The sequence below is a fragment of the Streptomyces sp. CLV115 genome, assembly GCF_038448545.1.
Taxonomy (GTDB): domain Bacteria; phylum Actinomycetota; class Actinomycetes; order Streptomycetales; family Streptomycetaceae; genus Streptomyces; species Streptomyces sanglieri.
The window spans coordinates 1-115343 of sequence record NZ_JBCEWQ010000010.1 but is presented as its reverse complement, the minus strand read 5'-3'; the positions used below and the strand labels follow the sequence as shown (position 1 = coordinate 115343).

The window sequence follows — 115343 nt, the reverse complement described above, 5'->3', positions numbered from 1 at the left end:
CTGTTGCCGGGGGTGTCGTGGTAGTCGCAGCACATCGCCGCGGAGCGGCCGATCAGCGAGCCGTCCGACATCATCTTCGTCGGGCCGATGCGCAGCCACTCGTCGCCGAATCCGGTACGCAGGCCGAGGTCGAGGCCGTACCAGGTGGTGTCCGGCGCGAAGACGCCGCAGTCGTGCAGTGCCGTGATGTACGGCATGAGCGTCATCCGGACGCCGAGCCGGCCGCTCTCCCGGACCCGCTGGTAGGCGTCCAGATCGGCGGGACCGTTGCCGATGCCGTCGACGACGCCGATGCCCGGCTCGGTCACGCTGGTGAGTCCGACCGCGAGCGCGGCCCGTGCCCCCTCGGCGATGTTGGCGGTCCACTCCTCGGCGGGCTCCGGCCGCAGTACCCGCTCGACCAGTCGCATCGCGGTCTCCTGGAGCAGTCCCTCCGCCCGCCCGGACGCGTCCCGCACGACATGACCGCCGGGGACGTCGGGCACCGCGGTGAGGTCGGTGAAGCCGGCCCGTGCGAACGCCGCCGTGCCGGCGACGGCCATGTGGTGCGAGGTGTGCACCAGCCAGACCGGACGGCCCCCGGCGGCCCGGTCGAGCGCTTCGGCGGTCGGATGGGCGCCGGTCTTGTTCTGGTCGTAGCCGGCGCCCAGCACCCAGGCGTCGGCGGGCAGCGTCGCGGCCCGCTCGGCCACGGCCCGGTACAGCGCGTCGAGGGTGGGCGCCGCGGTGTACGAGACATCGAGCTCGCGCCGCCCCTTGCCGACCAGACTGAGGTGGTGGTGGGCGTCGTTGAAGCCGGGCACGGCGTGCGCTCCGCCGAGGTCGACGACGGTGTCGGCGGTGCACCCCGCCAGTTCCTCGTCGAGAGCCGCGATCCGGCCGCCCAGTACACCGATGGCACTGGCCTCGGGGCGGTCCGGGTCGAGGGTGGCGAACCGTCCGTTGTGGAACACGGCGTCGAGGCGCACGGGGTCAACTCCTTGGGTGTTGCGGGGGGGGATGGGGTGGTGGCCGGCGGGTGTCGTCAGACGGCGGCCGCGACGGGCGGCACGCTCGGTGCGGGCCGGTCCATGAAACGGGCGAGCACGGCGACGCACGCCGTGGTGACCAGCAGCAGGGCCGCGTAGAACGCGACCACGGGCCAGATCGAGCCGCCGCCGGACGTCAGCAGTGCCTGGGCCACCAGCGGGGTCGTGCCGCCGATGAGGGTCGAGCACAGCTGGCACGAGAGCGAGATGCCGGTGTAGCGGACCCGGGAGGGGAAGGCCCGGGCGAGGAATCCGGCCAGGACGGCGTAGTACCCCGAGCCGCTGATCATGGCGAGCGCGATGCCGCAGAACACCAGGACCGGGCGCGCCGTGTTGATCAGCAGGAACATCGGGACGGCGACGACGACGTTGGCGAGCAGCGAGCACACCATGAACCGGGCCTCGCCGACCCGTTCGGAGATCAGCGCGGCCAGCGGCTGCCACAGGAACTGCACCACGGAGAGCGCGAGCAGGACGTACAGCATCGTCTGCCGGTTCATGTGCAGCTCGTTCGTGGTCCAGGAGAGCACGAAGGTGTTGGTGAAGTACGCGGCGGAGATGCCCATGATCGAGGCGCCGATGCCCAGCAGGACGGTGCGCCAGTCGGTGCGCAGCACCTCGGCGATCGGGAGTTTCACCACGTCGCCGCTCTCCTTGACCCGCTCGAAGTCGTCCGACTCCTCGACCTTCAGGCGGATCACCAGTCCGACCACGACGAGCAGCCCGGACAGCAGGAACGGCACGCGCCAGCCCCATGCGGCGAAGGCGGCGTCGTCCAGGGTGCCGGCCGCGAGGAAGACCAGGGTGGCCAGGATCGCCCCGGCCGGGGAGCCCTGCTGCACCAGCATCGCGAAGAGGGAGCCCCGGCCCTTGGGGGCGCTCTCGGACGCCATCAGGACCGCGCCGCCCCACTCACCGCCCACCGCGATGCCCTGGACGGCGCGCAGCAGGGCCAGCAGGAAGGGGGCGGCCACACCGATCTGCGCGTGGGTGGGGAGCACTCCGACCAGGAAGGTGGCGGCCCCCATCATGAGCAGCGTGGTGACCAGGGTGCCCTTGCGGCCCATCCGGTCGCCCAGATGGCCGAAGACGATCCCGCCGATGGGCCGGGCGAGGAAGCCGACCCAGAACGTCGCGAAGGAGGCGAGCACGCCGGCGGCGGGCGACACGTCGGGGAAGAACAGCTTTCCGAAGACGAGCGCGGACGCCGTTCCGTAGATGTAGAAGTCGTACCACTCGATGGTGGTGCCGACGAACGAGGCGAGACCCGCACGGCGGGCCCGGCCCGAAGCGCGGGTGCCCCGCGCTTCGGCGGCGTCGGGAAGTCGGACGTTCATGGGTGGGCCTCCGGCGGGCGCGGAGCCTTCGGCGAGGGGCCGGACGGTGCGGGAGGACCGGACGGTGGGGAGCCCTTGGGCGAAGGAGCCGGGACGGTGAGCTGGACAGCCACAGTCTGGGATTCGACCACCCATAGCGTCTAATACTTGATTGCTACGATTCCCATGCTTTCAAGGCATGGAAAATGGTCGAGGCTTCTTGGAGGAGGCCATGGAACTGCGGGTGCTGCGTTACTTCCTCGCTGTCGCGGAGGCCGATTCGGTCACCGCCGCGGCCCGCCAGGTGCACATCGCCCAGCCCTCGCTGTCGCGCCAACTGAGCGCCCTGGAGAAGGACTTGGGGGTATCCCTGTTCACCCGCCGTCCGGGCTCACTGACGCTGAACGCGGCCGGCCGCCGATTCCGTCCCATCGCCCAGGACCTGGTGCGCCGGGCCGAGCAGGCCGCCGAGACGATGTCCGCCGTGGGGCAGGGAGAGCAGGCGGCGCTCACGGTGGTCACCGCCCCCTCCACCGTCGCCTACCTGCTGGCCCCGTTCATGGCGGGCGGCGGCAGCGCGGGGCCCACGCTGCGCGACGCCATCCAGGAGGACCCCAGCCGGGTCTTCGACACGCTGGCGCGCAGCGACGCCGACCTCGGCATCTCCACCGGCCCCGCCCCGGCCCCGCTGGAATCCGCCTTCCTGGGCCGGACGCCCGTCATCGCCCAGGTTCCCGCCGGGCACCCCTGGGCCGGGCGCCGCACGATCGATCTCGCCGAACTGGTCACCGAACCGCTGATCCTGATGACCCGCGCCAACGTGGCGCGGCTCGTCGTGGACGAGGCCGTCAGCCGGGCGGGGCTCGGCTTCGCCGCCGTGTCGGAGACCGGGTCGTCGCCCTTCGCGCAGGCGCTCGCCGCGGCGGGGCGCGGAGTCTGTCTGGTCACCGACGACGCCCGCTTCGGCCTGTCCGAACTGATCGTGCACACTCCGGACGGCCCGCTGACGGTCCCCCTGTACGCGGGATGGGACGCCTCCCATTACGCCCGCCCCGCCATCCACACCCTGGTCGACGGCCTGCGCGACTACTGCGAGTCCCGGATGCGTCGGTTCCGGGGGCTGTGACCGGCCGGCGCGGTGGCGCTACCAGTAGTGGCGCCGGCCGCCGACCGCGTGCCCGACGGCGCCGAGGATCCACAGGACGGCCCCGATCACGACGAGCACGACACCGATGGTCCACAGGATCGAGATTCCGGCGATCAAGCCGATGACCAGCAGGATGACGCCGAGGACGATCATGATGTCCTCCAATCGTGCGATTCCTCCCAGTATCCACCCGGGCCCGCCCCGTGGCCGTTCCACCGGGGTGATCACACGTCCGGCAGGCGGTGCGGGGACCGGCGCAGGTAGCAGGCCCAGGTCAGTACCAGGCACAGGGCGTAGTAGCCGAGGAACGCCACGTACGCGGCCTGTCCGTTCCCCGTCTCCAGGAAGGACTGGCGGAAGGCGAGGTTGACCAGCACTCCGCCGAAGGCGCCGATCGCGCCCGCCACTCCGATCAGGGCGGTGGTCCGGCGCCGTGAGCGCCGCTCGGCCTCGGCCGGCGCGGCCCCTTCGGCGGTCTCCACCCGTGCGGTGGCCCGGAAGATCGCCGGGATCATCTTGTACGTCGAGCCGTTCCCCGCCCCGCTGAGGACGAAGAGCGCGACGAATCCCCCCAGGAACAACGCCGGTGAGTGCTGCCGTGACGCCTCCAGCACCACGCCCGCGCCCACCGCCATCGCGGCGAAGGTCCAGAAGGTCACCCGGGCGCCACCGCAACGGTCCGCCAGGAGACCGCCCAGTGGGCGGGAGAGCGAGCCGAGCAGCGGGCCGAGGAAGGTGAGGGCCGCCGCCTTCACCGGGGTGTCGAACTGCTGGTGGAACTGGACCTGAAGGACCTGCCCGAAGGCGAAGCCGAAGCCGATGAACGAACCGAAGGTGCCGATGTAGAGCAGCGACATCACCCGGCCGTGCCTGCTCGCCAGCACCTCGCGCAGGGCGCCGCGTTCGCCGCGTGCGGTGGTGAGGTTGTCCATCCGCAGCGCCGCGCCGAGCGCGACCAGCACGATCAGCGGGAGGTAGACGAGGATCAGCAGCCGTGGGTGGGCGGCGCCCGCGGTGGCCAGCACCAGGAGGCCGAGCAGTTGCACGGCCGGTACGCCGAGGTTGCCGCCGCCGGCGTTCACGCCCAGTGCCCAGCCCTTGAGCCGTTGTGGGTAGAAGGCGTTGATGTTGGCCATCGAGGAGGCGAAGTTGCCGCCGCCGACACCGGCCACGGCGGCCACCGCGAGCAGGGTGCCGTACGAGACCCCGGGCTTGAGCACGATCCCGGCCAGGATCGTCGGCACGAGCAGCAACAGGGCGCTGAACACCGTCCAGTTGCGGCCGCCGAACCGTGCCACGGCTGCGGTGTACGGGATCCGCAGCACCGATCCGAGTGCGGTGGGCAGGGCGGTGAGGGTGAACTTCCCGGCCGCGTCGATGCGGTATTCCGGGCCGAGGAAGAGCACCAGCACCGACCACAGGCTCCAGACGGAGAAGCCGATGTGTTCGCTGAGGACCGAGTGGACCAGGTTGCGCCGGGCGATCCGGGCGCCTGCCAGGGTCCAGAACTCGTTGTCCTCGGGGTCCCAGTCCTCGATCCGCCGGGATCCGGTCCGGCCGGTGGTGACGGCTGCGGTGACGGTGCTCATCAGCAGACCTCCGCAGCGGCTGCCGCGACCACGCGCACGGGCCAGACACGCAGGTCGGCGGGGGTGCCGTCGGGGGCGTGCGGCTCGTCCAGACTGCGTCCGGTGCGCAGTTCGAAGGCGTGCTTGAGCATCGGTGAGATCACCACCGGTACGCCGAGCCGGCTGCCGAGCAGACCGCGGGAGATGACGTGGGCGCCGCTGAACGGGTCGCGGTTGGCCAGTGCGTGCACCGTGCCGCCGCGCTCGCGGAAGAGCGCGACCTGGTCGCCGCCCGCGCCGACCAGTACGGCGACTCCGCGCCCCGGGCCGAGGTCGCGGTACCGGCAGACCGGCGTCCAGTTCCCCCCGTCGTCGATCTCCACCACGGCTTCGGTGTGTTCGGTCTCGGTCCCGCTCATCGTGTACGTACCTCCAGGGCCGGTCCGGCGATCAGGGCCGGAGCGAGGGGGAACCCGTCCTCCTCGGGGCGGGCCGGGCGGATCCGGTCGCGTTCATGGACGAAGCGCACGGTGGGGTCGGGTGTCCCCGGGGCGTTGGCGAAGGAGACGAAGCGGCGTACCCGTTCGGGGTCGGCCAGGGTCGCCGCCCACTCGTCCTCGTACGTCTCGACGTGCCGTGCCATCAGTTCGTCGAGGTCCGCACAGATGCCGAGCGAGTCGTCCAGGACGACGGCGCGCAGGTGGTCGAGGCCGCCCTCCAGGCGTTCCACCCAGGGGGCGGTGCGCTCCAGGCGGTCGGCGGTGCGGATGTAGAACATCAGGAACCGGTCGACGGTGCGGATGAGGGTGTCGTGATCCAGGTCGGCGGCCAGCAGATCGGCGTGGCGCGGTGTGGTGCCTCCGTTGCCGCCGACGTAGAGGTTCCAGCCCTCCGAGGTGGCGATCACCCCGAAGTCCTTGCTCCGTGCCTCCGCGCACTCCCGGGCGCAGCCGGACACGGCGGACTTCAGCTTGTGCGGTGCGCGCAGGCCCCGGTAGCGCAGCTCCAGTTCGATCGCCAGGGCCACGGAGTCCTGTACGCCGTAGCGGCACCAGGCCTGCCCGACGCAGGACTTGACCGTGCGCAGGGCCTTTCCGTAGGCGTGGCCGGACTCGAATCCGGCATCCACCAGGCGGCGCCAGATGCCCGGCAGCTGGTCGACGGTGGCGCCGAACAGGTCGATCCGCTGACCGCCGGTGATCTTGGTGTAGAGGCCGTGGTCGCGGGCGATCTCACCGATGGTGATGAGCCCTTCGGCGGTGATCTCGCCGCCGGGGATCCGGGGCACCACGGAGTAGGAGCCGTTGCGCTGGAGATTGGCCAGGAAGTGGTCGTTGGTGTCCTGGAGGGCGGCCTGTTCGCCGTCCAGGACGTGGCCGTTACCAAGGGCGGCCAGGATCGAGGCGACGGCGGGTTTGCAGATGTCGCAGCCCTCGCCGGTGCCGTGTTCGTCGATCAGCCGGGAGAAGCCGGTGATGCCCCTGACGCGGACGATCTCGTAGAGCTCGGCGCGGGTGTGGGTGAAGTGTTCGCACAGGCCGCGGGCAATCTCGTGCCCGGCCGCCGCCAGTTCCTCGCCGACGACGGAAGCCAGCAGCTTGACGCAACTTCCGCATCCCGTGCCGGCCCTCGTGCACTTCTTGACCTCGGGGACGGTGCGCATTCCCTGTTCCGTCACGGCCGCCCGGATGGCGCCCTTGCTGACGTTGTGACAGGAGCAGATCACCGCTTCGTCCGGCAGCACCAGGGGGCCCTGCCGGCCGGCCGAGGCGGCCGGGAGTATCAACTGCTCGGCCGGTGCGGGCAGTTGGGAACGGCTTGCGGCGAGGGGGCGGAGCGTGGCGTAGGACTCGGCGTCGCCGACCAGCACGCCGCCGAGCAGCCGGCCGTCCGGGCCGACCACCAGTTTTCTGTAGATTCCGGCCCTGCTGTCGGCGTAGAGCACCTCCAGTGCGCCTTCGGTGGTCCCCAGCGCGTCGCCGAAGCTGGCCACGTCCACGCCCAGCAGTTTGAGTTCGGTGGAGGTGTCGGCTCCGGTGAACTCGGCAGGGGTGCCCGTGAGTTCACGGGCTACCGTGTCGGCCATCGCGTAGCCGGGGGCGACCAGTCCGTAGACCCGGCCGTCGACGGCGAGGGCGCACTCTCCGATCGCCCAGACGTGCGGGTCCGCCGTACGGCAGTGTTCGTCCACCACGATGCCGCCGCGTCCGCCCACCGGCAGACCGCAGTCGCGGGCCAGCTGGTCGCGCGGGCGCACCCCGGCCGAGAAGACCACCAGGTCGACGTCGAGGCCGGTGCCGTCGGAGAGTGCCATGGTGCGGGCCCGGCCGTGTTCGTCGGTGTCGATCCGCTGGGTGCCGGCCCCGGTGTGGACGTGGACGCCGAGGTCCTCGATCCTGCGCCGGAGCACCGCGCCGCCGCCGTCGTCCACCTGAAGGGCCATCAGCCGGGGTGCGAACTCCACCACATGGGTCTCCAGTCCCATGGCCCGCAGCGCTCCGGCGGCCTCCAGGCCGAGCAGCCCGCCGCCCACCACCGCGCCGGCCGAGGCCCGTCCGGCGCTCGCGGTGATCGCCTCCAGGTCCTCGATGGTCCGGTAGACATGGCAGCCCGTGGCGTCGTGACCGGGCACCGGCGGCACGAACGGGTAGGAACCGGTGGCCAGCACCAGGGCGTCGTACCGCAGTACGCCGCCGCTGCGGGTGGTGACGGTGCGGGCCTCCCGGTCGATCCCGGTGGCCGGGTCGCCCAACCGCAGATCGATGCCGTGCCGCTCGACGAACCCGGGCGGGCACAGGCTCAGTTCCTCCGCGGACGTGCCGGAGAACCAGCTGGTCAGATGCACCCGGTCGTAGGCGGGGCGCGGCTCCTCGGCGAGTACGGTGACCCGCCAGCGGTGTTTCTGCTCGGCGGCCGGCTGCTCGGACAGGGCTTCCAGGAAGCGCTGTCCGACCATGCCGTGGCCGACCAGGATCAGGGACTTCTCGATCACGGGCGGTCTCCTCGGGTGGTCCCACAGAGGGTCATCGGTCGGTGGTGAGCAGTTCGAGGGGGTTCTCGGGCAGCGGGTCGTCACGCTCGTAGGCGCGGGCCAGGTCGCCGGCCGCGGCGAGATCGCCGAGCAGGATGCCGCCGACGAGGCGGTCGCCGCGGAGCACGAGCTTCTTGTACGAGCCACGGGTCGGGTCGACCAGGCGCAGCACGTCGGTGCCGGGGAGGTCCTCGCCCACCTCGCCGAAGGCCGCGTACTCCAGGGGCCCCGCGGAGAGCCGGGCCATCGGGCGCGAGCCGGTGTAGCGGAGGTCCTCGCCCGTGCCCGCCAGCCGGGACGCCAGCAGATCGGCCTGTTCCCAGGCGGGGCCCGCCAGTCCGTGGACGGTCCCCCGGTGTTCGGCGCAGTCGCCGATCGCGTACACCCCGGGCGTGGAGGCCGCGAGCCGGTCGTCCACCACGACTCCGGAGCGCACCGCGATCCCGGCCGCGCCGGCCAGGCCGGTGCGCGGGCGGACCCCGCAGGCGAGCACCACCAGGTCCGCGTCCAGCACGTAGCCACTGGCCAGTTCGACCCCGTGGACGCGTGCTCCGCCGCGCAGGGCCCTGGCGCGGTTGCCGGGGTACGTCGCCACGCCCAGCGCAGCAAGATGTCCGCGCAGCGCGTCGCCGGCCCGGTCGTCGAGGTGGCGTTCGATCAGATGGGGGGCCTGGTGGACGATCTCCACCGGAAGGCCGAGCACGGCCAGTGCCCGGGCGGCGCTCACTCCGAGCACCCCGCCGCCGATGACGACGGCGCGTTCGGCTCCGGCGGCGTCCTCCGCGAGGCGGGCGCAGTCGGCGAGGGTGCGGAAGGCGTGCACCCCCGCCTTCAGCCCGCGACGGGGCCCGCCGTCGCGTCCGTCCGGTGCGTACAGGCCGCGCAGGGGCGGCAGTACGGGGTTGGCACCGGTGGCCAGGACCAGCTCGTCGTAGCGGGCCGATTCACCTCCGGACAGCCTGAGCCGGCGTTCCACGAGGTCCAGGCCGACCACTTCGCAGCCGGTGCGCACGGCGGTTCCGGCGCCGTGGGGCAGCGCTGTCGCCTCCGGGTCGTGGCGTCCGGTCAGCACATCGGCCAGCAGCACCCGGTTGTACGGGCCGCGCGGCTCCGCGCCGTACAGCACCACTTCCGCGTCGCCGCCGTGCGCCCGGTACTGCTCCGCGAACCTGGCGGCCGCCATTCCGGCGCCGGCCACCGCGATCCGGCGGCTCATCGCACCGGCTCCACACGCACGGCGCAGACCTTGAACTCGGGCATCCCGGAGACCGGGTCGAGGGCCGGGTTGGTGAGCGTGTTGGCCCGTCCGGCGCCCGCCCAGTGGAACGGCATGAAGACGGTGTCGGGCCGGATCGACGCGGTCACCCGGGCGGGGGCCACCGCACGCCCGCGCCGGCTGGTGACCCTGAGCGGGTCTCCCTCGGCGACGCCCAGCCGCGCCGCCAGTTGCGGGTGGAGTTCGACGAACGGGCCGGGCGCGGCCCGGTTCAGCTCGGGCACCCGGCGGGTCTGGGCGCCGCTCTGGTATTGGGAGAGGACCCGCCCGGTGGTGAGGTGGAGCGGGTACTCCCGGTCGGGTTCCTCGGCGGCCGGGCGGTGGGTGACCGGGACGAAGCGGGCCCGGCCGTCCGGGGTGGCGAAGCGGTCCAGGAACAGCCGGGGCGTGCCGGGGTGCTCCTCGTCGGGGCAGGGCCAGAACACCCCGTTCTCGTTCCGGATCCTCGGGTAGCTGATCCCGGCGTAGTCGGCCGCACCGCCGGCCGAGGCGCGGCGGAGCTCCTCGAAGGCGTCCTCGGCCTGTTCGGGGAAGCCCTCGTCCACGCCGAGCCGGGCGGCCAGTTCACGCAGCACCTGCAGATCGGTGCGTACGCCCGGTGGCGGGGTCAGCGCCGCCCGGCGCAGGATCACCCGGCCCTCCAGGTTGGTGGTCGTGCCGGTCTCCTCCGCCCACTGTGCCGCGGGCAGCACCACATCGGCGAGTTGCGCGGTCTCGGAGAGCACCAGGTCGCTGACCACCAGGAGGTCCAGGGCCCGCAGCCGCTCGGTGACATGGGCCGCGTTCGGCGCGGAGACCACCGGGTTGGAGCCCATCACCAGCAGGGCCCGGGCGCCGCCCGCCGTTCCCAGGCCGTCCAGCAGTTCGTAGGCCGATCGGCCCGGGCCCGGCAGTTCGTCGGGGTGCACACCCCAGACGTCCGCGATGTGTTCGCGGGCGGCGGGGTCCTCGATCGAGCGGTAGCCGGGCAGCTGGTCGGCCTTCTGGCCGTGCTCCCGTCCGCCCTGTCCGTTGCCCTGTCCGGTCAGGCAGCCGTACCCGGAGCCGGGCCGGCCGGCCCTGCCCAGCGCCAGGCAGAGGTTGATCCAGGCGCCGACGGTGTCCGTTCCCTTGCTCTGCTGCTCGGGGCCGCGCGCGGTGAGCACCATGCCGGTGGGGGCGTCCGCGAAGAGCCGCAGGGCCTCGCGGAGCCGGTGGACCGGTACGCCGGTCAGCGCCTCCACCCGTTCCGGCCAGTGCGCCGTCGCCGCGGTGCGGGCCGCCTCGAAGCCGGTGGTGCGTTCGGCGACGAACGCCTCGTCCACCCGGCGGTCGGCGACCGCCAGGTGCAGCAGGCCGAGCGCGAGCGCCAGATCCGTGCCGGGGACGGGTTGCAGATGCAGGTCGGCCTGCTCGGCGGTACGGGTGCGTCGCGGATCCACCACGATCAGGGTGCCGCCGTTGGCGCGGAGTTCGGTGAAGTGGCGCAGTGCGGGCGGCATGGTGTCGGCCGGGTTCGCGCCGACCAGGATCACGCAGCCGGTCGTGGCGATGTCGGCCAACGGGAAGGGCAGCCCGCGGTCCAGGCCGAAGGCGATCCGGTGCGCGGCGGCCGCCGAGGACATGCAGAACCGGCCGTTGTAGTCGATGTTCGGGGTGCGGAGCACCACCCGGGCGAACTTGCCGAGCAGGTAGGCCTTCTCGTTGGTGAGCCCGCCCCCGCCGAAGACCGCGACCGCGTCCCGCCCGTGACGCCGGCCGGCGGCCAGCAGTCCGGACGCCACCCGGTCGAGGGCCTCCTCCCAGGACGCCTCACGCAGTTCGCCGCCCTGCTCCGCACGTACCAGCGGCGCGGTGAGCCGGACCCCGGAGCGGAGCACGGCGGTGGCCGACCGGCCCTTTCCGCAGAGCGCGCCGCGGTTGACGGGGAAGTCGGGGCGCTCCAGTACCTGCGCCTCGCCGCCGTCCTGCGGCGTCCGCAGGCGCATGCCGCACTGCAGTGAGCAGTACGGGCAGTGGGTGTCGGTCGTCGTCATGCCCCGAGCGTCGGCGGAGGCCGTTTCGCGGCCGGGTCGGGCCTGTTGCGTCCGGGGTACGGCTCCTTCACCGGCCGCCGGAGCCGGGGTGACGTCGCGGAAATACCGCGTAACGTCGCGGGGCCGCCCGCTTACGGCGCCGTGACGGCGGCGCAACCCGACCGAAACAGCGCCGCCGGAACCTCGGGACATGAACAGCAACCGGCCTGCGGGCCCGCTCGTCGGCTTCACCGTCGGGGTCACCGCCGCGCGCCGCCGGGAGGAGCTCGTCGCGCTGCTGCGCAGGCGCGGCGCCACGGTGGTCGAGGCGCCCGCCCTGCGGATCCTGCCGCTGGAGGACGACGCGGCGCTGCGCCGGGCCACCGCGCGCTGCCTGACCGGGCCGCTCGACTATGTGGTGGCCACCACCGGGGTCGGCTGGCGCGGCTGGCTGAGCGCGGCCGACGGCTGGGGGTACGGCGCGCGCCTGGCGGAGGTGTGCCGGGACGCCGTGGTGCTCACCCGCGGCCCGAAGGCGACCGGCGCGGTGCGGGCCGGGGGCCTGAGCGAGACCTACTCCCCCGTCACCGAGACCACCGACGCGCTGCTGGCCTGGCTGCTCGCTCGTGATCTGCCCGGCAGGCGGATCGCCGTGCAGGAACACGGGGTGCCGCTGGACACGTTCTCCGCCGCGCTGCGCGAGCGTGGCGCCGAGGTGATCACCGTGCCGGTCTACCGGTGGGGCCCGCCGGCCGATCCGGCGCCGCTGCGCCGACTGGTCGAGCGGACGGTCCGCCGTGAACTGCACGCGCTCACCTTCACCAGCGCACCGGCGATCGACGCCTTCCTCGCCGCCGCGGCCGGACTCGGCCTGGGCGACGAGGTGCTGACGGCCCTGCGCCGGGACGTGCTGCCGGTCGGCGTGGGGCCGGTCTGTGCCCGCCGGCTGGAGGAGGCCGGGGTCGCGGTGCTCTGCCCCGAGCGGGGGCGGCTCGGCGCCATGGTGCGGACCGTCGAGGCCGCGCTGCCGGCGCACGCCAGGCGTGAAGTCCGCGCCGGGCCGAGCACATTGGTGCTCCAGGGCAATGCCGTACTGGTCGACGACGGCCCGCCGGTGCGGCTTCCGCCACTGCCGGCAGCGGTGCTGCGGGCACTGGCCGAGCGGCCGGGGCGGGTGCTCAGCCGGGCCGAGCTGCTGCGCCGCGTCTGGGTCACCGGCCGGGCCGACGAGCACGCGGTGGAGGCGGCGGTCGCGCGTTTGCGCGGCGCGCTGGGCGGGCATGCCCGGCTGGTGCGTACGGTGCCCAAGCGCGGCTACAGCCTGGCGGCGGCGACATGAGGGGCGGGGTCGCGCCGACCCTGCTGGCCGTCGCGCACGGCACCCGCGACCGGGCGGGCCTCGCCGCCTACCGGGCGTTGCTCGACCTGGTACGTGCCCGGCGGCCCGGTCTGAAGGCGGAGCTGGCCTTCCTCGATCTCGCTCGGCCGGCTCCGGCCCAGGTGCTCGCCGCCTCGCGCGGGCCGGTGGTGCTGGTCCCGCTGCTGCTGAACACGGGCCACCACGTGACGGTGGACCTGCCCGCCGTCCGGGCCGCCGCGCCCCACCGGGACATCCGGCAGGCGGCGCCGCTCGGCCCCGACCCGCTGCTGGCCGCCGCCCTGGCCGGCCGGCTGGCCGAGGCGGGCCCGGCACTGGAGGGCCGGGGACCGGGCGGGCCGGACGCCGTCGTTCTGGCGGTCGCCGGGTCCACCGATCCGGCGGCCGGCGCGGACACCGAGGTGATGGCCGGCCTGCTCCGGCGGCGGCTGGGGCGCCCGGTGGTCGCCGGCTACCTCTGCGCGAACGCGCCGTCACCGGCCGAGGCGGTGCGATCCCTTCGGGCCGCGGGCCACCGTCGGGTGGCGGTCGCCCGTCAACTGATGGCCCCCGGCCATTTCGCCCGCCGGGCGCAGGAGGCCGGGGGCTGCTTCGTCTCGGCGCCGCTCGGTGCGCACCCCGATGTGGCGCGCCTGGTACTGAAGCGCTTCGACGAGGCGCTCGCGGAGCCGGTGCGGCGTACGGCCGGGGCGGCTACTCGAACCGCGTGACGTCCCCGGCGCCCCGGCGGACGATCTCGGGTTCGCCCTCGGAGAAGTCGATGACCGTGGTCGGCTCGGTGCCGCAGTCACCCGAGTCGAGCACGGCGTCCACCACATGGTCGAGCCGCTCCTTGATCTCCCAGCCCTGTGTCATCGGCTCGTCCTCGTCGGGCAGCAGCAGGGTGCTGGACAGGAGCGGTTCCCCGAGTTCGGCGAGCAGCGCCTGGGTGACCACGTGGTCGGGGATCCGGACGCCGACCGTCTTCTTCTTCGGGTGCAGCAGCTGGCGCGGCACCTCTTTCGTCGCGGGGAGGATGAAGGTGTAGCTGCCGGGCGTCGCCGCCTTGATCGCCCGGAACACGTCGTTGTCGACGTGCACGAACTGACCGAGCTGCGCAAAGTTCTGGCACACGAGCGTGAAGTGGTGCCGGTCGTCCAGGTTCCGGATCGACCGGATCCGGCCGATGCCGTCACGGCTGCCCAGCCGGCATCCCAGTGCGTAGCAGGAGTCGGTCGGATACGCGACGAGCGCCCCGGACCGGATGCTGTCGGCAACGCTGCTGATGGTGCGCCGCTGAGGATTCTCGGGGTGCACGTCGAAGTACTTCGCCATTCGCGGAGTCTAAGGGCTGTCCGGTATCCGTCTTTCGCTTCGAGGCGGACGCCGCCGTATCGGGTGAGCGGCGGGCGGGCTCCCGCCCTCTTCCACAGCACCGGACTCACCACCCCGATGCATAGATATGCCTGATATCTTACGAATGTCTCTGATGGTGAGCCTGCGGTGCTGGACCGTGCCGCCCACGCGACGGGAGCAGGAATGAACGGTGGACCCGAACCCATGAGCGCTGCCGCCCGCAGGGCCCTGGAACAGGAGCTCGCCGACCTGCGCACCGAACGCGCCGCCGTCGCCGCCACGCTGCGCGGCGGGGAGCAGGTGGGCGACCGGGCGGACGAGGCCGACGAGTTGCAGCGCGGCACTGATCTCGACCATCTGGACACCCGTATCGCCGAGATCGACGGCCGGCTCCGCGAGGCGGACGTCGCGGGGCCGCCCTCGACCGAGAGGATCGGCGTGGGCAGCACGGTGACGGTGCGGTTCGCGGACGCCACGGAGACGACCGTCCGGATCAGCGAGTTCCCCGAGGCACTGGACCTGACACTGGTCACCACCGACAGCCCGCTCGGCAGCGCGCTGCTCGGCCGTCGTGCCGGTGAGACCGTCACGTACGACGCGCCCGGGGGACGTACGACCGCTGTCGTGCTGTCGGTGGGCGACGAGAGCGCCCGCTGAACGGCTCCCGCATCGGGCACGGGGCCCGCGTGCTGTCCTTCGCCCCCGCGAGGCCGTGAGGGGTCAGCCGGTGACGATTCCGGTGACGAGGTTGATCGTGGTGGCCAGGATGCAGGCGCCGAACACGTAGGACAGCAGGCAGTGCCGGAGGGCGATCGCGCGGATCGAGGAACTCGACACGTCGGTGTCGGAGACCTGGTAGGTCATCCCGAGGTTGTAGCTGAAGTAGAGGAAGTCGACGTACTTCGGCCGGTCCTGCGAGTTGAAGTCGATCCCGCCCTCGGAGGGGACGTAGTAGAGGTACGCGTAGCGGGTGGCGTACATGAGGTGGAGCGACGCCCAGGCCATGAACACACCGCACAGTGCCGTCGCGGCCGCGGCGTGGCTCAGGTCCGAGTGGCCGACCAGCAGCATCACCACGATGCCGAGCAGCCCGCACACGGCGGCCGCCACGACGACCAGCTCTTCGAGGACGGGGCGGAACTCCTCGCGCCGGACGTTGCGGTGGGTGGTGTCCGCGTCCATGGGCCACAGCACGGTCCAGCCCGCCACGACGAAGATCGTCTCCGCCGCCGCGATCCCGGCGAGGGTGCCCAGCGGCCCGTTGGCCAGTACGCCGGTGACCGCGCCGATCACCGCGCCGGCGACCACCGAGGCGACGAGCCGGGGGACGGCGGAGAGGGTCGGCAGACGGTTCACGGACGTCAAGGGTGACCACCTCGATGGCCGGGCGGATCACCGTGCCCGGCCGGAATGCCGCCCTCGGCGAACGGGGCGGGCGGGTGCGTCCCACGCTATCCGCGCGGGCAACGCGGTGCAGCCCGGCGGCGCTCCGCGGACGCGGCCACCTGGTCCCGGGAGCCGAGTGGCGGGTGCCCCTCGGGCTGCATAGCCTGCCCGGCAGGGATCGTTTTTCACCCGTGCCCGAACGGTGGAAGGGTTGAAGGCCTTGAGCACCAACCAGGACGAGCAGCAGCCACTGGAACCCGCGGTCGGCCCCGCCCCCGAGGGCGATCCGGAGTTCCGCCCCTACCACCACCCCGCCGCGGGCTGGGGTGCGGCGAAGAGCGTGACCGGATTCCTGGCGCGCGAGGGTACTCTCGTCGACGGTCCGCGGGCCATCATGCGGATGAACCACGAGAACACCGGGTTCGACTGTCCCGGGTGCGCGTGGCCGGACGACACCAAGGGCCTGCACCTGGACATCTGCGAGAACGGGATCAAGCACGTCACCTGGGAGATGACCCGCAAACGGGTCGGGCGCGAGTTCTTCGCCGGCCACTCGGTGACCGAGCTGTCCGGGTGGAGCGACTACGACCTGGAGAACCAGGGCCGGCTGACCGAGCCGATGGTCTACGAACCCGAGTCGGACCACTACGTCCCGATCAGCTGGAAGGACGCGTTCGAGCTGGTCGGCAGCACCCTGCGCGGGCTGGACGACCCGAACCGGGCCTCGTTCTACACCTCCGGCCGGCTCGGCAACGAGGCCACGTTCCTCTACCAGTTGATGGCCCGTGAGCTGGGCACCAACAACCTGCCGGACTGCTCCAACATGTGTCACGAGGCCAGCGGCCGTGCCCTCCAGGCGTCGTTGGGCACCGGGAAGGGCACCGTCGACCTCAAGGACTGGGAGAGCGCCGACGCGCTGTTCATCATCGGCGTCAACGCCGCCTCCAACGCGCCCCGGATGCTCACCGCCCTCGCCGAGGCGTACCACCGCGGCGCCCGGATCGTGCACATCAATCCGCTCGTCGAGGCGGCGGCCACCCGCACCATCGTCCCCCACGACTTCACGGACATGGCGCTCTTCAGGACGACCCGGACCAGCACCCTCAATCTGCAACCGCGCATCGGCGGCGACATGGCTCTGCTGCGCGGCATGGCCAAGTCGATCCTGGAGACGTCGGAGTCCGATCCCAAGGCGCTGGACCGGGAGTTCATCGAACGGCACACCGCGGGCTTCGAGGAGTACCGGGCGCTGTGCGAGGCCACACCGTGGGCGGAGATCGAGACCCAGTCCGGGCTGAGCCGCGCCGACATCCTCAAGGCGGCCCGGGTGTACGGCGAGGCCGACCGGTCCATCGTCAGCTGGTGCCTGGGGCTCACCCAGCACGAACACGGCGTCGACACCGTCCGGGAGATCGTCAACCTGCTTCTGCTCCGCGGCAATCTGGGACGCGAGGGCGCGGGCCCCTCCCCCGTGCGCGGACACAGCAACGTGCAGGGCAACCGCACCTGCGGCATTGACCACCGCCCCTCCGACGAGTTCCTGGACCGTCTCGCCGAGGTCTGCGAGATCCGGCCGCCCCGCGAGCACGGTCTGGACACCGTCGACACGATCAAGGCGATGCGGCGCGGCGACGTGAAGGTGTTCGTCGGCATGGGCGGCAACTTCGCGCTCGCGGCACCCGACACCCCGGCCACCTACGCCGCGCTGCGCTCCTGCGAACTCACCGTCCAGGTGAGCACCAAGCTCAACCGCAGCCATCTCGTCCACGGCCGCCGGGCCCTGATCCTGCCGTGCCTGGGCCGCACCGAGAAGGACCACCAGCGCACGGGCGTCCAGAGCACGTCCGTCGAGGACTCGATGAGCATGGTCCACCTGTCCATCGGCATGAAGCGCCCCGCCTCCCCGCACCTGCTGTCCGAGCCGGCCATCATCGCCGGCATGGCCCGAGCGGCGCTGCCCGACAGCAACACGCCCTGGCACTGGTACATCGAGGACTACGACCGGATCCGCGACACCATGGCCCGGGTCCTCGACGGCTTCGAGGACTTCAACCGCCGGGTGCGCCTGCCGCTCGGCTTCCGGATCAAGCAGCCCGCCCGCGAACTGGTCTTCCTGACCCCGTCCGGACGAGCCGAGTTCTCCGTCGCCGCCCTGCCCGACGTCGTGCCCGCCCCCGGCACACTGGCACTGGGCACGATGCGGTCCCACGACCAGTGGAACACCACCATCTACTCCGACAACGACCGCTACCGCGGCATCAAGAACCTGCGCACACTCGTCTTCATGAACCGGGCCGACATGCGTGAACGCGGCATCGCCGACCTCGGCCCCGTCGACATCACCAGCACCGCCCGGGACGGCAGCCGGCGGTCGGTCAACGGCTACCTCGCCGTCCCCTACGACATTCCCCGGGGCTGCGCGGCCGGGTACATGCCGGAGATGAACGTGCTGTGCGCGCTCGGCGACTACAGCACCCAGAGCGACCAGCCGATCATGAAACACGTCAAGGTCACCATCGATCCCGCGGCCTGAGCGGGCGTACAGGTCTGCATGGCCTGAGCGGGCGTACGGGCCTGAACGACCTGCGCGGGTGTGCCGGCCCGCGCGGGTGTGCCGGCCTGTGTGCGGCGTCGCCGGGCACCGCGTCACCGCTCAGCGCCGCCACCGGCCGAAACGTTCCAGGAGCAGGTGGGCACGCTGTTCCGCGGCGGCGAGTTCCGTGGGGTCGATCTCGGCCGGCCAGAGTTCGCCCGCCGCGGCGTCGTCGGCCTCGCGCAGCTCCACCACCGCTGCCGCAAGATGTGTCTGGACGACCGGGAACGACGACTCCAGCCGGTTGTCCAGGGTGTGCTCCGCGTGCTCGGCCGCCTCCGTGCACGCGGCCAGCGCGCGTTCCGCCCGCACCGCCGCGTGGTCGTGGACCACCAGCAGCGCGCAGCCCAGCGCGACGACGATCCCGAGGACGCTGCCCAGCGCCCGGTCCAGGACCAGGGCCCCGGTGGGCGAGGGCACGGCCAGATCGGCCAGCAGCAACGCCAGCGGGGTGAGGAAGACGACACCGAGTCCGTAGTTGCGGGCCACGACGTACTCCAGCAGGAACTCCAGCAGCACGATCACCAGGACGAGCACCAGGGGATCGGGATGCAGGGCCAGCACGCCGAGCGCGAGCAGCAGCCCGGCGACCGTGCCCAGGGTGCGCTGCACCGCCCGCTGGGCCGCCGTACGGACGTTGATCGAGTGCAGAACCGCGGCGGCCGAGATCGCCGCCCAGTAGCCGTGGCCGAGGCCCAGCAGGAGACCTGTCAGTCCCGCCAGCCCGGTGCCGAGGGTCATCCGCAGGGCGGGTACGCAGAGGACCGATCTGTGGCCCCGGCGGCCGTGCTGCCGCCCCGTCACCAGTTCCGCGGCGCGCAGCTCGGCGGCGCGCCGGGTGGCGGGCTCGGCCGGAGCGGGCTCGGGACCGGCCACGGGGACCGGACCGGCACAGGGGGGCACGGACGGGAGCGGCAGTTCGGGCAGCAGCCGCGGATCGCGGTGGCGACGGCTCACCAGCAGCCGGGCCTGGCGGCGCAGCTGCCACTCCAGTCCGGCGGGTACGTCGGGCGGCCGGCGGGCGGAGCCGATGAGCAGCGACCAGGAGAAGTCGGTGAGGCGCAGGCAGGTGCCGCCCCGGGCGCCCCGCTCGGCGGCCGACGGCGGCAGTACGCCGAGCGTCCGGTACGCCTGGAGCACGGCGGCCGTCGCCCGGTGTCTGCCGGGGCCGACGCCGTACCCGGCGTCGGTCGCCCCGCCCAGCTCGGCGAGCTCGCGCAGGGCCGCGGCGACGGCGAGGCGCTGTGGTCGGTCCGGGTGCACGAACCAGCCGGCCACGGCCAGGACCCAGGCGACGGCCGCCCCCGACGCGGCCAGCGCCGACTGCGGAAGGACGTCGGCGGGGGCCGGGGAGCCGTTGGCCGCCACGGCGAACGAGAAGAGCAGCAGCACGGCGCCCAGCCCGCTCAGGCGTGCCGCGTCACAGGCGAGCTTCGCGGCTCCGGCCACCACGGCCATGGCCACGACCACCGCCGCGGCGCCCGCTCCCCCGTCCCGTGGGCGGGCCCACGCGGCGAGCGCCGAACCGCAGCCCACACAGGCGGTCATGGCGACCGCGACCAGGGCGAGCACCCGGGCGCGCCGTGCGTAGGGCAGATTGCGGCCGAACGTGGTGGTGAAGGAGCCGAGCATCGCGTAGACGGCCTGATCGGCCCGTCCGGCGAGCGCCATCGGCAGCGCCGGCAGCGCCATGGCCAGTGCGGCACGCAGGGCGAAGGAGAGGGCACCGTCCACGCTGTGCAGGGCGAGCGCACCGCGCGGGGAGAGCGCGCGCCCCAGATGGGCCACCGAACGCCGCACTCGGCTCCCGGTCACCATGGGGAGCGGAATGCGCGAACGGGGCATATGCGGTGTATACCACCTGTTCTGGCGGCCGGTCCGGACATTGGTCCGCGCATCCGTGCCTGCGTCCCTGCCTGCGTCCGCGCCTGCGTCCGCCCGTTCGTGCGTCGCTCTGCGTATGCGCACCTACGTCCCGACGGCCTCCGCCGGACGGTCCGCGGTCGCGAGCGGCGCCTCGGCCCACCGTCAGCGATCCACCGGGGACGGTGCCACCGTCAGCCGCGCGGCGGGATCAGTGTCCGTCGAGGTGCACCGTCGCCACGACGTTCGCATCGCCCAGCCACGCCGTGGTCGCGTTGGCGAATCGCACCGCGCGGCCACGTTCCGGCCGGGCCGGGTCGGGCAGTGCGACGGCGATGTGGTGACGGCCGCGTGCGCCGGACGGTACGGGCAGCACACCGCTGAACGTCGTGGTTCCGGGCGCGCCGTGGTCGTCGTCCGTCTCCGCCCGCCCCTGCGGCAGCCAGTTCCGCCAGTCCACGGCGACCGGGACCGAAGTGACCGGTCGCGCCGTGCTGTCCAGCAGGAGCAGCTGCACCGGGCGGGGCTCCTTGGGCGCCGCGAAGCCGCGGTTCACCACGTCGACCTCGACCGGGATCTGCCCGTGGAGCACGGCGTGACGCACCGCGCGCGTCTCGATGCGGTAGCCGAGGTGGTCGCGGACGTACTCGAAGGCGGTCCGCTCGACCGAGGCGCCCACGGCGTCGTGGAAGTACCCGTCGGAAACGGGCAGCAGGGCGTCCTGGACCTGTGGCCCGGTGAGGAGGTCCCGCTTCCACGCGGGCACGGTGACGGTGGCGTTGTGCGCGATCGACAGGGTGTCCCAGCGCAGCGTCTGCAGCCGCCGGGCGGTGTCCAGACCGGGGATCACGGTGTTCCACGCGTACGGGTCGGTGCTCTGCCCCTCGTCCCAGGGCATCTCGCCGTCCATGGCGCGGGTGGGTGACACATCGAGGTAGGCGGGCCAGCCGGCGTTGGACGGGACGTAGTAGTCCCACAGTCCCCCGCCGAGCGTGATGTAGTCGTTGTGGAAGCCGATCCGGTCGAGGATCGAGTGGTTGGTGACCATGTCCCGCTTGGCCGCGTGGCGCATCTGCGTATGCATGCCCTCAGGGAGGGCCTGCACGAGCGATGTCATGATCGCGGTGACGGCGTCGGGATACGTCTCGTGCCGGTAGTGGCTGGTTGCCCACTCACCCCAGGCACCGAGGAATCCCGCCTGCCATACGGCAATCACCTCGCTGTTGCGCGCCACGACCGGTGCGAGCTGGGCGATGTGGCGCTGGATGTGCTGCACGGTGTAGCGCCGCTCGGCGCGCACGCCGTCGTCGTACGCGAACCGCAGCACCGCCTGGTAGCCCTTGGCACGCAGCCCCGCGAAGACCCTCTCGATGTTGTCGAGGGCGCTCGGCGGAATTTCGGTGGTGGCGAAGTCCCAGAGGTAGAAGTAGAGCTGGGTGAGGTCTGCTCCCGGCCCGTACTCGGCCTCCAGGGCGGTCAGCCGCTGTGCGGCGTCGGCGGGTTGATCCTGCTCGTCGGCCCAGGGGCTGGTCAGGTCGATGGCGTTGTACGACATCTCGTAGCGGTAACCGCGGCGGGGGTTGACCAGCGGATCACGGCCGTCCACGTCGTCGGGCCGGATTCCACGATGCCGTGTCACCTCCCAGCCCGGCCGGTCCATGGCCCGGGAGGCGGGCGTCGCCCATGGGAGGGCCGCACCGGTGGCCGGGGCGGCGAGCAGATGTCTGCGCGTGGTCAAAGCGGCTCCCCTGGACAGCTGTTGTGGAACCGAGTGTGTTGTGGGAGCTGCCTGCCCTGCCATGGACGGAACGCGTGGGTGGGTGGACTCTTGTGGCCTCGGGCCCTGGCCCTGGCCCGGCAGGACAACGCTGCGCCGCGGACCCTCAGTTGCGTCCGCCGCGCTGCCAGCGCCGGGCCGTCAGGGGCGTGGGGCCGTCGGCGAGCCGGTCCGCCAACGGCTGGAGCAGGCTCCGTGCCTCGTCCGGGAGCGCCCGCACGGCCGCGACCACGCCCGTCGTGTTCTCCTGTTCGTCGTCGACCAGGAGAGCCACGAAGCTCAGCCGTCCGTCCGGCTCCGCGCCCGGCGACCACGGCTCGGCGTCGCCCGGGGTGCGGGGACGCGGAGGCCACCGGGCGGTGACGAGCGTGTACGGGGCATCCGCCACCGGCTCGCGGCGCAGCAGCACCACCGCCGGATCGGCCGTGAACTCCTGGTAGAGGCCGGCCCTCCAGAACGGCTCCTCGGTCGCGAACCGCTCCGCGGCGGCGCGGTCGGCGAGATCGACGACGTGCACGCTTCCCGTGTGCTCCTCGCCGTCGTCGGACAGGGTGGGGCCGCGGAATATCAGCCGTCCGTCGAACCGGTCCATGTAGGACCAGTGCTCCTCGACGAACTCCAGCAGTTGGTCGGCGACCCCGGGCTTGTCTTGCGAGTGAACGTAGAACGGCATGCCGCGACCGTACCCGAGCGCTCGGGACGGGTACCGGCGGCCGTCCTGCCGCCGTCCGTCCTCTTCGTGGCGTCGGTCGGCGCCACGACGGGCGGTGCCGATGGCCGAGCCCGCCCGGACGGTCCGGGCGGGCCGGTGACCACCGCCCGGGAGCCGGGCTCCGTCGGGGCCCGGGCGCTCAGGGTGATCGCCCGCCGCACCGATGCGGCCGCCGCTGGGAAACACCTCCCCGCGGCCACCAAATCCCGGCGGTGGCCGGCTGCGCGCCGCTCATGGCTTCCTGGCCTCGGTCCGGGGCAGCCGTGTGGCCCCGGCGGCGGCGACCAGGCAGAAGGCGAGCACCCACCAGAAGGTGTCGCCGAACGCCGCGGAGATGTCCGGGCCACGGGCGGACAGCCGGTTCTGGAGGACCACGGCGAGGGCGGCGGTGCCGACCGAACCGCCCACCGTGTTGAGCAGGTTGAGCGCTCCGGAGGCACGCGGGAGCTGCGCGGGCTCGATGCGGCTGTAGACGATGTTCATCACGGGCGCGCCGACCATCGCCATCCCGAAGCCGCGAACCACCAGCGCCGAGACGATCACGGCGTCCGGGAGCCCGTGGCCGAGCTGGGTGAACGGCACTGTTCCGGCGAGGATCAGCACGATGCCGGTGACGACCAGGGTTCTCGGTGCGACCTTGTCGATGGTCCGGTTGACCAGTACCGAGCCGGCCGCCGCACCCAGCCCCTGGGGGGCGAGCAGCAGCCCGGCCTGCCATGCCGACATTCCGCGGCCGGTCTGGAAGTACAGCGGCAGCAGGAACGTGGTGCCGAAGACCGAAGCGCCCAGGACGAGCAGGGCGACGGCGGCTGCTCCGAAGGGCGGCCGGGCGAACAGCCGGGGATCGACCAGCGGTGTGCCGCGGGTCCGCAACCCGTGCACGGTGAATCCGGCCAGCATCGCCAGCCCCGCCGACACACCGATCACGGCCGGTACGGTGCGGTGGTGGGCGACCTCGGTCAGCCCGAACACCAGGACGGCCAGGCCGGGCGAGAGCAGCAGGGCGCCGCGCAGATCGAACGCCGCCCGCCGCGTCGACGGCGGCACCGCGGGCACATGGCGACGGGCGAGCAGGGCCGCGACCACCCCGATCGGCAGATTGACCAGGAACAGCCAGGGCCAGGAAGCCACGCCGAGGATCGAGCCGCCGACGAGTGGGCCGAACACCGGTGACAGCAGCGGGACGACCGCGACGACGCTGATCACCCGCCCGGTACGGGTGGGGCCCGCGACGCGGGCCAGCAGTGCCTGCCCGGTCGCCGGCAGCAGCCCGCCGCCGAGGCCCTGGATCACCCGGAACACGACCAGGCTGGTCACCGACCAGGCCGTCGCGCACAGCACCGAGCCGAGCAGGAACACCCCGACCGCGGCGAGCCAGGTCCGCCGGCCGCCGAACCGGTCGGCCAGCCAGCCGGACGCGGGCACGGCGGCGACGACCGCCAGCAGGTACGCGGTGGTCACCCACTGGATCCCGGCGACGGAGGCGTCGAACTCCTCGCTCAGGCTGTCGATGCCGACGCTGACGATCGTGGCGTCCAGCGTCGCCATGAAGGTGCCCAGCACCAGGATGAACGCGATCCGCAGCAGCTGCCGGTCCACCTGCCCGTCCGGCGGCGCGCCGGTCCCGTCCTTCGGCGCGGTGTTCGCGCTCATCGGTTCTCCAGGAGGTCGAACACCTCGTCGTCCAGGTGCTTGTCCAGGGAACGGAGCAGGTCGAGCAGCTCCTCGGCAAGCCCGTCGACAGCTGCTCCGGCCCGGTGGGCGAGCACGCCGGTCCAGCCCTCGCCGTCCGGCATGACGGTCAGGGTCACCGGGTGGTGGGTGGCCTCGCGGAAACGGGTCGCGAGGACCGTGAGCCCGGGGGCGGGTTCACGGAGCCGGTCCGGGTCGACCGGGTAGTTCTCGAACACCACCAGACTGTCGAAGAGCCGTCGTCGCCCGGTCAGCCGTTCCAGGTCGGACAGGGCCACGTGGTGGTGCTCGACCAGTGACCGCTGCCGGGACTGCAGCCCGGTGAGCGTCTCGGCGAGAGTGCCGTCGAGCCGTGCCCGTACCGGCACGGTGTTGGCCAGCAGCCCGATGATCTCCTCCACACCTTCCAGCTCGGGGGGACGGCAGGAGACCATGGCTCCGAAGCAGACGTCCGCGTGGCCGGACCGCCGTGCGAGCAGCACGGCCCAGGCGCCCTGCACCAGGGTGTTGCGGGTCAGGCCGCGCCGGGCGGCGAGGCCGGTGAGCTCGGCCACCAGTGCCGCGTCGAACTCGATGACCTCGGGTTCCTGCCAGGCCGGTCCGGGTTCGCCGGTGCCCAGGTAGTCGCCCTCGGGCAGGCCGTCCAGTTCGGCCGCCCAGGCGCCGAGGTCGGGCTCGTGGTCGGCGCACCAGTCCAGGTAGCCGGTGAACGGCACGGGGGCGGGCAGGCCATGGGCCCCACCGCTGACCCTCGCCGTGTAGAGCGCGAACAGCTCGGTGAGGATGCGCGGGGCCGACCAGCCGTCGGAGAGCACATGATGGCTGGTCAGGACCAGGTCGGCGCGCTCGGGTCCGCGCCGGATCACGGTCAGCCGCAGCAGCGGGCCCCGGGCGAGGTCGAAGGGTTCGGCGAGGTCGGCCGCCAGCGCCGCGTCGGCCGCCCCGTCGACCACGCGGAACTCCGGTCGCGGCGAGGCGGGGATCACGGCCAGGCCGGCGGGGAAGACGGCGCCCAGGTTCGGGTGACGGTCCAGCAGGTCGGCGCCCGCGGCCCGCAGGGCGTCGGTGTCGAGCGGACCGGCGAGGGTGAACGCCGACTGCACGGTGTACGGGTCGGGGCGCTCGGTGCGCGAGTGCCGCAGCATCACCTCCTGCAACGGGGTGAGCGGCTGCACTCCGGCGATCGGGCGGTCGTGGTCCAGTGCCCCGATCTCCGGTGCGGCGGCGACGCGCAGCAACGCGGCCCGCAGCTTCTCGGCCAGGTCCTCGGCCTCGGCGGCGGTGAACAGCGCGGACGGCCGGGTGATCCGGACCCCGAGCAGGTCGTCGCGTACCAGGGCGTTGACCATCAGGCCGTACGGCAGGGGCATCGCGTCGGAGCCGCCCGAGCCGAGCGGGTCGGCGTCCGGGGGTGACTGCCAGGGCGTCTCCCGGTCCGGGGCGCCGGGATAGCGGCCGAGGTAGTTCCAGGCGATCTCGGGTGCCACCGGGTCCAGGAGCCCCGCAGAGGTGAGGATGCCGTGGCCGAGGCCGTCGCCCTGTGCGCGCAGCCGGTCCGCGACCGCCCGGACGTCGTCGTCCGCGTCGAGCCGGACGGGGTGTACGGCGGTGAACCAGCCGACGGTCTGGGACAGGTCGACCTGGCGCGGGCGGCCGTGGCTCTCCAGCGCGACCAGCACCTCGGAGGTCCCGCGCCAGTCCCGTACCGCCCCGGCGAGTGCCGTCAGCAGCACGGCGTCGGGTGTGGTGCGGTACGCGGCGGGCAGGGTCGTGATCAGGGCGCGGGTCGCGTCGGCGTCGAGCCGGATCTCGTGGTGCATGGCCGTGGCCACGGTGTCCCGGGCCGGGTCCAGGGGGCGGGCGGCCGGTGCCGGGGCGGTGTTCATCCGCCGCCAGTGGGGCAGTTCGGCCCGCCGGTCGGCATCGCGCAGCGAACGCGCCCAGCCGAGGAAGGACTGCCCGTGCCGGGTCAGTGAGCCACCGTTGTACGCGTGCTCCAGGTCGTCCAGCAGGACGCGCCAGGACACACCGTCGACGATCAGGTGGTGGGCGATCAGGACGAGCCGGCCCGGCCGGTCCGGTCCGGCGTCCACCCACACCGCGCGCAGCAGCGGACCGGTGCGCGGGTCCATCGCGTCCTGGGCGTCGGCGATCGCGGCGTCCACCGGACCTCGCGGGTCGTCCGAAGCCCGTACGCACGTCAGTACCCCGGTGCCGGTCACCGCACCGGCCGGCGGGATGCGCAGCACATCGCCGGCCAGGTGGGCCCGCAGTACGTCGTGCCGGGCGAGCAGCGCGTCGAGCGCCGCCTGCCAGGTGGTTTCGTCGCCGCCCGGCGGGACGCAGATCTCCACCCACTGGCAGAAGCCGTCCGCGGCGGCCCCCGCCCGGCGCAGCAGGTCCCGCATGACCGGGGTCAGCGGCGCGTCCCCGACGGCCGGTGCCTCGCCGGCGTCGAGGGTGCGGGCCCGTGCCGCGATCCCGGCGACGGTCGCTCCCTCGAACACGTCCCGCGCGCTCAGGCCGAGCCCGCGGCGCCGGGCCCGGGACACCACTTGCAGCGACACGATGCTGTCCCCGCCGATGGCGAAGAAGTCGTCGTCGGGGCCGACAGCGTCGGTGCCCAGGACGTCCCGGAAGACATCGAGCAGCAGCGCCTCGGCCCCGGTGGCGGGCTCGCGCCGCGCGGCGGCGACGGTCTCGGGGGCCGGCAGTGCGGCGGTGTCGAGCTTGCCGCCGGGGCCGAGCGGCAGCCGGTCGATCGGCACGAGTGCCGTGGGCACCATGTGGTCGGGCAGTTGGCCGGCCAGGTACTCGCGCAGTCGTGCGGTGTCCGGGCGGGCGCCGTCGGTGGGGACGACGTAGCCGACGAGCCTGCCCTCGCGCATGATCACGGCGCAGGCGCGCACCTCGGGGTGGCCGGTCAGCGCGGACTCGATCTCGCCCAGCTCGATCCGGAAGCCGCGGACCTTGACCTGGTGGTCGGCACGGCCGAGGAAGACCAGCTGTCCGTCCGGCCGCCACCGCACCAGGTCGCCAGTGCGGTACATCCGCTCGCCCGGCGGGCCGAACGGGTCGGCCACGAACGCGGCGGCGGTCGGGCCGGGGCGGCCGAGGTAGCCGCGGGCCAGGCTCGGCCCGGCGAGGTACAGCTCACCGGTGACGCCGACGCCGGCCGGCTGGAGCCCGCCGTCCAGGACGTACGCGCGGACGTTGGGGTCGGGGCGGCCGATCGGCAGCGGTCCCTCGTCGTCCGGGTCGTAGTGCCAGGTCGTGGCGTTGATGGTGACCTCGGTCGGCCCGTAGGCGTTGAAGAGCGCCCTGCGGCCCGCGCCCCAGCGCCGTGCCAGCTCGGGATCGAGCCGTTCGGCGCCGACGACGAAGAACACATCGGGGTCGACGGTGCGGTCGTCGGGCATCGCGGCCAGGAACGACGGGAGCAGGTTCACCCCGGTCACCCGGTGCTCGACGATGTAGTCGAGCAGTTCGTCGCCGGGTACGCGCACCTCCTCGGGTGCGATCACGGACGTACCGCCGGAGAGCAGCGGCACCATGGTCTGCCAGAACGCGACGTCGAAGCCGGTCGACGCGAAGTGCAGGTACCGGTCGTGCTCGGTGACCCCGACGACCTCCTCCTGCAGCGCGATCAGGTCGGGCACGCCGCGGTGGGTGACGCCGACCCCCTTGGGGCGCCCGGTGGTTCCGGAGGTGTAGATGACGTACGCGAGGGCGTCCTCGGTGAGTCGCCGGCGTGCCCCGGCCGGGTCGGTGTCCGGTACGGACGCGAGGGTGGCCGGGTCGTCGAGGCGCAGGACCGGGATGTCGCGCTCGACGGGCAGTTCGGCGCCGGTCGACACGACCGCGGCCGGCGCGATGTCGTCGAACATGTACGCGAGGCGCTCCTGCGGGTAGCTCGCGTCCATCGGCACGTACACCGCACCCGCCTTGGCGACGCCGAACAGGGCCACGGTCATCTCGATGTCGCGGCCGAGCAGGACCGCGACCGGGTCCTGGGGCCGCACCCCGCGCGCGATCAGCGCCTGGGCGAGGCGGTTGGCCTCGCGGTCCAACTCCGCGTAGCTCAGGCTGCGTCGGCGGCAGACCAGGGCCTCGGCGTCGGGCCTGCGGTCCACCTGGGCGGCGAACTCGTCGAGCCAGTGGCCGCGGTTCCTGGCGGGGACGGCGGTGGTGCCGGTGCGCAGCATCCGGGCCCGCTCGCCGGGGTCGAGGGTGGGCAGCCGGAGCGCGGGCCGTGCCGGGTCGTCAACGATCTCCCGCAGCAGGTTGTGCAGCCAGCGGCCGTAGTCGCGCACGGTCTGCGCGGTGAAGGCGCTCGGCTGGTAGCCGAGGCCGATGGTGATCTCCTCGTCCGGGATCACGATGACGGTCAGCGCGTAGTGCGTGGCATCGGTGATGTCCACTCCGGCCAGGTCGAGCCCGGGGGCGAGCGGGGTGCGCTTCCGGCTGGAGAGCGGGAAGTTCTCCATGACCAGCATGGTGTCGAACAGTTCACCGATGCCGGCCGCCCGCTGGATCTCGGGCAGGCCGACGTGGTGGTGCTCGGCCAGTACGACGCTCTCGGCGTGCACCTGCGTCATGAGGTCCAGCGCGGTCGCGTCCTGGGTGTGCCGTACCCGCACCGGAATGGTGGTGCCGAGCTGTCCGATCATCGACTCCACGCCGTCGACCTCGGCGGGCCGCCCGGACACCGGGCAGCCGAACACCACGTCGCGGCGGCCGGTGAGCCTGCCCAGCAGCAGGCCCCAGGCGGTCTGGAGCACCGTGGTCAGGGTGACGCCGTGTTCGCGGGCGAACGTGCGCAGCCGGTCGCTGAACTCGCCGCCCAGAGCGACGGTCTCGCGACCGGGGCGCTCGACGGCGGTGCCGGTGCTCGCGGGTGCCAGCCGGGTCGCGCCGTCGACGCCGGCCAGCGCGTCCCGCCACGCGGTGAGCGACGCCTCCCGGTCCCGGCCCGCCAGCCACCGGAAGTACTCCGCCAGCGGTGGGGCGGTGGGTGCGACGGGGCCGCCGCCCAGTTCGGCGTAGACGGCGAGCAGGGTGCGGCCGACCAGCGGCATCGACCAGCCGTCGAGCAGGGCGTGGTGGTTGGTGATCACCAGTTTGTGCTCGTCGGGACCGACCCGGGAGAGCAGGAAGCGGATCAGCGGCGGCCGGGCCGGGTCGAACGGGCGCTCCAGATCGGCACGGGCCGCTTCGGGGAACCGGTCGTCCACCCGCCAGTCCAGGGCTGCTTCGGCGGGGATCACCTGCACCACGGTGTCTCCGGCGGTACCCAGGTAGACCCGCAGTGCGGGGTGGCGGCGCAGCAGTTCGCGTGCGGCCTCGGCCATCCGGTCCGGTTCCAGTGCGCCGACCAGGGTGGTCACGGCCTGGACCACGTAGACGTCGGTGTCGTGGTCGTCGCGGACCAGGGTGTGGAAGGACAGCCCGATCTGAAGGGGTGTGGCGGGCAGTACGTCGGCGATCCGGCCGGCGCGTTCCAGCGTGTCGATGGCGTCCTGGTCGAGTCCGGCCAGCGGGAGGTCGCAGGGGGTGAGACCGCCCTCGGTGTGGAGCGCGTGCGCGGCGAGCGCGTCCAGCGCCGCGGCCCAGGACTGCTGGAGAGCAAGGACGGCTTCGGTGCCGAGCACGCCGGTCGCGGCGGTCCACTCGACGGCGAGCCGGGGCGCGCCCTCCTCGTGGACGAAGCAGTTGAGGGCCAGCACCTGTTCCAGGGCCTTGGCGCCGGGCTCGATCACCGAGAAGGCGTCCTGTTCCGGCAGGCGCCATCCCGTTCCGGGCAGCGGGGTGAACCTGCCCAGGTAGTTGAGCAGCACGTCCGGCGGCGGGGTCGCGGCGAGTTCGCGGCCGGCCTCCGGATCGAGGTGGCGCAGCACGCCGTAGCCGACACCGCCGTCGGGGACGGCGCGCCGGGCCTCCTTGGCGGCCCGCAGCGTCCGGCCGACGTCGTCGCAGGCGGGCACACGCACCGGGTACTCGCTGGTGAACCAGCCGACGGTACGGCCCAGATCGAGGTGCTCGCGGCCGTGTCCCTCCATCGACACGGTCACCGCGTCGTCGCGCAGGCCCCAGCCGCGCAGGGCCAGCACCAGCGCGGCCAGCAGCACCTCGTCGACCCCGGCGCGGTACGCCGCGGGCAGGGTGGTCAGCAGTGCCTCGGTGGCCTCGGCCGAGCGGTGGGCGGTCGAGACCGTGTCGCGCCTCGGGTCCAGCGGCCGGGCGCCCAGCCGGGTCGCGGAGTCGAGCGCGGTCCGCCAGTGGTCGAGTTCGCCGCGCCGCGCGCCGGATTCCCCCTGGCCTGCGAGGAGTACGGCGTGCCGCCGCCAGGACGCCCCGACGGGTTCGAGCGTGCCGCCCGTGCAGGCGGTGTGCAGGTCGGGCAGCAGGATGCGCCAGGACACGCCGTCCATGGCGAGGTGGTGCACGACGACGACCAGCCGGTCGGGGGTGTCGTCGCCGGTACGGAGCAGGGCCGTGCGCAGCAGGTCGCCGGAGCGCGGGTCGAGTCCGCCCGCCAGCCGCCGGGCCAGGGCGGTCACGTCCTCGCCGTGCACCTCCTCGACGACGGCCCGCACCAGGCCGCGGGGCAGTACGTCCAGGCCGTCGCCGGCCCGCAGCCGCAGCGCGTCGTGGTGGTCGAGCACGGCCTGTACGCCGGTGACCAGTTCGTCGTGGCCGAGTCCGTCGACGTGCAGGGCGGTCCACTGCGCGTAGCCGGCGACGACGTCCACGTCGGGGTGCGGGTCGAGCAGTGCGCGCACGATCGGCGGGGCGGGCACCGGTCCGGCCGGTTCGTCCACCGGCTCGGGCGCCTGTGCCAGCGGCTCGGCGGAGGCTGCCAGGGCGGCGAAGCTGCGGCGCGCCAGGAGGTCGCGGGGCCGCAGTCCGAGGCCCGCCGCCCGCAGTCTGCTGCTGACGGTGATGGCGGTGATGCTGTCCCCGCCCAGCGCGTAGAAGTCGTCGTCCACGCCGACCCGTTCGACGTCGAGCGCCTCCGCGAGGACCGCGCACAGCAACCGCTCCCGCTCGGTGCTCGGCTCCCGGCCGCCGCTGTGCTGCTGCGCGGGCGCGGGCAGGGCGGCGCGATCGAGCTTGCCGTTGGGCGTGACCGGCAGCCGGTCCAGCACCACGACCGCCGCGGGCACCATGTGTTCGGGCAGTCGCCCGGCCAGGTGGGCGCGTGCCTCGTCCCCGGTGACCGAGGCGGACACGACGTAACCGATCAGCCGGGACGACCGCAGCGCGGCGGCCGCCGCGGTGACCCCGGGCACGGCGGCGAGCGCCGTCTCCACCTCGCCGGTCTCCACCCGGTGGCCGCGGATCTTGACCTGTCCGTCGCCCCGGCCCCGGTACTCCAGGCCTCGGCCGGGCACCCAGCGGGCCAGGTCGCCGGTGCGGTACATCCGCTCGCCGGGCGCGCCGAACGGGTCGGCGACGAAGCGCTCCGCGGTCGCTTCGGGCCTGCCGAGGTAGCCGCGGGCCAAGTGCGGTCCGGCCAGGTACAGTTCGCCGGCCGTGCCGTGCGGCACCGGCTGCAGCGCGCTGTCCAGCAGGTGGATCCGGGTGCCGGCGAGCGGGTATCCGATGGTCGGCTCGTCGCCCTCGATCCGTGCGGTGGTGCTGTCCACGGTCGCCTCGGTCGGCCCGTAGATGTTGCGCGCGGTGATCCCCGATCCGGCGACCCGCCGCCACAGCGCGGGCGGGGTGGCTTCCCCGCCCAGGACCAGCAGGGTGGGCCGCAGCTCCAGCAGGCCGCCGTCGATCAGTGGCGAGGCCATCGACGGTGTGGTGTCCACGATGTCGATGCCGTCGCGGACGTACGCGGCGAGCAGGGCGTCGGCGTCGCGGGCGGTCTCGGTGTCATAGACGTGCAGTTCGTGTCCGCACAGCAGCCACACCAGGTGGTCGAAGGCGGAGTCGAAGGCGAAGGAGTAGGTGTGCGCGGCGCGCAGCCGCCTGCCCGCGGCCCGCTCGGCCTCCGCGACGACCGTGGACCGCTGGTGGTGCAGCAGCGCGGCCAGGCCGCCGACCCGGCCGAGTACGCCCTTGGGGCGGCCGGTAGATCCGGAGGTGTGGATGACGTAGGCGAGGTGCTCGGGGTGCCGGGGCGCGGCCAGTTCGCCGGTGGTCAGGGGGGCGCCGGACAGCGCGGCGGCCTCGTCGAGCAGGGTGGTCCAGGGCAGCCCGTCGACCGCGCCGGCGGTCAGTACGAGCGCGGGGCGGGTGTCGTCGATCAGCTCGCGCAGCCGCTCGGGCGGGTACGCGGCGTCCAGCGGCAGGAACGCGGCGCCCGCGTCCAGCACGGCCAGCAGGGCGATCACCGAGTCGACCGAGCGCGGCAGCGCCAGCGCCACGACGTCGTCGGCGCCGATCCCGCGCGCCCGCAGGGCGCGGGCCGACCGGTGCACCCTGTCCGCCAGTCCGGCGGCGGACAGCCGGTCGTCGCCGCAGACCAGGGCGGTGTGCCCGGGGCCGGCGGCGGCCATCGCGTCGAAGGCGGCCGGCACGTCGACCGGGGTGCCGGGCAGCGCGGGCGGGCGCCAGTCGGCGAGCAGCCGCTCCACGTCGTCGGTCAGGGCGATCCGCCCGACGGGCAGGCCGTCGGTCAGTCCGGACAGCAGGGCCCGCAGTCCGGAGAGCAGACGGTCGACGGCGGCCTGGTCCTTGGACCGGGCGTCGACCTCGAAGCCGAGCAGCAGTCCGCCGTCACGGGTCGGCAGAACGCTGAGGCCCATGTCCTCCGGCGGGCCGCCGGCGACGTTGCGCATCACGCCGCCGGCTCCGGCGAAGTCGAGGGCCAGGTCGAACGCCTTGAGGTTGATCCCGCGCCCGTGCAGCAGCGCGCCCGCGCCGGGTGCCGCGAGGTCCCTGGGCAGGTCCTCGCCCCGGTAGCGCTGGTGGTCGCGCATCTCGCGCATGGCGGTGGCGACCCGCCGGCTCAGCTCCACGAGGTCGTCCCCGGCGCGCACGGTCACCCGCAGCGGCAGCACGTTGACCGCCATGGCGGGGGTGCGCAGTTCGGTCGAGCCGGCCCGGCACATCAGCGGCAGTGCGAACACCACATCGGTTCGGCCCAGCATGCGGTGCAGGAAGGCGGCGTAGCCGGCGATCAGCGCCTCGCCCCAGGTGACACCGATCCGGTCGGCGAAGGCGCGCAGCCGGGCCGTCTCCTCGGCGGTGACGACGGCGCGGGCGGTCAGGGTCCGGTCCGGCGAGGAGGCGGCGGCGGTGGGGTCGGCGAGGTCGGGCAGCGGGGTGAACCGCTCGACCCAGTACGCGCGGTCCTCGGCGCACCGGTCGCTGTCCCGGTAGGCCCGGTCGGCGGCGACGAGGTCGGCGAACCGGCCGAAGGCAGACCGCGGCGGTTCGGTGCCGGACACCAGTGCGGTGTAGCGGGCGGCGGTGCGGCGGGCGAGCATCGAGGCGCTGTAGCCGTCGAAGACCAGGTGGTGGCCGAGCTGGGTGTACCAGACCTCGTGGTCGGACAGCTTGATGACGGTACGTGCGTACAGCGCCCGGTCGACCATCCCCCGGCAGGCCTCGGCGGCCCGCTCGCGCTCGGCCTCGACGAGTGCCTGGGCCGCGGCGGCGGGATCGGCCGCGCCGCTGACGTCGACCACCTCGGGCAGCCGGACCGGCTCCTCGCTCACCGCCTGGCGCGGCCCGTCCGGGGTGTCGTACACCCGCAGCCGCAGGGTCTCGGCCTCTTCGGTGGTCGCCCGGACCGCCTCCGCCAGCGCGTCCACGTCGACCGGCTCGCCGCCGGATATCTCCACCACGTCGCCGACCAGGTAGTACGGCGAGTCGGGTTCGAGGCGCTGCGCGTTCCAGATGCCCGACTGGGCGCCGGTCAGGGCGAGCAGGCCGTCCGAGGAGGCGCTTGCGGTGCTCAACTTACTCTCCTAGCAGTGTGGGAACGACCATCGGTGTGCCGGTCACCGGGTCGGGGACGATGACGCTCGGCAGGTCGAACACGTCCTTGATCAGCGCGGCGTCCACGACGTCCCCGGGGTCGCCCTCGGCGACCACGCGGCCGTCCTTCATCGCGATCAGGTGATCGGCGAACCGGCAGGCCTGGTTGATGTCGTGCAGGACGGCGACCACCGTGCGGCCCCGGTCGCGCAGCCCGGCCAGCAGGCCGAGCAGTTGGTACTGGTGGGTGATGTCGAGGAAGGACGTCGGTTCGTCGAGCAGCAGGTGGGGCGTCTGCTGGGCGAGCACCATGGCCATCCACACCCGCTGGCGCTGTCCGCCGGACAGCTCCTGCACGGGACGGTCGGCCAGGTCGCCGACGCCGGCGGCGGCCATCGCCCCGTCGACGGCCTCCTCGTCCTCCGGCGACCACAGGGCCAGCATCGACTGGTGCGGGAACCGTCCCCGGCCCACGAGTTGCCGGACCTTGATGTCGTCGGGGGCCAGCGGGTCCTGCGGCAGGAAGCCGAGCTGTTTGGCCAGTGCCTTGGTGGCGTAGCGGCCGACCTCGCGGCCGTCGAACTCCACCTGCCCGGAGTCCGGCCGCAGCAGCCGGACCAGTGCGCTCAACAGGGTCGACTTCCCACAGGCGTTGGGGCCGACGATGGCGGTGAACGCGCCGTCGGGGATGTCGATGCTCAACCGGGTGGACACGACCCGGTCTCCGTAGCGCAGGGTTATGTCCCGCGCCGTCAGGCGTGCGGTCATGCGCGCCTCACCTCCTTGGTCAGCAGCCAGATCAGGTAGCAGCCGCCGATCGCGGTGCTCACCACTCCGACGGGCAGCGCGACGGGCGCCAGCAGCATCTGGGCGATCAGGTCGGCGCCCATGAGCAGTACGGCCCCGGTCAGGGCGGCCGGGAGCAGCGGCACTCCGGCGGCGCCCGCGAGCCTGCGGCCGATCTGGGGTGCGGCCAGGGCGATGAACGCGATCGGGCCGGCCACCGCGGTCACCGTGGCCGTGCACCCGACGCCGACCAGGACCATCAGCAGCCGCAGCCGGTCGATCCCGACGCCGGTGGTCACCGCGACCGCGTCGCCGAGCGATGCCTGGTGCATGGCGTGTGCCCGCGAGGCCATCAGGGCCAGGAGCACGGCGATCACCGTGAACGGGATCCCGAGGTCGGCCCAGCCCACTCCGTTGAGCGATCCCGCGCTCCAGCCGACGGCGGCGATCGCCACCTCCAGCTCGGCGCGCAGCACGATCCAGGAGTTGATCGCGGTCACCATCGCGTTGAAGGCGATGCCGATGACCACCAGCCGGAGCCCGGAGAAGCCGCGTTCGAACGAAAGCAGGTAGATGGCGGCCGCGACGGCCAGGCCGCCGAGCACCGATCCCACGGCGAGTTGTGCGGAGGTGCCGGAGAACACGGTGAGGGCGACCAGGGCACCGGTGTAGGCGCCCGCGTCGAGGCCGATGACGTCCGGGCTGCCCATCGGGTTGCGGGTGAGGTTCTGGAAGATCGCTCCGGCCACACCGAGTGCGGCGCCGAAGACCAGCCCGGCCAGCACGCGCGGCAGCCGCCAGTCGCGGATCACCACGGAGTGGTCCGTCCCGGTCAGTGCGGCGAACACCTCGCCGGGGGTGGACCATGACGCCCCGTAACACAGCCCGAGCAGGCCCAGGCCCAGCATGAGGGGCACCAGCACGGCGGGGAGCAGCACGGTGCGGCGCTCGACCCTCAGTCCGAGTACGGTCACAGCGACCCCGCCCCGTAGCGGCGGACGGCCCAGATCAGCATGGGGCCGCCGAGGAACGCGGTCACGATGGCGACCGGCACCTCACCGGTGGGCAGCAGCACCCGCGAGCCGATGTCGGCGACCAGCAGCAGGATCGGCCCCAGCACCATGGTGTAGAGGATCAGCCATGGCACCGAGCCCGCCGCCGGCCTGCGTGCCAGGTGCGGGACGATCAGTCCGACGAAGAGGATCGGCCCGGCCACCGCCGTCGCCGCCCCGCTGAGCACGGTGATCAGCACCAGTGCGGCGACCCTGGCCCGGCCCACGCCCGCACCCAGTGTGTGTGCCACGTTCTCCCCCAACGTCAGGGCGTTCAGTGCCCTGCTCAGCAGCAGCGCGCCGAGCAGGGCCACGGCGATGGCGGTCAACGGCAGGGCCAGTGGCGCCTGTTCGCGGCCCGCCAGCGACCCGACCGACCAGAACCGGTAGGCGTCGAAGACGTCCGGGAGCATCAGCCGCATGCCCAGCGCGACGCCGCCCAGCACCGCGGTCAGGGCCACGCCGGTGAGTACCAGGCGCAGCGGTGAGCGCCGGCCGACCGCGGCGACCAGCAGTGCCGCGAGCACGGATCCGACGACGGCGAAGCCCAGTTCGCCCGCCTGACCGGCGGCCAGCCCGAGCGCCGAGCCGACGGTCACGGCGAACCCGGCGCCCGCGGTGACCCCGAGGATGCCGGGCTCCGCCAATGGGTTGCGGGCCAGCGTCTGGATGAGCGCGCCGGCCACCGCGAGCGCGGCGCCCACCGCGACGGCCAGTACCGCGCGCGGCGCCCGGATGTCGCGCACGATCACCTGGTCGTCGGTGCCCTGGTGGTCGAACAGTGCCCGCAGGACCTCGGCGGGCGGGACGTGGCGGGCCCCGACGCCCATGCTGAGCACGGCGATCGCCGCGAGCAGCAGCAGTCCGCCGACGAGCAGGCCGATCTGTGGCCCGGATCGCCCGGTTCCCGCCGTCCGGGACGCGCGGCCCGCGACGGTCACCGGTTCAGCAGCGGAGCGAGCGACTTGTCGATCGCGTCCAGGGTCTGCATGGCCTCGCCGTAGGTCGCGGCCTCGGTGTAGCGGAACGGGAAGGTCTTGCCGGCCTTGACGGCGGGCAGGTTCTTCCAGAGCTTCGAGTCCAGTACGTACTGGACGGACTTGGGGACGCTGCCGTCGGCGTTGACCGAGTACGTCATGACGTCGGCCTCGCGGAAGGCGGCCGGGAGCTCCTCGATGGAGGGGTACTCGCTGACCGACTGCGAACCGGGGCCGGGCTTCTTGACCTTGCCGTAGTACTTCGCGCCGAGGTCCTCGGCGATGTTGGTGCCCCACGAGCCGTTGAACTCGCGCTGGAAGGTTCCCTTGGCCGCGTCGCCGTACGCGCCGACGTGGCCCAGCTTGAGCCCGGGCAGCACGTCCTTGTACTTCTTGGCCAGCTCGGCGGCCTTGGCCTCGTACGTGTCCTTCGCGGCGTCGAACTGCTTCAGCGAGCCCGCCGCGTCGGACTGCTTGCGGGAGAGTTCCCGCCAGGCGGACGGCACGGTCGGGCCGATCGCCACGACCGGGGCGATGGACTCCAGCCGCTTGACGTCGATGTCGCCGAGCACGGGGGCGGGCACACCGATGACGATCAGGTCGGGGTCGGCCTCGGCGACGGCCTCGTAGTTGGTCTCGGCCGCCTGCTCGCCCGCCACCTTGGGGAGCTTCTTGTACTCGGCCAGGTCGTCCTTGGACATCATCGGCTCGCCGCGCTTCCACGAGGAGATCCCGACCAGCGGTGCGTCGGCCTCGATGAGGGCGGGCACCGCATAGCCGGTGGCCACCACGCGCTTCGGAGCGACCGGGATGGTGATCTTGCCGTTGTCCGCGGCGAACACCCTGGTCCCGCCCTTGTCCGAGGCGTCCGAACCGCTCTCCGAGGAGAACCCGCAGCCGGTCAGGATCAGGGCCAGCGAAGCGGCTCCGACCAGGCCGGACGATCTGCGTATGGACATGAAACGCTCCTTGTTACTTAGGTAAGGCTCACCTTACTCGATGGCCTTTGGGTCGGGGCGGACCGGAGGGCGGCAGCACGCGCGCCCCCTGTCCGGCCGGTCATTCGGTCGGTCGGTCGGTCAGTGATCGTCCTCGTCGAAGTCGGCGACGCCGCACTTCCAGTAGCCGGTGATGTCGCTGTCGGCCTTCTCCAGCCGCAGCTCGTCACGGACCCAGCGGCGCAGCGGTTTGATCTGCCCCGCCTCACCGGCGGCCCACACGTACACCCGCTCCCCCTCGGGCACCTTCACCGCGGTCGCGGCCCGCGCCAGGGCGTCACCGGTTCCGGCCGGCCGGTCGCCGCGGTGCAGCCAGCACACCTCGAAGCCCTCGGGCGCGGACAGCTCGATCTCCTGCGTGGCGTCGACGACTTCGACGAACGCCCAGCCCTTCGCGCTCCGGGGCAGCTCCTCCAGCCAGCGCGCGATCGCGGGCAGGGCCGTGATGTCCCCCGCGAGCAGATAGCGGTCGTAGGTGTGCGGGACGATCATCCCGCCGGGCGGACCCGCGAGGTGCATGATGTCGCCGGGCCCGACCCCGTGCGCCCACTCCGAGGCGAGGCCGCCGTCGTGCAGGGCGACGTCGATGTCGATCTCGCCCGCCACCGGGTCGTGACGGCGCACGGTGTACTCCCGCGAGACGGACCCCGGTCGCGGCCAGCTCAGCATCAGCCCGTTCCGCTCGGGCAGCCGCAGCGAGCCGTCCGGATCCGGGAAGAGCAGCTTCACGTGTTCGTCCGGCGCGTGGGCCTCGAACCCCTCGGCACCGGGCCCGCCCAGGGTCACCCGCAGCAGACCGGAGCCGACCATGGCGGTGCGTACCACCTCGGTCGCCCGGATGCCGATCGGGTAGCCCACCTTCTCGGCGTGACGACCCGCCCGGACCTCCGCGATCCGCTCCAGGTGCCGGTGCCGGTGGTCGACGCGGCTCATGCGGCACCACCCGTCAGCAGCTCGGTCCAGTGCCCCAGTTCGGGCTGCTCGGCCAGGTCGGCGAACTCCAGCGCGGCCGCCCCCGCGGTCCGCCAGCGGTCGACCAGGACCATGATCCGCACCGAGTCCAGGCCGAGGTCGACAAGGTTCTCCTCGGGCCCGATCCCCGCGGGATCGCAGCCGAGCAGTTCCGCGACATCCGCGCGGACGCGTTCGGGGGACAAGGTCTGATTCATCGGGTTGCTCCTGCGGGAATGGACGCCGGCAGCGCGGTCGACGCGCCGGCGGTGATGGGTACGACGCCACGGCACGGGGCGGCGTCCGCGCACGCCTGGTCAGGGCGTTCACGGGAAGGGCCGGCGACCGCACCGGTCGCCCGGCGGCGATGCGGGCCGGATCGCCGTGGTTCGTGACGAGTCGCCCCGGAACTCCGGCACCCCGCCTCGAACCCAGGCAAGGCTAACCTAACCTACGGGCGCCGACCATGGAACGGGGACCTTGATCCCGCGCGACACCGGCCCCCCAACTCCCCTCGCGCGAGGGCCCGTCACGCCACCACGCGCACCCGAGCCGCACCCTCTTCGTCGAATTTAACTTAGGTTACCCTTGCCTAAGTTTCCCGAACGGAGGTTGCTCATGCCTGAGCACATACCGGGCAGAAACGGCGAGTTCGACGGCCGTACTGTCCTGGTGACCGGTGCCGCACAAGGCATCGGGGCGGCTGTCGCCGAGCTGTTCGCCACCCTCGGCGCCCGGGTGGCCGCCACCGACCGCGCGCAGGACGGCATCGACGCCCTGGCCGCACGGTGGAACCGGCGGCAGGCGGAGAAACCGGCGAGCGAGCGGCCGGCGGGCCGGATGGAGCCGTACGTCATGGACGTCACCGACCGTCCCTCGGTGGAACACACCGTGACCCGCGTCGAGAACCGGCTCGGCCCCATCGACGTACTCGTGAACGTCGCGGGTGTCCTGCGCGACGGCCCCGCATCCGAACTCTCCTACGAGGACTGGTCGGAGACCTTCGCCGTGAACACCGACGGCGTCCTGCACACCTCGCAGGCCGTCGCACCGCTGATGGCCGGCCGGGGCAACGGCTGCGTCATCACCGTCGGTTCCAACGCCGCCGGGATCCCTCGTACCGGAATGGCCGCATACGCCGCGTCGAAGGCCGCGGCGGTCATGTTCACCAAATGCCTGGGCCTCGAACTCGCCCGCAGCGGCGTACGGTGCAATGTCGTCGCCCCCGGATCCACCGACACGGCGATGCAACGCGCCCTGTGGAACGGCCCCGGCGCCGAGCAGCGGGTCATCGAAGGAGACCCGGCCACCTACCGCACCGGCATCCCGCTGGGCCGGATCGCCGCCCCCGAGGACATCGCCGACGCCGTCGCGTTCCTGGCCTCGGACCGCGCCCGCCACATCACCATGCAGGAGCTGTACGTCGACGGCGGCGCGACGCTTCGCTGACCCACCGTCAGCCCTCCCGCAAGCTCTCCCGACCCCCACCGGCAGAACCTTCCAGAATGGAGTCACCGTGTCGACGGCTTCCCAGGTCGCCACGCACCTGCCCCCGGCCGATCCGGCCCACCCGGCCGTAGGCGCCGCCACCTCGCTCCTGGACTCCTACGCTCCGGGCGACCACTTCCTCGCCACCCCCGGCCGCACCCTGCTGGCCCGCGGTGCCGCACGCCAAGTGCCGCACGACGCGAGACCGTTGGACGAACGGGTGAACGCCACGCTGGCCGAGGCCGGCGCGGCCGGGCAGAAAGCGCCCGTGGTCATCGGCGCCATACCGTTCGACCACGAGGCACCCGCCGCCCTGAGCGTGCCGGCGGCACTGCGCGTCGCTCCCCCGCTCGCCTCCGATCCGCTGATCGCGCTGCCCGCCGCGGTGACCGGCTCGGCCCACTGGCACATACGCCCGGTACCCGAACCCGAGCTCTACGGAGCGGGTGTCGCCGCGGCCGTGGAACGCATGTGGCGCGGGGAGTTCAGCAAGGTGGTGCTCGCCCGGACCCTCGAACTCACCTCCGCCGCCCCGCTGGACCTGCCCGGGATGCTCCAGCGCCTGGCCCGCCGCGACCCCGCCGGCCACACCTTCGCCCTGCCCACCGGGCCCGGCCGCACCCTCATCGGCGCCAGCCCGGAACTGCTGGTCTCCCGGCGGGGAGAGCGGGTGGTCGCCAATCCGCTCGCCGGGTCCACCCCGCGCAGCACCGACCTCGCCGAGGACGTCCGCCGCGCCGCCGCGCTGCTGGAGTCCGCGAAGGACCTGCACGAGCACGCGGTCGTCGTGGACGCCGTCCACCAGGCCCTGGCCCCGCACTGCACGGAGCTGACCGTCCCCACCGGGCCGACCCTGATCCGCACCGCCACCATGTGGCACCTGTCCACCACGGTCACCGGCACCCTCACCTCTCCCGACGTCTCGGCCCTGGCCCTCGCCTGCGCCCTGCATCCCACCCCCGCCGTGTGCGGCACCCCCACCACGACGGCCCGCCGGGTCATCGCGGAGACCGAGCCCTTCGACCGCGGCTACTTCACCGGGATGGTGGGCTGGGGCGACGCCCGGGGCGACGGCGAGTGGGTCGTCACGATCCGCTGCGCCGAGGCCGAGGAACGCACACTGCGCCTCTACGCGGGCGCCGGCATCGTGGCGGCCTCCGTGCCCGAGGCGGAGACCGCCGAGACGGCCGCCAAGTTCCGCACCTTCCTCGGCGCCGTGGGGGCCGAGCTGTGAGCCCGCACGACGACGCACCCACCTGGCCGTCCGACTTCGCCGAGCGGTACCGGGCCGCGGGCTGGTGGCGCGGCGAGACGTTCGGCGCCATGCTCCGCGAACGCGCCGAGGCGCACCCGGACCGGATCGCCGTGGTCGACCCCGTCGCGGAAATCCGGTGGAGCTACGCGGAGCTGGACCGGCGCGCCGACCGGCTGGCGGCCGGCCTCCTCGCCCGGAACATCACCAAGGGCGACCGGGTGGTGGTGCAACTGCCCAATGTCGCGGAGTTCTTCGAGGTCGTCTTCGCACTGTTCCGGATCGGCGCCCTGCCCGTCTTCGCCCTGCCGGCCCACCGCGAGACGGAGATCTCGTACTTCTGCGAGTTCACCGAGGCGGTCGCGTACGTCACAGCCGCGGAACACGACGGCTACGACTACCGCGAACTGGCGGCGCGCACCCGGGCCGGTGCCCCCGCGCTGCGCCATGTGTTCGTCGCCCGCGGCGAGCCGGGCGAGTTCGAGGCACTGTCCGACGTGCCGGAGGATCCGGTCGGATACGGTGCTCCGAGCCCGGACGACCTGGCGTTCCTCCAGCTGTCCGGCGGCAGCACCGGCGTACCGAAACTCATTCCGCGCACCCACGACGACTACATCTACTCGCTCCGCGGCTCCAACGAGATCTGCGGCGTCGACGACAACAGCGTCTACCTCTGCGCACTGCCCGCGGCCCACAACTTCCCGCTGTCCTCCCCCGGTTCACTCGGCACGCTCTACGCAGGCGGCCGCGTGGTGCTGTGCCCGCAGCCCTCCCCCGAGGTGGCCTTCCCGCTGATCGAGCGGGAGCGGGTCACCCTCACCGGACTGGTCCCCCCGCTGGCCCTGCTGTGGACCCAGGCGGCCACGGCCACCGCGCACGACCTCAGCAGCCTGGACGTTCTGCTGGTCGGTGGCGCCAAGTTCAGCGAGGAGGCGGCCCGGCGGGTCCGGCCGGCGCTCGGCTGCACCCTGCAGCAGGTCTTCGGCATGGCCGAGGGCCTGGTCAACTACACCCGGCTGGACGACCCGGTCGAGGTGATCGTCACCACCCAGGGGCGGCCCATCTCGCCGGACGACGAGATCCTGGTCGTCGACGACGAGGACCAGGAGGTCGCGCCGGGCGGGACGGGCCACCTGCTGACCCGCGGCCCTTACACGATCCGCGGCTACTGGCGGGCGCCGGAACACAACGCCCGTTCGTTCACCGAGGACGGTTTCTACCGCACGGGCGACGTCGTCCGGGTCACCCCGAGCGGCCACATCGTCGTCGAGGGCCGTGCCAAGGACCAGATCAACCGGGGCGGCGAGAAGATCGCCGCCGAGGAGGTGGAGAACCACATCCTCGCCCACCCCTTCGTCCACGACGCCAACGTGGTGGCCGAGCCCGACCCGTACCTGGGCGAACGCACCTGCGCGTACGTGATCCTGCGCCCGGGCGCGGGTCCGCTGAAGCCGGTGGACATCAAACGGTTCGTCCGGGAACGGGATCTGGCCGCGTACAAGGTGCCGGACCGCGTCGAGTTCGTGGACGCGTTCCCGCAGACCGGCGTCGGAAAGATCTCCAAGAAGGCCCTGCGGACCGCCGCGGCCCGCGGCACGTCCGCTTCCACACCGGCCTGACCAGCCGGACTCTCCTCCCCCGAACGGAATCCCCGCACCATGGCACTGCCCGCCATCGCCCCGTACCCCATGCCGACCACCGCCGAGCTGCCCGCCAACCGGGTCGGCTGGACCGTCGACCCGTCCCGCGCGGTGCTCCTCGTCCACGATCTGCAGAACTACTTCCTGTCGGCCTACGACCGCTCCTCCGCTCCGATTCCCGAACTGCTGTCGAACGTCGCGGAGTTGAAGAAGGCTGCGGCCCGACTCGGCATGCCGGTGCTCTACACCGCGCAGCCGGGCGGCCAGAGCCCGGACGAGCGCGGGCTGCAACAGGACTTCTGGGGCCCGGGCCTGCCGGCCGACCCGCACGCCGCCGCCGTCGCGGAAGCCGTCGCGCCCGACGAGGGCGACGCGGTGCTCACCAAGTGGAAGTACAGCGGCTTCGTCCGCACCGACCTCCTGGAACGTCTCCGCGAACAGGGCCGCGACCAGATCGTCGTCACCGGTGTCTACGCCCACATCGGCGTCCTGATGACCGCGTGCGACGCCTGGATGCAGGACATCCAGGCCTTCGTGGTGGCCGACGCGGTGGCCGACTTCTCGGCCGAGGACCATGCGATGGCCCTGCGCTGGGCGGCGGGCAGATGTGCCGTGGTCACGAGCACCCGGGCCGTGCTCGAAGGGGACCGTTCGCCGTCCGCCCGATGTGACGCGGACGCGCGGACCCGCCGGGCGTAAGCTGCGCACAGCATGGACGCGGCGGGGGGCGGAGCACATGACGGATGAGCCGGCACGGCGGTGGGGATCGACCCTCGATTCGGTCGTGGTGTACGCGCAGGGCGCGGTCTGCACGCGCCTGGCCCGGGGCAGTGTGCCGCCCGGCGGCCGGGTCCGGGTGACGGGGCTGCCCCGTTCGCTGGACCCGGGCTCGCTGCGGGCCCGGGTACTCGGAGCCCCGGGGGTACGCGTCACCGAGGCCCGGGTCGAGGTCGAGGCCGAGCCGGCCGGCAACGGTGCGCCCGACGAGCTGCGGCGCGAGGCGGAGCGGCTGAGCGACGAGCACGCGGCCGCGCAGGGACGGCGGGACCGGCAGCTGGGCCTGATCGAGGAGATCAGGGCCCTGCAGCCCGTACCGCCTGCCCGCAAGCGCGACGACCCGCACCGCCGCACCCCGGTCGACGCCTGGCTGGAACTCGCCGACTTCGTCGACGAGCGGCTGACGGGGCTGCACAGGCGTCTCGGCGAGCTGGAGGAGGCGCTGCGCACCGTCGAGCACGAGCTGGACGGCGTCGCCGACAGGCTCGCCCGCGCCTCCACCGACGCGCCGTCGGCGCACGTGGAGACCACGGTCTGCGCGGTACTGACCCTCGACGGCACCGGCGACACGGAAGCGGAGCTGGAACTGGAGCTGGAGTACGGGGTTCCGGGCGCCGTCTGGGTGCCGGCCTACCGGCTCACACACCGTCAGGGTGACGGCAGCGGGCGGCTGGTGCTGCGCGCCTCGGTCGCCCAGCGGACCGGCGAGGACTGGACCGGCGTACACATCGCCCTGGCCACCGCCGATCTCCGGCGCCGCACCGATCTGCCGAGGCTGCGCTCGATCCGGATCGGGCGCAGCCACCCGGCCCCCGCGCCCTCCGGCTGGCGCGAGCCTCCGGCCGGGCTCGTCGATCTGTTCTCCGGGTTCGACTCGGCGGGCCCCGGCCCGGCCCCGGCCGCCGCGCCCGCGACTCCCGGGGGCGGCTACGTCGTCGCGGTTGCCGCAGCCGAGCCCGCTCTGCCACCGCCGCCTCCCCCGCCACCGCCGGCACCGTCGACGCCGCAGAGCTACGGCGCACCGCCGGGCACGCTCCCGGCGCCCGCAGGCGCTTCCCCGCAGGCCTTCGGCGGCGGGATGCCCGCCCCCGCACCACAGGGCTGGGCCCAACCGGCCACCAGGCGGCGCGCCGGCGGCCCCTTCGCGGGTGCGCCCGGCGCCATGGTGCCCCCGCCCCCTGCGGCACCCGCGGCCGGTCCGCCGCAGCCGAGCGGCGCCGAGCTCGACTACGCCGGCCTCGTCCTGTGCGGCCCCGAGGAGACGGGCGGTCGCAGGGGCCGGCTGTTCCCCGGCTCGCCCTTCGACCCGGTGGCGGCCGAGTACCGCCGCCGCGCCGAAGCGGTGGCGGCGCTGCCGTTGCCCGGACGGGCCGTGCGCCCCCGGGAGTCGGCGGGCTCCTTCGACCACCGCTTCGATGCCGCCGCCCGCGCCGACATCCCGTCGGACGGCACCTGGCACACCGTCACCGTCGGCGAGATCCCGGTCGGTCTGCGTACCGAGTACCTGTGCGTGCCGTCCGTCGATCAGACCGTGTACGCGACGCTGGTGCTCTCCAACTCCACCGACCAGGCACTGCTCGCCGGTCCGGTGGAGGTCACCGTCGACGACGACTTCCTGCTGACCACCGCACTGCCCACGCTCGCCCCCGGCGGTGTCCGCCGGGTGGGGCTCGGGGCGGCCGAGGGCATCCGGGTCACCCGCCGTACGAGCCTGAACGAGTCGACGTCCGGCCTGCGCAACAACACCACCGTGCTCGATCACCGCGTCCACGTGGAACTGGCCAACCGGCTCGCGCGGCCCGTCACGGTGGAGGTCCGCGAGCGGGTTCCGGTCACCGCCGATCCGGACGTCCGGATCGAGGAACGGGCCGACTGGACCGCACCCGACGAAGGCACCGGCCCCGACCGGCACACACCGGGCACCCGCGTCTGGCGACTGGACCTGACCGCGGGCGCAACCGCCGCCCTCGACGGCGGCTACGAGATCCGCATCCCGACCGGCAAGGCCCTGGTCGGCGGCAACCGCAGGAGCTGACACCCACCATGTCCACGGCCCAGCAGCCGATCGCTCTCCCCGTCACCGCCGTCACCTGCCTGGAGGACCGCGCCCACGTCGAACGCTCCGCCGTGCTCGACCTGGAGGCCGGGGTCCAGCGGCTGCGTCTCGGGCCGGTCAGCGCGCTGGCCGTCGACCGGACCCTCCATGCCGAACTGGCCGCCGATCACCACGCGACCGTGCTCGACGTACGGATCGTCCGCAGCTGGACACCCCGCGCGCCGCTGCCCACCGAGGACGACTCCGCCCTGCGCCACCGCATACACGGCCTCGAAGGGGAGCGGCTGTCCCTGGGCCGGCGACGCGACCGGCTGAAGGCCCGCCTCGATCTGCTCGGCCGCCTCGCCGCCGATGTGCTGCGGGAGATCGGCGAGGGCGCCGGTCACGGCGAGACCGAACGGCATCGCTGGGCCCGCGAGCTGGACCGGGTGGACGAGGAGCGCGACACCTGCAGCGAGCAACTCCGTGCCTCGGACGCCCGGTTGACCGAGATCGCGGTCGAACTCGGGGAGGCCGAGCGGGCCGTGCAGCTCGCCGAGGAGGAGCCCGCGGAGCTGGTCGGCCATGTCGAACTGACCGTGGAGACCGCGGCGGCCGGGCCGGTCGGGCTGCGCCTGAGCCACCTCACCCCGTGTGCGCTGTGGCGGCCGGCCTACCGGGCCGTGCTCGACGGGGACTCGCTGACCCTGGAGACCGACGCGATGGTCTGGCAGCGCACCGGCGAGGACTGGTCGGACGTACGGCTGACCCTGTCCACGGCCCGCTCGGCCCTGGCCACCGATCCGCCTCGGCTGGGCGAGGACCGGCTGACACTCAAGGACCGCTCCGCGGCGGAGCGCCGCACGGTCGACGTCGAACTGCGCGAGGAGGACGTCGCGGACCTCGGCCCGGCGCCCGTGCTCGGGCTGCCCGGGGTGGACGACGGCGGCGAGACACGCGTACTGCGATCCCCCGCACCGGTGTCGGTGCCCGGTGACGGCCGCGCCCACCGAGTGCCGCTCTCCGCGTTCACCACGGCCGCGCGCAGCGAGTACGCCTGCTCACCGGAGTTGTCCCCGCTGGTCACCCAGGCGGTGCGGTTCGACAACCGGTCCGGTCACGCACTGCTCGCCGGGCCCGTCGACCTGGTCCGCGGCAGCGGGTTCAGCGGCCGCGGCACACTGGACTTCACCGCCCCCGGCGCCCCCGCCGAACTGGCCTTCGGCAGCTGCGACGACTATCGGGTGGTCCGGCAGTCCGAGGAGTCCCGCGACTCCACCGGAATCACCCAGCGGACCGTGGTGAACCGCACGGTCCGGCTGCACCTGTCGCGGTTCTCCGCCCCCGGCGAACACGACGAGCGGGTGGTCGTCCTGCGGGAACGGATCCCGGTCTCCGAGGTCTCGGCGGTGGAGATCCGGCTGCACGAGAAATCCTGCTCCCCGGCCCCGGACACGGTCGACGCCGAGGGCATCGCCCGCTGGGACATCCCCCTCCCACCCGGTGGTCACCGCACGGTCACCCTGGCCTACACGCTGTCGGCGAGCGCCAAGGTCACCGGACTCTGAGACCGGCAACCGGGGCGACGGCCCCACGGTGCACGGGGCCCCGCCGCCGGAACACCTTCCCGTACGGCAGCGGTCCCGCACGGCCGCACCTCAACTGCGCCCGATTCCACGCCGGATGACCAGAGCCGCCGGCGTCGCGTGGCGGCACCACGAACCGTCACCTATTGTCCAGCCATGCCCCATATCTCCTTGTACGAGATTCACTGAGCGGCCGTGGGAGTCCTCAAGGACCACCCCGAGCTCGTCCTGTTCGCGAGCCTCGCACTCGGCCATCTCCTCGGGAAGCTGCGTGTCGGGCCGCTGACGCTGGGCGGCATCTGCGGAACGCTCATCGTGTCCCTGCTCCTCGGCGCCTGGACCAAGGCGCAGGTCTCCGACGACGTGAAGACCGTGTTCTTCGCGCTGTTCATCTTCGCGCTCGGCTACATGGCCGGGCCTCAGTTCTTCCGCAACCTCAACAGGAAAAGTCTGCGCTTCTTCGCGCTGTGCGGGATCGAACTGGTCTGCGCCCTCGGCATCGCCTTCGGCCTCGCCAAGTGGTTCGGCCTCGACGTCGGCACCGCCTCGGGCATCCTGGCCGGTGCCGCCACCGAATCAGCCGTCGTCGGTACGGCCACCGAGTCCATCGGCAAACTGAGCGGTCTGACCGCCCAGCAGGTGTCCGAGTACCAGGGCAACGTCGCCACCGCGTACACGGTCTGCTACCTCTTCGGCCTGATCACGATCGTCCTCTACACGAGCCAGATCATGCCGATGATGCTGCGCATCAACCTGCGTGACGCCGCCCGGGAGCTGTGGGAGCGCACCCGCAGCAGCGGCGCCCTGGGCCCGGACGAGCGCCCCGCCCTGCCGACCATGGTGGGCCGTACGTATCTGGTGACCACCGCCGACGGCCGTACCGTGGGGAACCTGGAGTCCGCCCTCGACGAGCGGATCACCATCGAGTCCGTCAAGCGCGGCAGCAAGGTCCTCACGCCCTCCCCCGATCTCCGGCTCACCCTCTCCGACCTGGTCCTCGTGGTCGGCCGGCGCGCCCAAACCATCGAGGCGGGGCGGCTCATCGGCCCCGAGACACCGGGCGTCCCCGGTCTCGACTCACCTCTCGCGACCGAGCAGGTGTCGATCACCCGCAAGTCGAACGACGGCAAGACGATCGACCGGATCCAGCGCGAGAATCCCGAGTTCCTCTCGGCCGGCGTGTACGTCACCGAGGTCACGCGCACCGGCCAGGAACTGCCCGCGAACGGTGACACGGTCGTGCACCGCGGTGATGTGCTGACCCTGGTGGGTGCCCGCTCGGGCCTCAGCAGACTGGTCGCGAAGCTCGGCTCCGTGGTCAAGAACGACGCCACCGACTTCATCTACCTCGGGCTCGGCATCGCGGCCGGTTCGCTGCTCGGGCAGGTCGTGGTGAAGTTCGGCGACGTACCGCTGTCCCTCGGCACCGGCGGCGGCTGTCTCGTCTCGGGGCTGCTCTTCGGCTGGTTCCGTTCGCGCAGCCAGACCTTCGGGGCGTTCCCGCCGCAGGCCGCCGCCACCATCAAGGACATGGGGCTCGCGGTCTTCATCGCCTGCACCGGTCTGGTGTCCGGACCGCAGGCCTGGCCACTGCTCAAGGAGTACGGGGCGCTGCTGCCGTTCGCCGGGATCGCCATGGTGCTGATCCCCGCGACGATCTCGCTCGTCGTCGGCCTCAAACTCCTCCGTATCGAGAAGCCGCTCCTCATCGGCGCCATCGCCGGCCAGCAGTGCTCGACACCCGCGATCACCGCCGTCACCCAGGTGGCGCAGTCGTCGGTGCCGATGCTCGGCTACACCATCACCTACGCCCTCTCGAACTTCCTGCTCCCTCTGACCGGCCCGGTGCTCGTCGGCGTCCTCGGTTCCTGACAGATCGGAGAGACCCGGGAAATGATCGATTTCCTGAATCGCAACATCTTCCAGCCCCATCCCGAGCTGCTGGTCTTCCTCACCGTGGCGATCGGCTTCCTCTTCGGGAAGCTGCGCTACCGGGCCGTCGCACTGGGCGCCGTCACCGGCTGCCTGGTGGCGGGGCTGCTGCTCGGTGCCCAGTTCGAGGTCACCGTCGACGGGACGGTGAAGAATCTGTTCTTCACGATGTTCCTGTTCGCGCTCGGCTACAAGGTGGGCCCGCAGTTCTTCCGCGGCCTGAGGAAGGACGGCCTGCCGCAGGTCGTCAACGCCGTCGTCGTCTGCGTCACCGGCCTGCTGGTCTGCTGGGGCTTCGCCGCCCTGCTCGGTTACGGCCCCGGCCTGAGCGCCGGTCTGCTCGGCGGCGCCCTCACCCAGTCCGCGGTGATCGGTGTCGCACAGGACGCCATCGGCAATCTGCCGGGGCTCTCCTCCGGGCAGGCCAGGACCGAGGAGAACCTCGTCGCGATCGGCTACGCGGTGACGTATCCGCTCGGCACGATCCTGTGCGCGATGCTCCTGGCGAACGTACTGCCGAAGCTCTACCGCAAGGACCTCGCCGCCGAATCGGCCGCGCTCGCGAAGGAGCTGGACGCCCCCGAGGACGACCCCGACCTGAACGACGGCTACTACGAGGTGGTGCTGCGGGCGTACACGATCCGGCGACCCGACATCGTCGGCCGCACCATCGACGACTTCGAGCAGCAACAGCAGGAGCTCGGCCACCGCATCTACATCACGCGGGTGCGCCGGGACGGCGCGATCCTCGACCACACCCAGCAGACCGTGCTGCGCGAGAGGGACGTGGTGGCGCTCAGCGCGCTGCGCGGCTCGCTCGTCGACTTCGACGCCCGTACCCACCTCGGCGCGGAGACCGACGACGTCGAACTGCTCGGCTACCGGACCGAGACACTGCACGTGGTCGCCGCCGACAAGAAGCAACTGGGCAAGTCGGTGGCCGAGTTGCGCAAGGAGCCGTTCATGGCGGGGGTCTACGTCGACAGGATCTACCGGTCCGGGGCGGAGTTCCCGTACCGCCTGTCGACGAAGGTCGAGCGCGGCGACACGCTGGTCCTCACCGGGCCGAAGCGGCTCGTGGACCCGGCGGGCCGGGCGATCGGCAAGCCGGTCCCGACGTCCTTCGCCACCGACATGGTCTGGGTCGGTCTCGGCATCTTCCTCGGCGGCTGCATCGGCATCCCCGCACTGACCGCGGGCGGCGTCCCGATCTCGCTGTCCACCTCCGGAGGCGCGCTCGTCATGGGCCTCGTCTTCGGCTGGATCCGCGGCAAGTACCCCACGTACGGCAATGTGCCGCCCGGTGCCCAGTGGTTCATGGACACGCTCGGCCTGTGCCTCTTCGTCGCGGTCGTCGGCATCAACGCCGGCCCCGGCTTCACCTCCGGTCTCTCCACGGCGGGCTGGGGGCTGCTGGTCTTCGGCGCGGTGGCCACGGTGGTGCCCCTGATCGTGGGATTCCTCGTCGGTCACCACATCCAGAGGATCCGCTTCCCGATCCTGATGGGCGTCCTCGCGGGCGGCCAGACCACCACGGCCGCGATCGGCGCGATCAACGAGTCGTCCCGGTCCCAGGTCCCCACGCTCGGCTACACGATCCCGTACGCCGTCGGAAACGTACTGCTGACCATCTGGGGCGCCGTGATCGTCCTCCTCCACCACTGAGCGCCCCGCACGGACACAAGGACATGAGGAAAACACCATGCACAACACGAACCTGAGCCGCGAGCAGATCCAGCAGTACGCCCGGCTCTCCCCCTTCGAGCTGAAGAACGTCTTCGTCGAACTCGCCCAGGAGGCGCAGGCCGACAGGCCCGGCCAGAAGGACAGGTCGAGCGTCCAGATGCTCAACGCGGGCCGCGGCAACCCGAACTGGGTCGCCACCGGGCCCCGCGAGGCGTTCTACGCACTCGGCCACTTCGCCCTCACCGAGTCCCGCCGGGTGTGGACGGCCGACAACCTCGGCGGCATGCCGGAGCTGGTGGGTTCCGGCGACCGTTTCGACGCCTTCGTACGGCAGCAGCCGGGCCTCCCCGGCATCGAACTCCTCCAGAAATGCGTCGAGTCGGCGGTGGCGCGCTTCGGATTCGACAAGGACGCCTTCGTCCACGAACTGGCCGACAGCTCGGTCGGGGACAACTATCCGGTGCCGGACCGCATCCTGCACCACACCCAGGAGATCGTCCGCGGCTACATCGCGGACGAGCTGTTCGCCGAGGAGCCGCCGGCCGGGGAATTCTCGTACTTCGCGACCGAGGGCGGCACCGCCGCGATGTGCTACATCTTCGACTCGCTCATGAAGAACGGGATCCTGCACAAGGGCGACAGGATCGCGCTGATGGTCCCCGTGTTCACCCCGTACATCGAGATCCCCGAGCTGGACACGTACGAGTTCGACGTGACGTACGTGGAGGCCAACATGTTCGCCGAGGCGGGCGTGCGGGAGTGGCGCTACCCGGCCGAGGAGATCGACAAGCTCGCGGACCCGGACATCAAGCTGGTCTGCCTGGTCAACCCCTCCAACCCGCCCTCCCTGGCGCTCAGTCGGCGGGTCACGGACCAGATCAAGGACATCGTCGCGACGAAGAACCCGGACCTGCTCATCGTCACGGACGACGTGTACGGCACGTTCGTGGAAGGCTTCCGGTCCCTGGCCGCCGACCTGCCCCGCAACACCCTCCTCGTCTACTCGTACTCGAAGCACTACGGCTGCACGGGCTGGCGACTCGGCGTCATCGGACTGCACGACGACAATGTCGTCGACGAACGGATCGCCGCCCTGCCGCAGGCGGACAAGGACGTCCTGAGCAGGCGGTACGGAACGCTGAGCCTGGAACCGGAGAAGATCAGGTTCATCGACCGGCTGGTCGCCGACTCCCGCCAGGTCGCGCTCAACCACACGGCGGGCCTCTCGCTCCCGCAGCAGGTCATGCTCGGCCTGTTCTCCCTCTTCGGCATGCTCGACGAGGGCCGGGCCTACAAGCAGCGGATCCGCGCCATCGTGCAGCAGCGCCTCCAACTCCTGCTGGAGGGCGCCCAGATGAAGATCGCCAACGATCCGCACCGCGCCGGCTACTACGTCGAACTGGACCTCATGGCACAGGCCCGACTCGAACACGGCGAGTCGTTCGCAGCCTTCCTGGACAAGAACTACGAGCCGATCGACCCACTGTTCCGCCTCGCCCGGCAGACAGGCGTGGTGCTGCTCAACGGGGGCGGCTTCGACGGCCCCCAGTGGTCGGTCCGCGTCTCTCTCGCCAACCTGGACGACCTGGACTACCTGAAGATCGGGCATCACCTGCGGGAGATCTTCAACAACTACGCGCAGGAGTGGCGGGCGTCGGAGTCCTGACCCACGTCGATGCCCCGGGGGGGCGGGCCCGCCGCGCCCCCGCCCTCCACCTCGGCTGCGAGAACCACGGTCCGGCTGCCGCAGGACGGTGACGGACAGCCGCCGATGGACAGCCGCGGTGAAAAACACTCTTGAGTTCCGCTGCCGGACGAAGTGGCACGCGACGGAGCCGACGAGTTCCTCTCCACCTGCTGCGCGGCGACGGACGGCCTGGCCGCCCGGGCCTGCCGACGTCGGCCGGCACGCCACCGGGGGCCGCTCCTGGCGCCGCTCGCGGCGCCCCGCCCCGGCTCGGCCCAACCGATCCCGGGCGAGCCACAACGATCGGTTGGGCGCCCCTAGGATGGGCCGGTGGACACCAACGCATTGCGATCGTTCGTCCGGGCGGCCGAGCTCGGACAGTTCCAGCATGCGGCCGACGAGCTGGGCGTGACACAGCAGGCGGTGTCCAAGCGGATCGCGTCGCTGGAGCGCGAGCTGGAAGTCCGCCTGTTCACACGTACCGCCCGAGGGGTTGAGCTCACGCTCGACGGCCAGGCGTTTCTTCCCCACGCACAGAGCGTCGTCGCGGGTGTCGAACGCGCCATCACCGCGGTCCGGCCCGGTGCCCGGGCCCTGCGGATCGATGTTCTGGGCCTGCGAAGCGCGCAGGCCGTCGTTCTGCACGACTACTGGCGGTCACATCCCGAAACCGAGCTCGACGTGGTGACCCTCAGGGTCAACGACCCACGCCTGGTGGTCGCCGCCATCGAAGCAGGCGACGTCGACGCCTCGTTCCGTACCGTCACCGACCCGGCCGCGCTGCCGCCCGGTCTGCGGATGATCCACGCGTTCGACACCCCGCTGGAGCTTCTCGTCGGCCCGGGACATCCACTCGCCGCCGCGCGACGGCTGACGCCGGCGCAACTGCGCAGGCACCGGATCTGGGTGCCGGGTATCGCGCCCCGAAGCGAATGGGCGGAGTTCTACGACGAACTCGCCACCGCCTTCGACCTGCGCATCGACGCGACGGGCCCGCACTTCGGAGACGAAGTGCTCCTGGACACGCTCGCGGAGTCGGCAGACGTGGCCACGCTGGTCGGGGCACGCGACCGGTACCTGTGGCCGGCCACGCACGACCTGCGCCGCATCCCCGTCGTCGGTCCGACCCTCGCGTACCCGCTCTCGCTCATCCTCCCGAGTGCGAATCCGCATCCGGAACTGCGCGGCATCATCGCCCACCTCAGGGCCCTGCCGCGACTCCCCGAGACGACCTGGCTCCCGTCCTGGGCAACTAGGCCACAACGCGGCGACGACAACACCGAAACGGCTCACGGACCGCAGCCCCACCCCTCACCGCGGCCGGCTCCACGACCGGGTCAAAGGTGACTCGGCCGGCTGCCCGACGCCAGCCTCCGCCGGCGACCGGCGAGCCCCGTCCCGTCCCGCCCGGTCACCCGGCACACCCGAAAGGAGTCGCGGCATGTCCGGCGACCGTCTCATGCGTATTCACAGCGCCGAGTTCCAGGCCATGGCCGAGAGAGTCCTTCAGGTCACCGAACTCACCACCCGCCTCAACGTCCTGCCTTTCGACGACGGCGCAGGCAAAGCGGAACTGTTCGAACAGATCCTCGGCAAGCCGTTGCCGCCGGGGGTGACGATCCATCCGCCCTTCTACACGGACCACGGCCTCAACCTCGACCTGGCCGAGCGCGTGTTCATCAACCAGAACTGCACGTTCCTGGACTACGCCGGCATCCGGCTCGGCGAGCGCGTCATGATCGGCCCGAAGGCCACGTTCATCACCATCGGGCACCCGGTCGATCCCGGGGAGCGACGGCTGTACCTCACCGGCGCCCCCATCGACGTGGCGGAGAACGTGTGGATCGGCGCCGGCGCCACGATCCTGCCCGGCGTCAGCATCGGCCGTGACGCCGTGATCGCCGCCGGCGCGGTCGTGGCCGACGACGTTCCACCGGCAAGCCTGGTGACCGGCAGCAAGGCGACCGTACGCCGTCAGTGGTGAGGCACCCGCCCGGAGCAACGAACCGACGTCACGGCAACGGCCCCCTCACCTCGCACCACCACCTCTCGTCACCGACGGCGCGACGGCGGCCCTCGTCGGCGTGCTGCGGCACGCCGAGGGGCGGGGCGGAACCGTCGGACCGGCCCCGCCCCGACCCGTGGACGCACATCTTTCGGGTCATCACCCGACCAGAGCCTCCCAGGACTTGGGGCCCACCTGTCCGTCGACTACGAGGCGGTTCACGCTCTGGTAGGCGCGTACGGCGGAGTTGGTCACGGCGCCGAAGTCGCCGTCGACGGCAAGTCCCGCGCTGTGCTTGTTGAGGGCCACCTGAAGGCCGCGTACATGCGCTCCGGAGCTGCCCTTCCCGAGCGCGTAGACCAGCCTCGGCCAGGTCTTCGGTCCGACCTGGCCGTCCGCCACCAGACCACGGGACGACTGGAACTTCTTGACCGCGTCGACCGACACCGAGCCGTAGTTGCCATCGGCGACCAGCGCGGTGCCGCGCCGGGTGATCAGGTACTGGACGGCTTTCACGGTCGCGCCCACGGCACCGGGACCGATGGCCGGCCAGCCGCCGCCCAGGTCCACGCCGCGGGCGGCGAGGTAGGAGACCGGATCGACCGTGGACCCCAACCCTCCGCTGTGGGTCTCGAAGTGGAGGTGGGGACCGGTCACATGGCCCGTGGCACCCATGTCGGCGATGCGCTGCCCCGCGGCGACCTTCGCGTTGAGCGGGATCCGGAACGCGCTGAGGTGCCCGTAGTAGGTGTACCGCCCACCGCCGTGCGCGATGACCAGACCGTTCCCCGTGCGCCCCGGCAGGACGCCCGTTCCCCGGCGTACCACGGTGCCTGCGGCCGCGGCGTAGACCGCCGTGCCCGTCGAGTTGGTGACGTCCTGACCGGCGTGCGGGTAGCGGCCGCGCGGGGCCCCGTAGTGGCCGCCTGCGGGGAAGTGGCCCCGGGCGGGGTTGCACCACCGGCCGTCCTTGAGCGTCGCCGCCGCGGCCGACGAGGTCAGGGCCGGTATGCCCGTCAGCGCCACCCCGAGCCCGGCGCCGACGCCGATCAGCAGCCTTCTGCGCGACGGACCCGCCGGCCGGAGACCGTCCGGTTCCTCCGCCGCACCGTCGGCCGTACCGCACTGCTCGCACATGTCCTGTCCTCCTCAAGGTTCCGCGCACTCTACGCGCGTTGCTTGACGAGAGCATGCCAGAGCGAGCAGTGGTACTCCAGGGCCAGGAGCTGCCCGCCCCTGCCGTGCGATCACCCCTGGCAACGCCGGTAGACCGCACTTCGGTCCGAGTCCTGGACTCGTCGCATGCCGGACGGGATCGTTCGCCACGGGGCCATGGGGCAGCTGCACGGTGACGTCGGTGCCGGGCTGCCGCGTGGACTGGACGCCGTCGCCGAGCCACAGGTCGGCTCGACCCCGACGCCGGACCCGGCCGCGCCGCGCGGGCCGACGCGGTTGCGCCGTCCGGTATGTACCGGGCACTCGGCGGACACGCTCGACACCGCGTGCGACGCACACCATCACCGAGGCCCGGGGACGTGCCCCACCACACCCGGGCCTGGCCTAGGGTGGGTCCATGTCCGGGAACGACGCACCACCGAGAGGCTCGGGCACTGAAGTTCCGAGCGCCGACTCGCAATTGCCCACCACTTTGCATGTCGCCGGGCTGGCGCTGAGCCGCACGGAGAGCCCTCCGCAGTTTGCCTGCTGGACCGGCTACTTCGCGGAGGCGGCAGGCACGGACCGGATCGCCATGAGTCTGGTGACCGAGCCGGCGGCCCCGCCGGACGAGTCCACCCTCCAACTCGCTCACGACGTGGTGAGCCGCTTCGGCGTTTTCGTCGACCAGGCCCTGGAGTACTGCCGCACCCGACTGCGTGAACGGCACTTCGGGCTCACAGCCGACGAACTGAACTGGCTGGACCTTCCCGAGTTGCCGATCGCGGCGCCCGAGGCAACGGTGTGGGCCGACCGGACCTGGGCCATCCGCTTCACCGAGAGCAGACTCGGGCTGGCGGACCCCCACGGAATCCTCGTGACGTTCGACAGAACCCGTCCCGTCGATCTCCAGGGCCTCACCGACGAGCAGTGAGCCGCCCGTCGCGCCGTCGCCCACTCGACCATTGCGGTCCGGATCCCGGGCGCAGGCTCGGTGCCGCCGCCTCCGGCGCAAGGGGCGTCGACCACGTCCGAAGGTGTGATCCTCTCGAACCCGAGCGCCTGCCCGAGGGTGACGGCGGATCACCGCGTGATGATCAGCGGCGACCGCGCCGACAAGCACGCCGGGAGGACCGGCTCCTACGGGCCCGCCGGGCCCGGCAGTGTGGTGCGGGCCGGCATCGAACACACCCCGGCGACCACTCGGGCCCGTGGGGGAAGCCGGCGGACACTCCCGACGCGATCGGTCGGCTCGTGGTGAAGCGGACTCCCGTCGAGCCGCGCTACTGGGCGTCGCGGCAGGGTCGGCCGGGAGAGCCTCACCGGGGAGCCACCGCACCGAGTCGCACGCAGACGCGGGCGAGTTCGAGCGAACGCTCCAGGTCCTCGCGGGTCCACGTCCTCGTGGCGCCGGCCCCTCTGCGGGCGTCGAGCACCCGCGTGAGGTGCTGCCGGAACTGCGGTGACCTGTCGGCGGCCAGTTGGCCGCCCTCCGACTTCGAGACGACGCGCCCGGTGAGGACCGTCGCCAGCAGGCGGGCCGGCCCCAGGGACATCCACTCGACCTCGAAGTGGGAGACCGGGTGGGCCGCTTCGCTGCTCAGGTAGATCTGTTCGGACAGGGTGATCCTGTTGCGCCAGTACTGGTCGAGATTGGCGCGGGAGAAGCCGATCGCCCCATCGCGCGCGGTCGCTTCCTCGATCGGCATCCCGGGGCTCCGCGGATCCACCTCCGCCATCGCGCCGTCCCCGGCGACGGGGACACGGACACCCGACTGGACGATGTTGAGCCAGGTCGCCCAGTTCATGGGTCCGTCCGTCGACTCGGGGTGCAGGGTTCCGGCGACCGACGCCACTACGGACCGAAGGGCATCGGGGCCCTTGGCCAGATCGTCTCTCGTCACGTACATGGCATCGATCGTGTGGCCGTAATCGCGCGCGGAATGCTCGTGCAGCGGCGACACGGCGTCGCGTGCCGGTGAATCCAATCCCGTCGCCACCACGCAGACGAGGTCGTTATCGCTGTCCGCCTGCCAGTCGCCGAGCGACGCGGATCCCACCACGACGACATCGCGGAGAGTGCCGCCCAGGGTGTCGGTCAGTCGATTCGTGAAGCGTCGTGCGAGAGTCCACGGTTCCTGGTCGGAATCGATCACGTAGGGAGAAGTCAACTCGATGCCTTTCTCGGAGCTCGTACGGATGGGCACGGGTCACCGGTTGTCAGAGGCGCCTCCTAATCTTTGAGGTGTCATCCCGGGCAGCGAGAGGGTTCATCTGTGTGTGACGAGCGATTGAAAGAGTTCTCCCGGGAGCGGCTGGGCGGGCGCCCCGTGCCCGAGGACGTTCGGATCCTGGCGACAGCGCAGTGGGAGGGGCGTGGGCATCCCTTCGAGCAGTTCGGCATCACCATCTTGGAGCCCCGTGCCCAACACCCGTTGACCGACACCAGCTATCTCAGCGAGAAGGAACGCGCCGAGCCCGACATCATGGCCAACTGTGCGGCATCCGAGCAGATGGCCAAGCACCTGAAGGCCGTGGCCCAGGACGAGGACGGCAACTTCTACGGGTACTGGCTGCATCCTCAGGAGCAGGAGACCACGCAGCCGCCTCTGGTCATCAAGGTCGACACGGAGTCGGCGTACTGGGAATTGTGCGGCCTCACCTTCTCCGAAGCCTGCTTGTACGACATCTCGTTCGACAATGACGAGCTGTTCGTGAAGGTGGCCGCGGAGCTCGCGGAGCTGGGCATATCCATTCCTGTCGGTTCCCGTGAGGATCTCGCCGAACTGTCCGCCGACCCCGCCCCGGAAGACATGCACAGCCGGTTCTTCGACGCCGAACGGGAAAAGCTCGGGCCGCCGTCGTAGGGCCCTGGGCCCGCATCATGCGTCGACGGCTCCTCCAGCACCTGATGCGGGTGGCGATCACGGTGCACGAGGAAGCCAGGGCGTACGCCCCGACCTGGACGCCGGCTCCAGCCCGCCGCGCGGAGACGGCCCGCCGGGGGCCGACGGCTGCGGACGGGTGGCGTGACCCGGCAGCAGGGCAAGGCGTGGTCGTCCGACAACCGATGGCCGATGGCAGAATCGGGTCATGGGTCTGAACATAGTTGTCGGTGTGCTCGTCGATACAGAGGACGACTACGCCGAGAAGGTCCGCGCCGATTTTGCCGTGGTCGGCGAGCTGCTGGAGCGTGCGGGAGCGCGACGGTGGACTGAGCCCGACCTCGACAGGAGGCAGAGCGAGGATTCGTGGGGCTACTCGGGCCTGCACACCCTTCGTCGTCTCGCCGTCCACCTTGCGGCGAGCGGGCGCCTGCCCGAGCCCTTGGACGGAAGCCACCGGGCGGCTGACGACTCGCTCCTCAGCAAGGTGTACGAGGGCCTCCCGACCGATCCTCCCGGGCCGTTCGACCATCTGGTCCATCATTCGGACTGCGAGGGCTACTACGTCCCCGTCGACTTCGCCCACGTCATCGTCGACAAAAGGACACCGGGCGGCCACCTGGGCTCTTCGGTGCGACTGCTGGAGGAGACCCGGCGACTCGCTGAAGCCCTTGGTCTTCCGGAAGACCTCGATCCGGACTCCGAAGAGATCGTCGACGCCGCCGATGCCGCGGATCCGGCCACCGAGGGATGGCAGCGTTACGGAGTCGAGTCCTATGTGTGCCTGCAACTCCTCCACGCTGCGAAACTCTCGATCTCGACCGGAGCAGCCATCGCCTTCACCTGAGAAGGGCGTCGCAGAACGACGGCGGGTTCAAGTGATCGACCACCACCCACGGACGATCATGTGATGGTGGCGGCACAGGTGCGTGACCACGGGTGCTCGCCGCCGCAGCGAGGTGAGATCTGGAGACGTTGGCGCGAGGGCAGTCGCCCGGGGGCTTGTTCTTTGTCCGGACCTCTCGGGGCTCACGCTGCCATTCATGTGCCACAACTGTCTCCACGGCGCGTCAAGTCGGGCCCGGACTCGTACGCATCAGGTTCAGGCGGACGGCGCCGGCGGGGCTGGAGGGGCCGTCCGTCCGCCAGGCCAGAGCGACCCGGCCACGTAGCCGCGGCTCGGTGATCTCCAGCGTCCGTAGTCCGAAGGCCGCCGCCGCACCGGCAGGGAGGGCCGGAATCACCGCGACGCCGAGACCGCCGGCGGCGAGCTGTGCAAGGAACAGCGGGGCGGCTGCTTCGAACGCGATGCAGGGCCGGAACCCCACCTGCGCGCATGCGCGGTCCAGTACCCCGCGCAGCCCTGTGCCACGCGGCAGGCTGATCAGCGGACGATCGCGGAGCTCGGCCAGCGCAATGCTCGTACGGTCCGCAGGCGTGAGGGCGGGGTCGTCCGGTGCGGCGGCTGCGACCAGGGGTTCGTCGATCAGGACCTGGAGGGAGATGCCCGGCGGGGGCTCCTCGTCCGCGAGTCCGATCACGGCGATGTCGAGCTCCCCTCGGTGCAGTGCGGCGAGCATCCGTTCCGAGGTGTCCTCGGTCAGAGCGATCTCCACCTGGGGGTGGTCCTCGTGGAATCCGGCCAGGACGGTCGCCAGGTCGAACTCCTGGGCTGCCGCGGCCGCGCCCGATACCAGGCCGAGGGTGACGTGACCGCGCAGCAGCCCGGTGAACTCCTCCGCGGTCTGCCGTACCGCTTCGACTGCGGCGAGCGCGGCGCGCGCGTACGGCAGGACGGCCTCGCCCACCTCCGTCAGGGTCACCGACCGGCCGGAGCGGTCGAGCAGCGGGTGCCCGAGCTCCTTTTCGAGCTGGCGGACTTGGGCGCTCACACCTGGCTGCGCCAGATGCAGCCGGGCAGCGGCGCGGGTGAAATTGGCTTCTACGGCAGGTCTGCTGACCTTCGCGTCCTTCCTGATAACCCGGCTCGGCAACGTGCCGATCAACGGCCGGATCAAGGAGTGGGCTCGCACCTCGGCACCGGTCGATCACGTGGAGATCCTGCGGCGCTGGGAACTCTTCAACAACCTGCGCACGCTCACCGCCCTCACCGCGTTCGCCCTGCTGATCGTCCTCTCCCTGAGTCGACTGCCGCCCGGCCGGAGGCGGCCGCAGCCCACCCCGGCCTGAAGGCGACCAGGACGCGGCGAGGCCGGTCGTCCGGTCCACGGAGTGCATCGACCTCGCACAGGACGCGATCTCGGCTGCGCCGACGGCCGAGTGAGCCGGTGAAGGGTTCGCACGGCGGGCGACGACGCGGCCGGTGGCCGGTCCCCCGGGATCAGCCCGCCTTCGGCGGGTTCTGCGTGTCGAAGGCGAAGAGTGTGTTCTTGGCCGCGGCCGCGACCAGCGTGCGCCCCACCACGGTGACGCGCGGGCTTGCGCCCTCCTCGCCGGTCAGACCGTCGGCCTGCGGATCTGTTGTCCACAGGACTCTGCCGTCGTGCGGCGACAGCGCGACCACTCGGCCGGTCGCCGAGCTGAAATACAGCGCGTCGGCTCCCGCCACGGGGCCTGAAGCGCCCTCCACGCCCATCTGCCGGGACCACTTCTTCCGGCCGGTCGCGGGGTCGAGCGCCGTCACCAGACCCGTACGCCCGCTCACGTAGAGGGTGCCGTCCGCCATACCGGGCGTCCCCGCGTACGTCTCGGCCAGCCGGGAGTACGTGACCTTCCCCGAGGCCGGGTCGACCCGCGCCACCCCGTCGTAGCCGGCCAGCGCCGTCCCATCGATGTACTCCTGCAGGAGTACGAGCCTGCCGTCGGCGACACCCATCGGCACGGCGGGGCCGTCGACCGCGATGGGCCTGCCCAGTGTCCCCGAGGCGCGGTCGACCGTGTACAGGGTGGAGTGCCGCGCCGCCGAGTTGTCCACCTCCTCGTTCCTCGCGCACATCGCGAGGAGCTGCGCGCCCGCCAGGACGGGCGCGCACTGCGTGCCCGCGGGGAACGGCGTCTTCCAGGCGACCTTGCCGCTGTGCGCGTCCCGGGCCTCGAAGCGGGAGTTGTAGGCGTCGACCGTCACGACGGCGGAGCCGACCACCACGGCGTCCTGGGTCCGGCCCGTGACGGCCTGCGACTGAGCGCCGGACGGCACGGACCACAGCTCCCGGCCGTTGTCGGCGTCGACGGCCACCACCTCGCTGGGAGGGCCCTGCGGGGCGTCCTGGTCGGCAAAGCGGTAACCGAGCACCGTGTCATCGGTGGCGCCCACCAGGTGCATGCCCTGGACAGGGACGCCCGGGCTCTTCGCGGTCCACACCCGGGAGCCGTCCGAGGCTCTGATCCGGGTCGCGACGACACCGCCGCCCCCGCAGAACAGCGCGTCGCCGCGTGCGACGCAACGAAGTTCGTCGGGGATGTCCTCGCGGCCGCCCGGCACGGTCTTGTGCCACGGCCCGAAGCCCGCCGGAAGCGCGAGACCCGGCTCCGCCACGCTGTTGCCCTTGTCGCCGCGGCCGGCCCCGAAGCCGCCCGCTGCCAGCGCGGCGACTCCCCCGCCGATCGCCGCCACCGCGACCGCGGCCGCGAGCACGGGCCGCCAGCGGCGACGCAGACGAGGGCCGGCCGAGGTCCCGGTGCTCCCCGCATCGGGACCGGGCCGGGCGGTGGCCGGGGAATTCGGCGCCGGGGTGGCGGGCGTCGCGAGGTGATGCTGGGTGATCATGTCGCGGGTGCGGCCCGCGCCGGCGCCGTTCGCGTCGGCCCCGTCCGTCCCGCCGAGATCGGTCGGCAGGTCCCGCAACAGCACGAGGAGTTCGTCGGCCGTGGGACGCCCCTCGGGCTCCTTGGCCAGGCACGGCTCGACGACCACGCGCAAGGCCTCCGGCACCGCGTCCAGCGACGGCTCGTCATGCACCACCTGATACGCCGTGATGTAGGGGCTGTCCGCGTCGAAGGGCCCGTGGCCCGTCGCCGCGTACACCAGCAGCGTCCCCAGCGAGAAGACATCGGACCGCGGTCCCACACCACGCGGCGCCTGCAACTGCTCCGGCGACATGAACGGCGGCGTACCGATGACCCGTCCGGTCATCGTCAGCGTCTGCTGGTCCACGGCGCGCGAGATGCCGAAGTCGATGACGCGCGGGCCCTCGGGCGAGAGCACGACGTTCGACGGCTTCAGGTCACGGTGGACGACCCCCACCCGGTGGATGTCGCGCAGCGCCTCCGCCAGCCCGATGGCGAGCCTCCGCAGCTCCGCCCCGTTCAGCGGGCCTTCCGCCGCGATGTGCTGGGCGAGTGTGTGCCCCTCGATGTAGGTCGTCGCCATCCACGGCTGCTCGGCATCGGGGGCGGCGTCGACCACGGCGGCGGTGAACGCGCCGCTCACCCGCCTCGCCGCCGCCACCTCCTGCCGGAAACGGATGCGGAACTCGTCGTCCCCCGCGAACTGCTGGTGGATCAGTTTGATCGCGACAGGCCGCCCCGAGCTCGTACGGGCCAGGAAGACCGTGCCCATGCCACCCGAGCCGAGCCGCGCCTCAAGCGGATAACCGCCGATCTCGGCTGGATCACCTCCGCGCAGCGACACTCTTCCCGACCTCCCGTCCCCCGTGCACCTCTGCCGCCACGGGCCTGCGTACCTGTACCTGTCCTGCACACAAACTAGCCGCAGGGCAGTACGGCCGAGCAAAGCGGGTGACGAAACAAGGGGCCCGCAGCCGCTCCGGCGCCCCGCACACCGGAGCCCCGCCGACCCGAAGCCGGCCCAGTCCCGGCCACGAAATCGGTCCAGGACATCACCGGCCGGACAGAACAGCGCAAAGTTTACGCAAAGCCGTCAAGCGGATCACGGTCGACGCGTACGAGCTCCTGGCGTTCTACGGCTTCCCCTGCCGGACACCCGGCCGACCGGGGGTCACCAAGCCGGTCCCGTCGGACTTCGCGACCGCACGGATCCACACGCCGAACGGATCCGCACACGGAAATGAGAGCCCACGGCCGTTCGTCCCGGAGCGGGAGCGCCGGACCGATCCCGGGAGGCCCGGCCGGGCGGCCTCCCACAGGAGTGACCCGCCCGGCCGGGCGCGGGGGGGCTCACACGGTTGCGATGCCCGGGTCGCTCACTCCGGCTTGACCGTTCTCGACGTGCCCGGCCATGCGCCGCAGGAATCCCGCGTTGCCCTCGAAGACGACCGTCAGGTCGTACCAGCGCTTGGTGGCCCGCAGGTCGATGCTCTGCACGACGGTGGCGCCGGCGCGGACCGTGACGGTTCGGCGCTCGCCGCCGTACGCCTCGGTCAGGGCGAGGCGCGCGTCGGCGGCCGACGGGTTGGTCAGGGTGAGCTTCAGTCCGCCAGCGTCGTGACGTGCCGTCACCTCTGGTTCGGCGGCTTTGTTGTTGCCCCTGAAGGTGCGCAGAAATCCGTTCGGACCATGGACCGTGAGATCGTAACTGCCACCCGAGTACACCGAGTTCCAGCTGTCGGACACGGGCTTCCCGGCTGCCGTGGTGTACGTCCACGGCCCGTCGGTGCGCTTCTGCGAGCGCACCTGGAAGGCGGCACCCGCCCGGTCTCCCGCACTGAACGTCAGCTTGTACTTGCCCGAGGCGAGGTCCGCGGCTCCGTCGACGTAGGGGGCGTAGGAGAGCGGGCGGCTCGGCCGCGCCCCTGCCTCTTGCCGGGGCAGGGCCCCCTGGGCGGGTGGCCTCGGTACATAGCTGTCGTGGCGGTCGCGGTCCGGCGGGGTGTAGCCCGCGGTGTCCGGCAGGTCGGCCGGGTCCGTGACCTTGAGGGAGAAGTCGAAGGCGGATGTGAGGTCACCGCAGATGGCGCGCCGCCATGGTGAGATGTTGGTTTCCTCGACTCCGAACCGGTTCTCCATGAAGCGCAGGATCGAGGTGTGGTCGAAGGTCTCGGAGCAGACGTATCCGCCGGTGGACCACGGTGAGACGACGATCATCGGGACACGCTGCCCGAGACCGTAGGGACCTGCGGCGTATCCGGCACCGCCCTTGTAGTGGTCGAGGGTGGTGTCGACGGTGGACAGCCCCTGGGCGGCGGAGGCCGGAGGGTAGGGCGGCACGACGTGGTCGAAGTAGCCGTCGTTCTCGTCGTACGTGATGAACAGGGCGGTCCTGCTCCACACATCGGGATTCGAGGTGAGCGCGTCAAGGACGTGCGAGATGTACCAAGCACCGTAGTTCGCAGGCCAGTTGGGGTGCTCGGAGAACGCCTCGGGGGCCGCGATCCAGGAGATCTTCGGCAGCCTGGCGGCCTTGACGTCGGCTCTGAGGATGTCGAAGTATCCGTCTCCCGCCTTGGCGTTCGTGCCGGTGCGGGCCCTTTCGTACAGGGGGTCTCCGGGTTTGGCGTTGCGGTAGCTGTTGAAGTACAGCAGGGAGTTGTCGCCGTAGTTGCCGCGGTACGCGTCGTCGATCCAGCCCCAGCCGCCGGCCGCGTCGAGGCCGTCGCCGATGTCCTGGTACACCTTCCAGGAGACGCCCGCCCTCTCAAGGCGTTCGGCGTACGTCGTCCAGCCGTAGCCCGCTTCCTGGTTGCCGAGGACCGGGCCGCCGCCGGTGCCGTCGTTGCCGACGTGCCCGGAGAGCATGTAGTAGCGGTTCGGGTCGGTCGCGCCCATGAACGAGCAGTGGTAGTCGTCGCAGACGGTGAACCTGTCGGCGAGGGCGTAGTGGAACGGGATGTCGTCCCGTGTCAGGTACGCCATGGTGCCGGTGCCTTTGGCGGGGATCCAGTTGTCGTACTTGCCGTTGTTGAACGCGCTGTGGCCACCGGCCCAGTCGTGGTCGAGGCCCGCGATGAACTGCATCCCCAGGTCGTCGGCGTCGGGGTGGTAGGGCAGGGTCTCCTTGCCGCCACTTGTCTGGTGCCATACCGGCTTGCCGCTGGGCAGTGTCACCGGGCGGGGGTCCCCGAAGCCCCTGACGCCCTTCATCGACCCGAAGTAATGGTCGAAGGACCGGTTCTCCTGCATGAGGACGACGATGTGCTCGACGTCCTGGACGGTTCCGCTGCGGCGGGCCGCGGGGATGGCCGCGGCGCGGTCGATGGAGCCGGACAGAGCGGCGAACGCGGTGGTGGCTCCGGCGATCTGAAGGAAGCGACGCCGATTGATTTCGGTCATGGCTGTGGGGGTCCTCCTGTTGCTTCGGCGATGTCCGTCCACGAAGAGGGGCAGACGGAGTATTCAAGAGGACCCGGGCCGCGGGAAAGTGGGCCGAGGTGACGGTCGGGCAAAATGTGGGCGTCCCGCGTGCGGGCCGTGAGCGGCCACCGGGGGATGGATTCCGGAGCCGATCGGCCGCCGCGGCCAGGACGCCTCGCACACACTCGGGACGCGTGGCGCCCCCAGAGGCCGCACCGTCCCGCGCCGTCCCGCGCCGTCTCGTCCCGCACCGCCTCGCGCCGTCCCGCAACTCCCTGCCCACCCCGTCCCGACGCCGGCGGCAGGCCGTCCGGGGGGAGGCCTTCTCCGGATGGAACGACCGACCGTCCATCGAACAGGTCATCCGTCCCGGACTCTTGACTGGTTGTCAGGTGCGCGCCATCCTCGATGGAACCTACGCGCGAGTAAGTTGGCGCGCCCGTCCCGGACATCGAAGGTAGCCCGGATGACTCTCCTCCGCAGACGTGGACTGTTTGCCGTCGTCGTCACCCTCCTGCTGGCACTCGGTGTGGGCTCCCCGCCGGCCGCCGGCGCCGACACACCCTGGTGGGAGCCCACGGCACGCCCCGCCGCCGATTCACAGATCGACGTCACCGGCGAACCCTTCCGCGGCACGGACAGCCAGGGCCGGGTCCGCGGCTTCGTCGACGCGCACAATCACGTGATGTCCAACGAGGGCTTCGGCGGCCGCATCATCTGCGGCAAGCCGTTCTCCGAAGCGGGGATCGCCGACGCGCTCGCGGACTGCCCCGAGCACTATCCCGACGGCTCGCTCGCCCTCTTCGAGAACGTGACCGGTGGTTCGAACGGCCATCACGACCCGGTGGGCTGGCCGACGTTCAAGTCCTGGCCCGCCCACAACTCCCTGAGCCACCAGCAGAACTACTACGCGTGGCTGGAGCGCGCCTGGCGCGGCGGCCAGCGGATCCTGGTCAACGACCTGGTCACCAACGGCCTGTTGTGCTCGATCTACGTCAGGGACCGCGGCTGCAACGAGATGGACGCCATTCGTCTCGAAGCCCGCAAGACCTACGAGATGCAGGACTACATCGACAAGATCTACGGCGGAACGGGCAAGGGCTTCTTCCGTATCGTCACCGACTCCACCCAGGCCCGCCAGGTCGTCGCGGACGGCAAACTCGCCGTGGTGCTCGGCGTCGAGACCTCGGAACCCTTCGGCTGCAAGCAGATCCTCGACGTGTCCCAGTGCAGCCGGGCCGACATCGACAGCGGCCTGGACGAGCTGTACGAGCTGGGTGTGCGCAGCATGTTCCTGTGCCACAAGTTCGACAACGCGCTGTGCGGGGTGCGGATGGACTCCGGCACCATCGGAACGGCCGTGAACATCGGCCAGTTCCTCTCCACCGGCACCTTCTGGACCACGGAGAAGTGCAGCGGCCCGCAGCACGACAACCCCTCCGGCAACGCGGCCGCCCCGGCCGAGGTGACCAAGCTGCTGCCCGCCGGGGTCAAGGTGCCCGCATACGACAGCGGCGCACAGTGCAACACCCGCGGGCTGACCCGCCTCGGCGAGTACGCGGTCAAGGGGCTGATGAAGCGCAACATGATGTTCGAGGCCGACCACATGAGCGTCAAGGCGGCCGGCCGCGCCCTGGACCTGCTGGAGTCGGCGAACTACCCGGGGGTGCTCTCCAGCCACAGCTGGATGGACGACGGCTGGCTGGAACGCGTCTACCGCCTCGGCGGCTTCAAGGCCTCGTACATGTCCGGTGCCGACAGCTTCGCCAAGGAGTCCGACGGGACCAGGACACTGCGCCGGAAGTACGGTGTCGGACTGGGCTACGGCACCGACATGAACGGCGTCGGCGGCTGGCCCGGACCGGTGGGCCCCGACGCCCCCAACGCGGTCAAGTACCCCTTCCGCAGCGCCGACGGCGGTTCCGTCGTCGACCGTCAGCGGACCGGGCAACGCACCTGGGACTTCAACACCGACGGTGCGGCCCAGGTCGGCATGGTGCCCGACTGGATCGAGCAGATCCGGCTCAGCGGCGGCAAGGACACCGTGCAGGACCTGCTCGGCGGCGCGGAGTCCTACCTCCGCACCTGGAGGGCGACCGAACTCCACACGCCCGAACCCGACCTCGCCGCCGGTGCCGCGGCGAGCGCCGGTGAGACGGAGTGGAACCCGTTCACCAGCTACGCCGCCGGAAAGGCCGTGGACGGCGACACCGGAACGAGGTGGGCGAGCGGCTGGTCGGACGACCAGTGGCTGCGGCTCGATCTGGGCGGCTCCCGTACGGTCGGCAAGGTCTCCCTGGACTGGGAACAGGCCTATGCACGCGCCTACCGGATCGAGGTCTCGGACGACGGGACCGCATGGCGGACGGTGTGGTCCACGGACAGCGGGGACGGCGGTCTGGACAACGCGGTGTTCAGCCCGGTGCAGGCGCGGTACGTCCGTATCCACGGCGTGACACGGGCCACCAAGTACGGCTACTCGATCAACGAGGCAGCGGTGTACAGCCGCTGAGCTACTCCCGCACCAACGTCAGGATCTGGTCCGCGACGATGTCGAGCACGTCGCCCGCCTTCTCCTCGTCGCCCAGCACGAGGAAGTTGAGGGTGAGCCCGTCGGTCAGCGCGGCCAGATACCTGGCCGCCGCGGGCTCGGGCACCGCCAGCTCCACGCCGAGGACCGCGGGGAGTTGGCGGATCACCTTGGTGTGTGCCGCGAGATAGCGCTCGTACTGCCGCCGGGCGAGATGCTCGTAGCCGGGCTCCCGCAGGGCGTACTGGGTGAGTTCGTACGTCAGCATGTGCTCGCCGGGATTGGCCAGCACATGATCCCAGTACGCCTGGAGCCCGGCGCGGACCGTCTCGCGCAGGGTGGGCCTGCGGACGAGCGTGCTGAGGACGTCCGACTCGGAGTGCTCGGAGATGGTGTCCATCACCGCTTCGAGCAACTCCTGCTTGGATTCGAAGCAGTAGTGGAAGACGCTCAGCGAGACACCCGCCTCCGCAACGACGGACCGCGTCGTGGTCTTCGCGACACCGTCGCGGGCCATCACCCGGATCGCGGCCTCGACCAGTTGCCTGCGCCGCTGCGCCGACGGCATCCGCCCCATGACGCCTCCTCCCCTGACCGGCGCAAGCATACGCCGCAGGGGTTACGGAGCAGCGGGCCGCGGTGACGGCCCCGCGCTCCTCCCGCCCCACTCACCCTGCGGGTCTGCCAGGAGGCCTTCGTGCCAGGACCCGGCGGGAGGGCCGCTCGCCGGGCGGGGACCGGTGGCCGCGTCTCCGGTGCCGCGGCACCTTCCGGCCGGACCCGGCCGCCCGCGGTGAATCCGGCGAGCGGAACAGCGCGTGGGATCGCTGTCCGCCCTGTGCGCTTCGGGTGAATTCCCGGAGTGTTCCCGCCGGGTGAGTCCCGCCGGGCAGGGACCGCGCTCACGCTCGATCAGGACGAACCGCAGCCACCGGGAGATCGCCGTGCACATCCTGCTTGTCGCAAGCGCCTTCAACAGCCTCACCCAACGTGTCCAGGCGGAGCTGAGGGACCACGGGCACTCCGTTGCCGTGCAGCTCGCACACGAGGAAGAACCGGTCCGGGAGGCCGTCCGCCGGGAGTGCCCGGACCTTGTCGTGGCGCCGTACCTCAAGTCCGCGATCCCGAGGGACGTCTGGTCGGTCCACACCTGTCTCGTCGTCCATCCGGGACCGGTCGGCGACCGCGGTCCCTCCTCCCTGGACTGGGCCGTCCACGAGGGAGCGGACCGCTGGGGCGTCACCGTGCTTCAGGCGAACGCGGAGATGGACGCCGGCGACGTATGGGCGTCCATGACCTGTCCGCTGCCCCCGGTGGGCAAGAGCGACCTGTACCGCAACGAGATCTCGGACGCCGCCGTGGCAGCTCTGCTCCTGGCGGTCGGACGCTTCGCTTCGGGGACATACACCCCCGTGCCGCAGGCCTCCGGCGGCGAAGGATGCCGCCCCCTGTTCCGCCAATCGCTGCGTCGCATCGACTGGCGGTCGGACTCCACCGCGACGGTGGTCCGCAAGCTCAGGGCGGCGGACTCCCAGCCCGGTGTGCTCGACGAGTTCCTGGGCGGCGAGTGGTTCCTGCACGGCGGGTATCCCGAGTCCCGGCTGAGCGGTCGTCCGGGGGACGTGGTGGCCACCCGGGACGGCGCGATCTGCCGGGCGACCACCGACGGCGCGGTGTGGATTCCCGAGCTGCGGCCACGGCGGGCGCCGGGCGGCCCGGCCACCTTCACACTCCCCGCCACCACGGCGGCGGCCGGGCGGCTGCGCACCGTGCCCGAGCGGCCGGCTCCGCTGCACCGGACCGGGGACGACGACACCTGGTCCGAGATCGGCTACCGGGAGGAGGCCGGGACCGGCTTCCTGTCGTTCTCGTTCCGTGGCGGCGCGATGAGCACGGCACAGTGCCGACGCCTGCTGAGCGCCTACCGGTTCGCCTGCTCCCGGCCCACCTCGGTGCTGGTCCTCGGCGGCGGCCGGGACTTCTTCTCCAACGGCATCCACCTCAACGTGATCGAGGCGGCGGCCGATCCCGGCGCCGAGTCCTGGGCCAACATCAACGCCATGGACGACCTGGTGGAGGCGGTGCTGACCACCGCGGACCGGCTCGTCGTCGCCGCCCTGGCCGGGAACGCCGCGGCGGGCGGGGTGATGCTGGCCCTCGCCGCCGACGAGGTGTGGTGCAGGGCGGGCGCGGTGCTCAATCCGCACTACCGCCTGATGGGGCTCTACGGATCGGAGTACTGGACGTACACGCTGCCGCGGCGGGTGGGGGCTCCGGCTGCCGAGCGGCTCATGCGGGACGCCCTGCCGGTCAGCTCCACCGCGGCCCACCGGCTCGGTCTGGTCGACCGGGTGATCCCGTGCGCACCCCGGTCGTTCGACTCGGAGGCCGGCGCCCTGGCGACCCGCCTGGCGGCCCTGCCCGCGACGCAGTCCCGGATCCACGCGAAGAAGGCGGAGCGGGACCGGGTCGACCTGGCCCCGTACCGGGAGGCGGAACTCGTCCGCATGCACCGCATCTTCGCGGACCCGCACCACCCGTACCACGGACTGCGCCGGGCCTTCGTCCGCAAGGAACGCCCGGCGGCCGCGACCGCGCTCCCGCGGCCCCCGTTCCCCCGGGACTGACCGCGGTGCGGCGGCGGAGCGGCTACCGCTGCTCCGCCAGCCAGTCGTACCAGTGGGCCAGGCCCTCGCCGGTGGTCGCCGAGACCGTCAGCACGCGCACGTCCGGGTTCACCGAGCGCGCGTGCCGCGCGCACTGCTCGACGTCGAATTCGACATGCGGCAGGAGATCGGACTTGTTGATCAGGATCAGGTCGGCGGCGGCGAACATGTACGGGTACTTCAGCGGCTTGTCGGTGCCCTCGGTGACCGAGATGATCACGACCTTGCTCCGCTCCCCCAGGTCGAACAGGGCGGGGCACACCAGGTTTCCGACGTTCTCCACCATGAGCAGCGATCCCTCGGCCGGGGACAGTGCCGCGAGGGCGTCCCGCATCATCTCGGCGTCGAGGTGGCACCCCGCCCCCGTGTTCACCTGCACCACGTCGCAGCCCGTACGCCTGATCCGGTCGGCGTCGAGCCTCGTCTCCTGATCGCCCTCGACGACGGCCACCGGCCGACGACCGCCGAGGTCGGTGACGGTGCGTTCCAGCAGGGTGGTCTTGCCCGCTCCCGGCGAGCTCATCATGTTCACGGCCACGACGCCGCGGTCGGTCATCCACGTCCGGTTGCGCGCCGCGAGCAGGTCGTTCTTCGCGAGCACCCTCTGCTCGATGGTGACGGTCTCACCGGCTCCGCCCGGCTGACGACGCTCGTGCGGATGAGGGTGCGGATGCGGATGCGGGTGTCCGTGGTCCGGTGCACCCTCCTCCCGCAGCATCACGACCCTGGTCCCGCCGGACTCCTCGGCACAGCCGCAGGTACCGCACATGGTTCAGCCCACTTCCATGGAGACGATCTGCAGTTCCTGTCCCGATGTGATCTTCACATCCGCGCTGCCGCAGGGACACAGCAGAATCAGGTCGGTCAGGGTGAATGCGACGGCACAGGTGCGGCAGCGCCCGGCGCCGGGCGGCTGGTCGATCTCCAACTGCGCGCCCTCGGCTGCCGTTCCCTCCGTGACCAGGCCGAAGCAGAACCGCATCGAGTCGGGCACCACCGCCGTGAGCGCGCCGACACGGACGCGGACCGAGCGGACCGGACGCCCTCCGGCGCGTTCGCACACCGAGTCGACGACGCTCTGTGTGATGGCCAGCTCGTGCACCGGTGCCTCGCTCTTCCGCGGTTGGCTCCGACCGTAGGGCCACGGGAGGACCGTGACGCCGTCCGACGGGACCGGCCCCCCGCCCGGACCACCCGAGCGGCCCACCGCATGCCGTCATTCGGACCCCGGCAGCGGGCCGGTGCGGCGAATTCCCCTGTTGCCGGTGCCCACGGTTCGAGGCGTGATGGTAGCAATGTGCGCGTACCCGTTTGTGGGGGCCGATGGCCGGTTGGGCCGTCATTCTGAAAGGCGACACTGCCATGCCGACAAAGGAAGCGATAAAGGCGGAGGACACACTGATCCACGTGCTGTGGATCAACGCGGGACTGAGCTGCGACGGCGATTCCGTCGCCCTGACCGCGGCCACGCAGCCGAGCATCGAGGAAATCGCGCTCGGCGCCCTGCCCGGACTTCCGCAGGTCGCCGTCCACTGGCCGCTCATCGATTTCGAATGCGGCCCGGCCGGCGGCGCCGATGATTTCCTCGAATGGTTCTTCAAGGCCGATCGCGGAGAACTGGAACCGTTCGTCCTGGTGGTCGAGGGGTCCATTCCGAACGAGCGGTTGCACGACGAGGGATACTGGTGCGGATTCGGCAACGATCCCGCCACCGGCCAGCCCATGACGACCAGCGAGTGGCTCGACCGGCTGGCCCCGAAGGCGACCGCGGTCGTCGCGGTCGGCACCTGCGCGACGTACGGCGGCATCCACGCCATGGCGGGCAACCCGACCGGCGCAATGGGGGTTCCCGACTACCTGGGCTGGGACTGGAAGTCCAGGGCCGGGATCCCGATCGTGTGCGTCCCGGGGTGCCCGATCCAGCCGGACAACCTCTCGGAGACGCTCACCTACCTGCTCTACATGGCCACCGACCAGGCGCCGATGATCCCGCTCGACGACGCGCTGCGGCCCAAGTGGCTGTTCGGGTCGACGGTCCACGAGGGCTGCGACCGGGCCGGGTACTACGAGCAGGCCGACTTCGCGACGGAGTACGGCTCACCGAAGTGCATCGTCAAACTGGGCTGCTGGGGCCCCGCGGTCAAGTGCAACGTGCCCAAGCGCGGCTGGATGAACGGCATCGGCGGCTGCCCCAACGTCGGTGGCATCTGCATCGGCTGCACCATGCCCGGATTCCCGGACAAGTTCATGCCGTTCATGGACGAGCCCCCCGGAGGAAAGCTCTCCACCAACGCGGTCGGGCCGTACGGGGCGACGATCCGGCGGCTGCGCGACCTCACCACCCACGCCCTGGACCGCGAACCGAAATGGCGCAAGCCCGGCAAGAAACTCACCACCGGCGCCACACGCACCTGGTGAGTGACCGCGCACGTCACCGCAACGGACAGAAAGAAGAGGCGGCGCAATGACCGCGACGCAGCACAAGGGTGCCGGGGGCGGCCAGGGAAAGAACGACCTGGTCGAAATGGCGTGGGATCCCATTACCCGGATCGTCGGCAGCCTGGGGATCTACACGAAGATCGACTTCAAACAGAAGGTGGTGGCCGAGTGTCACAGCACCAGCTCCATCTTCCGGGGCTATTCGGTCTTCATGAAGGGAAAGGACCCCCGGGACGCGCACTTCATCACGAGTCGCATCTGCGGAATCTGCGGTGACAACCACGCCACATGTTCCTGTTACGCGCAGAACATGGCGTACGGGGTGAAGCCGCCGCACCTCGGCGAATGGATCGTGAATCTCGGCGAGGCCGCGGAGTACATGTTCGACCACAACATCTTCCAGGAGAACCTGGTAGGGGTCGACTACTGCGAGAAGATGGTCGCGGAGACCAACCCCGGGGTGCTGGAGCAGGCCAACCGCACCCCCTCCCCGCACGCCGACGCGCACGGTTACCGGACGATCGGCGACATCATGCGGTCGCTGAACCCGTTCACCGGCGAGTTCTACCGCGAGGCGCTCCAGGTCAGCCGGATGACCCGGGAGATGTTCTGCCTGATGGAGGGCCGGCACGTACACCCCTCCACGCTCTATCCCGGCGGCGTCGGCACCGTGGCGACCATCCAGCTGATGACGGACTACATCACCCGCCTCCAGCGGTACGTCGAGTTCATGAAGAAGGTCGTGCCGATGCACGACGATCTCTTCGACTTCTTCTACGAGGCCCTGCCGGGATACGAGCAGGTCGGCAACCGGCGCATCCTGCTGGGCTGCTGGGGTTCCTTCCAGGACCCGGAGCACTGCAACTTCGAGTACAAGGACATGACCGACTGGGGCCGGAAGATGTACGTCACCCCCGGTGTCGTCGTCGACGGGAAACTGGTCACCACCGACCTGGTGAAGATCAACCTCGGCATCCGGATCCTGCTCGGTTCGTCCTACTACAACGACTGGGACGAACAGGAGACCTTCGTCTCCCACGACCCCCTCGGCAATCCGGTCGACCGGCGCCACCCGTGGAACCAGCACACCAACCCGCAGCCGCAGAAGCGGGACCTGGACGACAAGTACAGCTGGGTCATGTCGCCGCGGTGGTTCGACGGCAAGGACTACCTGGCGCTGGACACGGGCGGCGGGCCGCTCGCACGGCTGTGGACCACCGCGCTGGCCGGTCTGGTCGACATCGGCTACATCCGGGCCACCGGCCACAGCGTCAAGATCAACCTCCCCAAGACCGCCCTCAAGGGGCCGGTGGAGCTGGAGTGGCACGTCCCGAAGTGGAGCAACACCATCGAGCGCAACCGGGCGCGCACCTACTTCCAGGCCTACGCGGCCGCCTGCGCGCTCCACTTCGCGGAGAAGGCTCTCGCGGAGATCCGCTCCGGGAACACCAAGACCTGGGAGAAGTTCGAGGTGCCCGAGGAGGGCGTGGGCTGCGGGTTCACCGAGGCGGTCCGCGGTGTCCTCTCCCACCACATGGTGATCCGGGACGGCAAGATCGCCAACTACCACCCGTACCCGCCGACTCCGTGGAACGCGAGCCCCCGTGACACGTACGGCACGCCCGGCCCCTACGAGGACGCCGTGCAGGGCCAGCCGATCTTCGAGGAGAACGACCGGGAACACTTCAAGGGCATCGACATCATGCGCACGGTGCGCAGCTTCGACCCCTGTCTGCCCTGCGGTGTGCACATGTATCTCGGCGAGGGCAGGAAGCTGGAGCTCCTGCACTCCCCCACCCAGTCCGCGGGCAGCGAGTGATGGCGCGGGAGGATGCTCCGGCCGCGCCCGGCTGGCGGACCGCCGGTGAACGCATCGACACCCTGATCGCCGCCAGCGGCTCGGGCGGCGCGGTCGCCCGCGAGCGCAGCGAGGAACTGGTCCGGCTCGTCGCCGACTTCTACGGTGCCGGGCTGGAACGGCTGCTGGACCTCATGCACGAGCAGGGGCGGCTGGACGACGGCGTCCTGGCCGCTCTGGCGGACGACGAGCTGGTGTCCTGTGTCCTGCTGGTCCACGGGCTGCATCCGTACGGCGTGGAGACCCGGGTCGAGCGGGCTCTGGAGAGCGTACGACCGTATCTCGGGTCGCACGGCGGTGATGTGGAGCTGCTCGCCGTCACCGACGAGGGCACCGTCCGGCTGAGGCTGCTGGGCAGTTGTGACGGCTGCCCGTCGTCCTCGGTCACGCTCAGGCTTGCCGTGCAGGGTGCGGTGGAGGCGGCGGCGCCGGAGATCACCTCGATCGAGGTCGAGACCGCGGCCGAGGAGGACCTCGGGGCGACGGGGCCGCTGGTACCGGTGGACTCGCTGTTCACCCGGCTGCACGCGGGATCGGGGACGGCCGGCGAGGACGGTGCCTCGTGGGAGGTCGTGCCGGAGCTGTCGGCGCTGGAGTCCGGCGCCGTGGCCCGGTTCGGTGTCGGCAGGATGCCGGTGGTGGCCTGCCGGGTGGGCACCGATCTCTTCGCCTTCGAGGACCGGTGCGCGCGCTGCGAGCGGCCGTTCGAGGGCGCCACGCTGGCGCGGCGACTGGGCGGTCGGTCCGGGGACGCGGTCCTGCGCTGCGCCGGGTGCCGCGCGCACTACGACGTGCGGCGGGCCGGGCTCTGGCTCGACGGGGAAGGTGCGCACCTGGCACCGCTGCCCCTGCTGTCGGACGGTGGAGCGGTCTCGGTGGCGGTCCCCGCGGCGGTGGCTTCGTGATCGCCGCCGGGCGTTCCTCCTCACCGGCCTCCACGCTGCTGCGGCTCAGGCGCAACGGGCCGCGGCCGCCCGCCGGTGAGCGCTGCGAGATGTGCGCGGAACCGATCGGCGAGAGCCACTCCCATGTGGTGAACCTCGACAGCCGCGCCCTGATGTGCTGCTGCCGGGCCTGCTATCTGCTGTTCGTCGACGAGAACGCGGAGCTGCGCTACCGGGCGGTCCCCGAGCGGTATCTGCACTTCGCCGGGCTGACGGTGGACGGGCGTGCCTGGGACGAGCTGCAGATTCCCGTGGGGCTCGCCTTCCTGTTCCGCAACTCCGTCCAGGACCGGATGGTCGCGTTCTATCCCGGGCCCGCCGGGGCCACCGAGTCGGAACTGCCGCTGGACGCCTGGGCCGCCGTCGTCGAGTCGAGCCCGGAGCTCGCCGTGTTGCGCCCGGACGTGGAGGCGCTGCTGATCCGGCGTACGGCGGAGCGAGACGGTTCGTGCCATCTCGTGCCGATCGACGCCTGCTACGAGTTGGTGGGGCAACTGCGCTCGCTGTGGCGCGGGTTCGACGGTGGCACCGAGGCCCGTAGCGCGATGGACGGCTTCTTCGCGCGGGTGGCGGATCTCAGCAGGCCCGCCGCGGGGATCGGAGCGCCGTGAACGACTTCGCGTTCTCCGTGCTCGACATCGTCGCCGATCCGTACGCGGCGGTGCCTCAGCTGACCGCGCGGCTGCGGATCGAAGAGCGGACGGGCCGGCGGATCCACGCCGTCGCGCTGCACTGCCAGGTCCGCATCGAACCGCAGCGGCGCCACTACGACGAGGCCGAACAGAGCGGCCTGGTTGCGCTGTTCGGCCACCGGGACCGCTGGACGGACACCCTCAAACCGTTCCGGTGGATGAGCTGTGACACCACCGTGCAGGGGTTCAGCGGCGCGACAGAGGTCGATCTCGCCCTGCCCTGCACCTACGACTTCGACGTGATCGGTTCCCGCTATCTGCATGCCCTGGGCGAGGGGTCGGTGCCCCTCGCCCTGTTGTTCTCCGGCACGGTCTTCACCCGCGGCAGCAAGGGCTTCGGGGTCGAGCAGGTGCCCTGGGACTGCGAGGCCCGGTATCCGATGCCGGTGGAGGTGTGGCGGCACATGATGGCGGCGCACTACCCGAGCACCGGATGGATCCGGCTGGACCACGAGGTGCTGGCACGCTTCGCGGACTTCCGGGCCCGGCGCGGGCTGATCAGCTGGGACGAGACGGTCCAGGCCCTCCTGGCCGAGCACGACGAGGTGGTCCCGTGAGTCTTGACCAGGTGCGTTCGATCGCCGACGCCGTCCTGTACGAGGGGTACCTCCTGTACCCGTACCGGGCGAGTTCGCACAAGAACCGGTCGCGCTGGCAGTTCGGGGTCCTCGGCCCGCCGCACGCGACGGCGGCGAGTTACGGCGAGGAGCCGGAAATGGAGCTGCAGTGCCTGCTGGCACCGCGGGACGGGGCGGCGGCCGTCACCGTGCATCTGCGCTTCCTCCAGCTCCAGGTCCGCGAGGTACGGAGCACGGGCGAGGACGGGGTGGACACACCGGTGGAGCGGCTCGTCGTCGACGGGGAGTCGGTGATGTCCTGGGACGAGGCCGTCGAGCGTGAAGTGGTGCTGCCCGCCCAGCCGTTGGGGGAGGCGGCGGACGCCGTCCACGAGATCCCGGGCGGCGAGGACACCGAGCCGCTGGCCGACGCGCGGGGCGTGTCGGTGGGCCGGATCGTACGGCGGCGGCTGCCGTTGACGGTCCGGGTCCGTACTCGGGCCGTCGTCGACGACGGATACGTGCGGCTCTCGGTGTCGGTGCGCAATGAGCATCGGGAGCCCGCGGCCACCAAGGACGCCGCGATCCGGTCCTCGCTGATCGGCGCGCATCTGCTGTTGCGGGCACATGACACGGGGTTCGTGTCGCTGCTCGAACCGCCCGCCGGCGCGGCGGCGGCCGCCGGCCGCTGCCGGCAGCGCAGGTGCTGGCCCGTACTGGCCGGACCGAAGGGGACGACCGACACCCTGCTCGGCGCACCGATCATCCTGTACGACTACCCGGAGGTCGCCGAGCAGAGCCCCGGCGCGCTCTTCGACTCGACGGAGATCGACGAGATCCTGACCCTCCGCGTGATGACCATGACGGAGGAGGAGAAGGCGGAGGCCCGGGCCACCGATCCCCGGGCCCGGGAGATCATCGACCGGTGCGACGGCATGTCGCCCGCCGACCTCCAGCAGCTGCACGGCCTGCTGCGCGATCCGCACCCGCCGCGGCCCGCGGCTCCCGCGGGCCCGGCGGCCGACGTCCGGGACGTGGAACCCGCCGCCTTCGACACCGCGGGCGCCCCCTGGTGGGATCCCGCGGCCGACGCCTCGGTTCGGCCGGGAAGCGACGCCGTCGTCATCGACGGGGTCCGGGTGGCCAAGGGCAGCCTGGTCCGTGTCCACCCCTCCCGGCGGGCGGACGCGCAAGATCTGTTCTTCGCCGGCCAGGTGGCCCGGGTGACGGCGGTTCTCTCGGACGTGGACGGCGGTACGCACATCGCTCTGGTCCTCGTCGACGACCCCGCGTCGGACCTGCACGACTGGTACGGGCGCTACTTCTACTTCGCACCCGACGAACTGACACCGCTGAGCGCCGAGGAGACGGCGCAGTACCGAGAGGAGAACCGATCGTGAAGACCCTGGGCATGATCACCGCCGGAGCGGCCGCGGCCGTGGCGGTCGTCGCCGTGATGGTCGGGATCAAGTCGATCCCCGACATCCGCCGTTATCTGCGCATCCGTTCGATGTGAACCCCGATCCGAGCGAAATGAGCAGAGAGCAGGAAGCGCCCATGGCGGACCGACCGGAGAGGAACAGCGGCGTCGAGGAGGAGCCGCGGGAGAAACGGGGCCCGACGGGGTTCCGCTCCAACCGCGCGGACCGGCCGTCGGGCACCTCGGACGAACGCTCCGACGCCCCCGTACACCCACGGAGCACTCAGGACCCGAATGCGCCGGCGCCCGGTCCGGGGGCGGCTGACCGACGATGACGAAGGAACCCGACACCTCCGCCCGGGTGCTGGTCGCGGGCATCGGCAATCTGTTCCTCGGCGACGACGGCTTCGGCCCGGAGGTCGTGCGCCGGCTGGCCCTCGACGGGGGGTTGCCCCCGCAGGTCCGGGTGGTGGACTACGGCATCCGAGGCATGCATCTCGCGTACGACCTGCTCGACGGGTACGACGCGCTGGTTCTGGTCGACGCGTACCCGGGAGGCGGCGCCCCCGGGGAGGTGACGGTGCTCCGCATCGGTGTGGAGGACCTCGGTTCGGGTGAATTCGACGCCCACGGGATGAATCCGGTTGCTGTCCTGGCAAATCTGGATCAACTGGGCGGTACGCTTCCGCTCACCTACCTCGTCGGCTGCACACCCGCCGGAGTCGAGGAGGGCATCGGGCTCGGCGAAGCCGTCGACAGCGCGGTGCCCGAGGCGATGCAGACAGTGCACACCCTGATCCGGCAGCTCGTGCCGGCCGTAGCGACCGCGTCCGTGAACAGCACCCGACCCCGGAGACCCTGATCATGTGCCTAGGCATTCCTGGCCGCGTCGTGGAGATCGTGGACGGGTATGCGGGCCAGCTGGCTCTGGTCGACGTGGAGGGCGCCAGACGCCGCGTCAACATCGGCATGCTCGACGAGGCGCCCGGTCGCGACGACTGGGTGCTTCTCCACATGGGCTTCGCCGTCGAGCTCATCGACCGGGTGAAGGCCCGGGAGGCCCTGTCGGGGCTGGAGATGATGGGCCGCGGCCGGGAGCAGCGGATCCGGCGCAGATTCGAGGTGCGCGGCGTCGTGCAGGGCGTGGGCTTCCGGCCCTTCGTCTATGTCACCGCCTCGGAACTGCTGCTCACGGGCTCGGTGACGAACACCGGCGACGGGGTGCTCGCCGAGGTCGAGGGAACGGCCGGGGCCGTGGAGGAGTTCGGCCGCCGGCTGAGCGCCGACGCCCCTCCGCTCGCGGTCGTCGAGGACGTGCGGACGAGCGAACTGCCGACGCGCGGCGGTACGGGCTTCACCATCGAGCGCTCCAGCGCGTCGGGCCGGGCCAGGACGCTGGTCTCGCCCGACATCGCCACCTGCCGGGACTGCCTGGACGAGCTGGGCGATCCGTCGAACCGGCGCTACCGCCACCCGTTCATCACCTGCACGCACTGTGGCCCCCGGTTCACGATCGTCACCGGCCTTCCGTACGACCGGGCCGCCACCACGATGGCGGACTTCGAGATGTGCGGGGCCTGCCGGGCGGAGTACGAGGACCCGTGCGACCGGCGCTTCCACGCCCAGCCGATCGCCTGTCCCGACTGCGGACCGCGGCTCGAACTGGTCGGCGGGGCAGGCGTGTCCCTGTCCCGCGACGAGGACGCTCTGCGTACGGCCCGCAAGCTCCTCGCCGAGGGCGGGATCATCGCGGTCAAGGGACTCGGCGGGTACCACCTGGTCTGCGACGCCCGCGACGACACGGCCGTGGCCGAGCTGCGCCGGCGCAAGCGGCGCGGCGGCAAGCCGTTCGCGGTCATGGTGCCGGACCTCGACGCCGCGCGGCGGCTGGTGACCGTCACGGCGGACGAGGAGGAGCTGCTGTCCGGTGGCCGCCGCCCGATCGTGCTCCTGCCCCGGCACCCCGGCGGGCCCGGGGCCGGGGTGTCCGACGCCGTGGCTCCCGGCAGCCCACAGCTCGGGCTGCTCCTTCCGTACACCCCGTTGCACGTCCTGCTCTTCGGGATCGGGGACGACGATCCGGGCCCGGACGCACTGGTGATGACGTCGGCCAATGTGTCGGGCGAGCCCATCGTCACCGACGACGGCGACGCGCTGGCCGTTCTGGCGCCGCTGGTCGATGCCTGGTTGCGGCACGACCGTCGCATCCATGTGCCGTGCGACGACTCGGTCAGCCGCTGGGCCGCCGGTGCCGAGCTGCCGCTGCGCCGCTCGCGCGGATACGCGCCGCTGCCGATCGCACTGCCCTTCGACGTGCCCCCGACGCTCGCCGTGGGAGCCGACCTGAAGAACACCTGTGCGCTGGCGGAGGGCCGCTACGCCTGGCTGAGCCAGCACATCGGCGACATGGACGATCTGTCCACGGTCGGCGCTCTGACCCGTACCGAGAAGCATCTGGAGGACCTCACCGGGGTGGCGCCCGCCCGGCTGGTGGCCGACCGTCACCCCGGCTACCACTCCGGCGGCTGGGCCCGCGCCCACGCGGCCGGGCGGCCGGTCCGCACCGTGCAGCACCACCACGCGCACATCGCGTCCGTGATGGCGGAGCACGGTCTGGGCGCGGAGGAGCGCGTGATCGGCATCGCCTTCGACGGCACCGGCCACGGCGCCGACGGGGCGGCCTGGGGCGGCGAGGTCCTGGTGGCCGGCTACGCGTCGTTCGGCAGGGCCGCGCACCTGGGTTACGTACCGCTGGCCGGGGGCGACGCGAGTGTGCTGCGGCCGTACCGGATGGCCCTCGCACATCTGCACGCGGCCGGCGTCCGCTGGGACGACGAGCTGCCCGCGGTGCGTGCCTGCCCGCCCGCCGAACGTGACGTACTGGCCCATCAGTTCGCCACCGGATTCGGCTGCGTGCCCACGTCGGGCATGGGCCGGCTCTTCGACGCGGTCGCGTCCCTGGCCGGCGTCCGGCACGTGGTGGCGTACGAGGCGGAGGCGGCCATGGAACTGGAGGGGCTGGCCCGTGCCGCGGCAGCCGGGCCCGGAGGCGGCTACCGCTTCGGGATCCGGCCCGGGAAGGGGGAGGAACCCGCCGTCGCGGATCCGGGCCCGGTCGTGCGGGCCGTGGTGTCCGACGTACGGGCCGGTGTTCCGGCCGAGCTGATCGCCGCGCGTTTCCACACCGCCGTCGCCGCTCTGACCGCCCGCCTCGCCGAGCTCTGCCGCACACGCACCGGACTCGCCACCGTGGCGCTGGGCGGCGGTGTATTCCAGAACGCCGTACTGCTCGAATCGGCTCAACAAGGCCTGACCGAACGGGGTTTCACCGTCCTTCGGCCACGCCTGCTCCCCCCGAACGACGGCGGGATCGCCCTCGGCCAGCTCGTGATCGCCGCATCGGGCTGAGGCCGCCGCACGACCGTACCCGCCGTACTTCAAGAGGATCCACAGAGAGGAGGGACCATGTGTCTGGCTGTTCCGGGGCGTGTCCTCAGTACCGCCGAAGTCGACGGCACCGTGATGGCCGAGGTCGATTTCGGCGGTGTGCGCAAGGAGGTGTGTCTCCAGTACATCCCCGATGCGACCGTCGGTGAATACGTCATCGTGCACGTCGGTTTCGCCATCCAGCGCCTCGACGAACGGTCGGCCCTGGACACCCTTGCCGACTTCGAGCGGCTCGGCATCCTGGCCGAAGAGTTCGGAGACGGTTTCGAACGCGCGGCCCAGCAGGGCGCGTCTCCCGAAGGAGTCGGCCGGTGAAGTACCTCGAAGAGTTCAGTGACCCCGGTCTCGCGAAGAAGCTGATCGACCAGATCCACGCGGCCACCACACGGGAGTGGGCGCTGATGGAGGTCTGCGGCGGCCAGACCCACTCCATCATCCGGCATGGCATCGACCAACTGCTGCCGGACGGTGTGGAGATGATCCACGGACCGGGATGTCCGGTGTGCGTCACCCCGCTGGAGACCATCGACCGGGCACTGGCGATCGCCGCCCGCCCCGGCGTCGTCTTCTGCTCGTTCGGCGACATGCTGCGTGTGCCCGGCAGCAGCCGGGACCTCTTCTCCGTCAAGAGCGCCGGCGGCGACGTACGCGTGGTGTATTCGCCCCTCGACGCGCTGAGAATCGCCCGGGAGAACCCCGACCGCGAAGTCGTCTTCTTCGGGATCGGGTTCGAGACCACCGCCCCCGCCAACGCAATGACGGTGTATCAGGCCCAGCGGCTCGGGGTCCGGAACTTCTCCCTGCTGGTTTCCCATGTGCTGGTGCCGCCCGCCATCGCCGCGATCATGGAGTCCTCGACCTGCCGGGTGCAGGCGTTCCTCGCCGCAGGCCACGTATGCAGTGTGATGGGGACGGCCGAGTACCCGGCGCTGGCCCGCAAGTACAAGGTGCCGATCGTGGTGACCGGCTTCGAGCCGCTGGACATCCTCGAAGGGGTACGCCGAACCGTCGTCCAGCTGGAGGCGGGTCGGCACGAGGTGGAGAACGCCTACCCCAGGGCCGTACGCGAGGAGGGCAATGTGCCCGCCATGGAGATGCTCGCCGATGTCTTCGAGGTGACCGACCGGACCTGGCGCGGCATCGGGGCGATCCCCCGCAGCGGCTGGCGGCTTTCCGAGAAGTACCGGGCGTTCGACGCGGAGCAGCGCTTCGACGTGACGGACATCCACACCGCCGAGTCGTCGCTCTGCCGCTCGGGCGAAGTCCTCCAGGGCCTGATCAAGCCGCATCTGTGCGAGGCGTTCGGCAAGGAGTGCACGCCGAGGAATCCGCTCGGCGCGACCATGGTGTCGTCCGAGGGCGCGTGCGCGGCGTACTACACCCACCGCCGCCTGGAACTGGTCGATGCGAAGTGACTGACGCGATGCACGACGTGACCACCGTGGTGAACGACGTGGCCGACCTCGACTTCGAGGGGTGGGCCTGCCCGGTACCACTGCGGGACGTCCCTTCCGTCGTCATGGGCCACGGGGGCGGCGGCGCGATGTCCGGTGAGCTGATCGAGCACCTGTTCCTGCCCGCGTACGGTGCCGCGGCCGCCGCCGACCTCGGTGACTCGGCCGTGCTGACGGTGGGCTCCGGCACCCGGCTCGCCTTCTCCACGGACTCGTTCGTGGTGAAGCCGATGTTCTTCCCCGGTGGGTCGATCGGTGAACTGGCGGTGAACGGCACGGTCAACGACCTTGCCATGTCGGGTGCGGCGCCCCTGTTCCTGTCCACCGCCTTCATCCTCGCGGAGGGCACCGCGCTGAGCGACGTCGGCCGGATCGCACAGGCCGTCGGCCGGGCCGCCGAGGACGCCGGCGTACGCCTGGTCACCGGGGACACGAAAGTCGTGGAGCACGGCAGCGGTGACGGCGTCTACCTCAACACCTCGGGCATCGGCGTGATCCCGCCCGGCGTCGACATCCATGCGCGCCGGGCGCTCCCCGGCGACGCGGTGCTCGTGAGCGGTGACATCGGTGTGCACGGTGTGGCCGTGATGAGCTGCCGGGAGGGCCTCGAATTCGGTACGGCGGTGGAGAGCGACACCGCCGCGCTGCACGGACTGGTCGCCGCCATGCTCGCCACCGGTACCGACCTCCATGTGCTCCGGGACCCCACGCGCGGGGGTGTCTCGGCTTCACTGAACGAGATCGCCCGCGCCTCGGACGTGGGCATCGAACTGGTCGAGCGGCTGCTTCCCGTACCGCCCACGGTGCGCGACGCGTGCAGCCTGCTCGGGCTGGACCCGCTGCAGGTGGCCAACGAGGGCAAACTGATCGCGATCGTCCCGGCCGAGGACGCGGACCGGGTACTGGCCGCCATGCGGGCCCATCCCCTGGGCAGGTCCGCCTGTCGGATCGGCAGCTGCGTTCCGGATCACGCCGGGATGGTGGTGGCGCAAACAGGGCTGGGCGGGAGCCGGGTGATCGGGCTGCCGATCGGCGAACAACTACCGAGGATCTGCTGAGTGAGTGCCGAGGGCGCCCTGCTGTTCGCGCGATACGCCTACCCGCCCAACGAGCTCGGCTACTGCGGCCCCGCCGATGCGGCGGCCCTCCTGCGCCGTGACGCGACCGCCGACATCGAGCGGCGCGCCCGGCAGTTCGAGGGGGCCTGGTGCTATCTCCAGTTCCTCGCGGAGACGGCAGGCCTGGCGGACCCGCTCGACGTGCGGGTGGTCGAGGCGTACTGGATCGGCAACGAGCTGCTGGATCTGGCCGATCCCGCCGCACTGGTGGAGCGTATGACCGACCGGTTCCGGGGGCAGCTCGGCGGCACCTGGCGCGACGCCGGGCGGCGCGCCCAGGCCCATCACAGCTTCCAGGTGTTCGAGGTGTATCCGTGGACCCCGATGCTGCGGTCGAGCGGCCGTCCGACCGCGCTGTCCGTGCTCGACCAGTGCCGCATCCGTACGGGAGTGGTCGTGGCCGCCGACAGAGACGTCGCGACCGTGCGGTCCCGCCCGCTGTGCTGGGACGGTGCGGGGCTGACCGACGGCGCGTGGCGGGAGGAGACCGTACGCTGCTCGGCCGGTGGGCTGACGCTGCTCGACGGTCTCTTCGCGGGCGACCGGGTGGCACTGCACTGGGACTGGGTGTGCGATGTGATCACCGACGAGCAGGCCCGGCGCATCGAATCCCTCGAAGAGCGCCGGCGTACCGACTTGGGCCTCTCGTCCGCAGACCCGGGCACCGCCAGCCGCGGCGCACCAAACTGACGGCCGACGGCTCCGTCGACCCCTGACGCGATCGTCCTCGGTCCGGTCCGCACCGGCGTCGTTGTGTGCCCATCGGCAGCAGTCCAGCGGACCGCGCCCAGGTGAGTGCTGCTCCAACCACAGGCATCTGCCCCGGGAACGGCGAGGCTGAAGACGTCGTCGTCCGTGAGGTCGTTGTCGGCAAGGACAGGATCGATCCACGGATGCCGGTGAAAGGCGCCGTGCAGGCCCATGGTGAGGGTCGGATCGCTGTTCGTGTCGACCAGCCTGCGTTGGGGCAACCCTTGCCCTACGTCCTCGACGGCAGCCTCCATGGGCCACATGGCCGGCCGCCCGTACTACCTGAACACGGCCTAGCTCATGGACCAGACGAACGGGTCGTGCTCGACGGCCCGGACGGGCCGGACCTGGCGGGCGGCGGTTGTGCGCGCCGGTTCGGGGTGCTGCGTGCCGGAGTAGACGGACAGCGCGCTCACCACGTCCGCTTCGTCGATCTCCAACGGCAGGTCGTCCGACGGCTGCAGCGCGTTGCGCTCGGCTCCGCTGCGGTCTCGGATCAGGGCCTTCTCCCGCTCTCGGAGCCCCGCGGCCCGCTCGAAGTCCTGCTGGTCGATGGCCTCCAATTTCGCCTGCCGCACCTCGGCGATCTGTGCGTCGTACGACGACAGATCGGCGCTCAGCCGCTGTACTTCACGGACGCGCACCTGTGCACTCGCCTCGTCCAGAAGGTCGATGGCCGACCTGGGCAGGTGCTGGTCGGGAACGTGGTCGCGTGCGAGTGAGGCGGCGGCCACCAGGGCCGCGTCGCTGATGGAGACCCGGTGGTGTTCCTCCAGACGGTCTCGGATGCTTTTGAGGATCTCTATCGCATCGCCCAGCGTGGGCTCGGCAATGGGAAGCGGCTGCATCAAACGGTCGACCGCCGGGTCGAGAACGCGGCGCTCGTAGTCCGAGCTCGTGCAGGAGCCGACGAGTAGAACTCCGGGACTGCCGAGAAGGGAACGGCACAGAGTGAGAGCGTTGGTGTTTCCGTCGGGCAGGTGGAGGGGGCTGAGAGCTCCGCCGAGAAAGACCACCAGAGCTCCGTGGGCCCGAACCTCGTCGAGCAGCCCGGCCAGGACGGCCGCGTCCCGGCCCCGGTGCTGAGGGTCGGCAAGCAGGGCGCCCAGATTCACTGTGCGGACGGTCTGGTGCTGCAGAACGGACGGCACCTGGCCCGCGGCGACGCGATGCGCGAGGCCGGTCGTCACCGCGGTCTTGCCGACGCCGGGCTCGCCGATGAGCAACGGTACGTTTCGATGTCGACGGGTGAGGATCTCGACGACCCGCTCGATCTCTCTGTCGCGGCCGACCACCGGGTCGAGCACCGAGCGCCGGGCGGCCGCGGTGAGATCGCTGCCGCACTGGTCGAGGAGCGGCCACGTCCCGGAGTCGTTCTCGCCGGTCTCGGGCTCGCGGGCTTCCACGTGGTCGCGTTCGACGATCTCCTGGATGACCTGCTGCCGCGCCCGGTTCAGGTCGGCGCCCAGCTTGACGAGGATCTGGGCGGCGACGCCCTCGCCCTCGCGGATCAGGCTGAGCAGGATGTGCTCGGTGCCGATGTAGTTGTGGCCGAGCTGGAGGGCCTCACGGAGCGAGAGCTCCAGGACCCTCTTGGCGCGAGGGGTGAAGGGGATGTGCCCGGACGGGGCCTGCTGGCCCTGACCGATGATCTCCTTCACCACTTGGCGGACCGCCTTGGGCGAAATCCCGAGGCTCTTCAGGGCCTTGGCGGCGACACACTCACCCTCGTGGACAAGGCCCAGAAGAATGTGCTCGGTGCCGATGTAGTTGTGGCTGAGCATCCGGGCTTCGTTCTGAGCCAGGACGACAGCACGTCGCGCCCCATTGTCGAACCTTCCGAAGAAGTCCGTCTCCGTCATCAACCGCTCTCCCCGCCCTCGGCTTCCACGAGATCCCTTGCCGATCTCCTGGTGTGGGGGTGCTCCCCGCCGAGGATTCGCTCCCGTTCCGTGACCAGCTGCCGCAGCAGGGCCACGGCTTCGTCGTTCACCCCCAGGAAGAGGAGATTGCGCGCCAGCAGATGCCGGGTGCGCAGCGTATCGGGATCCTCGGCACCCAGCACACGGCCGCGGTCGGCGAGCAGGACCCGGAGCATGCCGACAGCCTCCTCCCGGTGGCCGGCCTCGCCCAGATTGACCGCAAGAAACTGCCGGGTACGCAATGTGTCCTCATGGTCCGGGCCGAGCAGGCGCAGGTGGTCGGCGAGGAACTGGCGCAGCATTTGCGCGGCGGTCATCGCGTCGCCGGCGCCGCCGAGGCTGTGCGCGTAGGACTGCCGGGTCCGCAGGGTGTCGATGTGTTCCGGGCCGAGAACACGGATCTGCTCGTCAAGGATCTTCTCAAGCGCTTGCGAAGACCCCTGCCAGTCACCGTTCCTACCTTGTTGCACGGCGGCGACGTGCTGCGTTCGCAGTTCGGGACCGGCGGTTGCGGCGAAGGCGCGATTGACACCCAAAGCGAGCTGGTGCGCCGTACCGGCGCGCCGGTTGAGCGGCACGGGCAGCCTCTCGGCCGCCATGTGCTTCTTGAGCCAGTTGTACAGGTCTTCGATGGTGAGTAGCTCAGGTCCACCGACGATACCCTCGCGCAGGAGGCGCATCAGGCGCCCGGAGAAGGCGGTGTGGGGTTCTCCGGTGAGTGCGAGGGCGAGTTGGTCGCGCGCTGCCGAGGTCAGGACGTAGGTGCCCGCCACCTCAAGCTGCCCGATCTCCGCACCGTCGCCTCCTGCCATGGTGTCGGTGATGGCCCGGCCGGAGAAGCAGCAGTCCAGAATCACCAGCTTGTTGGCTGCTGTGCTGTCGAGCACCGCGTGTCGCAGCTTGTCGTACTCCAGTGCGCTGAACTCGGGGGAGGCGAATTCGCTGTCCGGCAGCGAAAGATAGAGGTCACCACGTGGGTAGGCGGTAAGGCCGTGTCCGGCGTAGTAGACGAGAAGCAGATCCTCGGCTTCCTCGATCGCAGCCCTCAACCGCTTGCCGACGGTCCGCAGGTCTCCGTCGTCGAGCAGTACGGTGCAGTGTGCCTCGGGAACCACGCCGTAGACCTGGTCCGTGAGAAGTCCGGCCAAGTCGGTGATCGTGCGGTGGACAGCTGGGAGATCGGGGAGATCGGGGTCGGAGTACTGGCTGGCACCGATCAGTACGACCCGGGAACGGTGTGGGTCGGGAAGACGCACGTCACTCCCCTGCGCCTGGGTCCTGACGCTGTTCCTGATCCTCCAGAGCTTGGCGCAGCATCTTTTCCACGTCTGTGCGCTTCACACGCTTCGCGTCGATCTCGACGGTCGGACCACCCTCGCGTCGGACCTTGAGCCGGATGTCGCTTCGTCGCGGGTGAGCGAGCCAGGTGCGCAGAGAAGCAATCAGTGCGGTGATGGTGCCGCCAGTGCTCAACGCCACGGTCACGGTGTCGAGTAAGGAACCGAGTTCTCCGGGGCTGAGCGGCGGTCCCGTCCGGCGGACCCGCCCGACAAGCTCGGATTCGCCCTTGAGCCACCCCGTCAGTGACTCGGCGTCAGCAACAGGTGCTTCGCTCAGAACCGAAATCTCCGCAGTGGCCACGGCTCCCCCGATGTCCATGTATCCCAAGGGTGTTGAGAAAAATCAGTCTGGCCTCGATCTTTCGTGACGGTCCGTCGGTTTCTTCGTTGGGCCGTTTCGGCCGTCCGGGCCGGTGGTGGTCGGACCGATGGCCCGGCTGTCGCGCCAGATGGGCGCCGGATTCCCGGATCCGGTCAAAATGTTCTGGTCATCCGGGGTGTGGGGAAACTTCGAACCGTGCCGGCGTCGGTGATGACGTCGGTCCAGGGCCGGCGGCGGGCGAATCTCAGGTGCCGGCGACGAGCGGTGGTGACGATCCGGGCGGCGGCGGAGAAGAGGCGGAGCCTCAGGCGACGGGGCTTCCGCTGCGGAAGTCGCCGGTCAGAGGGAGCATGGGCAGCCAGGCAGGTTGTCTCGGTTGCTCCCCCTCAACTCGACCGGACACACCGACGCCACATTCCCGGTTCCAGCCGTCCGCCGATCACCGGAAGCGTCGCGTGCGGCGGGACGAGGGCGGGGAGTACGTGGCCGGGGTGGCCCTGGCGGTGTTGCCGGCGGCGTCGGCCGGCAGCAGGGTGTGGCGGGTGGTCAGGAGGTCCTCGTCGCTGCCGGATCCGGTCTCCAGGATGGCGATGCCGGCGGTCGCATGGGGCACGAAGATGCTGATGGGGCCGTCCCCGGAGGCCACGTTCCGGGTGAGGAAGTGCTCGCATTCGGCGGTCAGGTCGGTGACGGTCTCCGTCGTGCCGGTGGTGATGTGCAGAACGCCGGAGGCGAAGGCGTGGGGCATGGGTACATCGGCTCGCCCATTCGGCAAGATCGCGCGTCCACCTGCCGAGACATCATTGACCGCTTCAGTTGTGGATCGCTACGTTCGGCGGCATGTTCCGTTCAGCCCTGCTCACTTCGCGCGGTCACATCGACCTGCTGCGGGTGGCCTCCGCCGCGTGTCGTCGCGGCTGCTGACGTTCCTTCAGCTCCCTCTCCGTCGCGTCGGCGACCGGGCGTTTCCTCCGCCTGTTCCCGCTGCTGTACGCGCCTGCCCGTGCGGGCCCGCCCGGACGCGCGCCGACGTGTCCCGCCCCGTCCACCGCTCGGCGTGACCTCTGTGCTGTAACGGCAGCATTGGTTCGCCCGGCCGCGGTCGCGGTGTGACTCCCCCTGTCCTTGGACTGCTCGTGGAGCCCTCATGACCATCGGCCATGCCCTCGCACCGCCGGACATGTCTTCAGAATCCGGGAAATTGCCAGTTCCTTCCGATCGGCGGTCGCTCGACCTGGAGCCCGTTGTTCCGGCCTCCGTGCGGGGTGTGCGTCCGGGTGCGCCGCCCCGTTGGGTCCGGCGTGCCGTCGGACCGTTGCTGTTGCTCGCGTTGTGGCAGGTGCTCAGTGCCACCGGTGTTCTGCACGCCGATGTGCTCGCGTCACCCGGCACCGTCGCCCGCGCCGGATCGGATCTGATCGCCGACGGGACACTGCCGTCCGCGATGACCATCTCGCTCCAGCGGGTCGCCGTCGGACTGGTGCTCGGAGGTGTCGTCGGGACGGCGCTCGCACTGGTCTCCGGGCTCTTTCGGCTCGGCGAGGATCTGGTGGACGCGAGCGTGCAGATGCTGCGCACCGTTCCCTGGGTCGGACTGATCCCGCTCTTCATCATCTGGCTGGGGATCGGTGAGGCCCCGAAGGTGGCGCTCATCGCGCTCGGTGTCGCCTTTCATCTGTATCTCAATGTGTACGCGGGAATTCGGGAGGTCGATGCCCAACTCAGCGAAGCCGGTGCGTCGTTGGGGCTCGGCCGGTGGGGTCTGGTCCGGCATGTGGTGCCGCCGGGCGCACTGCCCGGGGCCATGACCGGGCTCCGCTGTTCGCTCGCCACTGCGTGGCCGGCCCTGGTCTTCGGCGAGTCCGTCAACGCCGATGCCGGGATCGGCTTCCTGATGAACCAGGCCCGGGAGTTCTTCCGTACCGACGTCATCGTCGTCTGCCTCGTCGTCTACGCCTTCCTCGGCCTCGCCGCCGATGCCATCGTCCGCACACTCGAAAGGCTGCTGTTGCAATGGCGACCGACCTTCACGGGGCAGTGAGCCCCGCCGCTCCGGCCGGACCGGCGGCCGAGGCCGCGGTGCGGGTGGCGGGACTGACCCGTTCCTTCGGCGGTGCGGCCGTCATCGACGGGCTCGATCTCACCCTGCGCTCCGGGGAGTTCACCGCGCTGCTCGGGCGCAGCGGCTGCGGGAAATCGACGCTGCTGCGGGTGCTCGCCGGGCTGGACCGCGAGATCGAGGGCACGGTGCTGGTGCCGAAACGGCGGGCGGTCGCCTTCCAGGCGCCGCGGCTCATGCCGTGGAAGCGGGTCTGGCGCAATGTGCTGCTGGGGCTGCCCGGGAAGCCCGAACGAGCCCTCGCGGAGCGCGCGTTGGAAGAGGTCGGGCTCGCGGAGCGGAGCGGGGCGTGGCCCAGGACACTCTCCGGGGGTGAGGCCCAGCGCGCCTCGCTGGCCCGCGCGCTGGTGCGTGAACCCGATCTGCTGCTGCTGGACGAACCGTTCGGCGCGCTGGACGCGCTGACCCGGATCAAGGCACAGCGGCTGGTGGCCGAGCTCTGGCAGCGACGGGGCTGCGCCGTACTGCTGGTCACCCACGATGTGGACGAGGCGCTGCTGCTGGCCGACCGCGCGCTGGTGATGCGGGACGGGGCGATCGCGTACGACACGCCCGTCGATCTGGACCGGCCCCGCGATGCGAGCAGTGCCGGTTTCACAGCGCTGCGCTCCCGGCTGCTGACCGAGCTGGGCGTCGACGGCGAGGCCGGTGGCTCCGGTGGCTCCGCGTCCGTCGCGGCCGCCTGAGACAGCGGCCGCCCGTCGGGCGCCCGTCCACCCCGCCCGCCTTTGCGCACGACGAAAGAGGATCCGATGAGAAGTCGCTCCCTGCCCGCCCTGTCGCTGTCCCTCGCCCTACTGTTGTCCGCCTGCGGCGGTGCCACGTCCGCCTCCACCGCCGGTGGCACCGACGGGAAGGGCCGTGTCGTCCTCGACGTCGGTGACCAGAAGGGGGGTTACGAGGCGATTCTGCGGGCCTCCGGCGAGCTGGACGATCTCGACTACCGGATCAAGTGGTCGACCTTCACCTCGGGTCCGCCCCTCCTGGAAGCCGTCCACGCGCAGGCCGTGGACCTCGGAGGCGTCGGCAACACACCACCGGTCTTCGCGGCGGGTTCCGATTCGAGGATCGTCGTGGTGGGCGCCGCGCACGGATCGTCCGCCGGGGAGGCCATCGTCGTACCCGAGGACTCGCCGCTGAAGTCCCCGGCCCAGCTCAGGGGCAGGTCGATCGCGGTGACTCAGGGCAGTTCGGCCCACTACCAGCTGATCGCCTCGCTGAAGAAGGCGGGGCTCGGCATCGAGGACGTGAAGCCGAAGTACCTTCAGCCGGCGGACGCGCCGGCCGCGTACAGCCGGGGCAAGGTCGACGCCTGGGCGGTCCGGGATCCGTACACCTCGCAGGTGCTGCGCAGCACGGAGTCCCGGGTGCTGACCACCGGTCGGGGCGTGGTGAACGGTCTCAGCTTCCAGGTGGCGTCCCCGGCCGCGCTGAAGGATCCAGCGAAGTCCAGGGCGATCGGCGATCTGCTGGTCCGGCTGCAGCGGGCGCAGTCCTGGGTCTTCGAGCACCCGGAGGCCTGGGCGAAGGAGACCGGACTGCCGTACGAGGTGGCCCTGGACGCGGTGCGGCTCAGTGCCGGAACCCGGGTGTCCGTGGCCCTCGATCCCGCCGCGATCGCCTCCGAGCAGGCCATCGCGGACAACTTCGCAGGTCTGGAGCTCATTCCGCGCCGCTTCTCCTTCGAGGAGTACGTCGACACCCGTTTCAACCGTGATCTTCCGCCGTCCTCCACCGCTCCCCGCTCCTACGGAAAGGCCTCGTCATGAACGTCCGTCTGCACTGGTTCCTGCCCACCGGCGGTGACGGGCGCACGCTCGTCGACCGGCACGCGTACACCGACGGCGGGATCAAGCGGGACCGGATCACTCCGGTGAGCGGGGTGCGCGCCCCCGACATCGAGTATCTGGCGCAGATCGCCAAGGCCGCCGAGCAGTTGGGCTTCGAAGCCGTGCTGACGCCCACCGGGACCTGGTGCGAGGACGCCTGGCTGACGACGGTGGCGCTGGCCCAGCACACCGAACGGCTGAAGTTCCTGGTGGCGTTCCGGCCGGGGGTGGTCTCGCCCGTGCTCGCCGCGCAGATGGCGTCGACCTATCAGCGGATCACCCGGGGGCGGCTGCTGCTCAATGTCGTCACGGGCGGCGATTCGACGGAGCAGCGGCGGTTCGGTGATCACCTGGACCACGACCGGCGTTACGCACGGACCGCCGAGTTCCTTTCGGTGGTGCGGGGTGTGTGGGGCGGGCGGCCCTTCGACTACGACGGTGAGCACTACCAGGTGGAGGGCGGGCTGACCGCGCTGCCGCCGGACCCGCTGCCGGACATCTTCTTCGGCGGGTCGTCGGCTGCGGCCGGTCCGGTGGCCGCGGCTCATGCCGATGTCTATCTGACCTGGGGCGAGCCGCCGGCCGCGGTGAAGGAGAAGATCGACTGGATCCGCGGGCTTGCCGAGGAGCAGGGCCGTACGGTCCGGTTCGGTATCCGGCTGCACACGATCTCGCGCGACTCCTCGCGCGAGGCGTGGGCGACGGCCGACCGGCTGCTGGGCGATCTCGATTCCGGGACGATCGCCGCCGCCCAGCAGGCGCTGGGGCGGAGCGAGTCGGTCGGGCAGCAGCGGATGCTGGCGCTGCACGGCGGCTCGCGCGACGAGTTGGAGATCTCGCCGAACCTGTGGGCCGGCGTCGGTCTGGTGCGGGGCGGGGCGGGCACCGCGCTGGTGGGCAGTCACGCGGAGGTCGCCGACCGGATCGAGGAGTACCACTCGCTGGGGGTGGAGCACTTTGTGCTGTCGGGTTACCCGCATCTGGAGGAGGCGTACTGGTTCGGCGAGGGTGTGACGCCGGAGCTGGCGGCGCGCGGCCTGCTGTCGACGGTGCCGGCGTCACCGCTGCTCGGAGTGGCTGCCGCGAACGGCAGGCCGGCATCCGCGCCGGGCGGTGCGCCGCTGCTGGTCGCCGGGGGCCGCTGACCGGTCGGAGCGGAGGAGGACCGGCGAGGAGGGCAGGCCCCGTCCGGCACGGCGGAAGCCGGCGACCGGTCGGGGAAGATCCTCGCCCCCGGCAGGGTTAGTAGAAGCGTGAACAACTTTGGGGTGGGCGCAGCACACGAGGTCGATGTCGTCGTGATCGGCGCCGGACAGGCAGGACTGTCCGGCGCCTACCATCTGCGCCGCACCGGCCTGGAGCCGGATCGCGACTTCGTGGTGCTCGACCACGCCCCGCACCCGGGCGGCGCCTGGCAGTTCCGCTGGCCCTCGCTGACCTACGGCAAGGTCCACGGCATGCACGCGCTGCCCGGCATGGAACTCGCCGGGGCGGACGACGCCCGGCCCTCCTCCGAGGTGATCGGTGAGTACTTCGCCGAGTACGAGCGCGCCTTCGGCCTGCGTGTCCACCGGCCCGTCGAGGTGAGCGCGGTACGCGAGGGCGACGGCGGGCGGCTGCTGGTCGAGAGCTCGGAGGGTACGTACGCCACCCGCGCCCTGATCAACGCCACCGGCACCTGGGACCGGCCGTTCTGGCCGCGCTACCCGGGTCAGGAGGGGTTCCTGGGGCGCCAGCTGCACACCGCGAACTACCCCGGGCCTGCGGAGTTCGCCGGACAGCGGGTGGTGGTGGTCGGTGGTGGTGCCTCCGGTACGCAGCATCTGATGGAGATCGCCGAGGTGGCGGCCGAGACGTACTGGGTGACGCGGCGGCCGCCGGTCTTCCGGGACGGGCCCTTCGACGAGGAGCTGGGGCGGGCCGCGGTGGCGATGGTGGAGGAGCGGGTGCGGCGCGGGCTGCCGCCGCAGAGTGTGGTGTCGGTGACCGGTCTGCCGCTCACGGACGCGGTGCGGCGGGCCCGCGAGACGGGCGTGCTGGACCGGCTGCCGATGTTCGACCGGATCACTCCGAACGGGGTGGCGTGGGACGACGGGCGGACGGTCGAGGCGGATGTCATCCTCTGGGCCACCGGGTTCCGGGCCGCCATCGACCATCTCGCGCCGCTGAAGCTGCGCGAGCCGGGCGGTGGCATCCGGGTCGAGGGCACCCGGGCGGTGCGGGACGCGCGTATCCACCTCGTCGGGTACGGGCCGTCCGCCAGCACCGTCGGCGCCAACCGGGCGGGGCGGGCGGCGGTGCGCGAGATCGGCCGGCTGCTGAGGGGGGCGGACACGGTGGCGGGGGACTCCGATGGGGTGTTCGCGCCCGTCGTGGCCTGACGGCGCGGGTGGTCAGCCTCCGGAGGCGCTGCGGCGGTTCCGGTTGAACTCCGCCACGTTTCGCTGCTGTTCCGTGTAGCTGCTGGTGAATCGGGTGTCCCCCGGCGCGACCGTGACGAAGTACAGCCATGCTCCGGGAGTGGGGGAGATCGCCGCCGTCATCGCCTGCTCCCCCGGATTCCCGATGGGCGTGGGCGGCAGCCCCTTGCGCTCGTAGCTGTTGTACGGGCTGTCGATCTTCGTGTCGCCCGTGGTGGTGTGCAGGGTGCTGCGGTTCAGCGCGTAGTTGAGTGTGGAGTCCATCTGGAGCGGCATGCCCCGGTCCAGCCGGTTGAGGACGACCCTGGCGACCTTGCCCATGTCGGCCGTGGTGTCCGCCTCGGCCTGCACGAGGGAGGCGATCGTCACCGTCTGGTACACCGACACACCGTTGCGCTGCGCGCCGGCGGCGATGTGGTCCGCGCCGAATCGTTCGACCGCGGTGTCGACCATGTACCTGAGCAGGCTCTGCGGGGTCGCGCCGGAGGTGACGGGGTACGTCGCCGGGAAGAGGTAGCCCTCGGGGTTGCCCTCCGCCGCGGCCGGGAGCGGCAGGTCCGCCGTGGTGACGGCCTTCTCGGTGGTGCCGGGCTCGGCATCGAGGGACTTGTCGACCGCCTCGTAGACCTGGGAGGCCCGCCATCCCTCGGGGATCAGCAGCGAGCGGGCCCGCTCGACCTCCGGCCCCCTCGTCAGCAGCGGCACGAGCACGGCCGCGGCCACGACCAGGACGAGGACGACGCCGATGAACAGCACCAGACGGCCGCGCCGGGTCGGGCGGAGAGTGCGACCGGGCGGCTTTTCCGGCGATTCGTTCACCATGCGGGCACGCTATCCCGCGGTCCGGGACCCGGGCCCGGACGACACGGGCCCGCAGCTCTTGAATGGAACACACGAACAGGGGATCGGATGTTCGCTGGAACGCGTGATCGTTCCAGGATTCGTTGCTCAACTCCCCTGCGGCGCTGGATGATTACAGGGCGCAAGCGACGGGCTGCAGACCGCGACTGTGCTGTCCCAGATTTGCAATACGCACAAGGAGAAACACCGAATGAACGTCATCACCAACCTGCTCGCCGGCATCATCCACTTCGTGGGTTGGCTCGTCTGATCATCGCTCCGCCCGGCGCCGTCGCTCCCCGTCCCACGGGAGCGGCGGCGTCGCCGCGTGTCCGGCCTCGGCCGGGCACACCCGACCCCGCCGATCAGCTTGTCGCGGGGGCCAGTTGGGTGTCCCGCCGGACCAGCGCGGCATAACGCCCGCCCCGCTGGAGGAGTTCTTCATGACTGCCGCGCTCGGCGGTGCGGCCGTGGTCCAGGACGACGATCTGATCGGCGTCGCGAACCGTGGAGAGCCGGTGCGCGATGGTGATGGTGGTGCGCCCCTCGGACAAGGCGTCGATCGCTTCCTGCACGGCGAATTCCGTACGGGTGTCGAGGGCGCTCGTCGCCTCGTCGAGCACCAGGACGGGCGGGTCGCGCAGGATCGTGCGGGCGATGGCGAGCCGCTGCTTCTCACCGCCGGAGAAACGGTAGCCCCGCTCGCCGACGAGGGTGTCGTAGCCGTCGGGCAGTGAGGCGATGTGGTCGTGGATCTGGGCCGCACGGGCCGCCGCCTCGATCTCGGCTTCGGTGGCATCCGGCTTGGCGAAGCGCAGGTTGTCGGCGACCGAGGCATGGAAGAGGTAGGTCTCCTGGGAGACCACACCCACGGCTCTCGCCAAGGTGTCGAAGTCCAGATCGCGTACGTCGACCCCGTCGAGCGTGACCCGGCCCGCGGTGACGTCGTAGAGCCTGGGCACCAGATAGCTGAGCGTGGACTTGCCGGACCCGGTCGGCCCGACGACCGCCAGGCTGCCGCCGGCCGGGACGGTCAGATCGATGCCGCTGAGGGTCGGGCCGCTCTTCTCGTCGTAGCTGAAATCGACGCCCTCGAAGCGGATCTCGCCGCGGATCCCCTCCAGCCGGACCGGGCTCTCGGGCTCGGTGATGTCCACTTCGAGGTCGAGGTATTCGAAGATCCGCTGGAAGAGCGCGAGGGACGTCTGCATGTCCACGCCGGTGGAGAGCAGGCTCACGGCGGGCCGGAAGAGACCCTGCTGGAGCGAGACGAAGGCGACGAGTGTGCCGATGGAGACGGCCGGTCCGCCGGACTGCAGGGCGAGGCCCGCCGCCCAGTAGATGACCGCCGGCATCGCGGCCATGACGATGCCGATCGTGGACATCCGCCACCGCCCGGCCATGCTGGAGCGCACTTCGAGATCGACGAGCTTCTCGGACTCCTCGGCGAAGCCCTTGGTCAGGGAGTCCGCGCGGCCCATGGTCCGGCCGAGCAGAATGCCGCTGACGGAGAGCGACTCGGTGACCGTGGCCGCCATGGCGGCCATCTGCTTCTGGCGCCGGGTGGTGATCTTCTTGCGCTCACGGCCGACCCGTCGGCTGATCCAGACGAAGACCGGCAGCAGCAGGAGCGAGACCAGGGTGAGCCGCCAGTCGAGGGCCAGCATGGCGACGACCGTGGCGATGACGGCGGTGAGGTTGGAGACCAGCGATGTCGCCGTGGACGTGACGGTCGCCTGCATGCCGCCGATGTCGTTGGCGATGCGGGACTGCACCTCGCCGGTGCGGGTCCGGGTGAAGAAGGCGAGCGGCATCCGCTGCAACTGGGCATAGACGGCGGTGCGCAGGTCGTGCATCACCCGCTGGCCGACCGTGGTGGAGATCAGGGTCTGCAGGACACCGAAGACGCTGTTCGTCACGGCGGTGAGGATCATGCCGAGGGCGAGCAGCGACAGCAGTCCCGTACGCCCCTGGGGGATGGCCGTGTCCAGGATCTCGCGCAGCAGGAACGGGGAGGCGACCGACACCAGCGACGAGGCGCCGACCAGTAGTCCGACCAGCGCGAGCCGGCCTCGGTAGGGGTGGAAGAGGCGCAGGATGCGGCGCACCTCGGCGGGTGGACGGCTCTCGTCCCGGGGTGGGGGTGTCCAGTTGATCGCGTCGGGTTTCATGGGCTCCTTCGTCGGGCGTGCGGCGGCCGTGGCCGGAGCGGGGACTCGATGGGCTCAAGGGACGGGAGCGGAGGATCGAGCCGGGGCTGCGGCAAGCCGATTTTTGAGAGCATAGCTCATTGTTACCTATACTCACAATGAACGGGGTCCTGATATTGTTCCCCCATGGACTCCTCCGACGCCGACGGCGTGCTCGCCGAGCAGTTGCTGCGGGTGACCCGCAGGCTCCAGCGGATTCAGAGCCGCCAGCTGGAGCCGATCGGCATCACGCCCGCGCAGTTCCGGCTGCTGCGCATAGTCGCGCATTACGACGGGCCGCCCCGGATGGCCGATCTCGCGCAGCGCCTGGACGTCGTCCCGCGGGCCGTGACCACCCTGGTCGACGGGCTGGAGGCGAGCGGGCGGGTGCGCCGGGCCCCCGATCCGGACAGCCGCCGGGTGGTCCGCATCGAGATCACCGACGAGGGACTCGCCACCCTCCGGTCGCTGCGCGACGCGCGCCGGGCCGCCGCAGAGGAGATCCTGGCCCCACTGACCGCCGATCAGCGCGAGGTGCTCGGCGGACTGCTGTCCGCTCTGGTCAACGGAATGCCGGAGCGCCGCTGCTGAGGAGCAGCCCCTGGACACCGGGCGGCGCCCCCGCCGCCGTGGTACCGAACCGAACCGCCGAGGAGACCTCGACATGCCACTGCTGGAGCCGAAGCCGGAAGCACTGCGCCCCGACGCGGTGCGCACGCCGTCCGTGGACCGGGTCCCCGACCGGCAGGCTCCGGGCACTCCCGAACCGCTGCGCGGCGAGCTGATCGCCCTGCTCGGTCCGGAGAAGGTGCTCTGGAAGGTCTCCGACCTCGTGAAGTACGCCTCGGACGCCAGTCCCTACCGCTTCCTCCCCCAGGTCGTCGTGGTCCCCCAGGACATCGACGACGTCTCGGCGATCCTGTCGTACGCGCACGACCGGGGCCGCGAGGTCGTCTTCCGGGCCGCCGGCACCAGCCTGAACGGCCAGGCCCAGGGCGAGGACATCCTGGTCGACGTCCGCCACCACTGGGCGGGCATCGAGGTCCTGGCCGACGGCGCGCAGGCCCGGATCCGCCCGGGCACGACGGTCGTGCGGGCCAACGCCGCGCTCGCCCGGCACGGCCGGCTGCTGGGCCCCGACCCGGCCAGCGCGATCGCCTGCACGATCGGCGGGGTCGTCGCCAACAACGCCTCGGGAATGACGGCGGGCACCACCCGTAATTCGTACCGCACGGTCTCCTCACTCACCTTCGTGCTGCCCGGCGGCACCGTCGTCGACACGGGCGACCCGGCCGCGGACGAGGCCCTGGCCCACGCCGAGCCGCAGCTGTGCGAGGGGCTGCTGGCCCTGAAGGCGGAGATCGAGGCGGATCCGGAGCTCACGGCCCGGATCCGCGCCAAGTACGAGATCAAGAACACCAACGGCTACCGCCTCGACGCCTTCCTGGACGGCGCGACGCCGGTCCAGATCCTGCGCGGTCTGATGGTCGGCTCCGAGGGCACCTTCGGCTTCATCTCCGAGGTCGTCTTCGACACGCTGCCGCTGGACCGCCGGATCTCCACCGCCCTGCTGTTCTTCCCGTCGCTGACCGCGGCGGCGGCCGCCGTGCCCCGATTCAACGAGGCGGGGGCGATCGCCGTCGAGCTGATGGACGGCAATACGCTGCGCGCCTCGGTGAGCGTCAAGGGCGTGCCGGCGGACTGGGCCGAGCTGCCCAAGGAGACCGCGGCGCTGCTCGTGGAGTTCCGTGCTCCGGACGAGTCCGGTCAGGAGGCGTACGAGAGGGCCGCGGCGGCCGTCGTCGAGGGCCTGGACCTGGTCGCGCCCGTCCCCTCGGTGACCAACGCGTTCACCCGCGAGGCCAAGGTCATCGCCGGCTACTGGAAGGCCCGCAAGGCGTTCGTCACCGCGGTCGGCGGCTCCCGCCCCTCGGGTACGACGCTGATCACGGAGGACTTCGCGGTGCCGCCGTCCCGGCTGGCCGAGGCCTGCGAGGCGCTGCTCGGGCTCCAGGCGGAGCACGGCTTCGACGCCGCCGTGGCCGGTCACGCGGCGCACGGAAACCTGCACTTCCTGCTCGCCTTCGACGCGGCGAAGCCGTCCGACGTCGACCGCTACGCCGCGTTCATGGACGACTTCTGCCGGCTGACGGTGGAGCGTTTCGACGGCTCCCTGAAGGCCGAGCACGCCACCGGCCGCAACATCGCCCCGTTCCTGGAGCTGGAGTGGGGTCCGAAGGCGACCGACCTGATGTGGCGCACCAAGCAGATCATCGACCCCGACGGTGTCCTGGCGCCCCGGATCGTCCTGGACCGCGATCCGAAGGCCCATCTGCGCGGGCTGAAGACCATTCCCGAGGTCGAGGCGATCGCCGATCCCTGCATCGAGTGCGGCTTCTGCGAGCCCACCTGTCCCAGCCACGATCTGACGACGTCCCCGCGTCAGCGGATCGTGCTGCGGCGGGAGATGCTGCGGCAGCCGGACGGCTCCCCGGTGGAGACGCAGTTGCTCGACGCGTACGGCTACGACGCCGTCGACACCTGTGCGGGCGACTCCACGTGCAAGCTCGCCTGTCCCGTGGGCATCGACACCGGCGCGATGATGAAGGACTTCCGCCACCGGCGGCACTCGCCGCGCGAGGAGCGGGTCGCGGCGCTCACGGCGAAGAACTTCAAGGCGGTGGAGGCGGCGGCGCGGCTCGCGGTGGCCGCGGCCGACCGGATCGGTGACCGGCTCGGTGACGGACCGCTGGAGACCATCACCGCTCTCGCCCGCAGGGCCGTGCGCCCCGATCTGGTGCCCGAGTGGCTGCCCGAGATCCCCGGCGCCGCCGCCCGGAAGCTGCCCCGGACCTCCCGTGTCGGGGCGAGCGCCGTGTACTACCCGGCGTGTGTGAACCGTATCTTCGGCGGCCCCGAGGGCCATCGTGGTCCCTCGCTGCCGCAGGCCGTCGTCGCCGTGTCCGCCCGCGCCGGAAAGCCGGTGTGGATCCCGGACGATGTCGCGGGGACCTGCTGCGCGACGATCTGGCACTCCAAGGGCTACGACGAGGGCAACGCCGTGATGGCCAACCGCATCGTGGAGGCGGCGTGGGGCTGGACGGCCGGCGGAAAGCTGCCGCTGGTGGTGGACGCCTCGTCCTGCACCCTGGGCATCGCCCATGAGGTGGTGCCGTATCTCACCGATGACAACCGGGAGTTGCACCGGGAGCTGACCATCGTCGACTCCCTGGTCTGGGCGGCCGACGAGCTGCTTCCGGAGCTGACGGTCCTCCGGAAGACCGGTTCGGCAGTCCTGCATCCGACGTGCTCCATGCAGCATCTGGACGATGTGGAGCAGCTGCGTACGGTCGCGGAGGCCTGTGCCGAGGAGGTCGTGATCCCCGACGACGCCGGGTGCTGCGCCTTCGCGGGCGACCGGGGCATGCTGCACAAGGAGTTGACGGCCTCGGCGACGGCGAAGGAGGCCGCCGAGGTGAAGTCCCGCGAGTACGACGCCTACCTCTCGGCCAACCGCATGTGCGAGATCGGCATGGACCGGGCCACCGGACAGTCGTACTACTCGGTGCTGATGGAGCTGGAGCGGGCCACCCGGCCGGGGCCCGCCGTGCGCTGATCACGGGGCCGTCCGGCCCCGCAACCGCCCCGGACCGCCGGGCGGGCTCGACGCGTTCGAGCCCGCCCGGCGTTTTCGTGCGGGCACGAAAGTCCATGGTTTCGGCACAGGAGTCCAATCCCTCCCCTTGCGCAACAGCAGACCCAACTACCAGGGTCCTTACCGAGGTTCATGCATCAGCCGCGCACGTCAGACCCCCTTTCTGGAGGATCGATGAACGACGCAGCACAGCGAAACGACGGTACGCAGGGTGGCGACGAGGGCTCCATGAGCCGCCGCTCGGTCCTCTGGACGACCGCCGGAGTGGCCGGGGCCGGCCTCGGGCTCGGCGCCCTCGGAAGCTCCTCCGCGGCTGCCGCCCCCGGCCGGGGATCCGAGGCCGCCGCCGACCTGACGGCCGCTCCGAAGCGCCAGGGCCGGACCATGGTGGGCGTCCCCTTCGACCGGCGGTCCACCGTGCGGGTCGGCATCGTCGGCCTCGGCAACCGCGGCGGCAGCATGATCGATCTCTTCCTCGCCGTGAGCGGCGTACAGGTCGTCGCCGTCTGCGACCCGGTCAAGGCCAAGGCGCAGCAGGCCGCCGCGAAGGTGACCGCCGCGGGTCAGCCGGCGCCCGCCGTCTACGCCAATGGGGAGGACGACTACGAGAACCTCTGCAAGCGCGGTGACATCGACTTCGTCTATGTGGCGACGCCCTGGGACTTCCACTTCCAGATGGCGAAGACCGCCATGCTGAACGGGAAGCACGTCGGTGTGGAGTGTCCGATCGCGCTCCAGCTCGACCAGCTCTGGGAGCTGGTCGACCTGTCCGAGCGGACCAGGCGCCACTGCATGCAGCTGGAGAACTGCTGTTACGGGCAGAACGAGATGCGGGTGCTGCGCATGGCGCACGCCGGTCTCTTCGGCGATCTGCTGCACGGCGCGGGCGCCTACAACCACGATCTGCGCGGCCTGATGTTCGACCCGGACTACTACGAGGGCCCCTGGCGCAGGCTGTGGCACACCCGGCTGCGGGGTGACCTCTACCCCAATCACGGGTTCGGCCCGGTCGCCAACTACATGGACATCAACCGCGGCGACCGTGCGGTGAGCATCACCAGTGTCGGTTCCCCGTCCCTCGGGCTCGCCGAGTACCGCGAGAAGCACATGCCGGCCGGCGACCCGAGCTGGAAGGAGACCTACGTCGAGTCCGACCGCACCATCAGTCTCGTCCAGACCGCGAAGGGACGGGTCATCCGGCTGGAGCACGATGTGTCCACTCCGCATCCGTACTCGCGGATCAACAGCCTCGGCGGCACGAAGGGCGTCTTCGAGGACTACCCCGCCCGCATCTACATCGAGCCCGACCACACCAACGACAGCTGGGGCGACTTCGCCAAGTACCAGGAGTGGGACCACTGGCTGTGGAAGGAGCACGCCAACCCGCCCGGTGGTCACGGCGGCATGGACTACATGCTGGTGTTCCGGCTGATGCAGTGCATGCGGCTCGGACTCGTCCCCGACTTCGATGTGTACGACGCGGCGACCTGGACGTCGCCGGTGCCGCTCAGCCACCTGTCCATCAAGGCGAAGGGCGCGCCGCAGCAGATCCCGGACTTCACCCGCGGCGAGTGGAAGAAGGCCCGCTCCGGCATGGACTCGGAGAACCCGGAGAAGGCCTGACCGGCCGGTAAACCGCCGTGGGGCCCGGACCGGCCGGGGCCGGTCCGGACCCCACGGCACGTACCCGGGCCGCCCGCACGCGTCGCGACGACGGCGCGACCGGTGCCGTTCGCGGTGAAAAAACCAATTGCCCCGACCGACGTCCCGGGGCGAACCTTGCACGGTTTGGGTCTTCCACCCGATGTCCGTCGTGCCCGACGGGCCGTCGCTCCGAACGAACCGTCACACCGAACCATGGGACGTCATGCAGATTCGCGATCTTCCCTACCCAGATCCAGGCGATCCCGATGTCCGGTCAGGTCCTCGCTTCCTGCTCTGGCTCGGCCGCAATCAGCTCAAGGGCCAGCTCGCAGCCATGTCCTGGGGCCTGCTGCACCAGTGCTCCATCGCCGGTCTGCCACCCGCGGTCGGCTTCGCCGTCCAGGCGGTCGTCGACCGTTCCGGCAGCCGGCTCGCCTGGGCGGGCGGGCTGATCGCGGTCCTGGGCGTGCTGATGGCGGTGGGCGACACAATGCTGCACCGGACGGCGATCACCAACTGGATCACCGCCGCCGCCCGGGTCCAGCAGCTGCTGGCCCGTAAGACCGCGGAGCTCGGTTCGGCGCTGACGCGTCGGGTCGCGGCGGGCGAAGTGGTCGCTGTTTCCACGGGTGATGTGGAGAAGATCGGCTGGTTCGTCGAGGCGCTCTCGCGGTTCGCCGCGGCGGCCGCGGCGCTGGTGCTGATCTGTGTGGGGCTCGTGCTGTATCTGCCGTCGCTGGGCATCCTGGTGGCGGTCGCCGTACCACTGCTGGCCCTCGCCGTGCTGCCGCTGCTCCCCCGGGCGACCCGGCGCGCGGACCTTCAGCGCGAGAAGGCGGGCAAGGCCACGGAGCTGGCCTCGGACACCGTGGCGGGACTGCGGGTGCTGCGCGGGATCGGTGGCGAGGAGCTGTTCCTCGGCCGCTACCGGCGTGCCTCCCAGGAGGTCCGCGAGGCCGCGGTGCGCAGCGCCCGGATGTGGTCGCTGATCTCGGCGATCCAGGTGCTGCTGCCGGGCGTGCTGCTGATCTCGCTGGTCGTGTACGGGGCGGTGCTGGCCCGGGACGGCCGGATCGAGGTCGGCCAGCTGGTCACGGTGTACAGCGCGGCGACCCTGATGCTGTTCCCGCTCCGCCACTTCGAGGAGATCGCGATGGCGTACTCCTTCTCCCGGCCGTCCGCCCGGCGTGCGGTCCGGGTGCTGTCGTTGCGGCGCACGACCGAGCCGTCGGGTGCCGGTGCCGCACCGGCCGTGGATTCCGCGCCGACCGGCGATCTGTACGACCCGGTCACCGGCGTGCTGGCCCCGGCCGGTCTGTTCACCGCGGTGGTCTGCGGGGATCCGGACGAGGCGGGCCGGCTGGCCGAGCGGCTCGGCGGACACGCCCAGGCGGACACCGACCCGGACGAGGACGGTCCCGCCGCGGCGGCGGAGGGCGCGGACGCCGCCGTACGGGACGCGGAGACCGGGGCACGGACGGCCCCGTCCGTCCTGCTCGGCGGTGTGCCGCTGGACGACCTCCCGCTGGATGCCGCCAGGACCGCGGTGCTGGTCCAGGACAAGGACCCGGTGCTGCTCTCGGGGACGCTGCGCGAGCTGCTGGACGTTCCGTCGTCCGGCCGGGTCACCGCCGAGGACGCGCTGACGGCGGCGCAGTGCGCCGATGTGCTGGACTCCTTGGCGCAGGCGTCCGCCGCCACGGACGGCGACCCGATGACGACCCGGATCACCGAGCGCGGCCGGTCTCTCTCGGGCGGCCAGCGCCAGCGGCTGGCGCTGGCGCGCTCCCTGGTGGCCGACCCGGAGGCGCTGGTGCTCGACGAGCCGACCTCCGCGGTCGACTCGCACACCGAGGCCCGGGTCGCCGCCGGCATCAAGACGCTGCGCCAGGGCCGAACCACCGTGGCGTTCGCCTCCTCGCCGCTGCTGCTCGACCTCGCGGACCGGGTGGTGCTGGTGCACGGGGGCACCGTCGTCGCGGTCGGCGGGCACCGTGAGCTCCTGCGCACGGACCCCCGCTACCGGGCGGTCGTGACACGCGAGACGGACGACGAGATCGAGGCCCTGACCTCCCGGGGCGCGACCGCAACGATCGAGGAAATCGAGGAACGGGCATGATCGGCGTCGCAGTACCGGCGTACGACCCGGCCGCGCCGGAGTCGGCGACGACCCTGCCGGTCGGTACCCCCACCACCGTGCGGAGCTATGTACGGGAGCTGTTGCGGCGCCATCGCGGGCGGTTCACCGTGCTCGTCGCGTTCAACGCCGTCGCGGTGATCGCGTCGATCGTCGGCCCGTATCTGCTGGGCGGGCTGGTCGAGGACCTCTCCGAGGGGGTGCGCGACCTTCATCTGGGGCGCGTCGCCGTGGTGTTCGCGTGCGCGTTGATCGTGCAGACGGTGTTCACCCGGCTGATGCGGCTGCGCAGCGCGATGCTCGGTGAGGAGATGCTGGCCGATCTGCGCGAGGACTTCCTCGTACGGTCGGTGGGGCTGCCGCCGGGGGTGCTGGAGCGGGCCGGTACCGGCGATCTGCTCTCCAGGATCACCACGGACATCGACCGGCTGGCCAACGCGATGCGCGAGGCCGTGCCGCAACTGGCGATCGGTGTGGTGTGGGCGGGGCTGCTTCTGGGCGCCCTCACCGTGACGGCCCCGCCGCTGGCGCTCTCGGTGCTGCTCGCGCTGCCCGTGCTGATCCTCGGCTGTCGCTGGTACTTCAGGCGGGCGCCGTCCGCGTACCGTTCGGAGGCCGCGGGATACGCGGCGGTCGCCGCGATGCTCGCGGAGACCGTGGATGCCGGACGGACCGTGGAGGCGCACCGGCTGGGTGCGCGCCGGGTCGCGCTGTCGGACACCCGTATCCGGCAGTGGACCGCGTGGGAGCGGTACACACTCTTCCTCCGTTCCGTTCTCTTTCCGGTCATCAATGTCACCTATGTGACGATTCTGGGCGCGGTGCTGATGCTCGGCGGCTGGTTCGTCATCGAGGGCTGGCTGAGCGTGGGGCAGCTGACGACGGGCGCGCTGCTGGCGCAGATGATGGTCGATCCGATCGGTCTGATCCTGCGCTGGTACGACGAGTTGCAGGTCGCTCAGGTGTCGCTGGCCCGGCTGGTCGGGGTGCGGGACATCGAGCCGGACGCGGGTGACGCGGAGGTCGTCCCGGACGGCCGTGATGTCCGTGCCGACGAGGTGCGCTTCGGGTACCGCGCCGGGCTCGACGTGCTGCACCGGGTGTCGCTGGACGTCGCGCCGGGTACGCGCATGGCCCTGGTCGGCCCGTCGGGCGCGGGCAAGTCCACGCTGGGTCGGCTGCTGGCCGGCATCTACGCCCCGCGTGCGGGCGAGGTGACGCTCGGTGGCGCCGAGTTGTCGCGGATGAAGGCGGAGGACGTACGTACGCATGTGGCGCTGGTCAACCAGGAGCACCATGTGTTCGTCGGTTCGCTGCGCGACAATCTGCTGCTGGCCCGGACGGGCGCCGAGGACGCCGAGCTGTGGGCGTCGCTGGCGGCGGTCGACGCGGACGGCTGGGCGAAGGCCCTGGAGGCGGGGCTGGACACCGAGGTCGGCTCCGGCGGCCTGGCGCTGACCCCGGCGCAGGCCCAGCAGATCGCACTGGCCCGGCTGGTCCTGGCCGATCCGCACACACTGGTGCTGGACGAGGCGACGTCCCTGCTGGACCCGCGGGCCGCCCGCCATCTGGAGCGTTCACTGGCCCGGGTGCTGGACGGCCGCACGGTCGTGGCGATCGCCCACCGGCTGCACACCGCGCACGACGCGGATGTGATCGCGGTGGTGGAGCGCGGCCGGATCAGCGAGCTGGGCAGCCATGACGAGCTGGTGGCTGCGGACGGCGCGTATGCGGCGCTCTGGCGGTCCTGGCACGGGTGAGAGGGCGGTGGGGCTGCGGGCTGCGAGGCTGCGGAGCCATGAGACTGCGGGGCTGCGGGACAGCGGGACGATCTCAGCCGACGTCCGCGTTCCGGCGCAGCCCCAGGCAGCTCCACCGCACACCCGGCCGGCCGTGCAGGTCTTCACGCTCGGCGAGGCGCACCGGGTCCAGGCCGTGGCGACGGGCGAGTGCGACGGTCTCGTCCGCCGAGACGTCGAACATCCGCCGTCCCGCCGGGACCGGACCGTGTCTCAGGGAGAGGAACACCTGGCCGCCGGCCGCGAGAAGGCCGGCGATGCTCTTCATCCCGGACTCCCGCTGCCGGCTGTCCAGATGCATCCAGACAGCCGTCAGGAGAATCAGGTCGAACCGCGCGCCCCGGTCGCGGAGCACCCGTAGCTCCGGCAGCGAGTCGTCGATCCACTCGATGGCCCGGTCCGCGTGGATCCGACGGCCGAGCGAGCGCAGCTCCTCGGTCGGCTCGACGGCGAGGACCCGGTGCCCCAGGCCGGCCAGCGCCGCGGCGTCGCGTCCGCTGCCCGCACCGATGTCCAGGACGGCACCGGGCCGGGAGGGGAACAGGTCGAGCACTTCGCGGTGGACCTCCGCGAAGGACACGCTCTCGTACTGCTCCGCGAGCACAGCGGCCGCTTCGGCATAGCCCGCGGTGCCGTCCGGGCTCTTTGGCCTCCTGCCGGTCAAATGAAGTTCAGAGCGGCCGCGCCGCCCACTCCCCCGAGCACCATGAACACCGGCATCAGCACCTTCAGCTCCACCCAGCTCCCGGCCCGGAACCGCATGGCCTTCGGCGGGCCGATCGGGTACCAGCGCTTGCGGCCGATCGGGATGGGCCACAGGATCGGGCAGCCCGAGACGGTGAGCGCGTCACCGATGTCGTGGACGAGGGCGCCGAGCACGATGGGCAGGCCGAGCCACAGGTACTCCTGGCCGGGCGCGGTGAACAGCCAGTCCGAGCCGTTGCCCGGCTGGTCGAGGACACCGGCCAGTATCCAGGCGCTGGTCGCGCCGAGCAGCCAGACCAGGACGTCGCTGGACATCCTGGCGGCCCGCCACAGCAGCCCTTCGACCGCGAGCACCAGGTGGACGAAGAGGATCGCCAGCACCGCCCAGCGGCCGCCGGTGACCGCCGCTGCGGAGGCCCCGGCGCCGATCAGGACCGCCCACACCCAGGTGTGGGTCAGCGTCCGGTGCCCGCCGTTGCGGCCGGAGTCGCCGCGCATCTTGGTCGCCTTGTAGACGGCGTGCGAGAGCTTGTCGACGATCTCGCAGAGCCCCCGGGACACCGGCCCGAAGGCGCGTGAGATGGTCGCGGACTTGTGGTCGAGGTCCGGGGCGAGCGCGGCCCCGGCGGTGATCAGTGCCCCGACGACGAGGACGGGCCACGGCATCGCATGGCCGGCGGCCGCCGCCGCCGCGCCCGCCCCCAGCCAGGCCGCCGCCCCTGACAGAGAGTGTGCCGGTCCCATCATGGTTCTTCCCGCCCCCAGAGTCGTATCGCTGCCATTGCCGTTACGGCACGGCCGAGTTGAGTGGGAAGCGTATCGCCCATGATCTTCATACCGTCGTCCGGTTCCCTCATCCGGGCGGAAGGCAGGCAAGATGGGGGCGTGACCCTTATCGATCAGCTGCCCCCGACCGACGACCCCGACGCCCTCTTCGAGGCTTTCTCGTCATGGACCGAGACACGGGGCATCACCCTCTATCCGGCCCAGGAGGAGGCGCTGATCGAGGTGGTCTCCGGCGCGAACGTGATCCTTTCCACCCCGACCGGTTCCGGAAAGAGCCTGGTCGCGGCGGGTGCGCACTTCACCGCGCTGGCACAGGACAAGGTCACCTTCTACACCGCGCCGATCAAGGCGCTGGTGTCGGAGAAGTTCTTCGACCTGTGCAAGCTGTTCGGTACGGAGAACGTCGGCATGCTCACCGGCGACGCCTCGGTCAACGCCGACGCCCCGGTGATCTGCTGCACGGCCGAGGTGCTGGCCTCCATCGCGCTGCGGGACGGCAAGTACGCCGACATCGGCCAGGTCGTGATGGACGAGTTCCACTTCTACGCCGAGCCGGACCGCGGCTGGGCCTGGCAGATCCCGCTGCTGGAGCTGCCGCAGGCCCAGTTCGTCCTGATGTCGGCGACGCTCGGCGACGTCCGGATGTTCGAGGAGGACCTGACCCGCCGCACCGGCCGCCCCACCTCCGTGGTGCGCTCGGCGACCCGGCCGGTCCCGCTCAGCTACGAGTACCGGCTGACCCCGATCACCGAGACCCTCACCGAGCTCCTGGACACCAGGCAGTCGCCCGTCTACATCGTGCACTTCACCCAGGCCGCGGCCGTCGAGCGGGCGCAGTCGCTGATGAGCATCAACATGTGCACCAAGGAGGAGAAGGAGAAGATCGCCGATCTGATCGGCAACTTCCGCTTCACCACCAAGTTCGGCCAGAACCTCTCCCGGTATGTGCGGCACGGCATCGGGGTGCACCACGCGGGCATGCTGCCGAAGTACCGGCGTCTGGTGGAGAAGCTCGCCCAGGCCGGTCTGCTGAAGGTGATCTGCGGTACGGACACGCTCGGCGTCGGCGTCAACGTCCCCATCCGCACGGTGCTGTTCACCGCGCTCACCAAGTACGACGGCACCCGGGTGCGTACGCTGCGCGCCCGGGAGTTCCACCAGATCGCCGGCCGCGCGGGCCGGGCCGGCTTCGACACGGCGGGCTTCGTCGTGGCACAGGCGCCCGAGCACGTCATCGAGAACGAGAAGGCCGTCAAGAAGGCCGGCGACGACCCGAAGAAGAAGCGCAAGGTGGTCCGCAAGAAGGCCCCCGAGGGCTTCGTCGCCTGGTCGGAGACCACGTTCGACAAGCTGATCCAGTCCGACCCGGAGCCGCTGACCTCCCGCTTCCGGGTCACGCACACCATGCTGCTGTCCGTGATCGCACGTCCCGGCAACGCCTTCGAGGCGATGCGGCACCTGCTGGAGGACAACCACGAGCCGCGCCGGGCGCAGCTGCGCCACATCCGCCGGGCCATCGCGATCTACCGCTCGCTGCTGGACGGCGGTGTGGTGGAGCAGCTCGACGAGCCGGACGCGGAGGGCCGGATCGTCCGGCTCACCGTCGATCTCCAGCAGGACTTCGCGCTCAACCAGCCGCTGTCGACCTTCGCGCTGGCCGCGTTCGACCTGCTGGACCCGGACTCCCCCTCGTACGCCCTGGACATGGTCTCCGTCGTCGAGTCGACGCTCGACGACCCCCGTCAGATCCTGGCCGCGCAGCAGAACAAGGCGCGCGGCGAAGCCGTCGGGCAGATGAAGGCGGACGGTGTCGAGTACGAGGAGCGGATGGAGCTGCTCCAGGAGGTCACGTACCCGAAGCCGCTGAGCGAGCTGTTGTGGCACGCCTACGACGTGTACCGCAGGAGCCACCCGTGGGTGGGCGACCACCCGGTCTCGCCGAAGTCCGTGATCCGTGACATGTACGAACGTGCCATGACGTTCACGGAGTTCACCTCCAACTACGAGCTGGCCCGTACCGAGGGCATCGTGCTGCGGTATCTGGCCGGTGCGTACAAGGCGCTGGAGCACACCATCCCGGACGACCTCAAGTCCGAGGACCTGGAGGATCTGATCGCCTGGCTGGGCGAGATGGTCCGTCAGGTGGACTCCAGCCTGCTCGACGAGTGGGAGCAGCTCGCCAATCCGGAGGTGGAGACCGCCGAGGAGGCGCAGGAGCGGGCCGACGAGGTGAAGCCGGTGACGGCCAACGCCCGCGCCTTCCGGGTGCTGGTGCGCAACGCGATGTTCCGCCGGGTCGAGCTGGCCGCGCTGGACAAGGTGGGCGAGCTCGGCGCCCTCGACGGAGAGGCGGGCTGGGACGAGGACGCGTGGGGCGATGCGATGGACGCCTACTGGGACGAGTACGACGACCTGGGCACCGGTCCGGACGCCCGCGGTCCGAAGCTGCTGAAGATCGACGAGGACGCGGCGCACGGGCTGTGGCGGGTCCGGCAGACCTTCGCCGATCCGAACGGCGACCACGACTGGGGCATCAGCGCGGAGATCGATCTGGCCGCCTCCGACGAGGAGGGCCGGGCCGTCGTCCGAGTGACCTCCGTCGGTCAGCTGTGAGGACGTACGCCACAGGGGCGGCGCCGCTGCGAGAGTGGAGACGAACGGCATGACGAATCCCGCCGAGCGCCTGGTCGATCTGCTCGACCTGGAGCGGATCGAGGTCAACATATTCCGTGGCCGCAGCCCCCAGGAGTCCCTGCAACGGGTCTTCGGCGGGCAGGTCGCCGGGCAGGCCCTGGTGGCGGCCGGCCGGACCACCGACGGGGACCGGCCGGTCCATTCGCTGCACGCGTACTTCCTCCGCCCGGGGCGGCCGGGGGTCCCGATCGTCTACGAGGTGGAGCGCGTCCGGGACGGCCGGTCGTTCACCACCCGCCGGGTCACCGCCGTCCAGCAGGGCCGGACGATCTTCAATCTGACGGCGTCCTTCCACCGGCCGGAGGAGGCGGGCTTCGAGCACCAGCTGCCGCCCGCCCGCGAGGTCCCGGACCCCGAGGAACTGCCGACCGTCGCCGAGGAGGTCCGTCAGCACCTGGGCTCGCTGCCGGACGCGCTTGAGCGAATGGCCCGGCGGCAGCCGTTCGACATCCGGTACGTCGACCGGCTGCGCTGGACGAAGGAGGAGGTCAGGGACGCCGATCCGCGCAGCGCGGTGTGGATGCGCGCGGTCGGCCCGCTGGGCGACGACCCGCTGGTGCACACCTGCGCACTGACGTACGCCAGCGACATGACGCTCCTGGACGCGGTCCGTATCCCGGTGGAGCCGCTGTGGGGGCCGCGTGGCTTCGACATGGCCTCGCTGGACCATGCCATGTGGTTCCACCGTCCGTTCCGTGCGGACGAGTGGTTCCTCTACGACCAGGAGTCGCCGGTAGCGACGGGCGGCCGGGGGCTGGCCCGTGGCCGGATCTACGACCGGGGCGGCAATCTGCTGGTGTCCGTGGTGCAGGAGGGGCTGTTCCGCCGTCTCGGCGCGTAGCCGTGTCCGGCTCAGACGCCGGGCAGCGGGTCCTGCTCGACCTCGTGGCGGCGGGTGCGGATGTCCGGCGGCGCCGGGTGGAGCTTGGCGTCGCAGGCGGGACCGAGGCCGGTGCGGCGTGAGGCCGTACCGGTGAGCGGGCGGCCGCACATGCGGCAGCGCACCACCCGTCGCCGGGCGGTCCGGCCGCTCTGCTCGTCCTCGGGCGGGGGCTCGGCTCCGGCAACGGCTCCGGCGCCGGGAAGCGGTTCGGGGAAGGGTTCGGCGGACTCCACGGATCGATCTTCTCAGGGTGCCCGTCTACTGTGCGACATCCGAGCACATGACGGAGGAGTTCCCTGGTGACCAGCGTGCTGACGACGAAACCGGTGTCCCGGCCGACGAGGAACGGCAGGACGGAGAACCGGGCCACGCCCCCGGGGGTGCTGCCGCCCGTCGGCCATGTCGTCGAGTTCACCGACGCGCCGGGCGGCGAGTCGCGGGTGGTCGCCCATGTGGAGCGGGAACTGCCGGAGGGCGGAATACCCGCGTATCTGGCGGCCCGCAAGTCGGGGGTGCGTTCCTTTGTGCTGTGGGCCGACGCCGAGCGCCGGGCGCGGCTGGCCACCCTGGTCACCGTGTCCGCGGCCGACGGCGTAGCCACGTACCGGGTGCTGGGCGCGCAGGGCGAGCCGATCGGCACCCTGGTCCGCGAGAAGGCCCTGTACGGCAAGGGGCTGCGGACCCGCTGGACGGTCGCCCAGACGGGCTGCCCGGAGGCGGTCGGGTTCAAGGGCCGGATCTTCTGGTGGTACGTGTGGTGGCTGCTGCTGCCCGTCCAGGTGGCCATCGGCGTGGGCAGCCTGCTGTCCGGCGGCGGCGATGCGGCGCGCGGGCCGAGGCGGATCATCTGGCGGGCCGGCCGGGAAGTGCCGCTGGAGTTCTTCTCGGACGACGACGAGATCCATGTCCACGCGCCGTGGGTCGACTGGCGGCTCGCGGCGGCCCTGAGCGCGCTGATCCGTACCTTCGACAGCTGGATGGGGACGCCCTGGGACGACGCGCGGCAGTGAGCTGGGTCCGCGCGGTCCGGGTCGCACGGACCGGAGCGGTCAGGAGTTGAGGATCCTCGCCTTCTGGGCCTCGAACTCGCTCTCGCTCAGCACACCCTGGCTCTTGAGATCACCGAGGTCCTTGAGCTGGGCGATCTTGTTGCTCATCTCGTCCTCCGGTGCCACGGACGTGGGCGGGGGCGCCGCGGCGGCGGGCCGGGCCTGCGCCTGTTCGGCGTCCTGCTGTGCCCAGCGGCCCGCCTGGCGCCGGGAGACCCGGTTGGAGACCGAGGTGGCGGTTCCGGCGATCACCGCTGTACGGGCGACGCCGCGAAGAAGGCCTGGCATGGTGCATCTCCTCTGACTGGCTGGTGCGGGGGCCGCCGGCCGGCCGGTGCGGGGCCGGTGGCCGGCTGGTGCGGGGCCGCCGGCCGGGCCGGGAGGACCGGTCGGCGCCGCGGCTGATCGGGTCAGACCCCGGTGCCGGCCTCGGCCGCGTCGAGCGAGGCCAGGACCTCCTGGACCGGGATCCGCCCGTTGGCGACGAGCCGTCCCCCGGAGCGGCGCAGGGCGGCCGCGAACGGTCCGGCCCACACGTTCTCGTAGATGATGATCCCGGCCGCGCTGCCGGGTTCCAGGACCCCGCTCACCTCGTCGATGTCGTCCCGGCCCAGCAGGCCGGAGGACACCCCCTCGAACACGGCGAGCTCGTCGTGGCCGTCGCCGGTCAGCTCGGAGAGTTCCATCCCCGTGACCGTTCCGTCCTGGTTCTTCCTGACGAAGACCAGGTCCAGGATCCGGATGATTCCCCGGTCGACCAGGTCGACCAGCAGGGGCAGCCCCTCGCCCGTCATCCGGCTGCCCGGGAATTCGACCACCAGATAGTCGATCGGCCCCGTCTCGTCGGTCTCGCTGCTCACAGCGGCTCCTCAGGATCTCGGCTGCCCCGGTAGTACGGCCGGGGCCGGTGTCTCCGTCATTGGAGCAGTGGGCGGGCCGGTGCGCATCTCGGTCGTGGACGCGGGCGGGCACGGTCCCGGTTGCTCCGTCCGGTGGACAGCGGGTGACTCCGACGGCCCAGTGGTGCGAGCCCTGCCCCCTGCC

General features: G+C 71.5%; 87 protein-coding genes and 4 pseudogenes (1 of these 91 running past the window's edge). 49 read left to right on the top strand and 42 right to left on the bottom strand.

Features of this window, described 5'->3' with window-relative positions; translation table 11 throughout:
* On the bottom strand, nt 1-968 hold the 5' portion of the coding sequence (locus AADR41_RS06320; RefSeq protein WP_342280366.1) for an amidohydrolase. 685 nt of this gene lie to the left of the window's left edge; the window shows 968 of its 1653 coding nt (coding positions 1-968); the start codon lies at nt 966-968; its stop codon lies off the left edge, out of view.
* Nucleotides 969-1024: 56 nt separating this feature from the next.
* Nucleotides 1025-2365, bottom strand: a complete 1341-nt coding sequence (locus tag AADR41_RS06315; protein ID WP_342280365.1) for an MFS transporter — start codon at nt 2363-2365, stop codon at nt 1025-1027.
* Nucleotides 2366-2543: 178 nt separating this feature from the next.
* Between AADR41_RS06315 and AADR41_RS06310 the strand changes: the two genes are divergently transcribed.
* The gene (locus AADR41_RS06310; protein ID WP_342280364.1) at nt 2544-3470 is read left to right on the top strand and encodes a LysR family transcriptional regulator; all 927 of its coding nucleotides are present in this window, start codon (nt 2544-2546) and stop codon (nt 3468-3470) included.
* Between the two features lie 18 nt (nt 3471-3488).
* Here the strand turns inward: AADR41_RS06310 and AADR41_RS06305 are convergent, their stop codons facing one another.
* The 6 genes from AADR41_RS06305 to AADR41_RS06280 all read right to left on the bottom strand — a co-directional run bounded on the left by AADR41_RS06305 (nt 3489) and on the right by AADR41_RS06280 (nt 11381).
* A complete protein-coding gene (locus AADR41_RS06305; RefSeq protein ID WP_342280374.1) occupies nt 3489-3644 on the bottom strand; it encodes a DUF6131 family protein in 156 nt (51 codons plus the stop codon).
* Between the two features lie 71 nt (nt 3645-3715).
* Nucleotides 3716-5080 carry a nitrate/nitrite transporter gene (locus AADR41_RS06300; protein ID WP_342280363.1) on the bottom strand — a complete coding sequence of 455 codons (1365 nt, stop codon included), beginning with the start codon at nt 5078-5080 and terminating at the stop codon, nt 3716-3718.
* The gene (locus AADR41_RS06295) at nt 5080-5478 is read right to left on the bottom strand and encodes a nitrite reductase (NAD(P)H) small subunit (RefSeq protein WP_342280362.1); all 399 of its coding nucleotides are present in this window, start codon (nt 5476-5478) and stop codon (nt 5080-5082) included. Before AADR41_RS06295 ends, AADR41_RS06300 begins: the two co-directional genes overlap by 1 nt.
* Complete coding sequence (nirB, locus tag AADR41_RS06290) at nt 5475-8078, bottom strand: nitrite reductase large subunit NirB (protein ID WP_446750988.1); 2604 nt, start codon at nt 8076-8078, stop codon at nt 5475-5477. The genes AADR41_RS06295 and nirB overlap by 4 nt, the downstream gene beginning before the upstream one ends.
* 4 nt (nt 8079-8082) lie before the next feature.
* Nucleotides 8083-9306, bottom strand: a complete 1224-nt coding sequence (locus AADR41_RS06285; protein WP_342280361.1) for an NAD(P)/FAD-dependent oxidoreductase — start codon at nt 9304-9306, stop codon at nt 8083-8085.
* Nucleotides 9303-11381 (bottom strand): molybdopterin oxidoreductase family protein, encoded by a 2079-nt coding sequence (locus AADR41_RS06280; protein WP_342280360.1) that lies wholly within the window; start codon nt 11379-11381, stop codon nt 9303-9305. Before AADR41_RS06280 ends, AADR41_RS06285 begins: the two co-directional genes overlap by 4 nt.
* Before the next feature lie 190 nt (nt 11382-11571).
* Between AADR41_RS06280 and AADR41_RS06275 the strand changes: the two genes are divergently transcribed.
* A complete protein-coding gene (locus tag AADR41_RS06275; RefSeq protein WP_342280359.1) occupies nt 11572-12699 on the top strand; it encodes a uroporphyrinogen-III synthase in 1128 nt (375 codons plus the stop codon).
* A complete protein-coding gene (locus AADR41_RS06270) occupies nt 12696-13448 on the top strand; it encodes a sirohydrochlorin chelatase (protein ID WP_342280358.1) in 753 nt (250 codons plus the stop codon). The genes AADR41_RS06275 and AADR41_RS06270 overlap by 4 nt, the downstream gene beginning before the upstream one ends.
* Here AADR41_RS06270 and AADR41_RS06265 read toward each other — a convergent pair.
* Nucleotides 13432-14052, bottom strand: a complete 621-nt coding sequence (locus AADR41_RS06265; protein ID WP_342280357.1) for an L-threonylcarbamoyladenylate synthase — start codon at nt 14050-14052, stop codon at nt 13432-13434. The genes AADR41_RS06270 and AADR41_RS06265 overlap by 17 nt on opposite strands.
* A 204-nt stretch (nt 14053-14256) precedes the next feature.
* Between AADR41_RS06265 and AADR41_RS06260 the strand changes: the two genes are divergently transcribed.
* Nucleotides 14257-14730 (top strand): GreA/GreB family elongation factor, encoded by a 474-nt coding sequence (locus AADR41_RS06260; RefSeq protein ID WP_342280356.1) that lies wholly within the window; start codon nt 14257-14259, stop codon nt 14728-14730.
* A 63-nt stretch (nt 14731-14793) separates the two neighbouring features.
* Here the strand turns inward: AADR41_RS06260 and AADR41_RS06255 are convergent, their stop codons facing one another.
* Nucleotides 14794-15429 carry a DUF1345 domain-containing protein gene (locus AADR41_RS06255; RefSeq protein ID WP_446750987.1) on the bottom strand — a complete coding sequence of 212 codons (636 nt, stop codon included), beginning with the start codon at nt 15427-15429 and terminating at the stop codon, nt 14794-14796.
* Between the two features lie 250 nt (nt 15430-15679).
* Between AADR41_RS06255 and AADR41_RS06250 the strand changes: the two genes are divergently transcribed.
* Nucleotides 15680-17992 carry an FdhF/YdeP family oxidoreductase gene (locus AADR41_RS06250; protein WP_446750986.1) on the top strand — a complete coding sequence of 771 codons (2313 nt, stop codon included), beginning with the start codon at nt 15680-15682 and terminating at the stop codon, nt 17990-17992.
* Nucleotides 17993-18112: 120 nt separating this feature from the next.
* Here AADR41_RS06250 and AADR41_RS06245 read toward each other — a convergent pair whose 3' ends face one another.
* The 11 genes from AADR41_RS06245 to AADR41_RS06195 all read right to left on the bottom strand — a co-directional run bounded on the left by AADR41_RS06245 (nt 18113) and on the right by AADR41_RS06195 (nt 39011).
* Complete coding sequence (locus AADR41_RS06245; RefSeq protein ID WP_342280353.1) at nt 18113-19897, bottom strand: FUSC family protein; 1785 nt, start codon at nt 19895-19897, stop codon at nt 18113-18115.
* Between the two features lie 229 nt (nt 19898-20126).
* Nucleotides 20127-21653 (bottom strand): DUF4874 domain-containing protein, encoded by a 1527-nt coding sequence (locus tag AADR41_RS06240; protein ID WP_342280352.1) that lies wholly within the window; start codon nt 21651-21653, stop codon nt 20127-20129.
* Nucleotides 21654-21798: 145 nt separating this feature from the next.
* Nucleotides 21799-22365 carry a YciI family protein gene (locus AADR41_RS06235; protein WP_342280351.1) on the bottom strand — a complete coding sequence of 189 codons (567 nt, stop codon included), beginning with the start codon at nt 22363-22365 and terminating at the stop codon, nt 21799-21801.
* Nucleotides 22366-22635: 270 nt separating this feature from the next.
* Nucleotides 22636-24057, bottom strand: coding sequence for an MDR family MFS transporter (locus tag AADR41_RS06230; protein ID WP_342280350.1), 1422 nt, complete (start codon nt 24055-24057; stop codon nt 22636-22638).
* On the bottom strand, nt 24054-34010 hold the full coding sequence (locus AADR41_RS06225) for an amino acid adenylation domain-containing protein (protein WP_342280349.1): 9957 nt from the start codon (nt 34008-34010) through the stop codon (nt 24054-24056). The genes AADR41_RS06230 and AADR41_RS06225 overlap by 4 nt, the downstream gene beginning before the upstream one ends.
* 1 nt (nt 34011) lies before the next feature.
* Nucleotides 34012-34797 carry an ABC transporter ATP-binding protein gene (locus AADR41_RS06220; RefSeq protein WP_342280348.1) on the bottom strand — a complete coding sequence of 262 codons (786 nt, stop codon included), beginning with the start codon at nt 34795-34797 and terminating at the stop codon, nt 34012-34014.
* Nucleotides 34794-35723, bottom strand: a complete 930-nt coding sequence (locus AADR41_RS06215; RefSeq protein WP_342280372.1) for a FecCD family ABC transporter permease — start codon at nt 35721-35723, stop codon at nt 34794-34796. The genes AADR41_RS06220 and AADR41_RS06215 overlap by 4 nt, the downstream gene beginning before the upstream one ends.
* Nucleotides 35724-35785: 62 nt before the next feature.
* Nucleotides 35786-36808 carry a FecCD family ABC transporter permease gene (locus AADR41_RS06210; protein WP_342280347.1) on the bottom strand — a complete coding sequence of 341 codons (1023 nt, stop codon included), beginning with the start codon at nt 36806-36808 and terminating at the stop codon, nt 35786-35788.
* On the bottom strand, nt 36805-37803 hold the full coding sequence (locus tag AADR41_RS06205) for an ABC transporter substrate-binding protein (RefSeq protein ID WP_342280346.1): 999 nt from the start codon (nt 37801-37803) through the stop codon (nt 36805-36807). The genes AADR41_RS06210 and AADR41_RS06205 overlap by 4 nt, the downstream gene beginning before the upstream one ends.
* 120 nt (nt 37804-37923) lie before the next feature.
* Complete coding sequence (locus AADR41_RS06200; protein WP_342280345.1) at nt 37924-38775, bottom strand: siderophore-interacting protein; 852 nt, start codon at nt 38773-38775, stop codon at nt 37924-37926.
* Nucleotides 38772-39011, bottom strand: coding sequence for a phosphopantetheine-binding protein (locus tag AADR41_RS06195; protein ID WP_342280344.1), 240 nt, complete (start codon nt 39009-39011; stop codon nt 38772-38774). The genes AADR41_RS06200 and AADR41_RS06195 overlap by 4 nt, the downstream gene beginning before the upstream one ends.
* A 400-nt stretch (nt 39012-39411) precedes the next feature.
* On the opposite strand from AADR41_RS06195, the gene AADR41_RS06190 reads away from it, so the two are divergent.
* The 11 genes from AADR41_RS06190 (at nt 39412) to AADR41_RS06140 (ending at nt 54860) form a co-directional block, all read left to right on the top strand.
* On the top strand, nt 39412-40242 hold the full coding sequence (locus tag AADR41_RS06190) for a 2,3-dihydro-2,3-dihydroxybenzoate dehydrogenase (protein ID WP_342280343.1): 831 nt from the start codon (nt 39412-39414) through the stop codon (nt 40240-40242).
* Between the two features lie 67 nt (nt 40243-40309).
* Nucleotides 40310-41515 (top strand): isochorismate synthase DhbC, encoded by a 1206-nt coding sequence (gene dhbC / locus AADR41_RS06185; protein WP_342280342.1) that lies wholly within the window; start codon nt 40310-40312, stop codon nt 41513-41515.
* Nucleotides 41512-43152: a (2,3-dihydroxybenzoyl)adenylate synthase gene (locus AADR41_RS06180; protein ID WP_342280341.1), complete on the top strand. Its 1641-nt coding sequence runs from the start codon at nt 41512-41514 to the stop codon at nt 43150-43152. The genes dhbC and AADR41_RS06180 overlap by 4 nt, the downstream gene beginning before the upstream one ends.
* A 39-nt stretch (nt 43153-43191) precedes the next feature.
* Nucleotides 43192-43872: an isochorismatase family protein gene (locus AADR41_RS06175; protein WP_342280340.1), complete on the top strand. Its 681-nt coding sequence runs from the start codon at nt 43192-43194 to the stop codon at nt 43870-43872.
* Nucleotides 43873-43909: 37 nt separating this feature from the next.
* Nucleotides 43910-45985, top strand: coding sequence for a DUF4139 domain-containing protein (locus tag AADR41_RS06170; RefSeq protein WP_342280339.1), 2076 nt, complete (start codon nt 43910-43912; stop codon nt 45983-45985).
* An 8-nt stretch (nt 45986-45993) separates the two neighbouring features.
* Nucleotides 45994-47553 (top strand): mucoidy inhibitor MuiA family protein, encoded by a 1560-nt coding sequence (locus tag AADR41_RS06165; protein WP_342280338.1) that lies wholly within the window; start codon nt 45994-45996, stop codon nt 47551-47553.
* Nucleotides 47554-47766: 213 nt separating this feature from the next.
* Nucleotides 47767-49443, top strand: a complete 1677-nt coding sequence (aspT, locus tag AADR41_RS06160) for an aspartate-alanine antiporter (protein WP_342280337.1) — start codon at nt 47767-47769, stop codon at nt 49441-49443.
* 21 nt (nt 49444-49464) lie between these two features.
* Nucleotides 49465-51168, top strand: coding sequence for an aspartate-alanine antiporter (gene aspT, locus AADR41_RS06155; protein WP_342280336.1), 1704 nt, complete (start codon nt 49465-49467; stop codon nt 51166-51168).
* Between the two features lie 37 nt (nt 51169-51205).
* Entirely contained in the window at nt 51206-52855 is a 1650-nt protein-coding gene (locus tag AADR41_RS06150; protein ID WP_342280335.1) for a bifunctional aspartate transaminase/aspartate 4-decarboxylase, read from the top strand.
* Nucleotides 52856-53206: 351 nt separating this feature from the next.
* A complete protein-coding gene (locus AADR41_RS06145; RefSeq protein WP_342280334.1) occupies nt 53207-54223 on the top strand; it encodes a LysR family transcriptional regulator in 1017 nt (338 codons plus the stop codon).
* A 94-nt stretch (nt 54224-54317) separates the two neighbouring features.
* Nucleotides 54318-54860, top strand: a complete 543-nt coding sequence (locus AADR41_RS06140; protein WP_342280333.1) for a DapH/DapD/GlmU-related protein — start codon at nt 54318-54320, stop codon at nt 54858-54860.
* A 180-nt stretch (nt 54861-55040) separates the two neighbouring features.
* Here the strand turns inward: AADR41_RS06140 and AADR41_RS06135 are convergent, their stop codons facing one another.
* Nucleotides 55041-55907: a peptidoglycan-binding protein gene (locus tag AADR41_RS06135; RefSeq protein ID WP_342280371.1), complete on the bottom strand. Its 867-nt coding sequence runs from the start codon at nt 55905-55907 to the stop codon at nt 55041-55043.
* 610 nt (nt 55908-56517) lie between these two features.
* Between AADR41_RS06135 and AADR41_RS06130 the strand changes: the two genes are divergently transcribed.
* A complete protein-coding gene (locus AADR41_RS06130) occupies nt 56518-56970 on the top strand; it encodes a hypothetical protein (protein WP_342280332.1) in 453 nt (150 codons plus the stop codon).
* Nucleotides 56971-57355: 385 nt separating this feature from the next.
* On the opposite strand, the gene AADR41_RS06125 is transcribed toward AADR41_RS06130, so the two are convergent.
* The gene (locus AADR41_RS06125; protein ID WP_342280331.1) at nt 57356-58207 is read right to left on the bottom strand and encodes a hypothetical protein; all 852 of its coding nucleotides are present in this window, start codon (nt 58205-58207) and stop codon (nt 57356-57358) included.
* A gap of 159 nt (nt 58208-58366) precedes the next feature.
* Here AADR41_RS06125 and AADR41_RS06120 point away from each other — a divergent pair, with 159 nt between their 5' ends.
* Nucleotides 58367-58903 (top strand): hypothetical protein, encoded by a 537-nt coding sequence (locus AADR41_RS06120; RefSeq protein ID WP_342280330.1) that lies wholly within the window; start codon nt 58367-58369, stop codon nt 58901-58903.
* Nucleotides 58904-59129: 226 nt separating this feature from the next.
* Nucleotides 59130-59768 carry a hypothetical protein gene (locus AADR41_RS06115; RefSeq protein WP_342280329.1) on the top strand — a complete coding sequence of 213 codons (639 nt, stop codon included), beginning with the start codon at nt 59130-59132 and terminating at the stop codon, nt 59766-59768.
* Between the two features lie 223 nt (nt 59769-59991).
* On the opposite strand, the gene AADR41_RS06110 is transcribed toward AADR41_RS06115, so the two are convergent.
* A complete protein-coding gene (locus AADR41_RS06110) occupies nt 59992-60813 on the bottom strand; it encodes a LysR substrate-binding domain-containing protein (RefSeq protein WP_342280328.1) in 822 nt (273 codons plus the stop codon).
* Between the two features lie 37 nt (nt 60814-60850).
* On the opposite strand from AADR41_RS06110, the gene AADR41_RS06105 reads away from it, so the two are divergent.
* On the top strand, nt 60851-61111 hold the full coding sequence (locus tag AADR41_RS06105; RefSeq protein WP_342280327.1) for a DUF1772 domain-containing protein: 261 nt from the start codon (nt 60851-60853) through the stop codon (nt 61109-61111).
* 151 nt (nt 61112-61262) lie between these two features.
* On the opposite strand, the gene AADR41_RS06100 is transcribed toward AADR41_RS06105, so the two are convergent.
* A complete protein-coding gene (locus tag AADR41_RS06100; protein WP_342280326.1) occupies nt 61263-63512 on the bottom strand; it encodes a serine/threonine-protein kinase in 2250 nt (749 codons plus the stop codon).
* Nucleotides 63513-64018: 506 nt separating this feature from the next.
* Nucleotides 64019-66070 carry a phosphocholine-specific phospholipase C gene (locus AADR41_RS06095; protein WP_342280325.1) on the bottom strand — a complete coding sequence of 684 codons (2052 nt, stop codon included), beginning with the start codon at nt 66068-66070 and terminating at the stop codon, nt 64019-64021.
* Nucleotides 66071-66557: 487 nt separating this feature from the next.
* Between AADR41_RS06095 and AADR41_RS06090 the strand changes: the two genes are divergently transcribed.
* Nucleotides 66558-68603, top strand: a complete 2046-nt coding sequence (locus AADR41_RS06090; protein WP_342280324.1) for a galactose-binding domain-containing protein — start codon at nt 66558-66560, stop codon at nt 68601-68603.
* 1 nt (nt 68604) lies between these two features.
* Here the strand turns inward: AADR41_RS06090 and AADR41_RS06085 are convergent, their stop codons facing one another.
* Entirely contained in the window at nt 68605-69198 is a 594-nt protein-coding gene (locus AADR41_RS06085; RefSeq protein WP_342280323.1) for a TetR/AcrR family transcriptional regulator, read from the bottom strand.
* Between the two features lie 367 nt (nt 69199-69565).
* Here AADR41_RS06085 and AADR41_RS06080 point away from each other — a divergent pair, with 367 nt between their 5' ends.
* Nucleotides 69566-71248, top strand: a complete 1683-nt coding sequence (locus AADR41_RS06080; RefSeq protein WP_446750985.1) for a hydrogenase maturation protein — start codon at nt 69566-69568, stop codon at nt 71246-71248.
* A gap of 22 nt (nt 71249-71270) precedes the next feature.
* Here AADR41_RS06080 and hypB read toward each other — a convergent pair whose 3' ends face one another.
* Both hypB and AADR41_RS06070 read right to left on the bottom strand, forming a co-directional pair.
* The gene (gene hypB / locus AADR41_RS06075) at nt 71271-72056 is read right to left on the bottom strand and encodes a hydrogenase nickel incorporation protein HypB (RefSeq protein WP_342280322.1); all 786 of its coding nucleotides are present in this window, start codon (nt 72054-72056) and stop codon (nt 71271-71273) included.
* 3 nt (nt 72057-72059) lie between these two features.
* Nucleotides 72060-72389, bottom strand: a complete 330-nt coding sequence (locus tag AADR41_RS06070) for a hydrogenase maturation nickel metallochaperone HypA/HybF (protein WP_342280321.1) — start codon at nt 72387-72389, stop codon at nt 72060-72062.
* Nucleotides 72390-72649: 260 nt separating this feature from the next.
* Between AADR41_RS06070 and AADR41_RS06065 the strand changes: the two genes are divergently transcribed.
* The 13 genes from AADR41_RS06065 to AADR41_RS06010 all read left to right on the top strand — a co-directional run bounded on the left by AADR41_RS06065 (nt 72650) and on the right by AADR41_RS06010 (nt 85906).
* Nucleotides 72650-73705, top strand: a complete 1056-nt coding sequence (locus AADR41_RS06065; RefSeq protein ID WP_342280320.1) for an NADH-quinone oxidoreductase subunit B family protein — start codon at nt 72650-72652, stop codon at nt 73703-73705.
* Nucleotides 73706-73751: 46 nt separating this feature from the next.
* Nucleotides 73752-75545: a nickel-dependent hydrogenase large subunit gene (locus AADR41_RS06060; RefSeq protein WP_342280319.1), complete on the top strand. Its 1794-nt coding sequence runs from the start codon at nt 73752-73754 to the stop codon at nt 75543-75545.
* Nucleotides 75545-76489, top strand: coding sequence for a NifU family protein (locus AADR41_RS06055; protein WP_342280318.1), 945 nt, complete (start codon nt 75545-75547; stop codon nt 76487-76489). Before AADR41_RS06060 ends, AADR41_RS06055 begins: the two co-directional genes overlap by 1 nt.
* Entirely contained in the window at nt 76486-77139 is a 654-nt protein-coding gene (locus tag AADR41_RS06050; RefSeq protein WP_342280317.1) for a DUF5947 family protein, read from the top strand. The genes AADR41_RS06055 and AADR41_RS06050 overlap by 4 nt, the downstream gene beginning before the upstream one ends.
* On the top strand, nt 77136-77777 hold the full coding sequence (locus AADR41_RS06045) for a DUF6084 family protein (RefSeq protein ID WP_342280316.1): 642 nt from the start codon (nt 77136-77138) through the stop codon (nt 77775-77777). The genes AADR41_RS06050 and AADR41_RS06045 overlap by 4 nt, the downstream gene beginning before the upstream one ends.
* Nucleotides 77774-79177: a hypothetical protein gene (locus tag AADR41_RS06040; protein ID WP_342280315.1), complete on the top strand. Its 1404-nt coding sequence runs from the start codon at nt 77774-77776 to the stop codon at nt 79175-79177. The genes AADR41_RS06045 and AADR41_RS06040 overlap by 4 nt, the downstream gene beginning before the upstream one ends.
* The gene (locus tag AADR41_RS42810; RefSeq protein ID WP_446750984.1) at nt 79174-79293 is read left to right on the top strand and encodes a DUF6893 family small protein; all 120 of its coding nucleotides are present in this window, start codon (nt 79174-79176) and stop codon (nt 79291-79293) included. Before AADR41_RS06040 ends, AADR41_RS42810 begins: the two co-directional genes overlap by 4 nt.
* Nucleotides 79294-79528: 235 nt before the next feature.
* A complete protein-coding gene (locus tag AADR41_RS06035) occupies nt 79529-80059 on the top strand; it encodes a hydrogenase maturation protease (RefSeq protein WP_342280314.1) in 531 nt (176 codons plus the stop codon).
* Between the two features lie 2 nt (nt 80060-80061).
* Complete coding sequence (gene hypF / locus AADR41_RS06030) at nt 80062-82605, top strand: carbamoyltransferase HypF (protein ID WP_342280313.1); 2544 nt, start codon at nt 80062-80064, stop codon at nt 82603-82605.
* A 57-nt stretch (nt 82606-82662) separates the two neighbouring features.
* The gene (locus AADR41_RS06025; protein ID WP_266692350.1) at nt 82663-82959 is read left to right on the top strand and encodes a HypC/HybG/HupF family hydrogenase formation chaperone; all 297 of its coding nucleotides are present in this window, start codon (nt 82663-82665) and stop codon (nt 82957-82959) included.
* Nucleotides 82956-84059, top strand: coding sequence for a hydrogenase formation protein HypD (hypD, locus tag AADR41_RS06020; protein WP_342280312.1), 1104 nt, complete (start codon nt 82956-82958; stop codon nt 84057-84059). The genes AADR41_RS06025 and hypD overlap by 4 nt, the downstream gene beginning before the upstream one ends.
* A gap of 8 nt (nt 84060-84067) precedes the next feature.
* A complete protein-coding gene (gene hypE, locus AADR41_RS06015; protein ID WP_342280311.1) occupies nt 84068-85156 on the top strand; it encodes a hydrogenase expression/formation protein HypE in 1089 nt (362 codons plus the stop codon).
* A complete protein-coding gene (locus tag AADR41_RS06010; protein ID WP_342280310.1) occupies nt 85157-85906 on the top strand; it encodes a DUF6390 family protein in 750 nt (249 codons plus the stop codon). It begins immediately after the preceding gene.
* A gap of 353 nt (nt 85907-86259) precedes the next feature.
* On the opposite strand, the pseudogene AADR41_RS42805 reads toward AADR41_RS06010, so the two are convergent.
* From AADR41_RS42805 to AADR41_RS05985, 6 genes and pseudogenes are all read right to left on the bottom strand, one after another.
* Nucleotides 86260-86766, bottom strand: a pseudogene (locus tag AADR41_RS42805) (UvrB/UvrC motif-containing protein); the annotation flags it as partial.
* Between the two features lie 204 nt (nt 86767-86970).
* Nucleotides 86971-87828, bottom strand: a pseudogene (locus AADR41_RS42800) (Clp protease N-terminal domain-containing protein); the annotation flags it as partial.
* A complete protein-coding gene (locus AADR41_RS06000) occupies nt 87828-89144 on the bottom strand; it encodes a caspase, EACC1-associated type (RefSeq protein ID WP_342280308.1) in 1317 nt (438 codons plus the stop codon). The pseudogene AADR41_RS42800 and the gene AADR41_RS06000, both read right to left, overlap by 1 nt.
* Before the next feature lies 1 nt (nt 89145).
* Entirely contained in the window at nt 89146-89547 is a 402-nt protein-coding gene (locus tag AADR41_RS05995) for an effector-associated constant component EACC1 (protein WP_342280307.1), read from the bottom strand.
* A gap of 155 nt (nt 89548-89702) precedes the next feature.
* Nucleotides 89703-89914: pseudogene (locus tag AADR41_RS05990) on the bottom strand (IS1380 family transposase); the annotation flags it as partial.
* Nucleotides 89890-90298: pseudogene (locus AADR41_RS05985) on the bottom strand (YjbQ family protein). The pseudogenes AADR41_RS05990 and AADR41_RS05985, both read right to left, overlap by 25 nt.
* Before the next feature lie 92 nt (nt 90299-90390).
* Here AADR41_RS05985 and AADR41_RS42795 point away from each other — a divergent pair.
* From AADR41_RS42795 to AADR41_RS05960, 6 genes are all read left to right on the top strand, one after another.
* The gene (locus tag AADR41_RS42795) at nt 90391-90474 is read left to right on the top strand and encodes a putative leader peptide (RefSeq protein WP_350692898.1); all 84 of its coding nucleotides are present in this window, start codon (nt 90391-90393) and stop codon (nt 90472-90474) included.
* A gap of 223 nt (nt 90475-90697) precedes the next feature.
* Complete coding sequence (locus AADR41_RS05980) at nt 90698-91591, top strand: ABC transporter permease (protein WP_342280306.1); 894 nt, start codon at nt 90698-90700, stop codon at nt 91589-91591.
* Nucleotides 91564-92355: an ABC transporter ATP-binding protein gene (locus AADR41_RS05975; RefSeq protein ID WP_342280305.1), complete on the top strand. Its 792-nt coding sequence runs from the start codon at nt 91564-91566 to the stop codon at nt 92353-92355. The genes AADR41_RS05980 and AADR41_RS05975 overlap by 28 nt, the downstream gene beginning before the upstream one ends.
* A 66-nt stretch (nt 92356-92421) precedes the next feature.
* A complete protein-coding gene (locus AADR41_RS05970) occupies nt 92422-93438 on the top strand; it encodes an ABC transporter substrate-binding protein (RefSeq protein WP_342280304.1) in 1017 nt (338 codons plus the stop codon).
* Nucleotides 93435-94643, top strand: a complete 1209-nt coding sequence (locus tag AADR41_RS05965; protein ID WP_342280303.1) for an LLM class flavin-dependent oxidoreductase — start codon at nt 93435-93437, stop codon at nt 94641-94643. Before AADR41_RS05970 ends, AADR41_RS05965 begins: the two co-directional genes overlap by 4 nt.
* 108 nt (nt 94644-94751) lie before the next feature.
* Nucleotides 94752-95879: an NAD(P)-binding domain-containing protein gene (locus AADR41_RS05960; protein WP_342280302.1), complete on the top strand. Its 1128-nt coding sequence runs from the start codon at nt 94752-94754 to the stop codon at nt 95877-95879.
* Between the two features lie 12 nt (nt 95880-95891).
* Here the strand turns inward: AADR41_RS05960 and mltG are convergent, their stop codons facing one another.
* Nucleotides 95892-96740 carry an endolytic transglycosylase MltG gene (gene mltG, locus AADR41_RS05955; protein WP_342280301.1) on the bottom strand — a complete coding sequence of 283 codons (849 nt, stop codon included), beginning with the start codon at nt 96738-96740 and terminating at the stop codon, nt 95892-95894.
* A gap of 383 nt (nt 96741-97123) precedes the next feature.
* Nucleotides 97124-98929, bottom strand: a complete 1806-nt coding sequence (locus AADR41_RS05950; RefSeq protein ID WP_342280300.1) for an ABC transporter ATP-binding protein — start codon at nt 98927-98929, stop codon at nt 97124-97126.
* Nucleotides 98930-99094: 165 nt separating this feature from the next.
* On the opposite strand from AADR41_RS05950, the gene AADR41_RS05945 reads away from it, so the two are divergent.
* The 5 genes from AADR41_RS05945 to AADR41_RS05925 all read left to right on the top strand — a co-directional run bounded on the left by AADR41_RS05945 (nt 99095) and on the right by AADR41_RS05925 (nt 108143).
* The gene (locus AADR41_RS05945; RefSeq protein ID WP_342280299.1) at nt 99095-99538 is read left to right on the top strand and encodes a MarR family winged helix-turn-helix transcriptional regulator; all 444 of its coding nucleotides are present in this window, start codon (nt 99095-99097) and stop codon (nt 99536-99538) included.
* Nucleotides 99539-99611: 73 nt separating this feature from the next.
* Nucleotides 99612-102563: an FAD-binding and (Fe-S)-binding domain-containing protein gene (locus AADR41_RS05940; protein ID WP_342280298.1), complete on the top strand. Its 2952-nt coding sequence runs from the start codon at nt 99612-99614 to the stop codon at nt 102561-102563.
* A 213-nt stretch (nt 102564-102776) separates the two neighbouring features.
* A complete protein-coding gene (locus AADR41_RS05935) occupies nt 102777-104225 on the top strand; it encodes a Gfo/Idh/MocA family protein (RefSeq protein ID WP_342280297.1) in 1449 nt (482 codons plus the stop codon).
* A gap of 244 nt (nt 104226-104469) precedes the next feature.
* Nucleotides 104470-106365, top strand: coding sequence for an ABC transporter ATP-binding protein (locus AADR41_RS05930; protein WP_342280296.1), 1896 nt, complete (start codon nt 104470-104472; stop codon nt 106363-106365).
* Complete coding sequence (locus AADR41_RS05925) at nt 106362-108143, top strand: ABC transporter ATP-binding protein (RefSeq protein ID WP_342280295.1); 1782 nt, start codon at nt 106362-106364, stop codon at nt 108141-108143. Before AADR41_RS05930 ends, AADR41_RS05925 begins: the two co-directional genes overlap by 4 nt.
* A gap of 73 nt (nt 108144-108216) precedes the next feature.
* On the opposite strand, the gene AADR41_RS05920 is transcribed toward AADR41_RS05925, so the two are convergent.
* Together AADR41_RS05920 and AADR41_RS05915 are read right to left on the bottom strand one after the other, a co-directional pair.
* Nucleotides 108217-108846: a class I SAM-dependent methyltransferase gene (locus AADR41_RS05920; protein WP_342280294.1), complete on the bottom strand. Its 630-nt coding sequence runs from the start codon at nt 108844-108846 to the stop codon at nt 108217-108219.
* The gene (locus tag AADR41_RS05915; protein ID WP_342280293.1) at nt 108843-109634 is read right to left on the bottom strand and encodes a metal-dependent hydrolase; all 792 of its coding nucleotides are present in this window, start codon (nt 109632-109634) and stop codon (nt 108843-108845) included. Before AADR41_RS05915 ends, AADR41_RS05920 begins: the two co-directional genes overlap by 4 nt.
* 78 nt (nt 109635-109712) lie before the next feature.
* Here AADR41_RS05915 and AADR41_RS05910 point away from each other — a divergent pair, with 78 nt between their 5' ends.
* Nucleotides 109713-112286, top strand: coding sequence for a DEAD/DEAH box helicase (locus AADR41_RS05910; RefSeq protein WP_342280292.1), 2574 nt, complete (start codon nt 109713-109715; stop codon nt 112284-112286).
* A 49-nt stretch (nt 112287-112335) separates the two neighbouring features.
* Nucleotides 112336-113208 (top strand): acyl-CoA thioesterase, encoded by an 873-nt coding sequence (locus tag AADR41_RS05905; protein WP_342280291.1) that lies wholly within the window; start codon nt 112336-112338, stop codon nt 113206-113208.
* An 11-nt stretch (nt 113209-113219) separates the two neighbouring features.
* On the opposite strand, the gene AADR41_RS05900 is transcribed toward AADR41_RS05905, so the two are convergent.
* On the bottom strand, nt 113220-113483 hold the full coding sequence (locus AADR41_RS05900; RefSeq protein ID WP_342280290.1) for a DUF6011 domain-containing protein: 264 nt from the start codon (nt 113481-113483) through the stop codon (nt 113220-113222).
* A 66-nt stretch (nt 113484-113549) separates the two neighbouring features.
* On the opposite strand from AADR41_RS05900, the gene AADR41_RS05895 reads away from it, so the two are divergent.
* Entirely contained in the window at nt 113550-114260 is a 711-nt protein-coding gene (locus AADR41_RS05895) for a hypothetical protein (protein ID WP_342280289.1), read from the top strand.
* A 39-nt stretch (nt 114261-114299) separates the two neighbouring features.
* Here AADR41_RS05895 and AADR41_RS05890 read toward each other — a convergent pair whose 3' ends face one another.
* A complete protein-coding gene (locus tag AADR41_RS05890; protein WP_266692322.1) occupies nt 114300-114587 on the bottom strand; it encodes an SHOCT domain-containing protein in 288 nt (95 codons plus the stop codon).
* A gap of 122 nt (nt 114588-114709) precedes the next feature.
* Nucleotides 114710-115159: a DUF6325 family protein gene (locus AADR41_RS05885; protein ID WP_342280288.1), complete on the bottom strand. Its 450-nt coding sequence runs from the start codon at nt 115157-115159 to the stop codon at nt 114710-114712.
* Nucleotides 115160-115343: the final 184 nt, after the last annotated feature.

Excerpts from the sequence above, each read along its gene's own strand:
- AADR41_RS06165 (WP_342280338.1), top strand. The coding sequence starts at position 45,994 with ATGTCCACGGCCCAGCAGCCGATCGCTCTCCCCGTCACCGCCGTCACC.
- aspT (WP_342280336.1), top strand. The coding sequence starts at position 49,465 with ATGATCGATTTCCTGAATCGCAACATCTTCCAGCCCCATCCCGAGCTG.
- AADR41_RS06215 (WP_342280372.1), bottom strand. The coding sequence starts at position 35,723 with ATGCTGGGCCTGGGCCTGCTCGGGCTGTGTTACGGGGCGTCATGGTCC.
- AADR41_RS06205 (WP_342280346.1), bottom strand. The coding sequence starts at position 37,803 with ATGTCCATACGCAGATCGTCCGGCCTGGTCGGAGCCGCTTCGCTGGCC.
- AADR41_RS06280 (WP_342280360.1), bottom strand. The coding sequence starts at position 11,381 with ATGACGACGACCGACACCCACTGCCCGTACTGCTCACTGCAGTGCGGC.
- AADR41_RS06260 (WP_342280356.1), top strand. The coding sequence starts at position 14,257 with ATGAACGGTGGACCCGAACCCATGAGCGCTGCCGCCCGCAGGGCCCTG.
- AADR41_RS06095 (WP_342280325.1), bottom strand. The coding sequence starts at position 66,070 with ATGACCGAAATCAATCGGCGTCGCTTCCTTCAGATCGCCGGAGCCACC.
- AADR41_RS05905 (WP_342280291.1), top strand. The coding sequence starts at position 112,336 with ATGACGAATCCCGCCGAGCGCCTGGTCGATCTGCTCGACCTGGAGCGG.
- AADR41_RS06140 (WP_342280333.1), top strand. The coding sequence starts at position 54,318 with ATGTCCGGCGACCGTCTCATGCGTATTCACAGCGCCGAGTTCCAGGCC.
- AADR41_RS05945 (WP_342280299.1), top strand. The coding sequence starts at position 99,095 with ATGGACTCCTCCGACGCCGACGGCGTGCTCGCCGAGCAGTTGCTGCGG.
- AADR41_RS05890 (WP_266692322.1), bottom strand. The coding sequence starts at position 114,587 with ATGCCAGGCCTTCTTCGCGGCGTCGCCCGTACAGCGGTGATCGCCGGA.
- AADR41_RS05965 (WP_342280303.1), top strand. The coding sequence starts at position 93,435 with ATGAACGTCCGTCTGCACTGGTTCCTGCCCACCGGCGGTGACGGGCGC.
- AADR41_RS05910 (WP_342280292.1), top strand. The coding sequence starts at position 109,713 with ATGATCTTCATACCGTCGTCCGGTTCCCTCATCCGGGCGGAAGGCAGG.
- AADR41_RS42795 (WP_350692898.1), top strand. The coding sequence starts at position 90,391 with ATGTTCCGTTCAGCCCTGCTCACTTCGCGCGGTCACATCGACCTGCTG.
- AADR41_RS06310 (WP_342280364.1), top strand. The coding sequence starts at position 2,544 with ATGGAAAATGGTCGAGGCTTCTTGGAGGAGGCCATGGAACTGCGGGTG.
- AADR41_RS05995 (WP_342280307.1), bottom strand. The coding sequence starts at position 89,547 with ATGGACATCGGGGGAGCCGTGGCCACTGCGGAGATTTCGGTTCTGAGC.
- AADR41_RS06055 (WP_342280318.1), top strand. The coding sequence starts at position 75,545 with ATGGCGCGGGAGGATGCTCCGGCCGCGCCCGGCTGGCGGACCGCCGGT.
- AADR41_RS05950 (WP_342280300.1), bottom strand. The coding sequence starts at position 98,929 with ATGAAACCCGACGCGATCAACTGGACACCCCCACCCCGGGACGAGAGC.
- hypF (WP_342280313.1), top strand. The coding sequence starts at position 80,062 with ATGTGCCTAGGCATTCCTGGCCGCGTCGTGGAGATCGTGGACGGGTAT.
- AADR41_RS06170 (WP_342280339.1), top strand. The coding sequence starts at position 43,910 with ATGACGGATGAGCCGGCACGGCGGTGGGGATCGACCCTCGATTCGGTC.
- AADR41_RS06300 (WP_342280363.1), bottom strand. The coding sequence starts at position 5,080 with ATGAGCACCGTCACCGCAGCCGTCACCACCGGCCGGACCGGATCCCGG.
- AADR41_RS05980 (WP_342280306.1), top strand. The coding sequence starts at position 90,698 with ATGACCATCGGCCATGCCCTCGCACCGCCGGACATGTCTTCAGAATCC.
- AADR41_RS06275 (WP_342280359.1), top strand. The coding sequence starts at position 11,572 with ATGAACAGCAACCGGCCTGCGGGCCCGCTCGTCGGCTTCACCGTCGGG.
- hypB (WP_342280322.1), bottom strand. The coding sequence starts at position 72,056 with ATGTGCGGTACCTGCGGCTGTGCCGAGGAGTCCGGCGGGACCAGGGTC.
- mltG (WP_342280301.1), bottom strand. The coding sequence starts at position 96,740 with ATGGTGAACGAATCGCCGGAAAAGCCGCCCGGTCGCACTCTCCGCCCG.
- AADR41_RS05935 (WP_342280297.1), top strand. The coding sequence starts at position 102,777 with ATGAACGACGCAGCACAGCGAAACGACGGTACGCAGGGTGGCGACGAG.
- AADR41_RS06060 (WP_342280319.1), top strand. The coding sequence starts at position 73,752 with ATGACCGCGACGCAGCACAAGGGTGCCGGGGGCGGCCAGGGAAAGAAC.
- AADR41_RS06195 (WP_342280344.1), bottom strand. The coding sequence starts at position 39,011 with ATGAATCAGACCTTGTCCCCCGAACGCGTCCGCGCGGATGTCGCGGAA.
- AADR41_RS06115 (WP_342280329.1), top strand. The coding sequence starts at position 59,130 with ATGGGTCTGAACATAGTTGTCGGTGTGCTCGTCGATACAGAGGACGAC.
- AADR41_RS06220 (WP_342280348.1), bottom strand. The coding sequence starts at position 34,797 with ATGACCGCACGCCTGACGGCGCGGGACATAACCCTGCGCTACGGAGAC.
- AADR41_RS06315 (WP_342280365.1), bottom strand. The coding sequence starts at position 2,365 with ATGAACGTCCGACTTCCCGACGCCGCCGAAGCGCGGGGCACCCGCGCT.
- AADR41_RS06270 (WP_342280358.1), top strand. The coding sequence starts at position 12,696 with ATGAGGGGCGGGGTCGCGCCGACCCTGCTGGCCGTCGCGCACGGCACC.
- AADR41_RS06295 (WP_342280362.1), bottom strand. The coding sequence starts at position 5,478 with ATGAGCGGGACCGAGACCGAACACACCGAAGCCGTGGTGGAGATCGAC.
- AADR41_RS05970 (WP_342280304.1), top strand. The coding sequence starts at position 92,422 with ATGAGAAGTCGCTCCCTGCCCGCCCTGTCGCTGTCCCTCGCCCTACTG.
- AADR41_RS05975 (WP_342280305.1), top strand. The coding sequence starts at position 91,564 with ATGGCGACCGACCTTCACGGGGCAGTGAGCCCCGCCGCTCCGGCCGGA.
- AADR41_RS06235 (WP_342280351.1), bottom strand. The coding sequence starts at position 22,365 with ATGCCGTTCTACGTTCACTCGCAAGACAAGCCCGGGGTCGCCGACCAA.
- AADR41_RS06190 (WP_342280343.1), top strand. The coding sequence starts at position 39,412 with ATGCCTGAGCACATACCGGGCAGAAACGGCGAGTTCGACGGCCGTACT.
- AADR41_RS06065 (WP_342280320.1), top strand. The coding sequence starts at position 72,650 with ATGCCGACAAAGGAAGCGATAAAGGCGGAGGACACACTGATCCACGTG.
- AADR41_RS05915 (WP_342280293.1), bottom strand. The coding sequence starts at position 109,634 with ATGATGGGACCGGCACACTCTCTGTCAGGGGCGGCGGCCTGGCTGGGG.
- AADR41_RS05930 (WP_342280296.1), top strand. The coding sequence starts at position 104,470 with ATGCAGATTCGCGATCTTCCCTACCCAGATCCAGGCGATCCCGATGTC.
- AADR41_RS06200 (WP_342280345.1), bottom strand. The coding sequence starts at position 38,775 with ATGAGCCGCGTCGACCACCGGCACCGGCACCTGGAGCGGATCGCGGAG.
- AADR41_RS06230 (WP_342280350.1), bottom strand. The coding sequence starts at position 24,057 with ATGAGCGCGAACACCGCGCCGAAGGACGGGACCGGCGCGCCGCCGGAC.
- AADR41_RS06245 (WP_342280353.1), bottom strand. The coding sequence starts at position 19,897 with ATGCCCCGTTCGCGCATTCCGCTCCCCATGGTGACCGGGAGCCGAGTG.
- AADR41_RS06305 (WP_342280374.1), bottom strand. The coding sequence starts at position 3,644 with ATGATCGTCCTCGGCGTCATCCTGCTGGTCATCGGCTTGATCGCCGGA.
- AADR41_RS06085 (WP_342280323.1), bottom strand. The coding sequence starts at position 69,198 with ATGGGGCGGATGCCGTCGGCGCAGCGGCGCAGGCAACTGGTCGAGGCC.
- AADR41_RS06265 (WP_342280357.1), bottom strand. The coding sequence starts at position 14,052 with ATGGCGAAGTACTTCGACGTGCACCCCGAGAATCCTCAGCGGCGCACC.
- AADR41_RS06090 (WP_342280324.1), top strand. The coding sequence starts at position 66,558 with ATGACTCTCCTCCGCAGACGTGGACTGTTTGCCGTCGTCGTCACCCTC.
- AADR41_RS05940 (WP_342280298.1), top strand. The coding sequence starts at position 99,612 with ATGCCACTGCTGGAGCCGAAGCCGGAAGCACTGCGCCCCGACGCGGTG.
- AADR41_RS06025 (WP_266692350.1), top strand. The coding sequence starts at position 82,663 with ATGTGTCTGGCTGTTCCGGGGCGTGTCCTCAGTACCGCCGAAGTCGAC.
- AADR41_RS06175 (WP_342280340.1), top strand. The coding sequence starts at position 43,192 with ATGGCACTGCCCGCCATCGCCCCGTACCCCATGCCGACCACCGCCGAG.
- AADR41_RS06035 (WP_342280314.1), top strand. The coding sequence starts at position 79,529 with ATGACGAAGGAACCCGACACCTCCGCCCGGGTGCTGGTCGCGGGCATC.
- hypE (WP_342280311.1), top strand. The coding sequence starts at position 84,068 with ATGCACGACGTGACCACCGTGGTGAACGACGTGGCCGACCTCGACTTC.
- AADR41_RS06150 (WP_342280335.1), top strand. The coding sequence starts at position 51,206 with ATGCACAACACGAACCTGAGCCGCGAGCAGATCCAGCAGTACGCCCGG.
- AADR41_RS05925 (WP_342280295.1), top strand. The coding sequence starts at position 106,362 with ATGATCGGCGTCGCAGTACCGGCGTACGACCCGGCCGCGCCGGAGTCG.
- AADR41_RS06285 (WP_342280361.1), bottom strand. The coding sequence starts at position 9,306 with ATGAGCCGCCGGATCGCGGTGGCCGGCGCCGGAATGGCGGCCGCCAGG.